Origin of the sequence: Amycolatopsis sp. NPDC005232 (assembly GCF_040607795.1) — a bacterium.
Lineage (GTDB): Bacteria > Actinomycetota > Actinomycetes > Mycobacteriales > Pseudonocardiaceae > Amycolatopsis.
This window is the reverse complement of sequence record NZ_JBEXHL010000013.1, coordinates 111,847-224,075: the sequence shown is the minus strand read 5'-3', so window position 1 is coordinate 224,075 and position 112,229 is coordinate 111,847. Positions and strand designations below refer to the sequence as shown.

The following is a 112,229-nucleotide window of genomic DNA, read 5'->3' as shown; positions in this document are numbered from 1 at the left end:
GGTGACCGCCGGACGCCGTGACCCGGAGCAACCGGTAACCGGAATTCCCTCTTCGGTCCCGCCCGGGGTCCAATCTCCGGCCCGGGGCCTGGGCCGAATCGACTTTTCCCAGGTCAGCCGTGCGAAGCGGAAGACAATATCCCCGGGCGGGATTGGTGTACGATTCTTTGGCCCAGCTGACCGCAGCGATCGATAGGCACAGACAAGTTGACCTCGACCACCGCCGTGCAGTACGCAACTTGCGCCGTGCACGTGCAAAGTCCCGGGAAGCAGCACGCCGGTGATCACGGTGCGAGGTCTGCACGGTCGTGTCCTCACGGGGTCGATCGCGCGGGTCGGCGGAATGCCGTGGACCGTTCCGGGAGCACCGGAAGCCACCCACGAGCAGCCACGACGCGGGACAGGGAGTCACTTTCGTGACCGTTGCAGGAGATGGCCAGGTGCCCGTTGAGAAGCTGCTCGGCCGCCCGCCCCGGCGACCGAGCCGGTCCTCGGGCTGGCGAGCGGCGCTGCGCTGGCGTGACTGGAGCATTCCGGTCAAGCTCTCGGCGGTGACGCTGGTCCCCATCGTCCTCGCGCTGGTGCTGGGCATTACCGCGATCGTGGGACAGGTCAGCCGTTCGGATGACTACGAGCGGATCGACAAGCTGGTCGGCCTGAGCACCCAGCTGCGCAACCTCACCGACGGCCTGCAGAAGGAGCGCACGCTCACCGCGGCGCAGCTCACCGCGGGCACCGCCGGCGTCACGCCCGAGCTGAAGGCCGCCCGCGCGGCCACCGACGCCGCGGTCGAACCATTCATCACGGCGGCGAACCGCGTCGGCGGATCCGAGTCCAGTGTGTCCGGTGCCGTGAACTCGGCGACCGCGCAGGTCAACGAGATCGCCGTGATCCGCCAGCAGGTCGGCGCCGGCCTGCTCGACGCCGCCGAGGCGGTGGGCGACTACAACGCCGTGACCGGCGCCCTCATCGGCGCCGACACCGCGGTGGCCGCCGGTGCCAGCGCCGACGCGCTCGGCGGCACGGCGAACGCCCTGCACGACCTCGAGGCCGCCAAGGAACAGGTCTCGGTCAGCCAGGCACTGGTGTCCTACGGCATCGACCAGCACACGCTGGAAGCGCAGCAGCTCAGCGACGTCCGCGACGCCGAACTGCGTTATGACGACCGCATCGCCGACTTCAACGCGGCCTCCACCGCGCCGCAGCGCCAGGACCTCGAGAGCACGCTCAAGCCCGACACCGCCTACGACCGCAAGCGCATGGTCGGCATCGTCCTCGGGGAGCAGGGCCCCACGAGCGACCAGGGGCTGTCGCAAGTCCAGTCGCAGGAGTGGAACAACGCGTCCAACGCGGTGGTCGGCCAGCTCTCCGAGGTCGGCAACCGCATGAGCGCCGACGCCACCGCCGCGTCCGCCGCGCTGGTCGAGGACGCCAGTAGCAGCGCGGGTCTGCTCGCGGTGCTGCTGTTCGCCGCGATGGTCGCCGCCGCGGCCGTCGTCTTCCTCATCACGCGCCAGATCCTGCGGTCGCTGAGGACCCTGCGCCGCAGCGCGCTCGACGTCGCGGAGAAGGACCTGCCCGCCGCCGTCCGCAACATCCAGGAGGGCCGCGCGCAGAGCGTCGAGGTCGAGCCGGTGCCCGTGCGGGCGGCCGACGAGATCGGCGAGGTGGCGCGCGCGTTCGAGAAGGTGCACAGCCAGGCGCTGCGGCTCGCGACCGAGCAGGCCGCGATGCGCGCGGGCTACAGCAGTGTGTTCGTCAACCTCTCGCGCCGCAGCCAGAGCCTCGTGCAGCGCCAGCTGCAGCTGATCGAGCGGCTGGAGCGCGACGAGGAGGACGCCGACCAGCTCGCCACGCTCTTCCAGCTCGACCACCTCGCCACCCGGATGCGGCGCAACAACGAGAACCTGATGGTCCTCTCCGGCGCCGAGCCGGGCCGCCGCTCGGGTCAGCCCGTGGCCGCGCACGACGTGCTGCGCGCCGCCGTGTCGGAGATCGAGCAGTACCAACGGGTCTCGGTGCAGCAGCCGCCGGCGGTGAAGATCGTCGGGTTCGCCGCGAGCGACGTCCAGCGCCTCGTCGCGGAGCTGCTCGACAACGCCACCGCGTTCTCCGCGCCGGAGACGCAGGTGACCGTGGCGACGCGTCTGGCCGACGACGGCTCGCTCAACGTCGACATCCTCGACAAGGGCATCGGCATGAACGAGTACGAGGTGGTCGAGGCCAACGGCCGCCTCACCGAGGCCGGCTCGGTCGACCTCGCGACCTCGCGCCGCATGGGCCTGTTCGTGGTCGGCCGCCTCGCCGGGCGCCACCGCATCGGCGTTTCGCTCCACGGTGGCAAGGACATCGTCGGCGTGCGGGCCACCGTGGTGGTCCCGCCTGAGCTGGTCATGACCGGTGCCGCGCTGGAGAACCCGCAGCAGCAGGCCGGTCCGTTCGGCAGCGTCACCGCGCCGCCCGCGAGCCCCGGCGGCCTGCCGCGCCGCCAGCGCCCGGTCAACGGCTCGGCGCGCCCGGCCGTGGACCGCCCGCTCGTGCCGCAGCAGCCGAACCAGGGGGCCGACGAGCAGCAACTGTGGCCCTCGGCGAGCGACCTCGCGGGGTTCGCCAACGGTCACACCGTCGACCCGGGCGTGCGCCCGCCGTCGAACCTCGAGATCTCCGGGACCGCGCTGTTCAGCCCGCTTCCGCGCGACGACGCGCCGCCGGCCAAGCCGCCGCTGCCGCAGCTGCCGCAGATCGTCGACGTGCCGCCACCGCGCCCGGAGCCGGAGCCCGAAGCGCGCCCGGAGCCCGCCGACGAGCGCGCACGCGAGCTGCCCTCGGGCAAGGACCTGTTCTCCGCCAACGGAACCACCCTGAGCGAGTGGTGGAACGAGGCGGCGCAGAAGGTGCCGGAGGTGCCGCCGCCCACGGCCGCCGAGACGACGATCGAGAACACGCCGATCTTCGACGAGATGCTCTCGGTCTGGTTCCGCTCGCCCGCGCCGCCCGCGGACGAGCCGCCGGCCAAGACCGGTACAGACCAGCCCGCGGCCGAGCCGGTCGCGAAGCCCGGCGAGTCCAGCGAGTCCGGCGAGTCCAGTGCGGACACCGACGACAAGCCCGGCGCGAAGACCGAGCCGAAGCCGGCGGAGCAGCCGCCGGCCGACGTGGCGAAGCCGGAGCCCGGCGTCGCCCCGGTGACCACGCCGGAGCAGGACGAGCGCAACTGGGACTTCGCGAGCGACGAGAACTGGCGCACCGTCCAGGCCGCCTCGCAGGTCGAGCCGACCGCGTTCACGAAGGCGGGCCTGCCGCGCCGCCGTCGGGGCGAGCAGCTCATGCCGGGCAGTGCGACGCCGGACCAGCTGCCCGCAGCGGAGTCGGCCGGCCCGGGCCTGCCGGTGCGCGACCCGGCCGACGTCCGCGGTCGCCTCACCAGCTTCCAGCGCGGGGTGAACCGTGGCCGGCAGCAGGTCCGCGACGGGGTCGTCGATCCGGCCGCCGAACAGCAGGGTCTGGGCGCCTCGGCGCTCAACCGCCTCGAGGGCGAGCCCGGCACCGGGTTCGCGGCCCCCGGTTTCGGCCCGGCCGCCGAGCAGGCCGGCGAGACCCCGGCGGACCGCCCGGGCGTGGCGTACGCGTTCGGCATCGGTGGTCCGGACCAGCAGGGTCCGGTGGGAGACAACGAGATCACGGCCGAGTACCCCGGTTTCGTCGGTGCCCTCGACGCGGCGGTGGCCGCGGCGGACGCCGCCGAACAGGCCGGGCAGCCCGCGCAGACCATCGAGACCCCGGCGGACCGCCCGGCCGTCGCGAACGTTTTCGGTGCGGCCCAGGCGGAAACGCCCGCGGCCGAGCGCGAGCAGGACGACGAGACCCGCCCGGACCGTCACGGCGTCGCGAGTGCGTTCGGCGCGGCCCGCACCGCCCAGCCCGAGCCCGCGGTGGACCAGCCGGTGCCGCCTGCGTTCGACCCGCAGGGCGGGTGGCCGACCCCGAGCGAGACCAACGGCAATGGCAGCAATGGCAATGGCAGCGGCAACGGCACGGCGACCCGCCCGTCGCCCACCCCGCGCCCGACGCGTCGCCCCGAAGGCGAGGTGCCCGGCCGCCCCGCGGCGCCCGAGGCCCTGCCCACCCGGCGGCCTGCCGCCAGCAACCTGCCGCCCGGACCGCCGGCCGTCGACCCGGGCCAGGTGCCCGCCGCGGTGGCGAACCTGGAGGCCGCCGCGGCCGGGACACCCGCCACGGAGTGGGCTTTCGGGTCCGACGAGGGCTGGCGGACGGTCCAATCGGTGTCCCAGTCGACGCCCTCTTCGTTCACTTCGGCAGGATTGCCCCGGCGTCGCCGCGGGGAGCAGTTGCTCCCCGGGAGCGCTCCGCCGCCCGCCGGAGCGGCGAATCCTCGTCCGACCCGCGACGCGCACGACGTGCGTGGCCGCCTGAGCAGTTTCCAACAGGGCATCCAGCGCGGCCGGCACCGCACTGGGCAGGCCACTGAGACCAACCACGAAACACTGGAGGGTGAATGACCTCGCCGAGTACGGCTCAGCCGCAGCAGAACCAGTTCGGCTGGCTGGTCAACGACTTCGCCGAGCGGGTCCCGGGTGTGGCGCACGCCGTGGTGGTGTCGGCCGACGGGCTCCTCCTCACGGCCTCCAACCGCCTGCCGCTCGACCGCGCCGACCAGCTCGCCGCCGTCGCCTCCGGGCTCGTGAGCCTCACCCAGGGCGCGGCCCGCTGCTTCGAGGCGGGCGCGGTGAACGAGACCGTGGTCGAGATGGAGCTCGGCATCATGGTGCTGATGTCGATCAGCGACGGGTCTTGCCTCGCGATCCTCGCGGCGCCAAACTGCGACATCGGCCAGGTGGCCTACGAGATGACGATGCTCGTGGACCGCGTCGGGCAGATCCTGACTCCCGAACTCCGTGCGCAGCTGCAGGGCGCGGGTGGGTCGCTGATCGGTGAACCGGTGGGATGATTACGCGATGAGCACGGGGCCCGGATTATTCGGCGGAGAGCCCGGAGACAGCGAGGAACCCCCGCGCGCGGGGGCTCCCGGTGCTGCCCGCGGTGAGGACGACGGCACCTTCGCCGACCTCCTCAACGGCTTCAGCCTCGATTCGGGCCGCTCGCGCAAGAAGCGGAAGAAGACCGGTAAGGAGTCCCAGTCCCCCGAACCCCCGCCCGCGGGAGCGCACGCGGCGGAGGAACCGCCGGCGGTGCCAGTGCCGCCGGCCGAGTTAGGAGATCGAGTGACCTCTCTAGTCTCTCCACCGGGTAGTACCGATGCGGATGGGCCTAGACCAGGCGGGCTCTTCGACCCCGGACCGCCCAGCGGCGAGTTCGTGATGCCCGCCGCGTTCACGCGGCCGGACCGACCCGATCGGGTGGACCCGGCCGAGGAGACGTCGATCGTGCGGCCGTACGCTCTCACCGGCGGCCGGACCCGGGCGAACTACGCGCTCGAGCTGGAGACGCTGATCTCCACCAATGACCACGTCGTCGCGGGGGGCTTCCCCGAGGCGGCGGCCGAACAGATCGAGAGCATCTCGATCATGGAAGAGTGCCGGACCCCGCGCTCGGTCGCCGAGATCGCGGCGATCCTGCGGGTGCCACTGGGTGTCGCCAGGGTGCTGATCAGTGACGCGGCCGACGCGGGCCTCGTCACCGTGCACCGGACGATTTCGGGCAATGACGGCGCCGAAGCACACTTGATGTTGATGGAAAGGGTTTTGAGTGGACTCCGTCGGCTTTAAGGCACCGCGGGAAACCGCGCCCCCGACCATGACATCGGCGAAGATCGTGGTGGCGGGCGGCTTCGGAGCGGGCAAGACGACTTTTGTGGGCTCGGTGTCGGAGATCGTTCCGCTCACCACCGAGGCGATGATGACCGACGCGAGCCGCGGCATCGACAACCTCGACCAGACCCCGAACAAGACGACCACCACGGTCGCCATGGACTTCGGCCGCGTGTCGCTCGACGCCGACCTGATCCTGTACCTGTTCGGCACCCCGGGCCAGCAGCGCTTCTGGTTCATGTGGGACGACCTGGTGCGCGGCGCCATCGGTGCGATCGTGCTGGCCGATACCCGCCGCCTGGCGGATTCGTTCGCGCCGATCGACTTCTTCGAGGACCGCGGCCTGCCGTACATCGTCGGCGTCAACACCTTCGACGGGGTGCTGGAGCACGACATCAACGATGTGCGCGAGGCGCTGTCGATCGACCCCAGCATCCCCATCGTCCGCTGTGACGCACGGGACCGGGAGTCGACGAAGCAGACGCTGATCACGCTCGTCGAGTACGCCATGCGGCAGTGGATCGCCTTGCGGGCGGCCAAAGCCCAGTGACGCTGCCCTTCAGTGCTGCTGCGGCCGGGTCACCTCACTTCGGTGGCCCGGCGGTACCGCAGCAGCACCACGGCGTCGTCGATCACGCGCGACTCGACGAGCCGCAGGCCTAGCCGCTCGGCGTCGACGGCGAACGGCCGCTTGTCGCCGCCCAGCACCACCGGGTGCACGAGCACGTGGTACTCGTCGATCAGCCCGAGCCGGCTCAGCTGCGCGGGCACGTCGGCGCCGCCCATGAGCAGGATGTCCTTGGTGTGCCGTGCTTTCAGCGCCGTGATCTCCTCGGTCAGGTCGCCGCCGAGCACCTCGGTGTCCCACCCGGGGTCGGTGAGCGTGCGCGAGAAGACGACCTTCGGGGTCTTCCGCCACACCGGCGCGAACGCGACGTCGTGCGGATCGTCCGAGATGGACTCCGCGCGCGGCCAGAAGCCCGCCATCATGTCCCACACCCGCCGCCCGTAGGCGAACACGGCGGCACGGTCGGAGAGCTCCTGCGAGTGGCGCGACAGCTCGGGCCCCATCCGCGGCCAGTCGAATTCGCCGTTCGGGCCCTCGACGCACCCGTCGACCGAAACGTGGACGTAGTACACCAGCTCACCCATGACCAGGCTCCTTCACCGAGTGGCGTCCCTGCCGGACGCCGTTCAGCCTACGGTCGGAGCGGGCTGCCGCGACCGGACATCGGTGGCGAAAGAATCCACTCGGCTCGTCAGTATTCGTCGTGGCGGCGCCACCAGCCGCCGGGCTCGTCGGAGCCGCGCGACTCCTCCTCCCACGCCTCCTGCCGGCCGAACGGCGTGATGTCGAGGTAGCGGTGCGAAGCCAGGAACGTCTCGGCACCGCGGCCGCTGGTGAAGTACGTGCGGAAGACGTCGTCGCCGTCGCGCAGGAACACGCTGATCCCGAAGAACCGGCCGACGCCGCAGTCCTCGGTGAAGTCGCTGCCGTTCGCCGAGACCCACGGCAGGTCCCAGCCCATGCGGGCCTTGTATCGCTCGATCTCGGGCAGCGTCGCGGGCGCGGTGACGACGAACGTGACGTCGCGGGCGTTGAGGTGCGCCAGGTGCGGCACGTTGTCCACGACCATCGAGCAGCCGGGGCAGCCCGCTTCGTCGCCCGGGTGCAGCATGAAGTGGTAGACGATCAGCTGACGCCGGCCGTCGAACAGGTCCAGCAGGCTCTTCCTGCCCTCGGCCGAGGTGAACTCGTAGGCCTTGTCGAAGCGCACCATCGGCAGCCGGCGCCGCTCGGCCGTCAGGTGGTCGGCCGCCTTCATCAGTTCCTTTTCCTTGACCAGCAAGGCATCGCGTTCGGCCTGCCAGTCCTGGGCGGACACGACACGGGGGAGTGCGGTGGTCATCGGGCCTCCTCGAGGTGGTGGGCGAGCTTTTCGAAGGTGGAGCTCCAGCCGTCCTGGTGGCCGGCGCGCTCTTCCTCGGTCGGGAACGGCGCCTGGTGGAACGTCATTTCGGTCTTGTCGCCGACCTCGGTGAACGTGATGGTCACGACCGTCTCGCCGACCGCGTCGTCGGGCTGGTCCCACGAGAACGTGAACACGAGCCGCCTGGGTGGGCTGATCTCGCGGTAGGCGCCCTGCATCCAGCGCTCGACGTCGTACTCGTCGCTGTGGATCCGCGCGCGCCACGCGCCGCCGGGCCGCAGGTCGATCGTGACTCCCGAGGCGGCGAACTTGTCCGGGCCGAGCCAGCTCGCGAGGCGTTCCGGCTCGGTCCACGCGCGGAACACCAGCTCCCGTGGGGCGTCGAACACGCGCGTGATGGTCAGGTCCCGTTGCGTCATGACTCGGTCTCCTTCCGGGGCTCCTGCAGGAGCCGCAGGTGCTCGTCCAAGCGGTCGAACCCCGCCTCCCAGAACTGCCGGTACTCGTTCACCCAGTCGGCCACGACCGCGAGCGGCTTCGTCTCGAGCCGGCACGGGCGCCACTGGCGCATCCGGCCGCGGGTGATGAGCCCGGCCGCTTCCAGCACCTTCAGGTGTTTCGACACCGCCTGCAGGCTCACCTCGAACGGCTCGGCCAGCTCGTTCACCGTCGCTTCGCCCAGGGCGAGCCGGGCGAGGATGGCCCGCCGGGTGGGATCCGCCAGCGCGGCGAAGGTGGTGCTGAGCTGATCAGTGGCCATCGGTACTCAATCGCTCGGTTGATTAACTTGTAGGTTGAATATAGCTCCCAGCTGGCTCCTGTCAACCGCGCGACGAGCCGGCTTGAGACCTGCGTCACCGCCGCTCGGGTTTCCAATAGTAGGAAGTCCAAGTATTTTGGAGGGATGAGCAGCGACCTCTACCGCCCCGAGAACCCGGTCCGGTTCGTCACCGCGTCGAGCCTGTTCGACGGTCACGACGCGTCGATCAACATCATGCGGCGGATCCTGCAGTCGCAGGGTGCCGAGGTCGTGCACCTCGGGCACAACCGCTCGGTCGACGAGGTGGCCACCGCCGCCATCACCGAAGACGTGCAGGGTATCGCCATCTCCGCCTACCAGGGCGGCCACGTCGAGTACTTCTCCTACCTGGTGGAGCTGCTGCGCGAACGCGGCGCGGGGCACATCAAGGTGTTCGGCGGCGGGGGCGGCGTGATCGTCCGCGAGGAGATCGACCTGCTGCACTCGCGTGGCGTGGCGCGGATCTTCTCGCCCGAGGACGGCTACGAGATGGGCCTGCCGGGCATGATCAACTTGATGATCAAGGCCTGCGACGTGGACCTCTCGGCTCAGCCGCCGGTGTCCGTCGACAAGCTGCTCTCCGGCGACGTGCCGGCGCTCGCGCGGGTGATCACCCAGCTGCAGCGTGAAAAACTGCCCGAAGACTGGCTCGCCGCCATCACCGAGGCCGCCGAGAAGCGCCACGTACCCGTACTCGGCATCACCGGCACCGGCGGTTCCGGCAAGTCGTCGCTGACCGACGAGCTCATCCGCCGCTTCCGCCTCGACCAGGAGGACAAGCTGCGGATCGCGGTGCTCGCCGTGGACCCGTCGCGACGCAAGGGCGGCGGCGCGCTGCTCGGTGACCGCATCCGGATGAACTGCCTCGACGGCTCACCGGTGTACTTCCGCTCCATCGCCACCCGCACCACCAGCGGCGAGATCCCCGCCGGGATGCGCGAATCGATCCTCGCGTGCAAGGCCGCGGGTTACGACCTCGTGATCGTGGAGACGCCGGGCATCGGCCAGGGCGACGCGGGCATCGTCGACTACGTGGACGAGTCGCTGTACGTGATGACGCCGGAGTTCGGCGCCGCGTCGCAGCTGGAGAAGATCGACATGCTCGACTTCGCCGACGTGGTGGCCATCAACAAGTTCGAGCGCCGCGGCGCCGAGGACGCCCGCCGCGATGTCGCGCGCCAGTTGGTGCGCAACCGCGAGGCTTTCGACAAGGCTCCCGAGGACATGCCGGTGTTCGGCACGAGCGCCGCGAAGTTCAACGACGACGGCGTGACCGCGCTGTACCAGAATCTGCGCGACCACCTCGCCGAGCGTGGGCTTTCGGTGTCGGCCGGCGTGCTGCCCGCCGTCGAGGGCAAGGTGTCCACCGACGCGAGCACGGTCATCCCGGGCAACCGGGCGCGCTACCTCTCGGAGATCTCCGAGACCGTGCGCGGCTACCACGAGCAGACCGAGAAGCAGGTCGCTGCCGTGCGCAAGCGCGAGCACCTGGCCGCCGCGAAGGTCGCTTTGGACACAGTGGACGCCGCCACGGACGCGCTCGACGGGCTGCTCGCGGCCGCCGAGTCCGATGTGGACGGCGAGACCACCCAGCTGCTGGAGCGGTTCCAGGCGCTGTCGGAGGAGTACCGCGAGGACGAGCTCGTGGTGAAGGTCCGCGACAAGGAGCTGCGCACGCAGCTGTGGCGCGACACGTTGTCGGGCAACCGGATCCCGCGCGTCGCCCTGCCGCGCTACACCGAATCCGGTGAGCTGCTCTCGTTCCTGCGCCGCGAACACCTGCCCGGGTACTTCCCCTACACGGCGGGCGTGTTCCCGTTCAAGCGCGACGGCGAGGACCCGGCGCGCATGTTCGCCGGCGAGGGCGACGCCTTCCGCACCAACCGCCGGTTCAAGCTGCTCTCGGCCGACTCCGAGGCCAAGCGACTGTCCACGGCCTTCGACTCCGTGACCCTCTACGGCCACGACCCCGACACCCGCCCGGACATCTACGGCAAGGTCGGCACCTCGGGCGTCTCGATCGCGACGATCGAGGACATGAAGGTGCTCTACGACGGCTTCGACCTCACCGCGCCGAACACGTCAGTGTCGATGACGATCAACGGCCCGGCGCCGACGATCCTCGCGTTCTTCCTCAACACCGCGATCGACCAGAAACTCGACGCCTTCCGCGCCGAGCACGGTCGCGAGCCGTCCGCGGAGGAGTCCGCCGAGCTGCGCGCGTGGGCGCTGAAGAACGTGCGCGGCACCGTGCAGGCCGACATTCTCAAGGAAGACCAGGGGCAGAACACCTGCATCTTCTCCACGGAGTTCAGCCTGCGCATGATGGCGGACATCCAGGAGTGGTTCATTAAGCACGAGGTGCGCAACTTCTACTCGGTGTCGATCTCGGGCTACCACATCGCCGAAGCCGGCGCGAACCCCATCTCGCAGCTGGCTTTCACGCTGTCCAACGGGTTCACCTACGTCGAGTCCTACCTCGCGCGCGGCATGGACATCAACGACTTCGCGCCCAACCTGTCGTTCTTCTTCTCCAACGGCATGGACGCCGAGTACTCGGTGCTCGGCCGGGTGGCGCGGCGGATCTGGGCCGTGGCCATGCGCGAGCGCTACGGCGCCAACGAGCGGTCGCAGAAGCTCAAGTACCACGTGCAGACCTCGGGCCGCTCGCTGCACGCGCAGGAGATGAGCTTCAACGACATCCGCACGACGCTGCAGGCGCTGTGCGCGCTGTACGACAACGCGAACTCCTTGCACACCAACGCGTTCGACGAGGCCATCACCACGCCGTCGGAGTCGTCGGTGCGCCGCGCGATGGCGATCCAGATGATCATCAACAAGGAGTGGGGCCTGTCGAAGAACGAGAACCCGCTGCAGGGCTCGTTCATCATCGACGAGCTCACCGACCTGGTCGAGGAAGCCGTGCTGGTCGAGTTCGACCGGATCTCCGAGCGCGGCGGCGTGCTCGGCGCGATGGAGACGGGTTACCAGCGCGGCAAGATCCAGGACGAGTCGATCCTCTACGAGCGCAAGAAGCACGACGGCTCGCTGCCGATCATCGGCGTCAACACCTTCCGCAACCCGCACGCGGGTGAGGAGGGCGTGGAGGTCGAGCTGGCCCGCGCCACGGAGGACGAGAAGAAGTCGCAGCTCGACCGGCTCGCCGACTTCCAGCACCGCCACGGCGAAGACGCTCAGCAGGCACTGAAGGCCCTGCGCGAGGCGGCGACCCGCGGCGGCAACCTGTTCGGGGTGCTGATGGATGCCGCACGGGTCTGCTCGCTCGGGCAGATCACCGACGCGTTCTTCGAGGTCGGCGGTCAGTACCGGCGCAACGTCTGACCCTTCCTGTCGTCGGAAAGGGCCGGGTCACGCGCGTTCGGCGGCCAGCTGCCAGGCCGGCGCGCGGATCCGGCCCTGTTCGTCCTGTTCCAGCTCGTCCAACGCGGTGAGGTCGCCGGTCTCGCCCGGCTGGATCGTGCGCGCCGCGTCGCGCAGCTCTTCCAGCGTGAGGGAAATGGTGTAGAGCGCCGGGACCAAGCTGGTGATCCGCCAGCCGCGGCCGACGGTCTCCCGCAGGTTCCGTTCGCCGATCCGGAACGGCCCGGGGAAGCTCTCGGGCACGGCTTCGGAAAAGCAGAGCAGGTGCAGCCGCGCTCCGGGGCGCGTGACCCGGACGAGCGCCGCGATGTAACTGCGCCGCTGCTCTTCGGTCAGGCAGTGGTAAAGCGCGCTGTCGAGGACGGTGTCGAATCGGTCCTCGAAGCCTTCCAATCGGGTGGCGTCGGCGACCTCGAAGGTGATCTCCAGCCCTTTCGCCGCGGCCCGTGCCCGTGCTTCGCGAAGGGCTGTCGGGGAGCCGTCGACGCCAGTAACGCGGTGTCCGCGCAAGGCGAGGAACACCGCGTTCTCGCCGAGCCCGCAGCCGACGTCGAGCACCTCGCCGCGGAACCCGCCGGCGTTCTCGAGAGCGACCAGCGCCGGCTGCGGGGCCTTGATGTCCCACGGCACGGTGTCGCCCAGGGGGCTCCGGCCCTGGTACACCTGGTCGAAGTCGGTGTTCTCGGCGCTCATGGCGGACCTCCTTTTCAACAAGTGCTGATTTTAATCGTGCCGACCGATCCGGTGAGGTGTCAACGACGGCGGGAATAGGGTGCCGCCGCATCGGGTAGAACGAGGCATGGACTTCGGGATCTCCACGTTCGTGACCGATGAAGGCATCCGCCCCGACGTGCTGGGCGAGGCGCTGGAGGAGCGGGGCTTCGACTCGCTCTTCCTCGCCGAGCACTCGCACATCCCCGTGAGCAGGGAGAGCCCTTACCCCGGTGGCGCTGACCTGCCCGAGAAGTACAAGCGCACGCTGGACCCGTTCATCGCGCTGACCGCGGCCGCGGTGAACACGTCGAACCTCGTGCTGGGCACGGGCATCGCGTTGCTGATCCAGCGCGACGTGATCCACACGGCCAAGGAGGTCGCGTCCCTCGACCTGGTGTCGCGCGGCCGGGTGGCGTTCGGCGTCGGTGTGGGCTGGAACCGGGAGGAGATGGCCAACCACGGCACGGACCCGACCACTCGTGGCGCGCTGATCGACGAGCAGATCGAGGCGCTCAAGGCGATCTGGACGCAGGACGAGGCCGCCTACCACGGCAAGTTCGTGGACTTCGACCCGATTTTCGCGTGGCCCAAGCCCGTGCAGAAGCCGCACCCGCCGATCTACGTCGGTGGCGAGAGCCCGGCCGCACTGCGCCGGCTGGCCCGCCTCGGCGACGCCTGGTTGCCGCGCCAGCACACCCCGTCCGACGAGATCCGGCGCGTGCGCGAGTGGCTCGCCGAGCAGGGTCGCACCAACGTGCCCTTCACGGTCTTCGGCGCCGCGGCCGACAGCGACGACGTGAAGCGCCTGGCCGAGGCCGGCGTGGAGCGCTACACGTTCATGCTGCCGACGCTGCCGGAAGCCGAGACGCTGGCCGCGCTCGACGACCTCGCCCGGCTCGCGGCGAGCCACCGGTGAGCCGTGGTTCGATGATCCAATGAAGTTCGGGATCTCCACATTCGTGACCGATGAAGGCATCCGCCCTGACGTGCTGGGTGAGGCGCTGGAGGAGCGGGGTTTCGACTCGCTGTTCCTCGCCGAGCACTCGCACATCCCCGTGAGCCGCGAGACCCCGTACCCGGGCGGCGGTGACCTGCCGCGGGTGTACTACCGCACGCTGGACCCGTTCGTGGCGCTCACCGCCGCGGCGGTGAACACGTCGAACCTGGTGCTGGGCACCGGCGTTGCGCTGCTGGTGCAGCGCGACGTGATCCACACGGCCAAGGAGGTCGCTTCGCTGGACCTGGTGTCGCGCGGGCGCGTGGCGCTGGGCGTCGGTGTGGGCTGGAACCGGGAGGAGATGGCCAACCACGGCACGGACCCGGCCACCCGGGGCGCGCTGATGGACGAGCAGCTCGAGGCGTTGAAGGCGATCTGGACGCAGGACGAGGCGTCTTACCACGGCAAGCACGTGAACTTCGATCCGATCTTCGCGTGGCCCAAGCCGGTGTCGAAGCCGCACCCGCCGATCTACATCGGCGGTGACAGCCGTGCCGCGGTGCGCCGCCTGGCTCGCCACGGCGACGCCTGGATGCCGATCTCCTCGACGACGAGCGAAGCCATCCGCCGCGTGCGCGGGGAGCTGGCGGAGCTGGGGCGGACGGACGTGCCGGTGACGGTTTTCGGCGGTGCGGCCGACGCGGACACCGTGAAGCGGTACGCCGCGGCCGACGTGGAGCGCTACACCTTCATGCTGCCCACGCTGCCGGAAGCCGAGACGCTGGCCGCGCTCGACGGCTTCGCGCGGCTCGCGGCGGACCACGGGATGGCCTCGTGAAGTTCGGGATCTTCAGTTTTGTGACCGACGAGGGCATCCGGCCAGACGCGCTCGCGCGCGGGGTCGAGGAACGCGGGTTCGACTCGCTGTTCGTCGGGGAGCACTCGCACATCCCCGCCGACCGGCAGTCGCCGTACCCGGCGGGCGGGGAGCTCCCGCGGATGTACTACCGGATGTACGACCCGTTCGTGGCGCTCACAGCCGCCGCTTCGGTGACCTCGACGCTGCTGCTGGGCACCGGCGTCGCCCTGCTGGCGCAGCGCGACCCGATCCAGACGGCCAAGGAGGTCGCCTCGCTCGATCACCTCTCGGGCGGGCGCGTGGTGTTCGGCGTGGGCGCGGGCTGGAACCTCGAGGAGATGCGCGACCACGGCACCGATCCCGACGCGCGCGGCCGGCTGCTCGACGAGCGGCTGGACGCGATGAAACAGCTGTGGACCGAGGAGGAAGCGACCTTCCACGGCGAGTTCACGCATTTCGACCGCGCCGTCGCGTACCCGAAGCCGGCGCAGAAGCCGCACCCGCCGATCTACGTCGGCGGCAACAGCCGGCACGCGGCGCGGCGGGCGGCCCGGCACGGCGGGGTGTGGATGCCGAACTCCGTGGTCGCGCCCGAGCGGGTCGGGAAACTCATGGCCCTGCGCGACGAGTTCGCCCCTGGTACGTCGGTGTCGATGTTCGCGGTGGGCAGCAAGAACGAGGCTCTGCTGGAGGCCTACGCCGAAGCCGGGGTGGAGCGCATCACGTTCCTGCTCGGCACGCGGCCCGAAGCGGAGACCCTGAGCAGGCTCGACGCCCTCGTCGAGGTCGTCGAAAAGTACCGGTGAAGGAGCGGATTTCGCGTGAGTGGTGTGCAGATCGGTCTTGCGGCTGCGTTGGAGCAGTTTTCGCCGCGGGAGTCGATTCGGTTGGCGAAGGCGGGCGAGGAGCGGGGCTTTTCGGGGCAGATGGCGGCGGATCACTTCCAGCCGTGGGTTCCGCAGCAGGGTGAGTCCTCGTTCGTGTGGAGCATGCTGGCGTCGCTGGCGGAGAACACCACCGGTGACCTGGGGCCCGGGGTGACGTGTCCGTCGTTCCGGTTGCACCCGGCGATGGTGGCGCAGGCCGCGGCGACGCTGGAGGCCACGTATCCGGGCCGCACGTGGTTGGGGATCGGGTCGGGTGAGGCGCTCAACGAGCACATCATCGGCGGTTACTGGCCCGAGGCACCCGAGCGCGTGCGGCGGATGTTCGAGGCGCTGGAGGTGATCCGGAAGCTGTTCACGGGCAAGGACGTCAAGCACAACGGCGAGTTCTTCAAGCTGCACACCACTCGCCTGTGGACGCTGCCGGACACGCCGCCGCCGGTGTACATCGCTTCGGCCGGTCCGTACACCTCGCGCAAGACCGGGGAGCTGGCCGACGGGCTGATCACGCCGGGCGCCTCGATCGAGAAGCTCGCGGGGATCCTGGAGAACTTCAACGCGGGCGCGAAAAAGGCCGGCAAAAACGGCGACGAGATGCCGAAGCTGCTGCAGGTGCACCTGTCCTGGGCCGAGGACGACGAAACCGCGTGGGCCAACGCCATGGACCAGTGGCCCAACGGTGGCATGAAGTTCCCGAAGGCCGACGTGCGTTCGCCGTTCGACTTCGCGCAGATGGCCAAGCTCGTGCGCCGCGAGGACTTCGAGGGCCGCATGGTCGTCTCCTCGGACCCCGACGTGCACCGGGCGGCGCTGCAGAAGTACGTCGACGCCGGCTTCAACCGCATCTACATCCACAACGTCGGCCGCAACCAAGACCAGTTCCTCGACGTCTTCGGCAAGGAAGTCCTGCCGAAGCTCACGGCGTGACGGCTGGGGCCCGCGGGTTTTCGTCGCTCGCGGGCCCTACTTGTCCAGCAGCAGGTGGACCGACAGCTCGAGACGGTGGGCGACGTCGGCGGCTGACGCCCGGCGCGTCACCCACGCCACGAGGTTGGCCATCCACACGTCGGCGACGACGTGGAAGATGTCGCGATCGGACTCCGTCGGCTCGGCGATGCCCATGGCCTGCGCGAACATGTCCTCCATGAGCCGGCCGACGACCTCGACCTCGGCCGCGGCGGACGTGTCGGCGAACATGAACGCGCGCACCATCGCCTCGGTCAGGTGCGGGTCGCGCTGCATGAGCCGCGTGTTGCGGCCCAGCACGAACATCAGCCGCTCCGCGGGGGTCTCGCCCGGGATGGCGGCGCGTTCGAGCTTCTCCTGTGCCCGCTCGAACTGCCGCGCGAGGCCGGACACGAGCAGGTGGATCTTCGACGGGAAGTAGCGGTAGAGCGTGCCCAGCGCCACGTCGGCCCTCTCGGCGACGGCCCGCATCTGCACGGCGTCGTAGCCGCCCTTGGAGGCCAGCGCGAGCGTGGCGTCGATGATGCGGCGACGGCGGTCGCGCTGCGCCGCGGAGCCGAGCTCCTCGCCGATGGTGCCCAGTCCGGTGCGCGCCTTCGCCGCCGGAGCCTTCGCCTTGCCCGGCATCGGCCTTCTCCTGTCTTGCGGAACTCGTTCCAGTTCTGCGTTCAGCGTACCTTCCCTGGCGAAACGTTCAACTACCAACCCGCTGGCCGAAAAACTGTAACACGTTCTACACTCGCGAGTAGTCCCGTACCGCGAGGAGGCCCCGATGGCGGTCGCGCTCACCGGCGAACAGGCGGCGCTGGCCGCCGCGATCCACGACTGGTCCCGGGCCCACGATCCGGTCGCGGCCGTGCGCGCGGCCGAGGGGACCGGCGCCCAGTTGCCCGCGCGGTTCGCCGACCTGGGGTTGTTCGGGGTCGCGTTGCCGCCGTCGGTGGGTGGCGCCGGCGGCACTGTGGCGGATCTGGCGGCGGGGCTGGCTGCGGCGGCTTCGGAGCTGGTCCCGGGACCGTTGCTGAGCACGGCGTTGGCCGGGCTGCTGCTCGGTGACGGGGACGTGGTTGAGGCGATCGCGGACGGTGGCGCTCGGGTGGCAGTGCTGCTCGAAGCGCCTTGTGCCGACGGGTTTCTGCAGGGTTCGTCGGGAGCGGTGCCGGGTGCGGATGCGGGCGCGTGGCTGCTGGTGCCGGTGCCGAGCGGTCACGTGCTGCTGCCGCCCGGCGCCGCGGGCGTGTGCGTGGAACCGTTGGCGCCCTTCGACTTCTCGCGTCCGCTCGCGCGGGTGCATTTCGACCGGGTGCCCGTCGCGGACGTGCTGGAGCTGCCGGACGTCTCGGATTTCGCGGCAACGCTGGCCGTGGCGGAGGCGGCGGGGGTTGCGCGGTGGTGCCTGACGACGGCGGTGGAGTACGCGCGGGTGCGGGAGCAGTTCGGGCAGGTGATCGGGGCGTTCCAGGCGGTGAAGCACCTGTCCGCCGAGATGCTGTGCCGCGCCGAGGCGGCGGAGGCACTGGCGTGGGACGCCGCGACGGCGGCTTTCGGCCCACAGCACGCGGTCGCGGTGGCGAGCGCGGCGGCGGTGGCGCTCGACGCGGCCGTGGACAACGCCAAGGACTGCGTCCAGGTACTGGGCGGCATCGGCTTCACGTGGGAGCACCCGGCCCACCTGTACTTGCGCCGTGCTCTTGCCTTGCGGCACTGGCTCGGCGGCTCGGCGCGGTGGCGGCAGCGCGCGGCCGACCTCGCGCTGGCGGGGCAGCGGCGCACGCTCGACGTGGCAGTGGACGACTCACCGGAGCTCACCCGGCTCGTGGCGGAGATCGCCGCCCTGCCGGAAGACGGCCGTCGTGTCGCGCTGGCCGACGCGGGACTGCTGGCGCCGCACTGGTCTGAGCCTTTCGGCCGGGGCGCCGGAGCCGCCGAGCAGCTGCGCATCGACGCGGCCCTGGCGGAGGCCGGAGTGCGCCGGCCGGACCTCGTGATCGGCGCGTGGGCCGTCCCGACGATCCTCGAACACGGCACCGACGAGCAGCGCGCGCGGTTCACCGGCCCCACGCTGCGCGGCGAGCTGACGTGGTGCCAGCTGTTCAGCGAACCCGCCGCGGGCTCCGACCTGGCATCGCTGCGCACCGCCGCCCGCCGCGTCGACGGCGGCTGGCGCCTCAGCGGGCAGAAGGTGTGGACCTCGCTCGCGCACGAGGCCGACTGGGCCATCTGCCTGGCCCGCACCGACCCCGACGCGCCCAAGCACAAAGGCATCACGTACTTCCTCGTCGACATGCGCACGCCCGGCATCACCACGCGCCCGCTGCGCGAGATCACCGGCGCGAGCGTCTTCAACGAGGTCTTCCTCGACGACGTCTTCGTCCCGGACACCGGCGTCGTCGCATCTCCGGGCGACGGCTGGCGCCTGGCCCGCACCACCCTCGCCGGCGAACGCGTAGCCCTCGGCAAGGGCTCCGCGGCGGGCGAGGGTGTGGAGGCTCTGGTCGCTGAGCTGGGCGGCCGGCTCGGCCCGGGCGACGAGGTTGGCCGGGGAGAGCAGGTTGGCCGGGGAGAGCAGGGCGGTCCGGGCGGCGTGGTTGGCCTGGTCGGCCGGGGAGAGCTGGGTGGCCTGGGCGGCTTGGGTTGCACGCTCGACTCGTCCACCCGCGAACGGCTCGGAGCCCTCATCGGCTCCGGCAGCGCCTGCTCCGTCCTGGACCTGCGCGCCACCCTCCGCCGCCTCGACGGCCAAGGCCCAGGCGCGGAGTCCTCGGTCGCGAAGCTCCTGGGTGTCCGCCACCGGCAGTCGGTCGCGGAATTCGCCCTCGACCTCGCCCCGGACCTGCTCCCCGACACCCCGCCGACCCACGAGTTCCTCCTCACCCGCTGTCTCTCCATCGCCGGCGGCACCACCCAGGTGTTGCTCTCGGCAGTGGCCGAGCGGGTGCTGGGCCTCCCGCGCTGACCCGTCCGGCGCGCACCCCAATGCGGCGTTGGTTGCGTTGAGCGCACCGAACGCCGCATTGGGGCGCTGGAGTCCGGGACGCTGGGGCGCGCTGAGCCGTTTGTCGTACCCCTGCCCTACGGTGCTGGGCGTGGAGTTCGGCGCACTGACCCAGGCCACCTACCTTCCCTCGGACCCGCCGCGGGAGGGTGTGCTGGCGTTGTGGGGCGACGAGGTCGCGGGGGACACCGCGATCGAGCTAGTGCTGCCCAACGACAAGAAGTTCGCGCGCACCAAGGTGGACGCCCGCCTCGTTCCGCTGGCGCGCGCGATCCCGCGGCTGCTGGTGGTGCCCGACGACGTGAGCCCGGCGATCGCCGCGTGGTCGGCGGTGGTGAACGCCGGGGTCAACCTCGTGGCGCGTGGGCGGTTGCGGCCGGCGCTCACGGCCGGTGGTGTGGGGTCGTGGCGGGTGGGGCCGCTGGACGCGGCCGACGAGGAATTGGTGCGGGGGCTCGCGTCGGCGTTGCCGCCGGAGGCGCACGCGTTGCCGTTGTCCGGGGTGAAGCGGATCCGGCTGCATTCGCCGGAGTCGCTGGTCCGGGCGTTGTGGGACGCGGCGGCCGACGTGCTGGTGCGCAGCCCCGCCGCGTCCGTCGGGGCGGGTGTGCCGGCGTTCGCGGAGGCCGAGCCGACGCTGGTCGGGCCGGACGGGGCGGCGTGGCTCACCGAGCTGGACGCCCGCGGGCCCCACGGCGCGCAGCTGATCCTGAGGGTCGAAGCGCGCGAAGACGAGCAGTTCGCGGGCGTGCTGGCCGTGCGGTCCGCGCTCGAGCCGAGCCTGGTCGTCGAAGCCGCGACGCTCTGGGACGCGCCCGACGCCGTGCTGCACCGCCTCGGCGACCAAGTGGAAACCCAGCTGCTGCTCGGCCTGCGCCGTGGCGCGCGAGCGTGGCCGCCGCTCGGCCGCGTGCTCGCCGAAGCCGCGCCGACGGAACTGGCCCTGTCCGATGACGACGTCGTGGACCTGCTCGGCTCAGGCGGCCGCGAGCTGGGCAGCGCCGGCATCGAAGTGTTGTGGCCCAAGGATCTCTTCGCCGGCGAAGTCCGCGCGAAGGCGAGCGCGACGCAGGCGCCGGCCAGCGAGGCGGGCCCCGCGTTCCCCCTCAACGGCCTGCTGGAGTTCCGCTGGCGCCTGTCGCTCGGCGGCGACGAGCTGACCGACGAGGAGGTCGCCACGCTGGCCGAGGCCAAGCGGCCGCTCGTCCGCCTGCGCGGCCAGTGGGTGAAGCTCGACCCGCGCCTGCTCGCCCGGATGCGCGCCAAGCGCAACCGCAAGCTCACCGGCGCCGAGGCGCTGGCCGCGGCGCTCACGGGCGAGCTGGAGCTGGACGGCGAAACCGTGGAATTCGCCGCGCAGCCCGCGCTCGCCGGGCTGGTCGACCGGCTCAAGGAACGCGACTCCGCGCCGGTCGGCCCGCCCGACGGACTCGCGGCGACCCTGCGGCCGTACCAGCTCGCGGGCGTCGGCTGGCTCGCCACGATGACGGGCCTCGGTCTCGGCGCGTGCCTTGCCGACGACATGGGCCTGGGCAAGACCATCCAGCTCATCGCGCTGCACCTGCACCGCCGCGCGCTGAAAGCCGGGCCCACGCTGGTCGTCTGCCCGACGTCGCTGCTCGGCAACTGGGAACGCGAGTTCGCCAGGTTCGCGCCGGACGTGCGCGTGCGCCGCTTCCACGGCGGCGGCCGCCACCTCGACGACCTGCTGCCCGACGAGGTCGTGCTCGCCACCTACGGCGTGGTCCGCCGCGACCGCGCGACACTGTCCGAAGCGGACTGGGGGCTCGTCGCCGCCGACGAGGCCCAGCACGTGAAGAACCCGTTGTCCGCCACGGCGAAAGAGCTGCGGAAGGTCCCGGCCGCCGCGCGCGTGGCGCTCACCGGCACGCCCGTGGAGAACCGGCTCACCGAGCTGTGGTCCTTGATGGACTGGACGACACCGGGTCTGCTCGGCCCGCTCGACCGCTTCCGCCGCACCGTCGCGCGGCCCATCGAGCGCGACCGCGACCAGACCGCCACGGAGCGGCTGGCCACGACCGTGCGCCCGTTTCTGTTGCGGCGCAAGAAAACCGACCCGGACATCGCGCCGGAGCTGCCGCGCAAGACCGAGACCGACCGGTTCGTGCCGCTCACGGCCGAGCAGACCACGCTGTACGAGGCCGTCGTGCGCGAGAACTTGGCCGAGATCCGCGCGTCGCAGGGTGTGCAGCGGCGTGGGCAGGTGCTCAAGCTGCTCACCGAGCTCAAGCAGATCTGCAACCACCCCGCGCAGTTCCTCAAGGAGAGCGGGGGAGTCCTCACCGGACGCTCCGGCAAGCTCGCCGCGTTCGAGGAACTGCTCGACGTAGTCCTCGACGAGGGCGACAGCGTGCTCGTGTTCAGCCAGTACGTGCAGCTGTGCCGCCTGCTCGAACGCCGGCTCGCCGACCGCGGGCTGCCCGTCGCGCTGCTGTCGGGCGAGGTCGGGCCGAAGCGGCGCGACGAGCTGGTGGCGTCGTTCCAGTCCGGCGAGGTGCCGGTGTTCCTGTTGTCGCTCAAGGCGGGTGGCGTCGGGCTCAACCTGACGCGCGCGACGCACGTGATCCACTACGACCGCTGGTGGAACCCCGCCGTGGAGGACCAGGCGACAGACCGCGCGTACCGGATCGGGCAGGACCGGCCGGTGCAGGTCCACCGGTTGATCGCCGAGGGCACGCTGGAGGAGCGCATCGCCACGGTGCTCGAGGCGAAACGCGGGCTGGCCGAGGCCGTGGTCGGCGCGGGGGAGGACTGGATCACGGAACTGTCCGACGACCAGCTCGCCGACCTCGTGCGGCTCGGAGGTGGGTGATGCCGCCCCGAAGGACATTCGGCAACACCTGGTGGGGCCGCGCCTGGGTGGAGGCGCTGGAGCAGCGCGCGAGCGTCGACCCGAACCGCCTGCCGCGCGGGCGCACGTACGCGCGCAAGGACACCGTGAGCGAGCTGCACGTCGGCGCCGGCGAGGTCACCGCGCGCGTGCGTGGGAGCCGGCCCGAGCCGTACCGCGTGACGATCCGGATGCGCGAGTTCTCGCCGCAGCAGTGGGACACGCTGCTCGTCGTCGTCGGCCGCCGCCTCGGCCACACCGCCGCGTTGCTCGACGGAGAGCTGCCCGAGGAGCTGGCCGCGCAAGCACGTCAGGCGGGAGCCGACCTGCTCCCCGGACCGGGTGACCTTCGGCCGCGCTGCTCGTGCCCCGACTCGGCGAACCCGTGCAAACACGTCGCCGCCGTGTACTACGTCGTGGCCGACGAGGTCGACACCGACCCGTTCGTGCTCTTCAAACTCCGCGGTCGCCCCCGCGACGAGGTCCTCGCCCGGCTGCGCACGCTGCGCGCCCCCGACCGCCCGCAGCACAAGAAGGTCCACGACCCCGGCCTCACCCCGAAGCGCGCGTACGCCCGCCGCGTCACGGCAGTTCCCCGGTTGCCGCCGGTGCCCGACGTCGCCGGCCCGCCCGCCGTCCTCGACCTCGACCCGCCACCGAGCACGGGCTGGACCTCGGCCACTCTCGCCACCCTCGCCACCGACGCCGCCTCCCTCGCCCGTGACCTGCTCGTTTCGGGCGGCACCGCGGCCGAGCTGACGTTCGAGGAAGACCTGGCCCGCCGCGCCGCCGCCCGCCCGCCCGAGGAACTCCCCGCCCTGGCCCTGGCCGCTGGTGTCGCGCTGCCCGAACTCACCACCCGGGCGGGCGCCTGGCGCGAAGCCGGCCGCGGCGGCCTCGCCGCCCTGCGCGAAACGTGGTCACCGGGCCCGGGCCCGCTCGCGGACGCCCGCGCCTGCCTCTCGGACACCGGCCTCCCCGACCCCATCACGACCTGGCGCAACCGCGTGACCCAAGGCCCCCTGCAACTCCGCTACGGCCGCGACCACCGCTGGTACCGCTTCCTGCGCACCGGCCCGGCCTGGCAGCTCGACGGCCCGCCGTCCACGAGCGCCCTCGACGTCGCCTACCCGCCGGGCTGATCCGCCCGCAGCTCCACGCAGCACCCACCGGGCGCGGGATCGATCAGCACCGCATCGACACCGGGCACCTCCAGACCCGCGACGATGCCGCCCAGGAACGCCTGGTTGATGCCGCACACCAGGTCAGGCGCCTTGCCCGCCAGCGGGTGGAACGGGCAGTTGCGCAGCCGCACGCAGGTCGGCGTCTCGCGGCGCGGCTCGAATCCCTGCCGGGCGAGGACGGTTTCGGTGAGCGTCAGGCCGCGTTCGGCGCCGAGGCGGCCGGGGCGCAGGGAGGTGCGTTCGGTGGTGCCCAGTTCTTCGCCGCGCTCGCGCGCCACGCGCAGGGCGGCGACGCGGGCGGTTTCGCCCTCGGTTTCGGTGACGACGGCGTCGAGGAGGATGTCGGCGAGCACGCCGTGGCGGCGGGGCGGGATGGTGACGGCGAAGTCGGTGTCGGCGGGTTCGTAGACCTTCGGGGTGCGGCCGACCTTGCGGATGCCGCCGACGGCCTCGTAGCGCGAGCGCAGCAGGCCGGCGTCCACGAGCTTGTCGAGGTGGAACGCGGCGAGCTTGCGCGAGATCCCGACCGACGCGGCGGCCTCGTCGCGCGTGACGGGCCGCACCGAGCCGCGGATGAACGTGTACATCCCGCGGCGCAGGTCCTCCTCCAGCGCGGCCACGGCCTTGATCGCGGGAGCGGCGTGCTCAGTCGTCACGGGTCCACGATAACGCCTACGAGGGTGTCCGCAAGTATCAGTTAACCCTGTTGAACTGGTCACCTTGACCGAGACCGGCAATAAGACCAATACTCATGGACGAAAACCCGCCGAACCCCGAGGGGTCCCCATGCGCTCCGGCTCTGCTCTGCACGTCGTCCACGAACCCGACCCCGGCATCGACCTCGCCGCCGCCGCGCGCGCCGCCGGCGACTTCCTGCGGGCGCTCGGCGTCAGCCTGGACACGGAGAGCCTGCAGGGCACGCCCGAGCGCATGGCGCGCGCGTACGCGGAGTTGTTCACGCCACGCTCGTTCGACCTCACCACGTTCCCCAACGACGAGGGCTACGACGAGCTGGTGCTGGCCCGCGACATCCCCGTACGGTCGGTGTGCGAGCACCACCTGCTGCCGTTCACGGGCGTCGCGCACGTCGGCTACCTGCCGGGCGACCGCATCCTCGGCCTGTCGAAGCTCGCGCGCGTGGTCGAGCACTTCGCGTGCCGGCCGCAGGTGCAGGAGCGGCTCACGAAGCAGGTCGCGGGCTGGCTGGGCGAGCAGCTGACCCCGAAGGGAGTCGGCGTGGTCATCGAGGCCGAGCACACGTGCATGACGCTGCGCGGCGTGCAGGCCACCGGCTCCAGCACCGTCACCTCGACACTGCTGGGCACGTTGCGGGAGGATGCCCGCTCCCGCCAGGAGTTCTTCGCACTCACGGGCGTCAACGCATAAAGGAGTTGTTTCCTTTGCCAGAGCAGGGTTTTGTCATCGTCGGCGCGGGCTTGGCCGGCGCCAAGGCCGCTGAGGCACTGCGGACCCAGGGGTTCGCCGGACGGGTGACGCTCATCGGCGACGAACCCGACCGGCCCTACGAGCGCCCGCCGCTGTCCAAGGACTTCCTCGCCGGCAAAGCCGAGCGCGACAGCGTGTTCGTGCACGAGGAGGGCTGGTACGCCGAGCACGACGTCGACCTGCGCCTGGGCGCCACGGCCACCGCCATCGACCGCGACAACCACGTGGTCCGCCTCGAGGGCGGCGAGACCGTGGGCTACGACAAGCTCCTGCTGGCCACCGGCTCGAGCCCGCGGCACCTGCCGATCCCAGGCGCCGACGCCGAGGGCGTGCACTACCTGCGCCGCCTCGCCGACTCCGCGAAGCTCAAGGAGACGCTCACCGCCGGCACGCGCCTGGCCGTGATCGGCGCGGGCTGGATCGGCCTTGAGGTCGCGGCCGCCGGGCGTGAGGCCGGGGCCGAGGTGACCGTGCTGGAGGTCGCGGAGCTGCCGCTGCTGGCCGTGCTTGGCCGCGAGGTCGCCACGGTCTTCGCCGACCTGCACCGCGCCCGCGGCGTGGACCTGCGCCTCGGCGTGCAGGTCGAGGCCATCACCACCGACGGCGGCAAGGCCACGGGCGTCCGTCTCGACGACGGCACCGAGGTCGCCGCCGACGCTGTGCTCGTCGCGGTCGGCGCCGCGCCCAACGTCGAGCTCGCGCAGGCCGCGGGCCTGGCCGTGGACAACGGCGTGGTGGTCGACTCGTCCCTGCGCACCACCGACCCGGACGTCTTCGCCGTCGGCGACATCGCCTCCGCGCTGCACCCGCTCCTCGGCAAGCACGTGCGCGTGGAGCACTGGGCCAACGCCCTCAACCAGCCCGCCGTCGCCGCCGCCGCGATGGCCGGCCAGGACGCCACCTACGACGAACTCCCGTACTTCTTCACCGACCAGTACGACCTGGGCATGGAGTACCACGGCCACGTCGACCCGGGCGCCTACGACCGCGTCGTCTTCCGCGGCGACGTCGAGGCGCGCGAGTTCATCGCCTTCTGGCTCCGCGACGGCCATGTGCTGGCCGGCATGAACGTCAACGTCTGGGACGTCGGCGACCAGCTCAAGGCCCTCATCCGCGCCGAAGGCCCGATCGACGCCGATCGGCTCGGCGACCCGAACGCGCCGCTCGAACCCTGAGGCTTTCATCGCCCTGCGGCGGCCCTCACGCGACGGTCGAAAGGCCGGAGCGCGGGGGCCGTTGCTGTGTCCGCCGGGCCGCGCGGACCCGAACGCGCCGCTCGAAACCCTGAGCTACCGGTCCGCCGCGGCCCACGCCCGGTAGGTGTGGTCGAGGAACCGCTCCACGCCCCGGACCACGTGGGCGCTGCGGATCGAGGGGAAGATGTCGAACGCGTGCTGCGCGCCCGCGAGTTCGGCGTAGGCGACGGGTTGCTTGGACGCCGCGCGCAACCGCGCGACGAACTCGCGGGCCTCCTCGACGGGCACGAGCGAGTCGTTGCGGCCGTGGATCACGAAGAACGGCGGCGCCGAGTCGGAGACGCGGTCGAGCGGGGACGCGGCCATGTAGTCGTCGAGGTAGGTCACCGGGTCGCGGTCGGGGGAGAAGATGCGGCGGGCCAGCAGGCTCTCCAAGCGGTACTGGCTCTCGGCCGCGCCGCTGGTGGCCGCGATGTCGTAGACGCCGTAGTGCGGCACGCACGCCTGCACGCTGGTGTCGGCGCCGGGGAAGTCCGGTTGCAGGGCCGGGTCGTTCTGGCTCAGCGCGAGCAGCGCGGCGAGGTGCCCGCCCGCCGAGCCGCCCGTCACGGCCACGAAGCCCGGATCCCCGCCGTACGAAGCGATGTTCGACCGGATCCACACCAGCGCGCGCTTCGCGGCCTCCACGTGCGCGGGCCAGCGGTGGGCGGGCGCGAGCGGGTAGTTGATCGCCACGCACACCCAGCCGCGGCGCGCGAGGTGGCGCATGAGGGGCTGGCCCTGCTCGTCCTTGGTGCCGATCGTCCACGCGCCGCCGTGGATCTGCAGCAGCACGGGCGCGCCGGTCACCGGCTTCGCCGGCCGGAAGACGTCGAGCAGGAACCGCTTGCCGCCCGGGGCGTACGGGATGTCCCGCTCGCGCACCACGTCCGGGTCGTGGCCGACGCGGAACGGCAGCGCGAGCTGCCCCCACGGCGTCGCCAGGTCGCGGGGGCTCGGCGGGTGCGCCAGCCGCTCGGAGTAGTCCGGGCCGAGGACCTCGGTGAGCGCCGACTCGACCTCGCCGCGGGCTTTCTGCGCCGTGGCCACGAGCGCGCCCAGCCCGGCCGCCGACAGCGCGGCCAAGGCAACCCCGGCCTTCGACGACCGCCGCCCGTGCCGCGCGATGTGCTGCGCGGTGTCCAACGCGGTGAGCGCCAGCAGCTGTGGCGCCAGCTCGTCGGTGAGCCACGCGGAAAAGAACACGGGGATCGACGTGAAGCGGTGGCGCGGCGGGCGCAGGGCCACGGCGGTGAGGCCGAGCTGCGCGGCCCGGCGAGCGAGGAAGGCCGGTTTCACCTTCCCGATGCTACCGCCGCGCCCCGCCCCGTCCGCGGTTCTGATTTACCCTGACGACATGCAGCGACTGAGCGGCCTGGATGCGAGTTTCCTCTACCTGGAGACCCCTGCGCAGGTCCTGCACGTCTGCGGGCTGCTCACGCTCGACGGGTCCACCATCCCCGGCGGCTACTCGTTCGGCGAGCTGCAGCGCCGGCTGGCCGAGCGCGTCGCGCTGATTCCGGAATTCCGCCGCAAACTGCACAATCCACTCTGGAACCTCAGTCACCCGGTGTGGGTCGAGGACGAGGACTTCGACCTCGACAACCACCTACACCGCATCGGCGTGCCGGGCCCCGGCGACGACCGCGAGCTGGCCGAGCTGTGCGCCCACATCGCCGGCCAGCAGCTCGACCGCGCGCACCCGCTGTGGCAGTTCTACGTGATCGAGGGCTTGTCCAACGGTGGCATCGCGGTGCTCATCAAGATGCACCACGCGAGCATCGACGGCGTCGGAGGCGCCAGCCTGATCACCTACCTCGCGGGCCTCGAGCCGGAGGCACCGCTGCCGGAGATCCCGCGGGACAAGCAGCACAACAGCGGCCTGCCCACGCGCGTCGAGATCCTGCGCGAAAGCGTGGAAGGACTCGTGCACCGCCCGTTCGAGATGGCGAAGCTGCTGCCCGAGCTGGTGGAGCTCGTGCCCCGCTGGCTCGGCAAGACGTTGCGCGGCAAGGGGATGCCGGTCCCGTTCACCGCACCCCGCACGTCGCTCAACGGCACGATCACCGGCCACCGCAGCGTCGCCTACGCCCAGGTCGACCTCGCCGACGTGAAGCGCGTGAAGAACGCCTTCGGCGTCACGGTCAACGACGTGGTGCTGGCACTCGTTTCCGGTGCGCTGCGGCAGTTCCTGCTCGGCCGCGGCGAGCTGCCGGAAGACCCGCTGGTGGCGACCGTGCCGGTGTCCGTGCACGAGCGCACCGAACGCGACCACGGCAGCAACAAGGTGTCCGCGTTCTTCGCCTCGCTGCCCACCCACCTGGGTGACCCGGCCGCGCGCGTGTTCTTCCTCGCCGAGGCCAACCGGCTGTCCAAGGACCACCACTACGACATCGACGCCGACATGCTCGCCGACTGGGCCCAGTTCTCGCCGGCCACGGCTTTCGGCCTCGGCGTGCGCGCCTACTCCTCACTGCGGCTGGCCGAGCGCCACCCGGTGGTGCACAACCTGATCATCTCCAACGTGCCCGGCCCGCCGATGCCGCTCTATCTGCTCGGCGCCCGCGTCACCGGTCTGTACCCGCTCGGCCCCGTCTTCCACGGCGCCGGGCTCAACATCACCGTCTTCTCCTACGAGGGCAAGGTCGGCGTCGGCCTGCTCGGCGCCAAGGAGCTCGTGAAGGACCTGTGGCCGCTGGCCGAGGCCCTGCCCGAGGCGATGACGGAGCTGCTGAAGGCCTCGCCGGCCTAGTCGGGCATCCGTTCCGCCACCGCCGCCCGCGATTCGGGCGCGGGGAACGGGTCGGCGAAATACTGCGTCTCGTGCGTGACGAAGCCGTCGGCGAACTCCATGACGCTCACCGAACGCGTGGGCGCGCCGTCGTAGGTGATCACGCATTCGCTGACCCAGAGGTCGCCGCTGCCGGTGATGCGGCTGATCGTGAAGTGCCGCTCTGCCGGGTGGCCGCCGCGTTGCGCGCGGATGCGGTCGCGGCCGCGGAACCGTTCGCCGGACTGCGGGTAGTCGAGGATCGCGTCGGCGGCGTAGATCGCGTGCTCGACGTCGATGTCCCCGCGCTCGGAAGCCCGCCAGTGCTCTTCGATCCGGGCACGGATCTCGGGATCAGGAGTCACAGCCGTACCGTCCTTGCCGTCGGGGTTCGGCGGTCAGCCTAACCGCCTCACGTCTTCCGGCGGCGTTTCGCGGGCTGTGCTGTGGTCTTCTTCTTGGCCACGTATGGGATGTCGGCGAACTTGAGCGTCGCCTGCAGGCTGCGCACCGCCCGGTCGAGGCGCAGCAGCGCGACCTGCGACAGCGTGAACAGCTCGTCGACGTTCCACGCGCGGCCCGCGGCGGCGAGCACGACGGTGTCCGGCGCCTCGGTCAGCACGCGTCCGTCGTCCGATGTGGACACCTTTTCGGCCAGCTGTGCCAACGCTTCCGGCTCGTCGTGCAGCGCCTCGGCCGATACGAGCGCCTGGGTGTAGAGGTGGCTGGCGGCCGTCGCCCGGCCGAGCCACTTCACGTGGATCAGCTCGTTGCCCGGGCCCAGCAGGTCGCACAGCTCGAAGCGCGGGTGCAGCGGCGTGGTCGCGGTGTCGCGGTCGAGGCAGACGTACCCGTCGAGCGTGGCGACCTGGCGGCAGTAGCGGTTCTCGTCGTCGGGCTCGCCCGTGGGTTTCCACGTGAGGTCCGGCCACTCGTACTTGCGCGCCAGCAGTTGCGAGACCTGCTCGCGCATCTGCTCCACGTACGTCTCGCCGATGCGGTACCAGCGGCCCTGGTGGAACACGTAGCGCGTGTGCCCGATCGTCGTCTCGAACACGAGCCACTTCGCGACCTGCACGGGTGACCCGGTCTCCTCCTCGCCGGCCTCGTCGGCGCACGTGATCACGCGCCCGGCGCGCAGGGCCTTCACCCGCTTGTCCTCGGGCAGCTGCGTGAGCCGGCCGGTGAGGTGGTCCAGCTCCAGCCGCGACTCGATGTGCAAGGGCCCGCCGGACCCCAGGCCGGTGATGCGGAACGAGCCGGCGTTCTCGGCGTCGTTCACCGCGGTCGCGGGCCACGCCAGGCCGAGTGACGCGTCGGTGTCGCCGCCGAGCGCTTCGGCCAGGCGTGCCTCCAGCGTCGGGACGAGCCGGTGGTGGCGGTCGAGCGGCCGCGTCTGCGCCACGAACCGCAGCGCCGAGGACGCGTCGGGCTCGTCCACCACCGCACCGACGGCGTCGAGATCCGCGAGAAAAGCCTGTGGTTCCTTCGCAAGCGGCACGTAGAGCGAGTTGCCGACGCGGATCCGGTAGCGCTTACCGGTCACACGCCCGTAGGTGAGGTCGGTCAGGTCCGCGGAGCCGGCCAGTCGGTTCACGAGGTCGCCGTAGGGCTCCAGCCGGAACGCGGAAAGCTCGCCACCGCCCGGGATCGAGATCTGCGTGGCGCGTGCCGAGACGTCGAGCGCGGCGCTCGACACCAGCCCGAGGTCGAACGGGTCGAGGCGGCGAATCCCGAACAGCAGCCCGAAACCCTGCTCCACGTACTCGTCGTTGAGCACCAGGTGCCCGGCGCCCCAGGACACCGCGTATGTCCAAGGTGGACGCGGCACGAGCAGCACGGCGAACGGCAGCGTGGAAGAGAGGTCGAGTTCGCTGCCGGTCAACGCGCTCGCGTGCGGAAGCCATTGCGGGATCTCAGTGTGGAAGGCACCGGCGACCAGCCGCGCGCGCGTGCCGGAGAGGTCCACCGTCGTGTCGGTGGTGACCTGCTCGGGCTTGAGTGACACCAACAGGTCGGACTCGGCGCCGGTGCCGTCGAGACGGAAGAGGGAGACGGGCCGGCTGGGTGCGGACGGGGCAGGCATGACCACCACCGAAGTGTGCTGACGCGTGCGAAGGTCGAGTCAGAATGCGTGATTTTCTTGTCCACCCGGTTAATCACGCAGAGCGAACGTGATGCGGAATGGTGAAGTTCACCTTACTCGGGGTTTCCCGCACTGGCGGATCGCGCAATGATAACGTGATGTGGCGCGGAGCTGGAGACGTTTGCGGCGTCGCGAAAGATCGGTTTCGGCCCAGCTCAGACGTCCAACGGGTAATCCATTGGTGTCGTATTACCCTACCTGGAATGGCCATTTTGGGAATTCGCTCACATAACTCGAACGGCCCTGTCTAAGGGGGTTCTCCTGGGCTGTTCGAGTCTATTTCTCCGCATTTTCGTGACCCTGCGTGACGGCGAACGTCGGACGGTGCTTAGACGAATAGGCCGCCCGGGTTTCCCGCCCGCCGGAGGACGGTTCGCGCTGCCGCGTGTGTCCGTCTACGCTGGCCTAGTCGTTTTCCGATCGGCCCGTCCTGGGGGCAGCATGATGACAGTCCCGTCGTTCGCACACGGCGACCGTCTCACCCGTCGGGACCTGGAGGCGATCACGGATGAACGCCATCGATACGAACTGGTGGACGGGACGCTTCTGGTGAGCCCCTCCCCGCGTCCGCTGCACCAAAGGGTCGTCGCGCGCCTGCTCGCGGCGCTCAGCCCGGTGTGCCCCGCGGATTGCGAGGTGCTCCCCGCACCGGTCGACGTCGTGCTCGACGAGTTCACCGTGATGATCCCCGACGTGGTGGTCGGCCGGCGCGAGACCTTCACCGAGCGCGCGCTCGTGGGCGTGCCAATGCTCGCGGTGGAGGTCGTCTCCCCGTCCAGCCGCTACATCGACCGCCACCTCAAACCCGCCCGCCTCGCCGCGGCCGGCTGCCCGTTCTACTGGGTCATCGAGCCCAATGAGCCCACGCTCAGCTGTTTTCGCCTGGAGGGCACCGAATTCGTGCTCGACGCCGAGGCCACCGGCGACGAGACCGTGCATCTCGAGGTGCCCTACCGGATCTCCCTCAGCCCCGCCGATCTGGTTTCCAGCTACTGATCTTCACGCCGAGTCGGGTTCTTCTTCGCGCACTCGGGCGGTTTGCTCGTCGGCGATCGCCGCGTGCACCGACGTGCACGCCGCCATCAGTGCAGGCACGAACTGGTTCGCCGCGAGCACGCACGCCGTGTGCCCGGCGGGGATCTCGTACGTCGCCGCGCCCGGGACGCGCCGCGCCAGTGACCGTTGGTGCGCCGGTGCGATGAAGCCGTCGCGGCTGGTCACGACCACCGACGTCGGCACGCGCAGCGTGTGCAGCCACGGCGCGGAGTCGAAGCGGCCGATCTCGTCGAGCGCGACGGCGATGGCCCACGGGCTCGTGGACCGGAACTCGGCGAGCGCCCACCGGTGGTCTTCCAGGCGCGCGAGCCGTTCGCGGCGCGGGTCGCCGGGGACGAGGCCGATCTTGGCCTGGTCGCGCATGAGTTGCAGCGTGCGCCCGAACAGGTCGAGCGCCACGCGCTGGCGCACGCCGCGGCGGAAGTAGCTCGCCGTGGAGCACAGGACGAGGCCGTTCACGCGCTCGCGCTGCTGGTAGGCGACCATCTGCCCGACCATGCCGCCCATCGAGTAGCCGGCGATCATGAACCGGTTGATGCCGAGCGCGTCGGCCACCGCCACGACGTCGTCGGCGCAGTCCTGCAACGTGAACTCGTGGGAGCGAATGCCCTGCCCGTGCCAGCGCTGGTCGAACACGACCACGCGGTAGTGCGCGGAAAGGCGGTCCAGTACGGGGTACCAGGTCAGCAGGCCGGTGCAGGCCACGGAGTGCAGCAGGATGATCGCGGGCGCCTGGCGCGGGCCGACGTCGACCACCACGGTCTGGCCGCGGCCCGGCAGCGAAAGCGGCTCCGGGTCCGGCACCCCGGCCGTGGGCGGGATCGTGGCCAGCTTCCGGGTCGCCTGCCAGCCGACGTCGCCCAGCGCGCCTAGGAGAACCTGTTCCGCACCCACGTCGACTCGGCACCCCTCTTCGCTCGACGGCCTGTTCCGCTTCTGGCGTACCCGGTTGCCGAGGCCCCCGGGGGTTGCCGATCCCGCCCCTTCCGGTTAAGACTAGAACGTGTTCCACTTGTGGCGGCCATCCGGAGGGAGGGACCGGCGTGGACTTCACCCCAGACGATACGCAGGCCGAGATCGCCGCGCTGACCGCAAGGGTGCTCGGCAAATCCGCAGACCCCGCCGAGCAGTGGCGCGCGCTGGCCGGCGCCGGGCTGCTCGCGCTCGCCCTGCCCGCGGACCTCGGGGGCGACGGGCTCGGGGTCGCGGAGGTCGCCGCCGTGCTGACCGAAGTCGGCCGCGCGGCCGCCGTCGTGCCCGCGTATCCGGTGCTGGCACTGGGCGTGCTGCCCGTCGAGACGCTCGGCACGCCGCGCCAGCGCGCGCGGCTGCTGCCGCCCGTCGCGGCCGGCGACGAGGTGCTCACGGCGGCGTTGCACGAGCCGTCCGCGCCGCTCGCGACTGTTCCCGGCACCGTCGCGGAGGCCGCCGACGGGGTGTGGCAGCTCACCGGCGTGAAGACGGGCGTTCCGTACGCCGCGGACGCCACGCGGATCCTCACCCCGGTCGCGCTGCCGGGTGGCACCGCCGTCGCGCTGGTCGACCCGCGCGCCGACGGCGTCGAGCTCGTCCGCACGCTCAGCTCCAGTGGCGCACCCGAGTACACCGTGCGGCTGGCCGGCGTGCGGCTCGCCGACACGGAGTTCCTGCGCGACCGCTCGCCCGGCCACGCCGTCGCCACGCTGCACCGGTTCGCGCTCGCGGGCGCGCTGGCGCTCGGCGACGGGCTGCTGGCCGGCGCGCTGGCCCTGACTTCGCGCCACGTCGCCGAACGCACGCAGTTCGGCCGTCCGCTGGCCGCGTTCCAGGCCGTGGCCCAGCAGATCGCCGACGTCTACGTGGCCGCCCGGACCGTGCACCTGGCCGCGACGTCGGCCGGGTGGCGGCTGGCGGCGGGCCTCGACGCCGACACGGAGCTCGACGTCGCCGCTTACTGGCTCACCGACCAGGCGCCCGCGGCACTGGCGACGTGCCACCATCTGCACGGCGGCCTCGGCGTCGACCGCGAGTACCCGCTGCACCGCTACTTCTCGGCGGTGAAGGACCTCGGCCGGGCGCTCGGTGGCGCCGCGCACCGGCTGGGCCGGCTGGGGGAGCGGGTGGCCGGGTGAGCACGCACATCGAGCTGACCGCCGCGCAGCAGGCGCTGCGCACCGAGCTGCGGGAGTACTTCGCGGGCCTGCTGACGCTCGAGGAACGCCGGGCGCTGCTGCGGGAGCGCCACGGCCCGGTGTACCGCGAGGTCGTGCGGCGCATGGGCCGCGACGGCAAGCTCGGCGTCGGCTGGCCCGAGCGCTACGGCGGCCAGGGGTTCGGCGAGATCGAGCAGCACCTGTTCGTGGACGAGGCCGCACGCGCCGACGTGCAGCTGCCGTCGGTGACGCTGCAGACGGTGGGCCCGACGCTGCAGGAGTTCGGCACCGAGGAGCAGAAGGCGCGGTTCCTGCCGCGGATCCTCGCGGGCGAGATCCACTTCGCCATCGGCTACACCGAACCCGAGGCGGGCACGGACCTGGCTTCGCTGCGGACCCGCGCGGTCCGGGAAGGCGACGAGTACGTGGTCAACGGCCAGAAGATCTTCACCACCGGCGGCCACGACGCGGACTACATCTGGCTCGCCGTGCGGACCTCACCGGACGCGCCCAAGCACAAGGGCATCTCGATCCTCGTCGTCGACACGCGCGACCCCGGCTACTCGTGGACGCCGATCATCACCTGCGACGGCGCCCACCACGTGAACGCCACCTACTACGAGAACGTCCGTGTGCCGGCGGACCTGCTGGTGGGCCGCGAGAACGAGGGCTGGCGGCTGATCACCACGCAGCTCAACCACGAGCGCGTGATGCTCGGTCCGGCCGGGCGGATCGGCGGGCTGCACGACCGCGTGTGGGCCTGGGCCGCCGCGCGTCGCACCCCGGACGGCCTGCCGTTGCTCGACCTGCCGGACGTGCGCGCGGTGCTGGCCGAGACGTTCGCGGTGGCGAGGGTGAACGAACTGCTCAACTGGCAGGTTTCTTCGGGGACGGGCCCGGTCGCGGTGGCCGACGCGTCGGCGACGAAAGTGTTCGCCTCCGAGCGCATCCAGCGGATCGGGCGGCTGCTGGAAGAGCTCGTGGGGCGCCACGGCGACCTCGCCGACCCGGAGACGGCCGAGCTCGCCGAGTGGCTCGACGTGCTGGCCAAACGCAACCTGGTGCTGACGTTCGGCGGGGGCGTCAGCGAGATCCAGCGCGAGCTGATCGCCTCCGCCGGGCTGGGACTGCCGAGGGTGCCGCGATGACGACGATCGAGGAAGCCGCCGCGAAGATCGCCGCCGCGGGGCCGTGCGCGCCGCGGCTCGCGCGCGATCCGGTGAACCAGGCCATGGTGAACAACTGGGTCGAGGCGATCGGGGACGCCAATCCCGTCTACGTCGATCCTGCGGTCGCGTCGGCTTCCGTCCACAAGGGACTGGTGGCTCCGCCGGCGATGGCGCAGGTGTGGACGATGGCGGGGCTGCACGGCGGGCGCGCGGACGACGACCCGATGGGCGCGATCATGGCGGTGCTCGACGAAGCCGGGTACACGTCCGTCGTCGCGACGAACTCCGACCAGACCTACCACCGCTATCTGCGGCCGGGGGAGCGCGTCGCGGCTACGACGGAGCTGCTGGACGTCGCCGGGCCGAAGCGCACGGCGTTGGGTGAGGGCTGGTTCGTGACCACGCGGACGTCGTGGACGGTGGACGGCGAGCCCGTGGCGGACATGGTGTTCCGGGTGCTGAAGTTCCGGCCGGTCCCGGCCGAACCGGCCGCGCCCGTGCTGCGGCCGGTGATCAGCCGGGACACGGAGTTCTTCTGGGCCGGCCTGTCCGACGGCGAGCTGCGCATCCAGCGGTGGGGTGACACGCTGAGGCACCCGCCGGGTGCGATGCCGCCCGACGGATCGCTGGAGGCGACACCGGACTACGTCGTCGCGAGCGGGCGCGGCACGGTCTACAGCTACGTCGTGCACCACCACCCGCCGGTGCCGGGCAAACGGCTGCCGTTCGTGGTGGCGCTGGTGGAGCTGGAGGAAGGCGTGCGCGTGATGGCGGAGCTGCTGGACGCGGTGCCGGACGAGGTGCGGGTCGGGCTGCCGGTGGTCGCCGCGTTCGTGCGGTTGGACGACGAGCTGACCTTGCCGGCGTGGCGGGTGGCGCGATGAGTGACGTGGTGCCGTCGTTGCGGATCGAGGCGACGACGACGTTCGTGGTCAGCACCGCGCTCGCGACTCGCGACTTCCAGGACGTGCACCACGACCGCGACGCCGCCGTCGCCCGGGGTTCGAAGGACATCTTCCTCAACATCCTCACCGACACCGGTCTCGTGCAACGGTTCGTGAGCGAGTGGGCCGGGTCTGAGGCGCTGATCCGCTCGATCAAGATCCGCCTCGGCGTGCCGTGTTACGCGGGGGACACGCTCACCTTCACCGGTCATGTTGTCTCCCGCTCCGGCGACGACGTCGAGCTCGCCGTGTCCGCCACCGGCAGGCTGGGCGAACACCTGACGGGCACGGTCTCCCTCACTATGCCTGGTGGTGCGTCGTGACGTTGGCGGGCGCGGCGGCGATCGCCGGAATCGGGGCCACGGAGTTCTCGAAGAACTCGGGGCGCAGCGAACTCCGGTTGGCGGCCGAATGCGTGACGCACGCGCTGGCCGACGCCGGCCTGGAAGCGTCCGAAGTGGACGGACTGGTGTCGTTCACGATGGACGGCACCGCGGAGATCGCGCTGGCGCGCGAGCTCGGCATCCCGGAGCTCAAGTTCTTCAGCCGCATCCACTACGGCGGCGGCGCCGCGGCCGCGACGGTGCAGCAGGCCGCGATGGCCGTGGCCACCGGTGTCGCCGACGTGGTGGTGGCGTACCGGGCCTTCAACGAACGCTCCGAACAGCGCTTCGGCCGCGTGTCGGCCGCCGCGGCGACGCAGGTGAACTCGTCCGGTGTGGACAACGCGTTCCACTACCCGATGGGCATCGCGACGCCGGCCGCCACCGTCGCCATGATCGCGCGCCGCTACCTGCACGACTACGGCGCCACGAGCGAGGACTTCGGCCGCATCGCCGTGGTGGATCGCGCGCACGCCGCGACCAACCCGGCGGCGTGGTTCCACGGCCGGCCGATCACGCTGGCCGAGCACCAGGCGTCGCGCTGGGTCGCGGAACCGCTGCACCTGCTCGATTGCTGCCAGGAGAGCGACGGCGGGGTGGCGCTGGTCGTCACGAGCGTCGAGCGCGCGCTCGACCTGCGCCACGCGCCGGCCGTGGTCGCCGCGGCGGCGCAGGGGAGCGGGCCGGACCAGTATGTGATGACCAGCTACTACCGCGACGACCTCGCCGCGCTGCCCGAGATGGGCGTGGTGGGCCGGCAGCTGTGGGCGCGGTCGGGGCTCGGACCGTCCGATGTGGACGTCGCGGTGCTCTACGACCACTTCACCCCGTACGTGCTGATGCAGCTGGAGGAGCTGGGCTTCTGCGGCCGCGGCGAGGCAAAGGACTTCATCGCCGGTGACACCCTGACGCTGGACGGCGCGCTGCCGCTCAACCCGCACGGCGGGCAGCTCGGCGAGGCCTACATCCACGGCATGAACGGCATCGCCGAGGCCGTGCGCCAGATCCGCGGCACGGCCGTGAACCAGGTGCGCGACGCCGAGACAGTGTTGGTGACCGCCGGCACCGGCGTCCCGACCAGTGGACTGGTCTTGACTCGTCACTGAGCGCGACTCATACCCTGGCCCCGTACGGGTAGCTCCACGAGGGCGGTAACTCTTGTGGGGCAACGGCTTTCACCTCTTTGCTGGCTGGTGCTCACCCGCCGCGGAATGTCACCGTGGAGCGGAGGTCAGCGACGCAGCGTGAAAGCAGGCACGACGATGTCCGGATCCACCGTCCTCGCGGGCGCGCCATGAGTGCACCGGTGCTGGTGGCGTGGTTGCTCACCGCGGTCTTCGCGGTGCTCGCGCTGCCGTGCGTGCTGCGGCTCGTGCGGCTCGACTACACGCGCCTTGGCTCCGGTGTGCGCAACGCCGACCTCGCAGAGCTGCTGCTCGTGGTGGCCATGGTGGCGATGATCTCGCCCGTCGGCGGCCCCATTCCCGCCGCGGGCTGGCAGGCGGTGTTCGTGCTCACGGCGGCCTGGTTCGGGTTCGCCTGGTGGCGCGGGCGCGGTCAGGCGCACGCGGCGCACGCTTCGGGCTGCGGCCACCACGCGCTGTCGGCTTCCGCGATGCTGTACATGGTGAGCGCGATGCCCCACGACGGCATGGTCCACGGCCCGTGGCTCACGATGTCCTCAATGGACGCCCGGCTCGCAGTGCCGCTGCTCGCCGTGCTGGGCGCGGTGTACTTCGTGGCCGACGCCGCACGGTCAGGAGTGGTCGCGGTGCGTACGCGCGGCGCGGCCGCACCCGGGCTGACTTCGCGCACGGTGTGCCGCGCGGTGATGGGTGCGGGTATGGGGTACCTGCTGCTGGCTGCGGTGTAACGGACTGTTGCCGGCTCAGCCGATCCGGCGGACCTCGCCGTCGGGCGGTGGCGTGCCGAGGTCCGGCAGCTCGCGCGCCGGGTTCTCCTCGATCCACTTGCGCGTGGAGGCGACGTCACGGTCGAGGGCCTCGATCAGCTCTTCGCCGGAGTTGTACTTCTGTTGCTCCCGCAGGTGCGCGCCGAGCCAGACGGTGAGCGTCTCGCCGTAGAGGTCGCCCTTGAAGTCGAGCAGGTGCGCTTCGACGAGCCGATAGCCGTCGGCGCCGTAGTACGTGGGGCGGCGCCCGACGGACACGGCGGCGGCCACGTGCGTGCCGTCCGCGCGCTCGGCCCAGCCGGCCCAGACACCGTCGCCGACCTGCCCGCTCTGGTTGCGCAGCGCGATGTTCGCCGTGGGGAAGCCCAGCTCGCGGCCGCGCTGGTCACCCGGCTCCACCGGTCCGCGGACCACGAAGAAGGTGCCGCTGTGCTGACCGAGAGCGTGCTCGTCCGCCATCCGCCGTCCCGTCCCTGTTCCGGTGTCCTTTCCGACACCGTAATACTGGCGGTCGGCTCAGTGCGGCACGAGCACTGTGTCGGACAGCACAGGAGCGTCGTCACGCTCCGGAGCAGTCGTGGTCACCAGCAGCCGGTCGCTCTCGCGCCACACGCGCGTGCGCAGCGGTTCGCCCGGAAAGACCACGCCGGCGAACTTCGTCCCGAACGAGTGGATGCGGGTGGGGTCGCCGTCGAGGAACGCGTCGGTGAGCGCCTTCGCGACCACGCCGTAGGTGCACAGGCCGTGCAGGATCGGGCGGTCGAACCCGGCGGCCTTCGCGAACGCGGGGTCGGCGTGCAGTGGGTTCCGGTCGCCGCACAGGCGGTACAAAAGCGCCTGCTGGGGCAGCGTCGGGGTGTCGAGCACGGCGTCGGGCTCGCGCTCGGGCCACGCGAGCTTGCGCGACGGCCCGCGCTCGCCGCCGAACCCGCCTTCGCCGCGGGCGAAGATGCCGGAACGAGCCGTCCACAGTGGATCGCCCTGGGTGTCGGCCACTGTGGTCTCCTGCACGAGAACCGCGGCCTTGCCCTTGTCGAACACGTCGGTGATGCGGGTGCGCGCCACCGCTTCGCCGTCGACGGGGATGGGCCGGTGCAGCTCGATCTCCTGCGTGCCGTGCAGCACCTTCGCGAGGTCGATGTCCACGCCCGGGAACTTGAGCGCGGGCGGGGTGAACGTGCGCAGGTTCACCGCGACCGTGGCGAACGTCGGGATCACGCGCAGGTCCTGCTCGTAGGTGTAGCGCAGCTCGCGCTCGTCGACCGGATCGGCGCCGGCACCCAGCGCGAGGTGGTAGAGCAGCACGTCGGACGGCGTCCAGGCGAACCGCACCTCGCCGAGGTCGGCACCGATCGCGAGCGCGGGGTCGATGGGCACGGAGTCTCCTTGGTTTTCGCCTTATTCGTAGCTGACCGACACCTCGTCCGTGACGGGCAGCGACTGGCAGGCCAGCACGATCCCGTCGGCGAGGTCTTCGGCGTCGAGCACCTCGTTGTTCAGCATCTTCACCTCACCCGACACCAGCCGGCACGCGCAAGCGCTGCACTGGCCTTCGCGGCACGAGTAGGGCGCGTCGAGGCCTTCGGCGAGCAGGTGGTCGAGCAGCTTCCGCTGCCGGGGCCAGCCGACGGTGCGGGTTTCGCCGTCGAGATCGACGGTGAGCCGGGCCGTTTCGCCGCCGTCCTCCGCGGGCTCGACGGCGTGCTCGAAGGGGTTCCCGGTGAGGGAGTGGAACTTCTCGACGTGGACGCGCTCACGCGCCACCCCGAGCTCGGTCAGCGCGGTCCTGGCCGCGGCCATGAACGGCGCCGGCCCGCACACGTACGCGTCGTGGCCGCGGTAGGGCGCGGCGAGGGTTTCGAGCGTGCGCGAGGACGGCAGGCCCTGCAGGGTTTCCAGCCAGTGCACCACTGTGAGCCGATCAGGGTACCGGCTCGTGAGCTCGGCGAGCTGCCGGGCGAAGATGACGGACGCCTCGTCGCGGTTGGCGTAGACGAGCACGACCTGACCGGTGCCGTGCCGCAGCGCCGACTTGAGGATCGACATCAGCGGGGTGATCCCGCTGCCCGCCGCGAACAGCAGGAAGTCGCCGTCCAGGGAGGACGGCACGAACACCCCGGCCGGCGGCAGCACGTCGATCTCCGCGCCGGCCCGCAGCTCTTCGCACACCCAGCCGGAGCCGAAGCCTGTGCGCTTCACCGTGACTTGCACCCGGCCTTCGTGCGGCGCGCTCGACAGCGAGTAGCACCGCGCGACGGACCCCGTGCGGTCGCTGGGGATCCGCAGCGTGAGGAACTGGCCGGGCGCGTAGGCGAAGGCCGCTTGATGCTCTTCCGGGATGGTGAACACGATCGAGCGCGCGTCGGCGGTCTCGACGATCACCTCCGCGACGGTCAGTGTCACGACGTCAGCCACCGCGCACCACCTCGGCCGCGCTGCCGTCGCACGACCGGTCGGCCACGGCCAGGCTCCCGTCGCGCACGGCGTCGGTGATGCTGTCGGCCAGCTTCTCGCACGTGTCGAGCAACGCGGGATGTCGTCCGGCGGCCACGTGCGTGGCGAAAACGGGACAGCTGTGGGAAGCGTCGGTGGTCCACTGGATGCTCGTGTGCGCGAGGCTGTTCTTCTTCACCAGCACGCACGTCCCGCAGCTGCGGCACTCGTGCGGCCGCAGCCCGGCGGTGAGGAACTCCGTGACCTCGGCCGTCACACGCCTGCCTCTTCCGCCTCCGCGCGCTGCCGCGCCAGGTTCTCCGCCACCTCCGCGGCCCACGCCTCGTTGGCCTTGCTGGTGTCGACCTCGAACTCGAAGCGGCGCGTCATGTCCTCGGTGACGTCGTCGGCGTTCACGTAGAACTGCTCGTACCAGCGGCGCAGCTGGTAGACGGGCCCGTCTTCCTCGCACAGCAACGGGTTGTCGATGCGGGTCTTGTTTTTCCAGATCTCCACGTCCTGCAGGAACCCGACGCCGATGCCCTTCGCGAGCCGTGCGGCGATCTTGTCCGCGTGCTCGTCGGAGATCCCGGGCAGCTTCTTGACCATGATCCCCCACTGCAGCACGAACGACGTCGGCGTGACGGGGTAGTGGCAGTTGATGAGCACGTTCTCGATCTCGAAGCCCTGGAACGAGTTCACCAGGTGGTTGATCATGTACGACGGCCCGAAGTACGAGGCTTCCGAGCGCAGCAGGTTGTCCTCGCCGCCGTAGTTCGACGCCATGCCCATGTCGGGGCGGCCCTTGGTGTTGAGGAACTGCGTGGCGATGTGGCCTTCGAACACGTTCTTGAAGTACGTGGGGTAGGCGTAGTGGATGTAGAAGAAGTGCGCCATGTCCACGACGTTGTCGATGATCTCGCGGCAGTTGGCGTTCTCGATGAGGATCGAGTCCCAGGTCCAGTTGCTCCACTCGTCGCTGAACGCGCCCTCGACGCGGGGGATCACCGCGTCGTCAGGCGGCGGGTTGCCTTCGGGGTCGTGCCACACGAGCAGCTGCTTGTTCTCCTCCAGCACGCGCCAAGACCGTGTCCGCGCGCGAAGCGGAACCCGTTTGGCGTAGGGGATCGAGACGCATTTGCCGGCGCCGTTCCAGCGCCAGTCGTGGAACGGGCACGCGACCTCGTCGCCCTTCACCGAGCCCTGGGTGAGGTCGCCGCCCATGTGGCGGCAGTAGCCGTCGAGCACGTTGAGCCGGCCCGACGAGTCGGCGAAGACCACGAGCTTCGTGCCGAACGCTTCGATGGCGTGGGGTTTCCCGTCGCGGAAGGTGTCGGCGAGGCCGAGGCAGTGCCAGCCGCGGGCGAAGCGCGTGGGCGGCGTGCCGACGTCGATCGTGCGGACGGTCTCTCGCGGTGGTGACGTCACTGGCTGCCTCCCGTGCCGGTCCGATCTTCGGTCGCGAGCCGCTCGGCCGCAAGGTAGCCGAACACCATCGCGGGCCCGATCGTCGCGCCGGGCCCGGCGTAGGTGCGGCCCATCACGGCCGCGCTGGTGTTGCCCGCCGCGTAGAGCCCGGGGATCACCGAGCCGTCTTCGCGCAGCACGCGGGCGTGCTCGTCGGTGCGCAGCCCGCCCTTGGTGCCCAGGTCGCCTGGCACGATCTTCACGGCGTAGAACGGCGGTTTGACCAGCGGGCCGAGGCTGGGGTTGGGGCGGTTGCGCGGGTCGCCGTAGTAGTGGTCGTAGGCGCTTCGCCCGCGGTGGAAGTCTTCGTCGACGCCGGTGCGGGCGAAGCCGTTGAAGCGTTCGACGGTGCTTCGCAGGGCTTCGGCGGGTACGTCGATGCTGGCGGCCAGCTCTTCGATCGTCGGTGCCTTCGCGACGATGCCGGCTTTGTACCAACGGCCGGGCAGGGGCTGCCGGGGGCCGATGCCGGTGAACAGGTAACGGTCCTTGTAGCGCTGGTCGAACACGAGCCACGTGGGAATGTGCTCGGCGGGGCCGTCGCCTTCGCCGTACATGGCGTGGACGGCTTCGACGTAGGGCGCGGACTCGTTGACGAACCGGGCACCGCGCGCGTTGACCATGAGGGAGCCGGGCCGCGACCGCTCGGCGAGGGCGAACCACGGGCCGCCGGTGAGCGGGATCGACGGGCCCCACCACGCGTCGTCCATGAGGTCGGTGGCCGCGCCCAGCTTCAGGCCGGCCGCGATGCCGTCGCCGGTGTTGGCGGCGGCGCCGACGGTCCAGTCGGTGCCGATCGGGGTGCGCTGGTACTTGGTACGCATCTCCTCGTTGTGCTCGAAGCCGCCGCACGCGAGCAGTACGCCGAGGCGGGCGTGGAAGATGTGGTCGATGGTTCGGACGCCGGTGACGCGGCCGTCTTCGGTGGTCAGCTCGACCAGCGGGGTGTCAAGGAGGACATCGACGCCGGCACGCCTGAGCCCCAGGAAAAGCCCGGCCGCAAGCGCTTGCCCCATGGCGATCGGCTGCTGCCCGCGGAGCCTCCCCGCGAGCCAGCGCGCGCCGAGCTTGACAACGCGGGCGAGGCCGCGGGGGTGTCGGGCGAGCAGGCTCAGCCAGCGGTAGTCCGACTGGGTGATCGGGACGCCGAGCGGCGGCGAGCTGTACGGCGGCTCCAGGCGAGCCAGGTCGTCGCCCAGGAGCTTCGCGTCGAGCGGCTTCGGTTCGACGGAGCGGCCTGCGGCGCGTCCGCCGGGGGCTTCGGGGTGGTAGTCGCTGTAGCCCGGCACCCAGCGGAACTCGAGTGGGGTGTGCCGCGTGATGAGGTCCAGGACCTCGGGCCCGTGCGCCAGGAACGCCTCGCGGTTGGCCTCGGGCACGACGTCGCCGACGATCGCGGCCAGGTACTCGCGGGCTTTGACCGGGGGGTCGTCGATGCCGGCTGCCTTGAGCGCGTGGTTGCCGGGGAGCCAGACGCCGCCGCCGGAACGGGCGGTCGACCCGCCGAAGCAGGCCGCCTTCTCCAGCACGACCACGCTGAGGCCCCGGCGGGCGGCGGCGAGCGCGGCGGTCATCCCGGCGGCGCCGCTGCCGGCGACCACCACGTCGTACTCGTTCGCCATGCCACCTCACATGTAACGTGTTATCGCGAGTTCCTGGCCTGTTCGGAGCAGCTTCTGTCACCATAGACGAGAACGTGTTCCAGTTCTAGGGTGGCCGACATGGACGAGCTCGTGGCAGATGTCGTCGTGATCGGAGCCGGCGCGGCCGGCGCGTGCGCGGCCATCGAGGCCGCTGACGCGGGGGCCGAGGTGCTGCTCCTCGACCGGTTTTCGGGTGGTGGTGCGAGCCGGGTGAGCGGCGGCGTGGTCTACGCCGGAGGCGGCACTTCGCAGCAGCTCGACGCCGGGGTTTCCGACAGCGTCGACGCGATGTTCGAGTACCTCCGGCTGGAGACCGACGGGGTCGTGTCGTCGCGGACGTTGCGGCGGTTCTGCGAGACGAGCCCGGAGATGATCCGGTGGCTCGAGGGGCTGGGGGTGCCGTTCGAGGGGAGTTTGTGCCCGTACAAGACGTCGTATCCCAGCAACGCGCACTATCTGTACTACTCCGGGAGTGAGGCGTCGGGCGGTTTCCGGGAGGCGGCCGCGCCGGCACCGCGCGGGCATCGCGTGAAGGGACCGGGGACGTCGGGGAAGCTGCTGATGGCGCGGCTGCTCGCGGCGGCGCGGGAGCGGGGCGTGCGGGTGGTGCCGCAGACCCGGGCGCGGAGTCTCGTCGTGGACGCTTCCGGTGCGGTCACGGGGGTTGTCGCGGACAGCTTGGCTCCTTCCTGGGCGCGGCGACGGCATGCGGTGCTGGCTTCGTACGCCGCGAAGCCGGGGATTTATGTGCCACCGCTTCGACGCTCGTTGCACCGGCGCGTGGAGCGGCTGGAAGAGCGGTATTCGCGTGAGGTGCGGATCGTCGCGCGCCGGGGTGTGGTGCTCGCGGCGGGCGGGTTCATCGCGAATCGTGAGCTGGTACGGCAGCATGCACCGGCGTATCGCGGCGGGCTCGCGCTGGGGACTTCGGCCGACGACGGTTCGGGTATCGAGCTGGGATTGTCGGTGGGCGGCCGGGTTGCGGAGATGGACCGGATCTCGGCGTGGCGGTTCCTCACGCCGCCGGCCGCATTCCTCGGCGGCTTGCTCGTGGACGTCGACGGGCGCCGGATCATCGACGAATCCCGTTACGGCGCGGCGATCGGCGAGCGGATGATCACCGCGCACGGCGGACGGGGCTGGCTGCTCGTCGACGAGCCGGTGGTCGCCGAAGCTCGGCGGGACGGGCGCAAGCAGGGGCAGTGGTTCGCGTGGCTGCAGCTGCGGTACTTGCTCGGCCGCGGGCGCGTCACGGGTGCTTCCTTGGCGGAAGTCGCGCGGCGGGCCGGTGTCGACCCGGAGGGGTTGCGGGAGACGCATGCCGAGTACCGGCAAGGTCCGGATCCGCTGGGGAAGCCAGCGGAGTTCGCGCGGCCGTTGGACACTCCGCCGTTTTCGCTGATCGACGTGTCGGTGAAGCCGAGCCTCGGCTACCCGTGCCCGATGCTGACGCTGGGCGGGCTCGTGGTCGACGAGGACACGGGCGAGGTGGCCGGCGTTCGCGGTCTGTACGCGGCAGGGCGGACGGCCGTGGGAATCTGTTCCAGGTCTTACGTCAGTGGTCTGTCGCTGGCCGACTGCGTGTTTTCCGGGCGTCGGGCGGGGAAGAGCAGTGCCTTGGAGTCCGGCCGCGTCGACAAAAACGAGAACGTGTTCTAGTCTTGGTCTTGTCGAACGAGAGGACGGCCGATGAGCGAGCTGGCTGCCGTGATCGCGGGAGTGCGTGACCTGCTCCCGGTGCTGCGGGAACGCGCGCAGGAGACCGAGGACGCGCGGCGCGTGCCGGTCGAGTCCGTCAAGGTGTTGCAGGAGACCGGGTTCTTTCGCCTGCTGCAGCCGAGGCCGTACGGTGGGCTGGAAGCCGACCCGGTCACGTTCTACACCGCGGTGAAGCTCGTCGCGAGCGCGTGCGGGTCCACGGGCTGGGTCGCGTCCATCCTCGGCGTCCACCCGTGGCACCTGGCGCTGTTCGACGCGCGGGCTCAGGAAGACGTGTGGGGCGAGGACCACGACGTGCGGATCTCGTCGTCGTACGCGCCGATGGGCAAGGCGACGGTGGTCGACGGCGGCTACCGGCTGTCGGGCCGTTGGAGCTTCTCGTCCGGCTGCGACCACTGCACGTGGGTGCTGCTGGGCGCGCCGGCGTTCGCGGACGGCGCGCCGGTGGACTTCTGTACGTACCTGCTTCCTCTGTCCGACTATTCCCTTGTGGACGTGTGGGACACGGTGGGCCTGCGGGGGACGGGGTCCAATGATGTTGTGGTGGAGGACGTCTTCGTGCCAGCGCACCGCGCACTGTCCTTTGTGGCCACATCGAAGTGCCGAACGCCAGGCCAGGAGGTGAACCCGGGACCGTTGTACAAGCTGCCCTATGGTTCGGTGCACCCGAGCACGATCACCGCACCGATCATCGGCATGGCGCAGGGTGCGTACGACGCGCACGTGGAGCACCAAGGGCGTCGCGTGCGGGCGGCGTACGCGGGGGAGAAGGCTCAGGACGATCCGTTCGCCAAGATCCGCATCGCCGAGGCCGCCAGCGAGATCGACGCCGCGTGGCTGCAGCTCACGCACAACATCGACGAGCTGTACCAACTGGCGTGCCGCGGCGAGAAGCTGCCGTTCTCCACGCGGCTGCGCGTGCGGCGCGACCAGGTCCGCGGCACCGAACGCGCGATCTCCGCGATCGACCGCCTCTTCGAGAACTCCGGCGGCCGCGCGCTGCAACGCGGCACCCCGATCCAGCGCTTCTGGCGCGACGCGCACGCCGGCCGCGTCCACGCCGCCAACGACGCCGAGCGCGCGTACGTCATGTTCGGCACCGGCGCCTTCGGGCTGCCCGTCGAGAATGCGATGGTGTGATGGGCTCTGTTGTCACCGTCCCGAGTGGACTGTCGCTGCACTATCACGAAGCCGGCTCCGAGCACTCCGAAGCCGTGATCCTCCTCCACGGCGGCGGCCCGGGCGCCTCGGCGTGGTCCAACTTCGGACGCACCCTGCCTGAGTTCGGCAAGGTGTACCGCACGCTGGCCGTCGACCAGCCGGGTTTCGGGCAGTCGGCGAAGCCCACCGAGCACCCCCACTACTTCCGCCACAGCGCCGACGCCATCGTCGGCCTCATGGACACGCTCGGCATCTCGCGCGCCCATTTCGTCGGCAATTCCTTGGGCGCGGGCGCCGCCGTACGCCTGGCCCTGGACCACCCTTCGCGCGCCGGCCGCCTGGTCCTGATGGGCGCGGGCGGCCTGAGCGTGAACCTCTTCGCGCCCGACCCCACGGAGGGCGTGCGCCTGCTGGGCCGCTTCGCCGCTTCCCCCACGCGCGACCGCATGGCCGCGTTCCTGCGCATCATGGTCCACGACCAGTCCCTCATCACCGACGAGCTGATCGACGACCGCTTCGCCGCCGCTTCTTCGCCGGAATCCTTGGCCGCCATGCGCTCGTTGGGCCAGTCGTTCGCATCGTCCGTCGAGGACGGCCTCCTCTGGCGCGACGCCTACCGCCTGCGCCAACGCGTCCTGCTCGTCTGGGGCCGCGAAGACCGCGTAAACCCAGTGGACGGCGCCCTCCTCGCGCTGAAAACCATCCCGCGCGCCCAACTCCACGTCTTCGGCGGCTGCGGGCACTGGGCCCAGCTCGAAAAGTTCGACGAGTTCAACCGCCTCACCCTCGACTTCCTGGGGAGCCCGTGATGGCGATGAGTTCGTTGCGCTACTTCCGCGTGGTCGTCGGCATTCTCGGGAGCGCGTGATGGCGACCGATTCCCTGGGCCGCCTCTGCCTCGCCGCCGGTTTCCGTGGGACGCGTGACGGTGATTCGTCCACTGACACACCTCGGCGTCGCCTTCGGCTTTCTGTGGAGCAGGTGATCGCGATGAGTTCGTTGCGCTACATTCGCTCGGCCGTCGACTTTCCAGGGCGTGCGTAATGGCCATCAGCTCCCTCGGCTACCTCCGCGTCGAAGCAACCGACGTCTCCGCCTGGCGCGTTTATGCGCTGAAGGTCCTGGGCTTGGTCGAAGGCACCGGCCCCAACCCCGACGCGTTGTATCTGCGCATGGACGACTTCCCCGCCCGCCTCGTCATCGTCCCGGGCCTCGCCGACCGCCTCGCACAAGTCGGCTGGGAAGCCGCCAACGCCGAAGAACTCGACGACATCCGCACCCGCCTGGCCGCCGCTTCCGTGCCCTACAAGGAAGGCACGCCCGACGAACTGGCCGACCGCCGCGTCGCCGAACTGATCACCTTCGCCGACCCCTCCGGCACCACGCTGGAAGTCTTTCATGGCGTCGCTCTCCAGCACCGCCGCGTCGTCAGCCCCTACGGCCACCACTTCGTCACCGGCTCCCAAGGCCTGGGCCACGTCGTCCTGTCCACCCACGACGACGCCGCCGCACTCGCCTTCTACCGCGACATCCTCGGCTTCCGCCTCCGCGACTCCATGCGCCTGCCACCCCAGCTGGTCGGCCGCCCCGCCGACGGCCCACCCGCGTGGCTGCGCTTCTTCGGCTGCAACCCCCGCCACCACAGCCTCGCGTTCCTCCCGATGCCCACCCCCAGCGGCATCGTCCACCTCATGCTCGAAGTCGAATCCACCGACGACGTCGGCCTTTGCCTCGACCGCGCCCACCGCCGCTCGGTGCCGCTGTCGGCCACCCTCGGCCGCCACGTCAACGACCTCATGCTCTCCTTCTACATGAAAACCCCCGGCGGCTTCGACCTCGAATACGGCTGCGAAGGTCGCCAAGTCGACGACACCACCTGGCTCGCCCGCGAAAGCACCGCGGTGTCTTTGTGGGGCCACGACTTCAGCGTCGGTTCTCGATGACGACCTTGCTTCGCAGTTGTCTCCGCGCGCCGGCGTCGCGGTGTTTTTGTGGCGACGGGACCTCGGCGTCGGTTCTCGATGGCCGCGTCGCTTTGCGGGTGCCTCAGCGAGCGCTGGCGTCGCGGTGTCTTTGTGGGGCCGCGACTTCAGCGTCGGTTCTCAACGACCGCGTCGCTTCGCAGTTGTCTCGGCGCGCGCCGGCGTCGCGGTGTCGTTGTGGGGACGGGACCTTGGCGTCGGCATTCGATGACGACGGCGCTGCGCATTTGTCTCTGCGCGCGCCGGCACCGCGGTGTCGTTGTGGGGCCGCGACTTCAGCGTCAGTTCTCGATGACCGCGTCGCTTCGCGGTTGTCTTGGCCTGCGCGGGCACCGCGGTGTCGTTGTGGGCCTGCGGCTTCTGCGTCGGTTCCCGATGACCACGCTGCTTCGCGGTGTTTTCCGCATGCGCGGGCAGCGGTGTCTTTGTGGGGCCGCAGCCTCAGCATCGGTTCCCGATGACCACGTCGCTTCGCAGTCTTCTCCGCCCGCACCCGCGCGCCTTGGCCTCGGAGCCACCGGCGACCCGGTGTCCTACCGCAGCGTCGATGAGGCCTGGATGACCGCCGTACTGGATCCGTCTCGATTCCGTGCCGTGCTCGGGCACTTCTGCACCGGTGTCACCATCGTCACCGGGCGCGACGGGGCCACTCCCGTCGGGTTCGCGTGCCAGTCGTTCGCGGCGTTGTCGCTGGATCCGCCGCTGGCGTTGTTCTGCGTGGCCCGCACGTCGCGCACCTGGCCGGTCCTCGCCGCCACGGGTCGCTTCGCCGTCAACGTCCTCGCCGAGCACCAGCGCGACCTCAGCGCCACTTTTGGCGCCCGCGGCGACGACAAGTTCGCCACCGTCGCCTGGCACCCCGCCCCGTCCGGCGCCCCGCTGATCCACGGCGCCCTCACGTGGATCGACTGCGCCCTCGAGACCGTGCACCCCGCCGGCGACCACCACGTCGTCATCGGCCGCGTGACCGCTCTCGGCGACACTTCCGACGCCCGGCCGCTGCTCTTCCACCGCGGCCAGTACACCGTTACGGAACCGGTCCCCGACCCGCTCGCGGCCCTCCTGCCCTGGCCCCGCCCGGACGACTGGTTGTAGCGCGCCCCGAGTCTCACTTCCAGCGGAAATGCACGAACACCCGCCCGAAGTTGTCCTTGTCCTTCTCCACTCGGTGGTAGAGCGCCTTGATCTCCTTCTGCTCCAAGAACCGCAGCACGTGTTTCTTGAGCTGCCCGGACCCCTTGCCCGGGATGATCTCCACGAGCGGCGCCTTCTTGGCCACCGCCTCGTCGATCACCGCCCGCAGCGCCCGGTCGATCTCGCCGCTGCGGTTGTAGATGTCGTGCAGGTCGAGTTTGAGCTTCATGCCGTCCAGCGTGCCACGCGCGCCCCTCGAGACGACCGGACCGAACCTCCGGCGCACCCCTCATGGCGCCGGCGGCTCGGTCCGAAGAGGGGAGATCAGCAGGCGTTGATCTTCCAGGAGTCGGCCTTGTCGTTGGCGCCCGGGATGTCGGCGAGGTTCTTGTAGTCCTTGAACGGGCTGACCTTGAGGATCAGCTTGTCGCCCAGGACGCCGCGGTGGTTGTAGAGGCAGATGGTGCGGTTGCCGTTGTTGATGATCGACGACAGCTGGCTGCGCCGGTCACCCTTGGTCGCTTGCGGCGGGTTGTTGAAGCTCCCCGACGGGGTGGAGCTGTAGTTCAGGTGCCAGCGCTGGTTGTAGACCCCGGCGTTGTAGTCCTTGTCCTGATAGAAGCAGTAGTAGTTCGCCGGGCAGGGCGCGGTCGCGGCGGAGGCCGGCGCTGCGGCGAGCACGGTGCCGGCGGCGACACCGGCGACAGCGGCCGCGATCGCGGCGGCGGAACGGATCTTCGACATGGCGGTTCTCTCCCCTTGAGCGGTCACCCCCGGAGCGGGCGACCGGATGGCTCAACCGTGCCGAGATCCGTCCTCGTGCCGTCATCACGCCGTCCTCACGCAGGTCAGCGTAGGTATGATCATGGTCCGGGGAGGGACGTGGATGGACTTCTGTGTGCTGGGGCCGTTGGAGATCTGGACGGCCGGGGGACGGTTGTCCCTCCCGGGAACCCGGCATCAGCGCGTGTTGGCGACGTTGCTGCTCAACCCCAACGCCGTCGTCCCCATGGCGAGGCTCATCGAGGCCACGTGGGAGGGCGAGCCGCCCGCCACGGCCACCAAGCAGGTGCAGAACTGTGTGTCGGCGCTACGCGAACGGCTCGGTGACGCCGAGCAGCGCCGCATCGTCACCGACGGTCCCGGCTACCGGATCACCGTCGCCGACGACCAGCTCGACCTGCTCCGCTTCACCAAGGGCATCGCCGACGCGAAGCGGTTCGTGGAGAAGGGCGCCCTGCGCGACGGCGTGCGCGAGATCCGCACCGCACTCAAGCTCTGGCGCGGTCCCGCACTCGACGGGCTCGACACCCCGGCACTGGTCAGCCGCGCAGCAAGGCTGGACGAGCAGCGTCTCGACGCGTTCGAGTCGTGCGTCGACTGGCAGTTCGCGCTCGGCCAGCACCGCGAGGTCGTCGACGAACTCGCCGAGGTCGTCGCCGAGCACCCGCTCCGCGAACGGCCGCACGCCCAGCTGATGCTCGCGCTCGATCGCTCCGGCCGGCAGGCAGACGCGCTCAAGGTGTTCCAGCGCCTGCGCACCGACCTCGCCGAAGAGCTGGGCATCGACCCCGGCCCCGACGTCCGCGACCTGCACGAACGCATCCTCCGCGGCGAGAACCGCCCGGCCGGCGACGCGCCCGCCACCGCCGCACCCCCGGACGAACTCGACCGCGCGGCGAAGGAGCTCGCCGCGGCGATCACCCGGCAGTGGACCGCCGAAGCCGAGATGCGTTCGCTCAAGCGGCCGGAGCCGGTGCCGTTGAACTGGTCGAGCACCGAGCGCGAGGTCGCGGCCGCCGCGTCAGCAGTGCTCGGCGCCCGCCCCGGCGAGGGCCCGGACCGCCTCGTGCTGAGCGGCGATCTGACCGACGTCGTCGCGAAATTCCGGCAGGTCCCGGCCCGTCAGCTCGTGGTACTCGGCGAGCCCGGCGCCGGAAAGTCCGTGCTGGCGATCCTCCTCACTCTCGGCCTGCTTACCGACCCGCCACCGGGCGAGCCGGTGCCGGTGCTGTTGCCGCTCGCCTCCTGGAACCCGCACCGCGAGCACCTGCACACCTGGCTGGCGCGCAAGCTGGTCGAGGAATACCCGGGCCTCGCGAACACCGCCGCCTACGGCGAGGACGCCGGCCTGCGCCTGGTCCTCGAAGGCCGGATCGTCCCCGTCCTCGACGGCCTCGACGAAACCCCGCCCGGCCTCCACACCGCCGCCATCGACGCACTCGACCAGGCCGTCGGCGCCGGCCGCCCGCTCGTGGTGACCTGCCGCAGCGCCGAGTACGAGTTCGCGGTCCGCCAAGCGGGCTCCTTCCTGACCCGGGCCGCGGTGGTCGAGATCGAGCCGGTCGAGATCGAGGACACGATCGCCTTCCTCACCGCGCGCCGACGCTCCGGCGAGACCCGCTGGGACCCGCTCGTTCGCCGCCTGCGCCGCGAGCCGACCGGGCCGCTCGCCCAAGCCCTGCGCACGCCCCTCATGGTCGACCTCGCCAGGACCGCTTACGCGAACCCCTCCACCGACCCCGGCGAACTCTGCGACCCCGCGCGATTCCCGGACCGCGCATCCGTCGAACGACACCTCCTCGACGCGTACCTCCCTGCCGTCTACACCCGCAAACCCGCACCTCCCGCTCAGCTCGCCCGCCCACACCGGCCGCGCGACTACGACCCCGCGGAGGCCGAGCGCTGGCTCACCTTCCTCGCGCGGCAGCTCGAGCGCGAACGCACCCGCGACCTCGCCTGGTGGCAGCTCGACCGCGCCGTGCCGAGGCTCGTCGTCGGTCTGTACCTCGGCCTGCCGCCCGCAGTGCTGTTCGCCCTCACCGGCTGGCTGGCCGCCGGCCCGGTGATCGGGGCGATCTACGGAGGCTCCTTCGCGATCGCGGGCTGTGTCACGCACAGCGTCGGGCGCCGGCCAGGACCGTTGCGAGTGGAACCGAGGTTCGCCGGCACCGCCGGCCGCTTCGCCCGCCGGTTCGCGGTGGGCGCCGTGATCGGCGTCTGCCTCGGCCTCGGCTGGTCGCTCCCGGGCTGGGTGATCAGCCTTCTCGCGCTTGTGTTCGGCCTGGCCATCGGCGTGCACGTCTGGCTGGGCGCGCCGCTCGACGCGAATCGGGTGTCCAGTCCGGAGACCGTGCTGCGCCACGATCGTGCTGCGGCTCTCTCGTTCACGTTGTCATTCATGGTCTCCCTGGGTCTCTTCTACGGTTTGGCACTGGCTCTCACCCCCGCCGAGTCCACCGTCGAAGTGCTGAACGGGCACTACGACGTGGTGCTCGGCCTGGCGGGTGGGGTGGCCGCCGGGCTGCTGGGTCGGTACCTCGTGGCGAACCTGGGTGGTGCCGCCTACGGAATCGCCGGCGCGGTCATCGGTGGACAGGTGTTCCTGCCCGCGACCAGCGCGGTGCAGGCGGTGGCAGGTGGCGGTCTGTTCGGCCTTTCGGTCGGAGTGAGTGTGTGTTTGGCCCGGGCCTGGGGCGCGTTCGCGTTTACCCGGCTCTGGCTGGCGTCGCGGGGCCGGATTCCGTGGGGATTCATGGCTTTCCTCGCCGACGCGCACCGGCGCGGGGTGTTGCGTCAGGTTGGCGAGGTGTATCAGTTCCGGCACGCGAGGCTGCAGGAGCGGCTTGCCGACGCGGGATCTACAGCAGGTGGGCGCCCAGGCATGGGTGACGAGTAAGGATCACTGGAGCAGCACCGTTCCATCATGCCCACGGTGATTCGCCGATGCCATCGATTCGAACACATGTTCGCACGATCGGGTGGTCACTCGGGTGAAGGGCGGCAATCGCCGCCTGGAGCGCGCTAACCTCGGATTCATCAAAGCAGCCGGACGCGGTGCGACTCCGCGCCGTCCTCATCGGCGCGGAAATCCTTCAGCGGCAACAATTTCTGCACTCGAGCAGCACATCTCGAGCAGGACACCGACACATTCACATGAGAACGGATCAGCGATGTACCCAGCAGAAGTCGATTCGGCGGCGCGCAACCAAGCTCGTTCCCACTGGAGACCGGAGCGCCGCCTCACGGACGGCGAGCGAAGACCCAGGGCGTCACCCCAGGGTCTGCCACCAACCGTCCACGGCGGGCGGGTTCGCGACGTCGATCCGCTGGCCAGGCTTCGGCACGGCGAGGGCGAGGTCGTTCGCCTTGGCCTCGCGCCACACGCGGTCCGCGGGCTCGCCCCAGGGGTGCATGGCGAGGGAGAACGTCGCCCAGTGCACGGGCACGAGCAGCCCGCCGCGAACGTCGATGTGCGCGGCGATGCCCTCTTCGGGCGTCATGTGGATGTCCGGCCAGCGCGGGGCGTACGCACCGACCTGGATGAGCGTGGCGTCGAACGGGCCGTACTCCTCGCCGATCTTGGCGAAGCCGTCGAAGTAGCCGGTGTCCCCGCTGTAGAACACCTTGTGCTGAGGCCCGGAGATCACCCACGACGTCCACAGGGTGCTGTCGTTGCCGATGCCGCGGCCGGAGAAGTGCTGGGCCGGCGTTGCCACGAACCGGATGCCGGCGACCTCGGCTTCTTCGTGCCAGTCGAGCTCCACGATCCGGGAAGCCGGCACGTGCCACCGCTCCAGATGCGCGCCGACCCCCAGTGGCACGAGGAACGGCGCGTCGTGCGCCTCGAGCAGGGCGCGCACGGTGGCGAGGTCGAGGTGGTCGTAATGGTCGTGCGAGATCACGATCGCGTCGACGCGGCCGACCGCGTCCAGCGGCACCGGCGTGGCGTGCAGGCGGCGCGGGCCTGCGAAAGCGGCGGGCGACACGCGGTCGCTCCACACCGGATCGCACAGCACGCGGGCGCCGTCGATCTCGACGAGCGTCGAGGCGTGGCCGTACCAGGTGAGGAACAGGCCTTCGGCGGAGTCGGCGGCGGCGTCGGCCACGAGCGGGATCTCCCCGGTGGGCTTGCGGCGGTCGCGGTCGTCGCCGAAGAGCAGCTCGCGCAGGATGCCGCCGGCGGCCGAGGGCGAAGGGGTCGAGCGCGTGGGTGAGGCATTGTGGAACACGCCGTCGGCGTACTGCGGCGAGCGGCGCATCCTCTCGGCACGCGCGCCGGTGGCCTTCGCGCCGAAGGCCACCGGGAGGTCACCGAGTGCCGAGACAGTTTTCCTGAGCATGCCCCCGAGTCTACGAACGCTTCCTGAGAGGAGCCCCAGCTTCGTGGAGGTGGGTCAGCGCCTGCCGGTAGGACTCCACGAGGCTCGTCTGCAGGTAGGGAATGCCGAGCTCGGCGCAGTAGCCCTGCACGATCGGCTGCGCGCGTCGCAAGTGCACCGACGGCATGCTCGGGAAGAGGTGGTGCTCGATCTGGTAGTTGAGGCCGCCGAGGGCGACGTCCACGACGGTGCCACCACGGACGTTGCGCGACGTGAGTACCTGCTTGCGGAGGAAGTCGAGCTGGGGGCGGCCGGTCAGCGTCGGCATGCCCTTGTGGTTCGGCGCGAAGATCGATCCCATGTAGACACCCCACAGTCCCTGGTGGACGGCGAAGAAGAGCAGGGCCAGTCCCGGCGGGAGGACCACGAACAACGCGGTGAGGTAGGCCGCGAAGTGCAGCGCCAGGAAAGTGGCCTCGAGGGCACGGCGGCGCAGGCCGGGTCGGGCGACCGCGCGGATGCCGGACCAGTGCAGGTTCAGGCCTTCGAGTGTGAGCAGCGGGAAGAACAGGAACGCCTGGTGCCGCCCGATGAACCGGGGCACGCCGCGGCTGGCGCGGGCCTGGTCTTGCGACCACACGAGGATGTCGGGGTCGACGTCGGGATCCAGCTCCTCGTGGTTGGGGTTCGCGTGGTGGCGGGTGTGCTTGTCCATCCACCAGCCGTAGCTCATACCCACGCCCAGGTTGCCCGCGAGGAGTCCGGCGGCTTCGGACGGGCGTCGCGTGCGGAACACCTGGCGGTGGGCAAGATCGTGGGAGAGCAGGGCGATCTGGCCGAACATGAAGGCCTGGAACGCGGCGACGGCGAGCTGCCACCACGAGTCCCCGAGGAGCGCGAAGGCGAGCCAGCCGCCGGCGAACAGCGTGGTCACCACGGCGATCCTGGCCGTGTAGTAGCCGGGGCGCCGCGCGAGCAGCCCTGCGTCGGTGATGCGGCGGGAGAGGCGGGCGAAGTCGCTGCCGGGACCGGCCGCGGCCGGGAGGACGAGATTGTCTGTGGTCACCTCGTCGAGTTTTTCGGGGAAGCCGGCCGAGCAGAACCCGGCAGACCCCAGAACCCGTGCGGGGGGTGGCCCCACCCCGCTAGGGGTGGACGCGCGAAAGGTGGTGATGGGGTGCGCCGAACAGCTGCGCGGCCGCGTGTGCTCGTTTGAAGTACCGGTGCGCGGGATGGTCCCAGGTGATGGCGATGCCGCCGTGCAGCTGGATCATCTCGGCGGCGACCTCGGCGAACACCTCGCTGCAGTGCACCTTCGCCACCGCCGCGAGCCGGGATGACGCCGGCGCGGCGTAGGCGGCGGAGCGGGAGGTCTCTACCAGCACGTGGAGGTCGGCCATCCGGTGCTTGAGCGCCTGGAAGCTCCCGATCGGGCGGCCGAACTGCACCCGGTGGCGCGTGTACTCCACGGTCAGCTCCAGCGCCCGTGACGCTGCCCCTACCTGTTCGGCGGCCAGTACGGCGCAGGCGACGTCGCGGACCCGTGCGAGGTCGACGCGTCCTAGCGGACGCGCGCGGACTCGGTCGAGGGTCACGGTGGCGAGGTGGCGAGTCTCGTCCATCGTCGGCACGGGTTCGCAGCGGACGCCGGGGTGTGCGGGATCGACCTCGAAGAGGGCGGGGCCGTCCGGGGTCCTGGCGGCGGCCAGGAGGACGTCGGCGCCGGTGGCGTCGAGGACGTAGTGCGCGGTTCCGTCCACTATGGACACGTCGGCGGTGAAGGCGGGCTGCAGCGGGTCCCAGCGACCGTCGGAGGTCCAGGCGAGAGCGCCGACGGTGCCCTCGGCCAAGGCCGGGAGCAGGCGGGCCAGGGCCGGGGCCTCGGTGTTGGTGGCGTTGGTGTTGGTGGTGGCGAGAAGGGAGGTGACGGCGAGGACGGAGGAACCGAGGAACGGCACGTCGGTGAGGTTGCGGCCGAGCTCTTCCGCGACGATCTGCACCTCGGTGAGGCCGATGGACTGGTCCGGATGGGCTGGGTCGGCCGAGTCGGTGGAACTGGACGGGCGGATCGGGCAGGCGCGGTGAGTTGGGTCGGCCGGATCGGCCGGCTGGGTCGCCGGTTCGGTGGCGAACCCGCCGAACCGCTTGGGCACCGTGAGGGCGGCGACGCCGACCTGAGCGCACAGGGCGGGCCACGGCTCGGTCTCACGGTCGAGGAGCTTGCGGACGCTGGCACGGAGGTCCTCCTGCTCGGGCGTGAATGTCACGGCGCGATCGCCGCCAGGACACGTCGGCGGTGTTCGGCTGGGGTGCCCCAGGCGCCGACGAGGGCGCGGACGCGCGTGAGGCGCAGGCCGAGCGGGTGTTCGGCGGTGTAGCCGACGGCGCCGTGGACCTGGAGGGCCGTCCGGGCGGCGAGGTGTGCGGCGTCGCCGCAGGCGGTCTTGGCGGCGGAGACGTCGGCGGGTTCGCCGGTGACCGCGGCGCCGTAGAGGAGGGGTGTCGCGAGTTCGAGGGCCGTGGCGACGTCGGCGAGGAGGTGCTGCACGGCTTGGTAGCTGCCGATCGCGCGGCCGAACTGGCGGCGGGTGAGGGCGTGGGTGACCGAGGCTTCGAGAAGCCACCGGCCGGCGCCGAGGAGCTGGGCTGCGGTGAGAAGGGCTCCGAGGTCGAACGCGCCCGCCGGTGCGAGCGCGGGGCCGACGTCGGCGCCGGGCACGGGCTCGAACAGGCGGCGTGATGCGTCGAGAGAGGAGAGGGCATCGCCGGGTGTGAAGCGGCGGAGGCGGGTGCCGTCGACGAGGTAGCGGGCGTCGGCGATGTCGGCGTCGAGGGCATAGGGAACGTAGGGAGGGAAGGAGAGCGATACGAGGGTTTCGCCGGTGGCCACGGAGGCCAGCACGCCGTGGTCGAGCAGCAGCGGCAGTACCGCGGCGTCGGTCCACGGGCCGGGCGGGCAGAAGCGGCCGAGCACCTCGAAGGCGACGACGGTATCCACGGCGTTGGCGCCTGAGTCGCCGACATTGGCTGGAGTGTGATCATCGGCTGATCCGCCGTCGCGGGTCGAGGTGAGATTGCCGGGTGAACCGTTGTCGCGGGCTGAATCGCTGAGGTTGAACGAAGCGACGGCGCTGGCCGAACCGTGGTCGGTTGCCGAGGAGCGAGCGGCGCGCGAGGCGACATCGTCGGCTGAACGGCTGTCGGTGGCTGAAGCGCGATCGTCGGTCGAGTGGCTGTGGGCGGTTGAAGCGACGTGGCCGGCGGGACGGTCGTCGGCGGCTGAAGCGCGATCGCTGGGCCGAGGAGCGCTGGTGGCTGAAGTGCGATCGCTGGGCGGAAGTGCGCCCGTGGCTAGCCCGCCGTGGTGGGTGGGGATGGTGAGGGATTGGACGCCCTGGTCGGCGAGGCGGCGCCAGATCTTCAGGCCCGGGCTGGGGTTGCCGGTGGACCAGGCGCGGGTGGCGGCGTCGCAGTCGAGGGTGTTGAGCAGGGCCGTGAGGGAGGTGGCGTAGTCGCGGTGGTCGGGGGAGAGGGTGAACCTCATCGGTCTCCTCTCGGGAGGCCGAGCAGGCGCTCGGCGATGATGCCGCGCTGGATCTGGTCGGTGCCGCCGTAGAGGGGGCCGGCGAGGGAGAAGAGCCAGCCGTCGGGCCAGGGACCGCGGAGTTCGGCGGACGGGCCGAGGAGGTCGAGAGCCGTTTCGTGGAGGGAGAGGTCGAGGTGTGACCAGAAGAGCTTGGTGACGCTGGCTTCCGGGCCGGGTGGGGTGCCGTCGGCGTGGCGGGTGACGGTCGCGAACGTGTGGAGCTGGTAAGCGCGGGCGCCGATCCAGGCGTCGGCGACGCGGGCGGCCGTGGCGTCGGGGCGGCCCGACGTGGACCACAGGTCGGCCAGACGTCGCGCGGCGGCGAGGAAGCGGCCGGGACTGCGGAGGGAGAGGCCGCGTTCGTTGGCGGCGGTGGTCATGGCGACGCGCCAGCCGTCGCCGGGGGTGCCGATGATGTCGGCGTCCGGGACGAAGGCGTCGTCGAAGAAAATCTCGGCGAAGCCGGGCTCGCCGTCGAGCTGGGGGATGGGGCGCACGGTGACGCCGGGCGCGCGCAGGTCGGCCATCAGGTAGGTGAGGCTGCGGTGGCGCGCCGAGCCGGGTTCGCTGCGGAACAGGCCGAAGGCCCGGTCCGCGAAGGCCGCGCGGGAGCTCCAGGTCTTCTGGCCGTTGAGGAGCCAGCCGCCGTCGGTGCGGGTGGCCGTGCTACGCAGGGAGGCGAGGTCGCTGCCTGCTTCCGGTTCGGACCACGCCTGCGCCCACACTTCTTGTGAGCGCGCCATTCTGGGCAGGATCCGGGCGAGCTGCTCCGGGGTGCCGTGGGAGAAGAGAGTGGGGGCGAGCATGAAGATGCCGTTCTGGTTCACCCTTGCGGGTGCGCCGGCGGCGTAGTACTCCTCCTCGAACAGGACCCACTCGAGGAGGCTCGCGTCGCGGCCGCCGAACTCGTGGGGCCAAGAGACGACGGACCACCGGGCGTCGGCGAGCTTCTCTTCCCACGCGCGGTGTGCTGCGAAGCCCTCGGCGGTGTCGAACGAGGGCAAAGCCTCGCGGGGCACGTGGGTGGCCAGCCACTCGCGGGCCTCGTCGCGGAATGCCTCGGCGGCAGGACCTAGTTCGAGATCCACCGGGCTCACGCTCCGCTTTCGGCCGCACCGCCGGCAGGCTCGGGTCCGGAACGGACCGAGTTGCTGCGGATTACGGGGTGGCCGGCGGATGCGGGACCGGTGTTGCTTGCGGTGCGGTGATCTGTGGGGCAGCCAGAGGGTTCGGGGTTGGTGTTACTTGGGTTGCGGCGATCCGTGGGGTGGCCGGCGGGTTCTGCGCTATCGAGGGCTGAGGTCGGGTGGTCGCCGGGTGCGGGGCTGCTGTTGCTTGTGGTGCCGTGATCTGTCGCGTGGTCGGCGGACGCGGGACTGATGTTGCTTGTGCTGCCCTGATTTGTGAGGTGGTCGGCGGGTTCGGGACTGGGGACGCCCGAGGCGTGGCGGTCCGTGGCGTGGTGGGCGGCGGTGGTCGGCTCTGGATGGGGCGTTGGCGGTGCGGGGTCGCGCATGGAGCGGGCGGTGTGGCCGCCGAGGGAGTCGCCGGAGGCTTCGGCGTTGTGGGCGTGGGCGAGGTGGTGGAGGGCGAACGCGGAGTCCATGCCGTTGCGCAGGCCCATGAGGTCTTCGGCTTGGTTGACGGCTTTTTTGGCGAGCGCGAGTCCGAAACGGGGCATCTCGGCGATCTGCGCGGCCAGTGAAAGGGTCTCCGATTCCAGGGCGTCGCGGGGGACGACGCGGTTCACCATGCCCCACGCCAGTGCCTGGTCGGCGGAGAAGCGCGCGCCGGTGAAGAGGACTTCCTTGGCGGCGCGCGGGCCCAGTACCCAGGGGTGGGCGAAGTACTCGACACCGGGAATTCCCATGCGTACCACGGGGTCGGCGAAGAAGGCGTCGTCGGAGGCGACGATGAGGTCGCACGTCCAGGCGAGCATGAGGGCGCCGGCGATGCAGGCGCCCTGGACGGCGGCGATGGTGGGCTTCGGCAGGTCCCGCCAACGGCGGCACATGCCGAGGTAGACCTCCGATTCACGCGCGAAGCGCTGGTCGGCGCCGGGGGCATCGACGTGGTCCCACCAGGTGACGGCGCGGCGGGGGAACGACACGTCGGCGTCACGGCCGGGGGAGCCGATGTCGTGGCCGGCGGAGAAGTGCTTGCCCGCGCCGGCCAGGACGATGACCTTCACCTCGGAGTCCTCGACGGCGCGGGTGAAGGCATCGTCGAGGGCGTAGGTCATCGCGGAGTTCTGGGCGTTGCGGTACTCCGGCCGGTTCATGGTCACGACGGCGGTCGGGCCGCGGCGCTCATAGAGGACTTCAGGCATCGGTGTGTTCTCCCCGGTTGCGGTGCTCCGGCCGGTTGACGGTGAGAATGGCGGTCGGGTCATGCCATTCGTGCTCGACTTCAGGCATCGGTGTGTTTTGTCCGGTTGCGGTGGTCGGGCCGGTTCGCGGTGAGAATGGCGGTCGGGCCGCGGCGTTCGTGCTCGACTTCAGGCGTCGGTGGGTTCTCGCCCGTTGCGGTGGTCGGGCCGGTCCGTGATGACGAGTGTGATGGGGCCGCAGCGTTCGCGGGGGACTTCAGGCATCGGTGCGCTCGTCGGGGTTCCAGCGCGGGCCGATTCAGGGAGGCGACTGGGCCGCGGTGGTCGTGCGGCAGTTCACGCATGCCCGCGCTGCGGCTGGATGCGGTCGGGTCCGCGCGGCGTGGCGGTGATGGTGAGGCCGCCACGTCCAGGAAGTCAGGCATGTGGGCGCTCCTGCGGTGGGGTCTTGGTGGCGGTCGCTTTGTCGACGGCGTCGGGCATGGGGGTCTCGCGGAGAAGGCGTTTGAGGACTTTCCCCGACGGGTTGCGGGGGAGAGCAGGGACGAACTCGACTGAGCGCGGCACCTTGTAGTTGGCCACATTCTCCTTGCAGTAAGCCAAAACAGCCTCGGCGGTCAGACCGGCGCCCGGGCGGGGGACGATGTAGGCGCGGCCCACTTCGCCCAGACGGGGGTCGGGGAGGCCGACGACGGCGGAGTCGGCGATGGCGGGGTGGGCGGCAAGCACCTGCTCGACTTCGGCGGGGTAGACGTTGAAACCGCCGCTGACGTAGATGTCCTTGAGGCGGTCGGTGATGAGGAGGTGGCCGTCGGGGGACAAGGACCCCACGTCGCCGGTGTGGAGCCAGCCGGCGGGGTCGATTGCGGACGCGGTGGCGGCCGGGTCGTCGAGGTAGCCGAGCATGACGTTGGGGCCGCGGAGGAGGATCTCGTCGTGGTCGCCGAGGCGGATTTCGAAGCCTGCGGTGGGGCGGCCGGAGAAGTGGGAGACGACGTCTAGGGAATCGGTCGGGCTGCTCATGGTGGCGACGACGGCTTCGGTCAGGCCGTAGGCCGTCAGCACCGTGTCGAAGCCCAGGTCGGAGTGCATGCGGGCCACAAGAGGTGCCGGAACCGACGCCGCGCCCGTGACGGCCAGGCGCAAAGTGGACAGGTCCCGGTGTGAACGGTCCGGGGCGTCGAGCAGCATCCGGTAGACGGTCGGGGCGCCGGGCAGCACGGTGATGCGTTCCTGCTCGATCAAGCGCAACGTCGAGGAAGCGTCGAAGACGCGCTGCGGAACGATCGTGGCCCCCGTGAGGACGCAGGCCAGGATGCCTGCCTTGTAACCGAAACTGTGGAAGAACGGGTTCACCACCAGGTAGCGGTCCCCAGAAGACAACCCGGCACACGACGCCCAAGCGGCCGCGACCCCGAGCGCCTGACGGTGGGCGCTCATTGCGCCCTTGCTGGGACCGGTGGTGCCGGAGGTGAAGAGGATGTCGCTGACGTCGTCCGGGGTCACCGCTGCCGATCCGAAAGAACCGTCCACATCGGACCATTCGGCGACGCCCGGCACCGGAGGCTCCGCGACTTCGACCGGCACGCGCACCACCAGCGGTGGCAAGGAATTCAACGCAGCCAGCCGTGAAGTCCCCAGGAACCGGCCCGTGATCACCAAACCCGAGACCCGCGCCCGCATGAGCACATCCAGGGTTTCCCGCGCGGTGAAACGCGTGCTCACCGGAACGAGTGTCGCGCCCGCGTAGAGAATGCCCAGGCCCGCCACGACCCAGTGCCACGTGTTGGGGGAGCACACCGCGACGCGCGCGCCGGTGCCCACGCCGTGCGAAGACAGGAAGCCCGCGAAAGCCCGCACGCGTGAGCGCAGGGCGGCCCACGTCAGCCGGACGTCGCCGTCGGCCACGGCTTCGCCCGTGGGGTCCCGCTCCGCGGCCGCGTCGAGCGCTGCGGGAACGGTCAGCGGCAGCGTCATCGCAGACCTCCCTAGCAAGTGCTTGGTAGGGTAACCTACGGACGAGCCCCGGGGCCAGAGAGGAGAACGCGGTGGACGAGTTCCGGACGCAGATCCGTTCCTGGCTGGCTGAGCACCTCGACCCCGCGCTCAAGGGTCTCGGCGGGCCGGGCCGCGAGCATGAAGCGTTCGAGGAACGCCGGGCCTGGGAACGGAAACTCGGCGCCGCCGGGTGGAACGGGTTGGGCTGGCCCCCAGCGCACGGCGGGCGCGGCGCGACGATCGAGCAGCAGGTCGCGTTCCACGAGGAGTACGCCCGCGCCGACGCGCCCGCGCGGGTGGGTCACCTCGGGCAGGAGCTGCTGGGGCCGGCGCTCATCGCGTTCGGCACCGAAGCCCAGCAACGCCGGTTCCTGCCGAAGATCCTCGCGGTCGACGAGCTGTGGTGCCAGGGCTACTCCGAACCCGGCGCCGGGTCCGATCTCGCCGCGGTCGCCACGAAAGCGCGAGTCCGCAACGACGAGTGGGTGATCACCGGCCAGAAAGTCTGGACGTCGCTGGCCCACGTCGCCGATTGGTGCTTCGCGCTCGTCCGCACCGAGCCGGACAGCAAGCGCCACCACGGGTTGTCCTTCTTGCTCATCCCGATGCACCAGGACGGCGTGGAAGTCCGGCCGATCCGCCAGCTCACCGGCACCGCCGAGTTCAACGAGGTCTTCTTCACCGAAGCCCGCACCGCCAAGGATCTCGTGGTCGGCGCGCCCGGCGACGGCTGGCGGGTCGCGATGGGCGTGCTCGGGTTCGAACGGGGCGTCGCCACACTCGGTCAGCAGGTCGGATTCCGGCGGGAGCTGGGGGCGATCACGGAACTCGCCGAAACGTCCGGCGTGGCAACGGATCCGCACGTCGCCGAGGCCATCGCCCGGGCGTGGGTGGGCCTCGAGGTCATGCACGCGCACGCCCTGCGCGCACCCGACGGACCCGGCGCCGCCTCCGTCGCGAAGCTGGTCTGGGCCGGCTGGCACCGCAAGCTGGGCGAGCTGGCCATGCTCGTGCGCGGCGCCGCGGGCCTGGTCGCGACCGAAGACCGCTGGCAACGCTTGTTCCTCTTCTCCCGCGCCGACACGATCTACGGCGGCTCCGACGAGATCCAGCGCACCGTGATCGCCGAGCGCGTGCTCGGCCTGCCCCGGGAGGCCCGGCCGTGATCACCGTCCCGAAGTACCCCAGCGGCAACAACCTGCTCAAGGACAAGGTCGTCGTGGTCACCGCGGCCGCCGGCACGGGCATCGGCTCGGCCGCCGCGAAACGCTGTCTCGAAGAAGGCGCGAACGTCCTCATCAGCGACCGCCACGAACGCCGCCTCAAGGAGACCGCGCAAGACCTCGGCGTCCCCGGCGTGCTCTGCGACGTCACCCGCGAAGAAGACGTCCAGCACCTCATCGACGCGGCCGTCGAGCACTACGGCCGCCTCGACGTGCTCGTCAACAACGCCGGCCTCGGCGGCACCTGCTCCCTGCTCGACATGTCCGACGACGAGTGGTCCCGCGTGCTCGACGTGACGCTCACCGGCACCTTCCGCGCCACCCGGGCGGCCCTGCGCCGGTTCGCGGTGCAGAAAACCGGCGGCGCCATCGTGAACAACGCGAGTGTGCTCGGCTGGCGCGCACAGGAGGGCCAGGCCCACTACGCCGCCGCCAAAGCCGGCGTGATGGCCCTGACGCGCTGTGCCGCCGTGGACGCCGCGCCGTACGACGTGCGCGTGAACGCCGTCGCGCCCAGCCTCGCGATGCACGCCAACCTCGCGAAGGTGACGAGCGACGAGCTGCTCGCCGAGCTCGCCGCGCGTGAGATCTCGGGGAGGGCGGCGCAGCCGTGGGAGGTGGCGAATGTGATGGTGTTCCTGGCCAGTGAGTACGCCTCGTACCTCACCGGCGAGGTGGTGTCGGTCAGTGCCCAGCACGCGTGAGGTGGAACGAGTGAAGAACGCCCCCGGATCCCGGCGAGCCGAGCTGCTCGCGCTCGCCGCGAAGCTGTTCGCCGAGCGCGGGTACGTGTCCACCACGGTCCGCGACATCGCCGACGCCGCGGGCATCCTGTCCGGCAGCCTCTACCACCACTTCGACTCGAAGGAGTCGATGGCCGACGAGATCCTGTCCGGCTTCCTCGACGAGCTGTTCGGGGCCTACGCGGAGATCGTCGCGGAGCGAAAAGGCCCGCGCGAGACGCTGGAAGCCGTGGTCGTCGCCTCGTTCGACTCGATCCACCGGCGTCCCGCCGAGGTCGCGATCTACCAGAACGAAGCCCAGCACCTCATGCAGCTGCCGCGATTCGCGTACCTCAACGACCGCAACGCCGAGTTCCGCAAGCTCTGGAACGGCATCCTCACCGACGGCGTCGAGGCCGGCGTCTTCCGCCCCGACCTCGACGTGGAGCTCGTCTACCGCTTCATCCGCGACACGGTGTGGGTCGCCGTGCGCTGGTACAACCCCGAAGGCGCGCTGAGCGCCCACGACGTCGCCGACCAGTACCTCGGCATCCTGCTCGACGGCATCGCGAAACGGAGGCGCCGTGGCTGAGGCCTACGTGCTCGACGCCGTGCGCACGCCCGTCGGCCGGCGCGGCGGCGCGCTCGCCGCCGTGCACCCGGCCGACCTCGGCGCGCACGTGATCAAAGCAGTCGTCGATCGCACAGGCGTGGACCCCGCACTGGTCGACGACGTGATCCTCGGCTGCGTCGACACGCTCGGGCCGCAGGCCGGCAACCTCGCGCGCACCGCGTGGCTCGCCGCCGGGTTCCCCGACCACGTGCCGGGAGTGACGGTCGACCGCCAGTGCGGTTCGAGCCAGCAGGCCGTGCACTTCGCGGCGCAGGCGGTGCTCAGCGGCACCGCCGACCTCGTGCTCGCGGGCGGGGTGCAGAACATGTCGGCCGTGCCGATCGGCTCGGCGATGCTCGCCGGGCGCGAGCTGGGGTTCCCCGACCCGTTCTCGGGCTCGAAAGGCTGGCAGGAGCGCTACGGCGCCGAGGAGGTCTCGCAGTTCCGCAGCGCCGACCTCATCGCGCGCCACTGGGACCTCTCGCGCGCGCAGCTGGAGGAGTTCGCGCTGCGCAGCCACGAACGCGCGGCCGCCGCCATCGACGAAGGGCGCTTCGACGCCGAACTCGTGGCCTACGGTGACTTCCGCGTGGACGAAGGTCCCCGCCGCGACACCAGCCTCGCGAAGATGGCCTCGCTGAAGCCACTTTCCGAAGGTTCCCGCATCACCGCCGCCGTCTCCAGCCAGCTCTCCGACGGCGCGAGCGCGACGCTGCTGGCCTCGGCCGGGTTCGTCAACGAGCACAAGATCAAGCCCAAAGCACGAATTCACCACTTGTCGGTGCGGGCCGCCGATCCGGTCTGGATGCTCACCGGACCGATCCCCGCGACCGCGCACGCGCTGCGCAAGACCGGCCTCACGATCGGTGAGATCGACCTTTTCGAGGTCAACGAGGCGTTCGCCAGCGTTGTGCTCGCGTGGCTCGACGAGACCGGCGCGGATCCGGACCGCGTGAACGTGAACGGCGGCGCCATCGCGCTCGGCCACCCGATCGGCGCGTCGGGCACGAAACTGTTCGCCACGCTCCTGCACGAGCTCGAACGCCGTGACGCGCGGTTCGGCCTGCAGACGATGTGCGAAGGCGGCGGCACCGCCAACGTCACCATCGTCGAACGGCTGTAGCCGGGTCAAAAAACCGTGGGCCGGTCACCACACCGCCCAGCCGCTGGGACGGTGTGGTGACCGGTGGAAGGGGGCGGCCGCCGCGCGCGGCCACCCCCGGCTCTCACCGCGCGAAGTCCTGCGCGGCGTCGAACTCGTCGGCGAACTGCGCGTAGAACTCCTGCGTGTCGAACCGCTCATCGGGGTAGAACCGCTCATCGGTGTCGAACTGCTCGTCGGGCCAGGTCTCGACGGGCTCGGGTGCGGCCAAGGACGGCGTGTACTCCGGCACCGGCAGCCGCCGGTCGAGCTCGGCCGTCCAGTCGAGCATCGCGCGCGGCTTGTCCCACGCCGTGATGCCTACGAGCTGCCCCGCACGGATGAACCCGGTGATGCCGTCGGCGAGCGACACGGTGTCCTCGCCGAGCGACGGCATGCCCGCCATCTGCAGCCGCACGTCGTAGAGCGTCGACCACGCCCGCGGCAGCGGCGCGAACGGCGTGGCCGCCGACCGGCCCGCGATCAGGTTCTCCGCGGCCGCGCGCGCCGACTCCACGGCGTTGATCCAGTGCTCGACGCGGCGCGGCACCTCGTCGAAGCGCAGGTTGGGCCAGCGCGCGAGGTCACCCGCCACCACCACGTCGTCGGCGCCCTCGGCGAACAGCGTCGGCTCGCACAGGACACCGTCCTCGACGTCGAGGCCCGAGCCGCGCAGGTAGTCGACCGCGGGGACGCTGCCGATCGCGAGCACCACGCAGCTGGCAACGAGCAGCTTGTTGTTCGTCAGGTGCAGCCCGATGGTGTCGTCGGTGCTGATCCAGTGCCGCACCTCCGAGCCCATCGCCAGCTTCGTCCGGTGCTCCTTGTGCAGCTTCACCACCGCGTCGGAGATCCGGCTGCCGAAGCGGTGCAGCGGTGCCTTCGCGTGGCCGACGAGCGTGACGTCGCGGCCGAGGTGGCGCATGCTCGCCGCGAACTCGTTGCCGATCAGGCCGCCGCCGATCACCACAGCCGGCTTGTTGCTCGCGTGCAGGCAGTGCCGCACGGCCAGCGCGTCGTCGATCGTGCGCAGCACCCGCACGCGCGGGTCGTGGCGCGGCGAGCCGGGCAGGTGCCGCGGCACGACGCCGGTGGCCAGCACGAGCCCGTCGTACCAAAGCGATTCACCGCCGGGCAGGTGCACGACGCGCTCGACGGTGTCGAGGTGGGTCGCGCGCGTGCCGAGCCGCCAGTGGACGTCGAGGTCGCCGTAGGCACGCAGCGTGGTGTCCGGCGGTCGCGCCGCTCCCATCACGAGCTGCTTCGAGATCATCGGCCGGTGGTACGGGCGGCGGGCCTCGTCGCCCACCACCACGATCTCGCCGTCGAAACCGAGCTCACGCAGTCGTTCCGCCGCACGCAGGCCGGCGACACCTGCGCCGACGATGACGATCCGGTCGCCGTCAGCCATCAAGTTCCCCTCTCAGCACGACCGCCTGCATCGGGCACACCCGGGCCGCGGCGATCGCTTGGGTCATGTCTTCGGGCTCGAGCAGGCGCTTGCGGAAGCGCAGGCGCCCGTCCCGGCCGAGGTCGAAAAGGCCGGGGGCCTCCATCGCACAGATTCCGTAGAGCTCGCACCGGTCGTTGTCGACACTCACGCGCGGCCCGCTGCCGGGGAGTTTCACGCCACCTGCTCCTCGACGAGCCCGATCCGCTCGAGCGTCCGCGGCGGCAGGAACCGCAGCAGCGCCAGCGTGACCGGGGGGACGAGCAGGGTGATGCCGACGAGCCACATCGCGGCGAGGTGACCGTTGGCGATCGCGCCCAGGAACGCGTGCAGCGCGGTAAGCGCGACGGCCGGGTACGCCAGCCGGTGCAGCCAAAGCCAACGCCGGTACGACGTCCAGCGCTGCACGCAGGCGGTGAGCGCGATGGCCAGCATCAGCTCCAGCCCGACGATGCCGAACGTGTGCCGCGCGAGTGTGCCCGGCATGAACGGGATCGAGATGTACGCCAGTGAGAACGGGTTCACGGTGAGGTAGAGGAACCCCAGCGCGTGCAGGCAGCCGAACGCGAGCGCGAGCGTCGAGAGCATCAAGTGGCCGCTGCGCAGGGCCTTGCGGCCGGTGACCGAGCGTACCCAGCCGGTGGCGGTGAGCACGCCCCAGCACAGCGCGAGGCACATGAACGCGTACGACAGCCGGGCCGAAAGGGAGGCTATGCCGCGGGCGGCGGGGTCGGTGGATTGCTGCGCGAGGGTGGTCACCGCCTCGTGGACGGTGTCAACCATGGGTTTCTCCTGAGTTCGGACGGAGCCGGCCGCCGCGCAGGCGGCCGGACTTCGCGTAGCGGACTCCGAGCAGCGTCGCGCCGCCGACCAGCACGAAGAGCAGTGCGGCGGTGAGCACGTCGGAGGTCCGGAGGTCGAGCGCGCTGCCGGCGGGCGCCGCGGAATCGGCCACCGCGCTCGACGGCAGCGCGGAGAAGTCCACGTAACCGGTGCTCTCCAGCAGCGTCATGTGCCGCAGCACGGCCTGGTTCGCGACGGTCGCGTACGCGCGGATCTCGGGGTTGCGGGTGCCGGCGCGGACCTGGGCGATCACGGAGAACACCTGACCGTGGGCCGCGCGCAGCAGGTTGGCGAAGAGGCGGTCGAAGTCCTGCGGGGTGGGGGCCTTCTGCAGTTGGTCGAGCCAGCCCATCTGCTGGGCCGACGGCTCGGCGGGCAGCACGACGCCGAGCTTCGCGGCGAGCTGGCGGGTGAGCACGTCGAGCCGGCCGTGGTCGACCATGATCGCCGCGCCGACTTCGCGCACCTTCGGGTCCGCGCCGCGGGTTTCGGCCCACGTGCCGGCCGGCATCTCCCACAGCCCGGCCTGGCGCACCTTCACGAGCAGCAGCTGGTCCCCGGCGTCGACGCCCGTCTGGGCCGACGCGGGGGCCGGCACCATCACGAGCGCGGCGAACACGACAAGCACGAGACGCAGGGCCTTGCGGAGGCGATCAGATCCGGAACGCATCGGCCCGCCAGGTATCGGTGGTGGTCTCGATCTTGCCGCCCTCGGGCGTCAGCGGGAACCACGCGCGGCCGGTGCCCTGCCCGGCGGTCTGCCCCGGCATCTCGTCGCCGGTGTAGCGGTAGAGCGGCCAGCCGGCGAGAGTGACCTGATCCGTGCCGTCGGGGCGAGTGACGCTGCCCACGAGATCGCGGTCGATGCCGGTGAGTTTCACATCACCACTGGCACGCACAGGGAGCCACTTCTCGGCGCACTCGTCGGTGCAGCGCGAACGCGAGGGCTTCGCGCTGTCGCGGTCGTAGCGGTAGGCGGCGAAACCGCTACCGTCCACGACAACGTCTCCGAGGTCGAACGCGCGGGCGGCCCGCAGCTCGGCTTTGGCCGGGTCGGTCTGGTCGGCCGGCATCTGCATCGGCATGCTCATCGGGCCCGCGGGGCTCGGGAGATAGCCACCGGGAGCGGTTCCGGACTGACATGCGGTCAATACTGTGAATGCGGCCAGGCACACAGCGGGGGGTGCCGCTGTGCGGAACAAGCGGTTCACGGCTTCCTCCAGGGGGCGGAACTGCACGCCGTCGCGCGGAAACGACGGGAAAAGGGCGCAGTTGATCCACTGTGGACAGTAAGCCCATGGTGAATGCGGTGCGTCGCGGGGGAACGGCGCGTTGTCGGGGTCTTCGACGGGGGATACGGACACAGGTTCGACACGGTTCAAAAAACTTTCGTGACCAAAGCCTGTGATTTTGGTACTGGACGAAATGGCGTCGTTGCCACAAAGATGTCCCGCGTGGGACGGCACAATCGAACGCTGAGCCCGACGGACGATCATGAAACCGAAACCCCCGGAGTTCATGACGACCTGGCCAAAGCGTTGTACCAAGAGTTCGGCGGAGCCTTGATGGGCTTCGCGCTGCGCCTGACCGGTCACGACCGGCAGTGGGCGGAGGACGTGGTGCAGGAGACGTTGATCAAGGCTTGGCGCAACGCCGACAAGCTCGACCGGAGGCCGGCGATGCTGCGCGCGTGGCTGTTCACCGTCGCTCGGCGCATCGTCATCGACGGCTGGCGCAGCCGCAGTGTCCGTCCGCAGGAGCTCGAGGAGATCGAGTCCGACTCCGTGTTCGTGTCCGACGAGTCGGACAAGACGGTGGCGGCCATGATCCTCTACGAGGCGCTGCAAGGGCTTTCGCCCGAGCATCGGGAGGCGGTGCAGCAGACGTACCTGGCCGACCGGACCGTGAACGAGGTCGCCGCCACTCTGGGGGTGCCTCCCGGCACCGTCAAATCGCGAATCCACCACGCCGTCCGCGCCCTGCGGAAGGCCATGCGCGAGCGGGGGTGAGGTGACCGTGCCCGGACCCCCGCACACCGACCTTGCCGCCTACGTGCTCGGCGTGCTCAGTGAAGCCGACAACACGCGGTTCGAGGAACACCTGCTCGACTGCCCGCATTGCCAGCTCGACCTCGTCGAGCTCCACCAGCTGCCCGACGTGCTCGACCTCGTGAAGAAGAACTGGCCGGAGCCGCCGGTACCGGTCACGCCGGGACGCACGCTGGCGCCCGGCCCGCGCGTGCTGCGCGCGCTGATGGCCGAGGCGACGGTGAAGCGCAAGCGGCGCCGGCGCATCGGGCTCGTCGCCGCGGCGGCCGCGGCCGCGCTCGTGGTGGCGGGTCCGCTCGTGACGCTCGCGGTGCGCCCGGCCGACGCCGCGGGTCCCACCGTGAGCCTGGCGGCGCCGACTTCGGTCCCGCCGTCGCCGTCCTCCTCGCTGTCCGCGCCCGGTGGCGGCACGTCGTCGGGTCAGGGCGCTTCGGCCGTGACAGCGCGCGTGTCCGTGACGCCGCGCGAGTGGGGCAGCTCCGTGGACCTCGAGCTGAGCGGGGTCGCGGGACCGATGAACTACCAGCTGCTCGCCATCTCCTCAGCCGGCGACATCCGCACGGTCACGGGCTGGTCCGTGCCCGCGAAGGGCTACGGGATCCCCGGCTCGCCGGGCCCGCTGAAGGTGACGGGCGGCACGTCGCTGCCGGCCGGCCAGATCACGCGATTCGAGGTCCGGGCCGACGACGGCACGCTGCTCGTGGTCGTCGACCGCTGACCCTCCCTGCTGGGGAAATAATCTGTCCTTTATGGATTTTCGGGGCTGACCTGCCGATCACGTGCGGATAACGCGGCGATTTCTTTTTGAACCACTTCGCCTTCCCGTCCGTATTCCCCAGTGCCGGCACCGGATTCCCCCGCATCCGAGCTGCCGAGCGTCTCGACTCCAAGTAGTTCACACCCGGGCCGCGGCCGTAGTTCGGCGCGCCCGGAGGATCGAACGAGGTGAGCACAGCACCATGACCAGGAACCATCCCCGTCACCGGTCGGCGAAGCGCGTCACGATCGTCACCGGTGCGCTCGGCCTGGCCCTCGCGGTCGGCGCGCTGGCCGTGAACGCGACGTCCGGCCAGCCCGACCGCGCCGGCGCCGACCCGGCCGACAAGTCGTTCTTCCTGGACATCACCAAGGTCCCGAAGGGCTCGAACGTGAGCCGGACGCAGAACCGCGGCGCGCGCGGCACGTTCACGGTCGACTGTGGACGCAACGAGAACGGCCACTTCAACCCCGACAACTTCATCGCGCAGCCGGGTGTGCGCAACGGTGCCCAGCACCTGCACGACTACGTCGGCAACCTCTCCACGAACGCCGACTCGACCAACCGCAGCCTCGCCCGCGCCGGCACGACGTGCAAGAACGGCGACAAGTCCACCTACTACTGGCCGGTGGTCCGCATCGACACCGACGACGAGGAGGAGGAAGCCCCGGCGTCTTCGGAAGCCGCCGCCCCGGCCGAGGGTGACGACGTGGCCGCCGACCGCGCCGACGCGGCCAAGGACGCCGCCGAGCCGCAGGTCGAGTGCCCCGACGTGGCGAGCGAGCTGCCCGACGTGCCCGACGAGGCCATGGACGCGGTCAACACCGAGCTCGACGCGATGGACTCTCAGGTCGACCAGGCCGACAAGCAGGTCGAGGCCGGGCAGGACGCCGATGCGGTGCTGAAGTCGTTGAAGGGCAAGCGGTCCGAGTCGCTCAAGAAGATCTCGGACACGATGACCGCGCAGGGCGCGAAGCCGGAAGACCCGGCCGCGCTGGCCGGCTGCGCCGTGCAGGACTCTGACAGCACAGGCCTCGACAACGGCAGCGCCAACAGCGATCCGGCCGCCGGCGAGAGCGCCACGGAGCAGAAGCAGAAGCAGGACAACGGCGCGGCCGCTGAGCTCCCGGGCGTGAACGGCGAGAACGAGGTCGCCGGCAACGACGGCGAAATCCAGCGTGTGGTGTCCGCGACGCTGTCCTTCGGCAGCGGTGGCGCTCGCCGGGTCGTGGCGATGCCGCGGTTCCTGCGAGTGCTCTACGGTGACGCGAAGGAAGGCGCCAACGGTCCCGCCAACGCCCGCGCGAGCTGGACGTGCTCCGGCTTCGAGGACCGGCTGACCGACCACTACCCGATCTGCCCCAACGGCAGCAAGGTCGAGCGCATCCACGCCTTCCCGAACTGCTGGGACGGCAAGAACATCGACAGTGCCAACCACCGCACCCACATCGTCTTCTCCGACGCGAACGGCAACTGCAAGCGCGGCTTCAAGGCCGTGCCGCAGCTGAAGATCACCCTGGTCTACAACATCCCGCACGACGTGCAGGTCAAGGGCCAGTACAAAGTGGACGCGTTCCCCGAGGAGAAGCACAACCCCCGCTCGGATCACGACGACTTCGCCAACGTCATGACGCAGTCGCAGATGAACCGCGTGGTCTCCTGCATCAACACGGGCAAGCGCTGCAAGGAATGACCCGGGACCGGCGGCCCGGTGCGGTGCCTCGCTCGGGCACCGCTGGGACCCGGGCCGCCCCCGCCCCGCCCGCTCACCCCGGCCCAGTGCACCCCAATGTGGCATTGGGTGCGTTGAACGCAACGAACGCCGCATTGGGGTGCTTGTCTCCCGGTGAAGGGCGGCCGATGCAGACCCGACCAGACTGGAAAAGGAGTTTCGATGCGGATCTCCCCGAGCCACACGGAGTTCACGGCCCGACGGGGTCGGCATTGGGTGGGAACCCGGGTCCTGCGCTTCCGCCGCCCGGACCGGCGGCGCGGTGTGGTGCCTCGCCCGGCTTCTGAGCGAGCACCCTTGGCGTTGACGGAACACGGAAAGACCCAGGAGCAGTCATGAATTTCCCTTACCACGACGAGGATTTCGACCGGGACGGTCGCGAGGATCCGGCCGGTGCGGCGCGCGACACCGCTGCCGACCTGCCGTGGTGTGAGGGCGGCGGAAGGGTAGCAGGTTACGGGCGGTTCTCCGGTGTGTTGCCGGTGTCCCTGGTGTCCACCTCGGAAACCGGCTGACCCCCTCCAAAAAAGAAGGCTCCGATTCGGCGAGGTTCCCTCTCCTTCACCCACCCCCCACTCGCCGGGTCGGGTTCCTTGCCGGTCCGGCGGGCGCTTCCCTCCCACATCCCCCCGCACCCGCCGGACCGGTCAAGGGTTTTTCGTCACGGGCGACCAGAAGTCCAGGGGGAGGTGGCCGGCGGCGAGTCCCTCGTCGTCGAGCAGGTGGCCCATGAGCTTGATCCCGCGCAGTGTCACGGCGCGGTCGACGATCTCCAGCCACGGCAGCTTGGCCGCCAGGGATCCCTCCAGCGGCAGCAGGTCGTGCTGGGAACCCAGCCATACCACCAGCATCAGGTTCGCCGCCCCGCTGAGGGCGGCGCACATGCGTACCTCCGGCAGCATCGCGAGCGAGCGCGCGGTCGTCTCGAGCTTGTCGGGCGGGACGCGCAGCCAGAGCATCGCCGTGACGGGCGCGGGGGACAGGGGCCGCGCGATCTCGCAGCGAAGCCGGACGGCGCCACGGGCCAGCAGGGCGTCGAGGCGGCGCCGGACGGTGCTCGCGCCCACGCCCAGCTCCACCGCCAGCGAAGCGGCCGACGCCCGCGCGCCCTCCCCGAGAGCCAGGATCAGCGCCCGGTCCAGCTCGCCGAAGCGCAAAGGTCCGGACGTCCGCGCCGAGGGCGACACCAAAGCCTCCCGCTCACCCGGCGAGATCGCGCGGACGCGCCACCGGCTGCCCTCGGTGAACAAGCGCGGCGACACCACCGTGCGCGTCGCCGTGACGCCCGGCAGCGCCGACAGCCGGTGCAGCACGTAGTCGGAGATCGCGCGCAGCGTTGGCGCCACCAGGTGGATGTGCAGGTCGCAGTGCCCGGCCAGGTACTCCACCGTCGCCACGTGCGGGTCGCCGGCGAGCCGCTGGGCCACCGCCAAAGCCGAACCCGGCGCGCAGTCGATTTCCACGAACGCCAGCGCCAGCTGCGCCACCAGCTCGCCGCCCGGGTACGCGGTGAGCCAGGCCTGCCCGCGCGCCACCAGCGCCTCCCAACGCCGCGCGGCCGTCACCGCCCCGATGCCCAGCGCCTGGCCCAGCACGGCCCACGTCGCGCGCGGCCGGGTCTGCAGCGCGTCGAGGAGTTTGAGGTCGCTCTCGCTCAGCATGGCCGATCCTTCGTCCGCGCGGCGCCGATTTGGCGGATTCCTGCGATCCGGCCGGCAGGAGCGTTCCACACTCGCATCATCTTCGGGCCAGCATATGTCGATGTTCCAGCGAGGGAGACCCATGTCCTTGCGCTCCGACGCCGCAGCGCTCCGCCCCGACCTCATCGCGCTCCGCCGATCGCTGCACCGAACCCCCGAGATCGGTCTCGACCTGCCCCGCACCCAGGAAAAGGTGCTCCAGGCCCTCGACGGCCTCGGCCTCGAGATCAGCCTCGGCCGCGACCTGTCGTCGGTGACCGCCGTGCTGCGCGGTGGCGGCGGACCGGGCGGCACCGTGCTGCTGCGCGGCGACATGGACGCGCTGCCCGTCACGGAAGCCTCCGGCGAGGAGTTCTCCTCCGAGATCGACGGCGCCATGCACGCCTGCGGCCACGACCTGCACACGGCCGGGCTCGTCGGCGCCGCGCAGCTGCTCGTCTGCCGCCGCGACCAGCTGGCCGGCGACGTCGTGTTCATGTTCCAGCCCGGCGAAGAAGGCTGCGACGGCGCGAGCTACATGATCGACGAGGGTGTGCTCACCGCGTCCGGCCGCCAGGTCGATGCCGCCTACGGGCTGCACGTTTCGTCTTCGCGCCACGCGCGGGGCCTGTTCACCTGCCGGCCCGGGCCGCTCATGGCCGCGTCCGACGCGGTGAAGGTGCGTGTGGTCGGCGCCGGCGGCCACGGTTCGGCGCCGGAGGCTTCGCGTGACCCCATCCCGGCCGCGTGCGAGATGGTCACCGCTCTCCAGACGCGCATGACCCGGGCGTTCGGCGCGTTCGAGCCGGTGGTGCTCACCGTCGGCAGCTTCCACGCCGGCACGCGGCGCAACGTGATCCCGGACGACGCGGTGTTCGAGGCGACGGTGCGCTCGTTCGACCCGGAGGTGCGTGAGCGCATCCGCGCGCAGGTCGTGCGCGTGTGCGAGGGCATCGCCGCCGCGCACGGCCTGGACGTCGAGATCACCTACGACGCCGAGTACCCCGTGCTGGTGAACCACGACTCCGGCCACGAGTTCATCGCCGGCACCGTGCGTGAGGTCTTCGGCGAGGAACGGTTCGAGCTGCTGGAAGCGCCGATGACCGGGTCGGAGGACTTCTCCCGGGTGCTCGGGAAGGTGCCGGGCGCGTTCGTGTTCCTCGGCGCGTCGCGGTCGGACGATCCGGTCGGCGCGCCGAACAACCACTCGCCGCGCGCCGCGTTCGACGACTCGGTGCTCGCCGACGGCGCGACCCTGCTCGCCGAGCTGGCGTGCCGGCAGCTCGCGGTCCTGGCAGCGTGATCACATGCGCAGCTACCACCTCCCGCCGATCATCCCGGTGATCGCGCTGGTCCTCATGCCGTTCCTGCCGTTCGTCAACTCCACGGGGCTGTGGCTCGGCCTGCCGAAGATGCTGGTGTGGGGCGCTTTCTGGTGCCTCATGTTCACCCCGGCCCTGCTGCTGAGCGAGCGCATGATGGCGCGCGCGGGGGCGGGTGACGACTGATGATCCTGACCTTCACACTCGTCGGCATCGTCCTCATCGGCGTGCTCGGGTTCGTCGGGCGGCGCAAGCCCGCGGCGGATCTCAGCGAGTGGACCGTCGGCGGCCGCAAGTTCGGCGCGCTCACGATGTGGTTCCTGCAGGCCGGCGAGGTGTTCACCACCTTCACCTTCCTCGGTATGGCGGGGCTCGCGTTCTCCGGCGGCGTCGCGGCGATGTACGCGCTGCCGTACGTGCCGATCGCCTACGTGGTCCTGTTCTTCCTGGCCAAACGCCTGTGGCGGATGGGCAAGGACCGCGGGTACCTCACGCAGGGCGATTTCCTCGAGGACCGCTTCTCCAGCAAGTTCCTCGGCACGCTCTCGGCCGTGCTCGGCGTGATCTTCGTGCTGCCCTACCTGCAGCTGCAGATCACCGGGCTCGGCCTGATCGTGCGGCTCGTGACCGGCGACGCGGCGTCGGGCAACCTGAGCATGGTGCTCGGCAGCGTGCTGATCGTCGCGTTCGTGCTGTGGGCCGGGCTGCGCGGCGTGGCGGCCACGTCGTACTTCAAGGACGCGATCATGCTCGTGGTCCTCGTGGTGCTGATCATCGCGGTGCCCGCGCACTTCGCCGGCGGCGTCTCGGGCGTGTTCCACAAGATCGAGCAGCTGCACCCGGAGAAGCTGTTCATCCACGCCGGCAGCAACGACCACACGTGGTTCATCACCAGTATGATCGTGAGCGCGATCGGCGTCGGCCTGATGACGCTGCCGCACTCGTGGCCCGCGCTGATGGCCGCGCGCGACCCGAAGGTGCTGCGGCGCAACTACACGTGGATGCCGATCTACGAGCTGTGCCTGCTGCTGCCGATGATCATCGGGTTCGCCGCGATCCTCGTGGTGGACAAGACCAGCGACCCCAACGGCGTGCTCCTGACCCTGAGCAAGGACGCGCTGCCGGGCTGGGTCACGGGGCTGGTCGTCGTGGCGGCCACGGCCACCGCGATGGTGCCCGCGGCCGGTATCCTCATCGGGATCTCGTCGCTGGTGGCCCGCAACATCGTGCGGGTGCGCGGGGAGCGCAGGCAGTTCTGGATCAACCACGGCACGGTCGTCCTCGCGAGTGCGCTCGCGTTGGTGCTCGGCATCTTCCGGCCCGACTTGCTCGCGAACCTGCTGCTGCTCACCTACTCCGGCTCGGTGCAGCTCGCGCCGGCCAACCTGCTGGGCTTCCTCAAGAAGGTGCCGGTCGGCAAGGGCCCGGTGCTCGCCGGGCTGATCGCCGGCGAGCTCGTGGTCATCTGGCTGACGTTCTTCGACACGAAGTTCGCCGGCACCGTGAACGTCGGCCTGATCGGGCTCGCGGCCAACGTCGTGGTGCTCGCCGTGGCCACCGGCATCGAGCGGGCCGTGACGCGGCCCGGTGTTCCCGTGAAGACAGGAGAACCGGTATGACCCGCACGGTGTTCAGCGGCGGCTCGGTGTTCGACGGCACCGGCAGCGCCCCCGCCCCGGCCGACGTCGTGGTGGAGGACGGCCGGATCGTCGAGGTCGGCACCGGCCTCGACGGCGACCGTTCGGTCGACTGCACCGGCGCGACGCTGTTGCCCGGTTTGTTCGACTGCCACGTGCACGTGACTGTGTCGGACCTCGGGTTGCTGCCGCGTGTGCAGAAGCCGTTCTCGTACCAGTTCTACGAGGCCGCCCGCAACCTCTGGACCACGCTCAAGCTCGGCATCACGACCGTGCGCGACGCGGCCGGCGCCGACCTCGGCATCAAGCAGGCCGTGGCCGACGGGCTGATCCCCGGGCCGCGGCTGCAGATCGCGATCGGCCTGATCAGCCCCACCGGCGGCCACGGCGACGGCTGGATGCCTTCGGGCCACTGCCTTCCGCTGTCGCTGCCCCACCCCGGCCGCCCCGACGCAACGGCCGACGGCCCGGACGAGATGCGCCGCGTCGCCCGGACGTTGCTGCGCGCCGGCGCGGACGTGCTGAAGGTCTGCACCACCGGCGGCGTCCTGTCACCCCGCGACGACCCGCGGCACTCGCAGTTCACGCTGGAGGAGCTCGACGTCCTCGTCACCGAGGCACAGATGCAGGGCCGCGCCGTGATGGCGCACGCCCAGGGCGCCGAGGGCATCAAGAATGCCGTGCGCGCCGGCATCCGCTCCATCGAACACGGCATCTACCTCGACGACGAGGCCATCGAGCTCATGCTGGCCCGCGGCACCTGGCTCGTGCCGACGCTGGTGGCGCCGGTCAACGTCATCCGCGCGGCCGCGGCGGGTGCTTCGCTGCCGGATGCCGTGGTGCAGAAGGCCAAGGAGGTCGCGGAGGTCCACGCCGACTCGGTGCGCCGCGCGGTCGCCGCGGGCGTGCGGATCGCGATGGGGACGGACAGCGGGGTGGGTCCCCACGGGACGAACCTGGAGGAGCTGGAGCTGATGCGCTCGTGCGGCATGAGCCCGGCCGACGTGCTCGTGGCGACCACGTCGTCGGCCGCCCGGCTGCTCGGCATGGAGGGCGAGCTGGGCCGGCTCGCTCCCGGTCATCGCGCGGACATCGTGGTGGTGGCCGGGGATCCGTACGACTTCGCCGACCTAGCGGCCAACGTCCGCGAGGTCTGGCAGGACGGCGTGCGGGCGGTGTGACGGTTCCGCGGTGCTTCGGCTCCTCCAGGGCCGAGGCACCGCGGTGTTGTCGCCGGCATGCTCGGCTGATCGGCACAAGCAGAGTCCCGAAGTGCGCCCGGGCACGCAACGTCGACGAAATCACCGCCCAGGAAATCTGCTGCTGCCGGCTTCCGGTGACATCGCCGAGGGCTGCTCTCTGCCGAGGCACTGCCACCGCTGTCCGCCGCGCTGGGCGCGGGGGGCCAGGGGCCGATCCTCTGCGCGATGCTCACGAACCGGGGCACCACAACGAAAGCCGCCCTCTTGTCGGTGCTCGACGGGTTCGCCGCCGAGCGGTACTTCCTCATGTCGGCCTAGAACGCGCCGAGTCCCACCGGGACGCCCAGACCGGTCGGGCCGTCCCAGCCCGGGCCGGCGGAGCAGACGACGGGCTTGAACTGCGCGCAGTCGGCCGCGCCGTGCTGCGCGTTGGAGCCGGAGGAGACGTCGGCGATCGTGCCGGGAGGGGCGCTGTACAAGGTGTTCGGACCGTCCACACCGGACAGCCGGCCGCCGCGGGCGTAGAGGCCGGCGACGAAGGGCGAGGCGGCGCTGGTGCCGCCGACGATGAGCCAGCCGGCTTTGCCGCCGTTGGGCGCATACGAGCGGTAGACGGCGACGCCGGTGAGCGGGTCGGCGACCGCGGAGATGTCGGAGCCCGCGCGGTGGCCCGAGCAGTTGGCGGCGATGGCGGCCGGCTGGCCTTGCGCGGGACCGAGGTCGAGGGCGCAGCCGCTGCCGGCGCCGACCCAGCGCTGCTGCTCGCCGTGTGGGGTGAACAGGCTGCCCCAGGCTTTCTGCACGAACGAGCCGCCGGAGCCGCTCAGCGACGTGCCGCCGACTGACGTGACCCACGGCAGTTCTTGCGGCCACAGCTGCGGCCCACCGAGATAACCCTTGTCGCCGGACGCGGCGACCACGGCCATGCCCGGGTGGTGCAGCGCCACGGCGGGCGCGCCGGCGCCGAGGTAGTCGCCCTGCAGTCCGGTGGGCACGCCGTAGCTCATGGTCACGGCGCTCGAACGCAGGCTCGCCGCGTAGCTCACGGCCGTGCCGAAGTCGTCGGCGAGCTGGCCGGGCAGCTGCAGCAGCACGGCGTTGAGCAGACGCCCGACGTCCATCGGGATCTGGACCATGGTGATGCGGCACATCGGGCACGCGGCGGAGGCGAGGTCGACGTCGAGCGCGGTCTCGGTGGCGTAGGCCTCCTCGATCTCGCCGAGCCCGTCGACGGGCTTGAGCGCCGGCCCGCCGTGGTAGTCGGTGATCTTGAGGCAGCCGTTGGCGGTGGTGCACTCGGGCAGGTCGAACTGGCCGCGGTAGGTCGTGAGGTCGGCCTCCAGTGTCGGGTACGCGCCGATGCCGACGATCGTCACCATGCCGCGTTCACCGGTCTTCGCGTCCGGCAGGTGGTACGCCCGCGCCAGGTCGGCGGGCGAGAACCCGGCCGGCGCGCGGGTGGTGAGCGGATCGGCCGACGCCTTGTCGTGCGTGACGACGTTCGTCAGACAGCCGAGATCCACCTGGTGCCCCTGCACGACCCCGGTGCACGAGTCGGCGACGCCGTGGTCCTGGCCCAGCGTGCCCGCGCGCACCGCCTGCGCGACCTGGGCGGTGGCGGCATCCGGCGGCGTGGCCGTGTTCGGCGGCGCGGCCGCGGCAGGTGCGGCAAGCGGAACAGCGACGACAACGGCCAGCACGAGCGCCCGACCCAGCTTCATGCTCACTCCCCTCGGCGGCGACCTCCTCAGGCCTACACCGCCGAGCCGGGCGCGGCAGGGGCGGACGCGCCCTCGCACCCGCACGAGTGAACCGTCACCGGCCGAACGTGACCGCCGCCCGAACCGCGGCGGGGACTTTCGCGCGCAGCTCGGGGTCCGGAGCCGCGCCGAGGGCGTCGTTGACCGTCGCGAACGCCAGCCGCAGCGCGATCCACGTGGTGGCCTCGAAGATCTCCCGGTCGTCCAGACCGGCGGCGCGCAGCGCGGCCACGTCCTCAGCGGTTGTCGCATTCGGGTCGCCGAGCACCTTTCGGGCCCACCCCGCGAGCGCCGACTCCCGTTCGGACACCTGCGCCGGCTCGCCGCGCAGCACGGCTGCCGCGGTGGCGTCGTCGGTCAGGCTTGCCAGCCGGGCGCCCCACGCGAGTGCGCAGTAGGAGTCTCCGCGCGCGGCCGCGGTGGCGGCCACCAGCACCGCCGCCTCCCGCGCGGACAGGCCCGAGGAACCCATGAGTGTCGCGCGCAGTTCGCTGAACGCAACGAGCACATCGGGCCGCCAGGCCCACACGCGCGTGAGGTTGTTGACGTACCCGTCGGAACCGAGGTCCTCGCCGTACACCGCTTCGACGGCGAGGCCCGGGGGAGGTTCGGTGAGGAAGGAGTGTCTCATCGAGTCAGTGTGCGCGTGTCCGTCCCGGTGCGACAGTCCCACCAGTCCAGCACGCGCCGGGCATGGAAGGTGAGCCACTTCGACGGTTCGCCGGCCGGGGCGTCGATTTCGAACCAGACTTCGCCGGGGTGGCGGCGGGCCTGCAGCCACGTGCCGTCGGGCTGCCGCGCGGCGCGGATGATCTCGATGGCGTCGGCCATGCGCGGATCAGGGGCGGTGCCGTCGAACAGTGCGGCGGCGCGGAAATAGTCGGCTGCGTTGAGGATGTTGTAGAACCAGCGGAAGGGGTAGCTGAAGGCCCGGACCCACGGCGCGATCGGTTCGCCGGTCGACAGCCGCCGGAACAGGTTGCGGGACAACAGGTATTCCTCGCCACCGCGGCGAGCATCGACCACGGAGCCAGCAGAGCCGGCCGTGCCGCCGGCCTTCTCGTAGTCCAGCAAGGCCTTCAGGGCGTTGAGGGTCGAGTGGACGGACGAGCGCTCGGCCCCCTCGACCCAGAGGCAGTTCCAGCCGTCGTCGACCAACCGGTGCTCCACGAACCACCGAGCGATGCCGTGCACGTCGGCGCCCAGCCACAGGCCGTTGGACAGCGTCCACGAGTTGATGCAGACGTCGACCTCTCCGTCCCAGTACGGCAGGTTCTCGTACTCCCACCGGCTGTTGCGCGCCAGCAGCTCGGCCGTGCCGCTGAGCACCGACGCGTCGAGGCCCCAGTCGCGCAACGCGTTGAGCGACCACGTGGTCGCGGTCCACGGCTGGCCGTCTTCCGGCGAGCCCTGGAACTCGGCGGGGAAGAACGCGCCGCCGGCCCACTGGCCGTCCGGGTCCTGCAGGGCGAGCAGCCGCGCGCCGAATCCCTCCGTGGCGACGCGGGCGCGCGTCGCCTCCCAGACCTCCGGTGGCGAGCCCGCCAAGTCGCGTTCGACCTGCCAGCGCAGCGCCGGGTCGGAGTCGAGCAGCCACGGAAGCACCTCAGCCATGAGGCGACTCTACGGCGGCCTCAGCCCGAAGTCAGCCCGTGGCGGTAGGCGTACCCGACGGCCTGCGCCCGGTCGCGCGCGCCGATCTTGCCGAGGATGCGGTTGATGTGGCTCTTCACCGTGGCTTCGGCCACGAAGAGCCGGTGCGCGATCTCGGTGTTGGACAGGCCGTCGGCGATCAACGTCAGCACGTCCACCTCGCGCGGCGTCAGGCCGTCGGGCACTTCGGCGGACGGCGGGCGGGGCGCGCCGGAAGTGAGCGCGTCGACGAGGTGGTGCTGCACCGCGGGGTCGATCACGGCCGCGCCGCGCGTCACCTGGCTCAGCGCGCCGCGGATGTCGTCGGCCCCGGCGTCTTTCGTGAGGTATCCGCGCGCGCCGGCCTGCAACGCGTCGAGCACGGACTTGTCGTCGGCGTACGTGGTGAGCGCGACGACCTGCACGTCGTGGTCGCGGGCGCGGATGCGGCGCGTGGCCTCGATCCCGTCGCAGCGCGGCATGCGCAGGTCCATCAGCACGACGTCCGGCTTCAGCCGCCCGGCCAGCTCGGCCGCCTGATCGCCGTCGGCCGCGGTGCCGACGACCTCGACGCCGGGCAACAGTCCGAGCAGCATCGACAGGCCGTCGCGCACCACGCGCTGGTCGTCGGCCACGAGCACGCGGATCACGCCGGCGCCCACAGGCTCACCCGGAACCCCGTGCCGGTCGGCGCGGCGTCGAGCTGCCCGCCCAGCAGTTCGGCGCGTTCGCGCATGCCGCTCACGCCGTAGCCGTGGTCGCCGGGCGCCGCACCCGGGCTGCCGAGGTCCTCGACGGTCAGCAGCGTGCCGTCCGGTTCGTAGCTCAGCCGCAGGTCCACGCGCTCGGCGTCGGCGTGCTTGCGGACGTTGGTCAGCGCCTCCTGCGCCACCCGGTACAGCGTCAGCCGCGTCTGCGCGGCCAGCTCCGGCGCCTGCCCGCTCACGGTGACCTCGCACGGGATCCCGGTGTCGCGTTCGAACTCCGCCGCCAGCACCGGCAGCCGTTCCGGCCCCGGCAGGTCCTCGCCGCGCAGCGCGCCGATCGCCTGGCGCGCCTCGGCGAGCCCGCTCTGCGCGAGCTGGTGGGCGCGTTCCACGGTGTCGGTCAGCCGCGGATCGGCTCCACTGTGGACGGACAACAACCGCGCGCCTTCGAGGTGCAGCAGCAGGCCGGACAGCGAGTGCGCGAGCACGTCGTGCATCTCGCGCGCGAGCCGTTGCCGCTCGGCCAGCGCCGCCGCGCGGACCTGGGCCGCGCGGGTCTGTTCGAGCTCTTCCGTGCGTTCGCGCAGCTTCCGCATGTAGACGCCCAGGCGGTAGAACGCCAGCACGCCGAGCGCGCTCAGCAGCGTCGGCACGGCCTCGTGACGCGCCCCGAACAGGCTCGCCGCCACGAGCGTCGCCACGACCAGACCGGCGACGATTCCGCCCCTGCGCGGGTCCAGCCGCGCCGACGCCGTGGCCGCCAGCAGGAACCCGCCGAAGAACCCGGTGCCGTTGGGTTCGAGCCACACCAGCGTCACGGAGCTGGCCAGCACGAGGACGAACAAGCCGATCTCGACCGGCGCCGGCAGCCGCCACTGCTGCACGCCGGACATCAGCATCGCCCCGCCGAGCAGCACGCCGAGCAGGCCGAGCAGCACCCCGAGCCCCTGGCCGTGCAGCGCGGGGTGTGGTTCGGACTTCGCTGCGAGCCACGTGAGCAGCACCAGGATGAGCACCGAGACCAGCCGCTGGACGCGGTGGTCGGCACTGTTCACGGGTGCGTCGGACACCCGGCCGACGATATCGGCGGGACGCGCGGGAGTCGTCAACCCTCGGGTGTAGATCCCCGGGCCACGGCCATACTGTCGGCCATGACCACGACCGAGAAGACCGAGGAACGGCACGCTTCCTGGCTCGAGTTGTTCTTCGACCTGGTGGCCGTGGCGGGGGTCGCGCAGCTGGCGCACCTCGTGCACGGCAGCACGTCCTGGGGCGACGTCGGGCTGTACGTGGTGTGCTTCCTGGCTTTCTGGACGGCGTGGATGTGCTTCACCGTCTACGGCAACGTCGCGAAAGGCGCCGCCCGCACCATGCCCGTGCTGCTGGCGATGGCCGGGCTCGCGTTCATGGCCGCGTCGGTGGAGGACATCCACGGCGACCACGCGAAGGTGTTCGCCATCGCCTACATCGCGGTGCGCGCCCTGGCCGACCGCGTGTGGGAGAGCCGCCGCGGCGGCGTGCGCGTGATCGTCGACTGGCCGGTGGCGCAGCTGGGGTTCGGCGTGGTGCCGTGGGTGGTGTCGCTCTGGGTCGACTCGCCGTGGCGCTACGGGCTGTGGGCGCTGGGGCTGGCGCTCGATCTGGTGATCACGTTCGCGGTGTCCGGCGACCGGCTCGTCGCGAACATCACCGCGAAGCTCGCGAACCACGACGGCCCCCGCCCACGACCGACGCTCGCCCGCCTCGACACCGTCCACTTCGGCGAACGGCTGGGCCTGTTCACGATCATCGTGCTCGGCGAAGGCGTCCTCAACGTCACCGACGCGATGGCCGCCATCCCCGAGTGGAACCACTCCCGCGTGTTCCTGACGGTGATCGCCGCGCTGGCCCTGCTCGCGACCCTCTGGGGAACCTCGCTCAACCAGGGTTTCGGCGGCATTCCGTACCTGGCCGCCGACGCCCTCGGGCCGCGCCTGTTGCTGCCCCTGCACTGCCTGGTGGCCGGCCTGCTGGCCGCGTTCGCCGGCGCGCTGGGCGACGCCGTCGAGTCCGTCTCCGAGGGTCATCTCCCCACGTCCACGCGCTGGCTCCTGTGCGGCAGCATCGCGGCGTTCGCGGTGATCGGCTCCCTCGCCGGGCTGGCGGCGGGCCGCGGGCTCCAGTGGGCGGTGGTGACGGCGATCCCGGGCCTGGCGATTCCGTTGACGCTGGGGTTGGCGGGTCAGACGCTGGCCCCGGCGGTGTTCCTGTGGCTCCTGGTCGTGGCGGCGGGAGCGGGGCTGCTGCGGCGTCGATCCGCGGAGCCGGCGCCCGCGTAGACCCGTGGGTGGACAAGGATTTCCCACCCTGGCGCCGACGCGGTGAGGGGGCGCCGGAAGCCACGCTGAGCAGGTCCGAATCACCGATGGGGAGGACCTGCTGATGAAACCCGAACTGCTGCGCCGGCTGCTGCCGAGCCTCGTGCTGAACATCGCGCTGCCGCTGGTGGTGTACTTGCTGCTGAAGCCCGTCGTGGGGAGCGAAGTGGTGGCGCTCGCGATCTCCGCGGCCATCCCGCTGCTCGTCACGGTGGGCGAGTTCGCCGTCCGCCGCAGGCTGGACCCGGTCGGGGTGGTGGCGATCGCGGGGTTCGTGGTGATGCTCGTGGTCCTGGGGCTCACCGGCGGCAACGAGCTCGTGCTGAAACTGCAGGAGGCGGTGCTCACCGGGCCGGTGGGGCTCGTGCTGATCGGTTCGGCGGTGATCGGGAAGCCCTTGCTGCTGCTGGTCCACCGGTTCACAGGCCGTCCCGCACCGGAGCCGGCCCAGCGCAGGGGGATCACCGTGATGACAGCGATGATCGGCGGGATGCTGACCGTCCACGCGGCGGTGCTGCTGGTGCTGGCGATCTCCCTGCCGACCGCGACGTTCCTGGCCGTGGGCAAGCCCGTCGGCTATGCCGTGATCGGCGCTGGGCTGCTGGCGATGTTCGTCTACCGCAACCGGCTGCGTGCGGCGTGAGCGAGCCGTGGGTCGTGCGGGGGTACGCGGAGGTCTAGCGGCTCTTCGCCGACCCACGGCTGGTGCCGGACCTGCGCCTCGCCGTGCCGGCCGACGACCCGCGGTTGCGTGCCGACGCCGGGCACACGGCGTTCGCCGAGCTGCCCGTGACGGGGTGAGCGATCAGGCCTGCGCCGACGCGAGCAGCTCGCGCAGCGCGGCCGCGAACTTCGGCGCGTTGCGTTGCGGCGCCAGGTGCGCGCCGGGGACCTCGACGAACGGCAGGCCCAGCTCGAGCGCCAGGATCTTCGCCGGCTGGTAGTGGTAGCGGCCGCGGCTGGCTTCGCCGGCGACGGGCGCGATCTCGGTGCTCGCGCGGCGCAGGGCGCGCAGGTCCGGCAGGTAGTCGAAGAACTCGGCGAGCTCGCGGTCGAACAGACGCAGCCAGTCGGCCTCGTGCGGCAGGCGCAGATTGGGCAGATCGGGCAGCGCCGCGCCCGCGACGCCGTCGGAGAAGCGCGTGACGGCGCCCATCAGATCACCCGAACGGGCCAGCCGGATCTGGTCGTTCGCGGCCTCGAGCCAGCCCGTGGCGTCGGGCATCAGCTGCACCGCGGGCGGTTCGTGCGCGACGAGCACGGACACCCGGTCGGGGTGGCGCCCCACGAGGTCGAGGCCGATCTGCGCGCCGGCGCTGGTGCCGAACACGGGAATCGGGCCGGCGCCGACGTGGTCGAGCACGGCGAGCGCGTCGTCCGAATGCAGCGAAACCGGCACCGGGCCCGTGGTGGTGTCGGTGCTGGCGAAGTGGCCGCGCCGGTCGTAGGTGACCACGGTGTGGTCCGTCTGCAGTTGCTTGACGAGCGCGCGCAGCGAGTCCGCGCCGCCGGTGCCCCCGGGGATGAGCAGCAGCATCGGGCCCTCGCCACCGATGCGGACGGCGAGCTCGCCCTCCGCGACCGGGCAGCGGCTTTCCGAGATCATGCCTTGAAGTCAAGCACAACCGCCGTCGCCGAGGCGGCGCAGGATCGCCTCCGCGTCGGCCACGATTCCCCCGATCAGGTCGGCCACCGACGGCAGGTCGTGCAGCAGCCCGACGACCTGCCCGGACGCCAGCACACCGGCCGCCGGGTCGCCGTCGACGAGGCCCGCTCGCAGCAGCATCGGCGTGTTGGCGGCCATCAGCACTTGCGCCCTCGTTCGCCCGCTTGTGCGCAGCCGCAGGCCCTCGCGCACGAGCGCGGCCCACGAAAGCCCGCTCGACCGGCGGAATCGGGCGGCGTTCCCGGCGGCGCGCGCGAACCCGGCGAGCGGACCGGACTTCTCCAGCGCGTCGACGAGTTCGGTGCGCAGAACGCGGTGCGCGACGCCGTCGACCTTGCGGGTGACGACGGTGCCGGCGAGGTCGTGGTCCAGGTACAGCTGCTTCACCGCGTCGGGCACCGTGCTTTCGCGCGTGAGCAGGAACCGGGTGCCCATCGCGATCCCGGCCGCGCCGTACGCGAGCGCGGCCGCCAGGCCCCGGCCGTCGAAGAAGCCGCCCGCGGCGACCACGGGGATGTCGATGGCGTCGAGCACAGCGGGCAGCAGTAGCGTCGTGGCGACGCCGCCGGTGTGCCCGCCGCCTTCGCCGCCCTGCACGACGACGGCGTCGGCGCCCCAGGCCGCGACCTTCTCCGCGTGCCGGGTCGCGCCGACCGACGGCACGACGACCACGCCGTGGTCCTTGAGCTTGGTGATCAGCTCCCGCCTCGGAGCCAGCGCGAAGGACGCGACTTTCACGCCTTCGGTGATCAGCAGATCGACGCGCCGGGCGGCGTCTTCGGCGTCGGCGCGGAGGTTGACGCCGAACGGGTTTTCGGTGCGGGACCGGGTTTCCTTGATCGCGGCGGCCAGCTCGTCGTAGGTCATGGTGGCCGAGGCGAGGATGCCGAGGCCTCCTGCTTCGGCGGTCGCGGACACGAGCCGGGGGCCCGCGACCCAGCCCATGCCGGTCTGGACGACGGGGTGGCGGACGCCGACGAGGTCGGTCAGCGCAGTTCTCACGACGGAACTTCCTTGTCGCGCAGGGACTTCGGGTCCAGGACTTCTCGGATCAGCCGTAGTGCGTCGTCGCCGGGTGCGCGGGTCTGTCCGGTGCCGGAGGTGTCGAGCGGGAACGACGTCGCTGCGACGGCGTCCTCGACGGAAACCCCGGGGTGCACGGAAAGCAGCCGCGGCGCGTGGTCCGCGCCGCCGAAGTCGAGCACGCCGAGGTTGGTCACCACGCGGTACACGTCGTGGTACGGCAGGGAAGTCGCCCGCGCGTAGCCGACGCCGGACACCACGTCTACGCGGTCGACGAACACCCGCCGGCTGTGGCGTGGCACCCAGTAGCTCGTGCGATGGTTCACGGTGTTGCCGGGTCCGCCGCGTAGGCCGAGAAGCTGCTTCGCGGGCTTCGCGTGCGGGCCGATGGCGGAGATGTTCTGGTTGCCCTCGCGGTCGAGCTGGTTCGCACCCATCACGACGTGCCGTTTTCCGTGCGGCACCACGGTGTCGAGCACACTGCGGAACGGCTGCCAGCCTTCGACGACGCCGTCGGCCGTCGTGAGGGACGCCTCGCCGTCGGTGAGCAACAGATCAGGCTCGAACGTCAGCCGTGCGAGTTTCGCACCCAACGCCGGGACGAAACCCATGGGGCTGACCAGGATCTCGCCGTCGCCGCGGAACAGCTCGGCGCACGCGATCACGGCGTACTCGGCGCGCGTCACGTCGGTCATGCCGCCTCCTCGGCGAAGCGGGCCACTTCGCGTTGGTATCGGGCTTCGTCGCCCGACAGGAACCGGTCGGCGAAACTCGGCCACCTGTCCGGGTCCTTGGCCGAGGTCGCGTAGTGGCGCTGGAAGTTCTCGTCGCGGCCGTAGTCGGGCACGGCGCTGGTGAAGTGCGCGCCGTGCGGGGTTTCGACGACGCCATGCACGCTCGCGCGGTTGAGCAGCAGGCTCTGCAGGGGCGCGGCGGACAGTTCCGCAGTGGGGACAACGCGTTCGACGGAGACGTAACAACGGGCGGCGGCGAGGGCGAACAGCTCGTCGAAGTACGGGTCGGGGCCGAGGTACTGGGCGTTGCCGCGGGCGTCGGCGCGGTTGAGGTGGACGAGCGCCGCGTCGAGCTTGAGCGCGGGGACGGCCAGGAGCTCCTCGCCGTCGGCGTAAGGGGAGCGGATCGTGCGCAGGTGCGGGTTCAGCGTCACAACGTCGGAGCCGAGGCCGGCGCGGGTCGGGAGGAACGGAAGCCGTTGGGCCGCGGCGGACAGACCGGTGCCGAGCACGCCCTCGTCGTACTCCGTGACCTCGAACGCGCCGGCTTCTCGGGCGCGGGTGAACCACGGGTCGTGCGGGATCGAGTCGAGCGTGACGAACCCGAAGACCAGCCGGCGGATCTTGCCCGCGGCGGCGAGGAGGCCGACGTCCGGGCCGCCGTAGGAGACGACGGTGAGGTCCTTCAGCGGGGAGCGCAGAATCGCGCGGACGAAGGCCATCGGCTTGCGCCGCGAACCCCAGCCGCCGAGGCCGACGGTCATGCCGTCGCGCAGCTCGGCGACCACCTCGTCGGCCGTCATCCGCTTGTCGCTCAAAGCTTTCCCCCTCCGTCGAGGAACTGCTGCCGGGCGGCGCCGGACACGCCGGCGAGGTTGAGCTGGAAAGTGAAGCCCTGCTCGAAGCGGTAGCTGCGGTGCACGGGCTGCACGTCGATGCCGTTGATCGCTTGTTTGGCCGCGCGGATCACGCGGGTGTCCTTCGCGGCGATCCTCCGGGCGAGGGCCAGGGCTGTCGCGTCGAGCTCTTCGCGGGGTACGACCGCGTACACGGAACCGTGGTGGTGAAGCTGCTTCGCGGAGATCGTTTCGGCTGTGTAGTACAGCGCGCGCATGAGGTGCTGCGGGACGAGCCGCGCGAGGTGTGTGGCCGCACCGAGCGCGCCGCGGTCGACCTCGGGCAGGCCGAACTCGGCGTCTTCGCTGGCCACGACGACGTCGGCGTTGCCGGCCAGCCCGACCCCGCCGCCGAGGCAGAACCCTTGCACGGCCGCGATCACCGGCACCGCGCAGTCGTACACGGCGGAGAAGGCGGCCGCGCAGCCCTCGTTCGCGCCGATGAGTGCGGTGTGGCCGGGGTCGTGCTGGATCTCCTTGATGTCGACGCCGGCGTTGAAGCCGCGGCCCTCGGCGCGCAGCACCACGACGTGCGTTTCGGGGTCGCGGCCCGCGTTCGTGACGGCTTCGGCGAGGGCGAACCAGCCGTCCGCGGTGAGCGCGTTGACCGGCGGGGCGGCCACCGTCACCACGGCGACGCCGGGCTCCGGGGAGTGCGTGGACACGGTCATGGTCACCTCTGACGGGTTACAAACCTAGCACTTGCTTGGTACGTTAGCACGGCAACGGCGACGCGGCGGGAGGGCGTGAGTGGCACTGGATCTACGGCTCGACGGCGCCGTCGTGCTGGTCACCGGCGGGACGCGCGGGGTCGGGGCGGGGATCGCCGCGGTGTTCCGCGACGCGGGCGCGAGAGTGGTCGTGTGCGCGCGAAGTGGTGCGGGCGCGGATTTCGTGCGGTGCGACGTGCGTGAGCCGGCGGAGGTCGCGCGGCTGGTTTCTTTGGTGGCGACGGAGTACGGACGGCTGGACGTGCTGGTGAACAACGCCGGGGGAGCGCCCTTTGCGGATACTTCGACGGCGTCGGCGCGGTTCCACGAGAAGGTGGTCGCGTTGAACCTGCTGGCGCCGCTGGGGGTGGCGCAGGCGGCGAACGCCGTGATGCAGCAGCAGAAAAGTGGCGGGGTGATCGTGAACGTGAGCAGTGTCAGTGCGACGAGGCCTTCGCCCCGGACGGCGGCGTATGGGGCGGCCAAGGCGGGGCTCGACAACTTGACGGCGACGTTGGCGGTGGAGTGGGCGCCGAAGGTGCGGGTGAACGCGCTCGACGTGGGGATGGTCGGGACCTCGCCCGAGTTGTACGACTCCTCGGTTGCCGCGACCGTGCCGTTGGGACGGTTGGCGACGCCGGCGGAGGTGGGGGCGTGCGCGGTGTTTCTGGCTTCTCCGTTGGCTTCGTACGTGAGTGGTGCGCGGCTGGCGGTGCACGGCGGTGGTGAGGCGCCGGCGTACCTGCGGGCCGGTTCGGAAGGGGAGTGACGTGGGGCTGGTCGACGGTCGGGTCGTGGTGGTCACCGGTGCGGGGCGCGGGATCGGGCGGGCGCACGCGCTCGCGTTCGCGACCGAGGGCGCGCGGGTGGTGGTGAACGACGTCGGGGCTTGGCCGGACGGCAGCGGGGGTGCTGCGGATCCGGCGGGGCTGGTGGTGTCGGAGATTCGCGCTCTCGGCGGGGAAGCGGTGGCGAACACGGACGACGTCGCCGATTGGGACGGTGCGGCGCGGCTGGTGTCGGCGGCGGTGGATTCGTTCGGTGGGCTGGACGTGCTCGTGGCCAATGCGGGGTTCGTGCGTGACCGGATGCTGGTGAACCTGTCCGAGGAGGAGTGGGACGCCGTCGTGCGGGTGCATCTGAAGGGGCACTTCGCGCCGTTGCGGCACGCTGCCGCGTATTGGCGCGCGGAGGCGAAGGCGGGGCGCGCGCGGGCGGCGCGGGTGGTGCTGACGAGTTCGGGCGCGGGCCTGTTGGGGAGTGTCGGGCAGGGCAATTATTCGGCGGCGAAGGCGGGGATCCTAGGGCTGGCCTCGGTCGCCGCGGCCGAGCTGGCGCGGTACGGCGTGGTGGTCAACGCCATCGCGCCGGCCGCGCGGACGCGGATGACGGAGGGGACGTTCGACATGGCGGCGCCGGCGTCGGGGTTCGACGCGATGGCGCCCGAGAACGTGTCGCCTTTGGTGGTGTGGCTGGGTTCCGTCGAGTCGGCCGGCGTCACGGGGCGGGTGTTCGAAGTGGACGGTGGCCGCGTGTCCCTCGCGGACGGCTGGCGCCACGGCCCGTCGCGCGACAAGGGCGCGCGCTGGGAGCCGGCCGAGCTGGGCCCGGTGGTGGCTTCGTTGCTCGCTTCCGCGCCTTCACCTGAACCGGTGTACGGCGCTTGAGCTTGTTTTGTCGGTGGCGCGTGCTTGACTCGTTCGCATGACCACCTGGCAGACCTTCGCGGCGGCCGCCCCCTCGCTGGCCGAGCGCATCCACGAACGCTTCCTCAGCGGCGAGTCCCACGTCCTGGCCACCCTGCGCCGCGACGGCTCACCTCGCGTGAGCGGCTCCGAAGTCTCCTTCCGCGACGACGGCTCCCTGTACGTCGGCTCGATGCTCGACGCCCGCAAAGCTCGCGACCTCCAACACGACGGCCGCTTCGCCCTCCACGCCTTCCCCGGCATCGAAGAAAACGGCCCAGGCGACGCGAAACTCGCCGGCGTCGCCCGGGAAATCACCGACGACCGCGCCGACTCCGGCAGCCACCTCTTCGAACTGGACATCCACGAAGCGGTCTACACGTGGGTCGCGGACAACACGCTGTTCGTGGAGTCTTGGCACGCGGGGGGTGCTTGGACGCGTTTCGCACGGCCGGACAACGGCCCGGTGGAGCGCACCGTGCTGGGTTGAGTGGTGCAGGGTTGCGTGAGGACTGGCGGTGCGGTGGGTCGGGTGGTGTCTGATCGGGTTTCGGCTGCGCGTGTTGGGGTGTCTTCCGGCGGCCGGGTTACGCCGGGTTCGCTTGCCCGCGTGTGCGTTTCGCACGTCGGGACAACGGCCGGTGGAGCGCACGGTGCTGGGCTGAGTGGTGCGGGGTTGCGCGAAGGCTGCCGCGGCGGTCGTTCGGGACAGGCGGTGCCGGGGTCCTTGAGCCCGATCGGTTTCGGCGGCGTGCGTCGGAGCACCTGCCGGCGGCCTTGGGTAACGCCGGGTTCGGCTTGTCCGCCGGTGGATCACGCGTGCGGTGACGGCGCTGGGCCGGGTGGTTGAATGCGGGCATGCGTCTGGTGGAGGACCTGGTCGACGAGCCCGGCACCCTGCTGATCATCGGGCCGTCGAAGGCCAAGGTCACCGGCGGCAGTCCACGGCCGGCGGCTCGTGCGGACTGGCCCGAGGAACTGCTCCGGGCTCGTGAGGAACTCCTGTCCCGCTCCGCTGTCGACGACCGGACGCGACTGCCGGCGTGGCAACGCTACAACGGTCACTTCTACCGGCACGTCGGCGACGCGCTGCCCGACGCCGCGGCGTCTGGACGACTGCTCATCCTCAGCGGTGGCTACGGCGTCGCGAGGGCAGACGAGCCGATCGCGTTCTACGACCGGAAACTCCGCCTGCGCGACTGGCCGCCCGGCACGCTCGAGGCCGCGATCCAGTACGAGGTGCACCGGCTCGGTGCCCGGCGGGTCCTGGGGTTCGGGTCCGCGAGCGCGGACTACGCGAAGGTGCTGCGCCGCGTGCCCTGGGATGTCGAGGCGACGTTGGTGACCGTCGACTTCCACGGAGGCGGCGCGCAGGTCGAAGTTCCGAAGCGGCTCGCCCACGCCTTCGCCGCGGTGTGGCGGCGCGAGCCGGGGCGGAGGCCGCCGGGGGTCGTCGCCGTCCCGCTGTCGTGAGCCGGTTCAGGCCCGGACCCACAGGCAGAACGGGTGCCCGGCCGGATCGAGGTACACGCGGACGTGTTTCTGGGGCTGGAACTGCGCGAGCCGCGCCCCGGCCGCGACGGCTTTCGCGCCGGCCTGCGCCAGATCGTCGACTTCGATGTCCAGGTGCAGCATCATCTGCTGGTACCCGGGCTCCTGCGGCCACCTCGGCGGCACCAGCTCACGTTCCAGCTGGAACGACAGGCCGGGCCCACCCTCGGGCGGCCGCAGCGTGACCCAGTCCGGCTCGTCCACGCCGAGGGGCCACCGCAGCAGCGCCTGGTAGAACTTCGCCAGCGCCCGCGGGTCGGGCGCGCCGAGCACGGTCGCGGTCAGTTTCATCGCCCCAGCGTAAGCCGATCCGCGCCCGGGGTCAGAGGCGTTCGATGATCGTCGCGGTCGACATCGCGCCGCCGGCGCACATGGTGATGAGGGCGGTTGCGGTGTCGCGGCGTTCGAGTTCGTGCAGCGCGGTGGTGAGGAGGCGGGCGCCGGTGCTGCCGACGGGGTGGCCGAGGGCGATGGCGCCGCCGTTGACGTTCACGTGCGTGGGGTCGGGGGAGTGAGTGCGTTGCCAGGAGAGGACGACGGAGGCGAACGCTTCGTTGACTTCGAACAGGTCCGGGTCGCCGATGGTCAAGCCGGCCTGGGCCAGCACGCGTTCGGTGGCCTGGATGGGGCCGTCGAGGTGGTAATAGGGTTCGGCGCCGACCAGGGCCTGGGCCAGGATGCGCGCGCGGGGGCGCAGGCCGAGGGAGCGCGCCAGCGTGGCGTCCATGAGCAGGAGCGCGGCGGCGCCGTCGGAGATCTGGGAGGACGTGCCGGCGGTGTGGACGCCGTCGGGCAGCACGGGTTTCAACCGGGCCAGACCGTCCACAGTGGTCTCTCGAAGGCCCTGGTCCCGGCTGATCAGGCGGGGTTCCCCGGATGTCGGATCGGGGGCCTTCACCGGGACGATCTCTCGGTCGAAACGACCGTCCGCCCACGCGGCCGCGGCCTTCCGCTGCGAAGAAGCACCGAACTCATCGACGTCCGCGCGCGTGAGGCCGCGCCGCACCGCGATGCGTTCGGCCGCGCGGTACTGGTCCGGCATGTCGATCGACCACGACTCCGGCCGCGGCGATCCGGTGGAGACGCCGAAGCCGGCGGGGGCATCCGCCCGGGCCCCCCGGTTCGCCCCCAACGGCACCCGGCTCATCGACTCCACCCCACACGCCACCCCGACCGAAATGGCACCAGCCCCGATCAGCCCCGCGATCAGGTGCGTGGCCTGCTGAGCCGAGCCGCACTGCGCGTCGATGGTGGTGGCGCCGGTGGTCGGTGGCAGGCTGGCGTGGAGCCAGGCCGTGCGGGTGACGTTGCCTGCCTGTTCGCCGGCCTGGGTCACGGCGCCGCCGATGACCTGCTCGACCAGGGCGGGGTCGATGCCGCTGCGGTCGAGCACCGCGAGGTGCGCCGCGCCCAGCAGTTCGGCCGCGTGCAGGCCCGAGAGCCAGCCGCCGCGTTTGCCGATCGGCGTGCGCACCGCCGCCACGATCACGGGCTCGCCGGGAGAACTAACAGTGTTCACACTTCAAAAATTAGAACATGTTTCAGTAAAGCACAAGAACTCCCAGCTGCCGGATAATCTTGATCTTCACCAACTGAGCGCTCGCTCACCAGCGCAGAATCGGTAAAGTAAACGGGTATCACCAAACGGGGTTCCGTAAGTTAACACCGTATGCTCCAATGATTCATAGAACGTGTTGCAGTGCGTGAATCATCGCCGATCCCGTGCAGGAGGCAGCCGTGGCCGCTCCGCTTTTGCCCGCCGGTTTCGACTTCACGGACCCGGACCTCTACGCGAACCGCCTGCCGCTGGAGGAGTTCGCCGAGCTCCGGCGCACGGCGCCCGTGTGGTGGAACCCGCAGCGCCGCAACACCGCCGGCTTCGGCGACGACGGTTACTGGGTCGTCACGCGCCACGCCGACGTCAAGGAGGTCTCGCGCGACAGCCAGCTGTACTCGTCGTGGGAGAAAACCGCCATCATCCGCTTCGACGACCAGATGACGTCGGAGAACCTCGACGCCAACCGCCTCGTGCTGCTCAACATGGACGCCCCGCAGCACACGAAGCTGCGGCGCATCGTCTCGAAGGGTTTCACCCCGAAGTCCATCGCCAAGCTCGAGGACACCCTGCGTGAACGCGCCGAGCGTATCGTCGCCGAAGCGCGCAGCAAGGGCGAAGGCGACTTCGTCACCGACGTCGCGTGCGAGCTGCCCCTGCAGGCCATCGCCGAGCTCATCGGCGTGCCGCAGGAGGACCGCATGAAGATCTTCGACTGGTCCAACCAGATGGTGGCCTACGACGACCCCGAGTACGAGCTCGAACCCCTCACCGCGAGCGCCGAGCTCGTCGGCTACGCCTGGAACATGGCCGAGGAACGCCGCCGCTGCCCGGTCGACGACATCGTCACCAAGCTCGTGCAGGCCGACGTCGACGGCGAAGCACTCGGCTCCGACGAGTTCGGCTTCTTCGTGATCCTGCTGGCCGTCGCGGGCAACGAGACCACACGCAACGCCATCACCCACGGCATGAAGGCTTTCCTCGACCATCCCGACCAGTGGGCGCGCTACCGCGAGGAAAAGCCCAAGACCGCGCCCGACGAGATTGTCCGCTGGGCCACGCCCGTGGTCGCGTTCCAGCGCACCGCCACGCGCGACACCGAGCTCGGCGGCGCGCACATCCACCGCGGCGACCGCGTCGGCATGTTCTACAGCTCCGCCAACTTCGACCCCGACGCGTTCGACGAGCCCGAGCGCTTCGACGTCTTCCGCGAGGACAACCCCCACGTCGGCTTCGGCGGCACCGGTTCGCACTACTGCCTCGGCGCCAACCTCGCCCGCCTCGAGATCGACCTCATCTTCTCCGCGATCGCCGACGGCATGCCCGGCATCGCCGAGGTTGCGCCCCCGCAGCGCCTGCGCTCCGGCTGGCTCAACGGCATCAAGCATTACCCGGTCCGCTACGCCTGACCAGGCCTGATCCGCCCGAAACCGGCATGATGGCCAGGTGGCGCAACGCGTGACGGTCGACGTCGAGTTCGGCGTCCGGGTGACGAAGCCCGGTCTCGCCGCGATCTCGGTCGCCGCCGTCCACGCCGATACCGACGAGCTCACCGTCTCCGCCGCCGGCGCCCCTCGCACCGCCGAGCTCGACCACGGCACGCGCGCCGAGGTGTACGACCTCCCCACCGGCGAGCACCGCGTGACCTACCACGGCGAACGCACGCTCTGCCGCGCCACCGCCGAGCCCGTCACGCTCGCCGACCTCGCGCGCTACACCCGCCCGAGCCGCTTCTGCCCGTCCGACCGCATGGCCGCCCTGAAACCCGACCCCGGCGACGACCGCGCCCGCGTCCGCGCCATCGCCGACCACGTCCACGAGCGGTTGAGCTACCTCCCCGCCACTCCCGAAGGCCGCGACGCCGCCGTCACCCTGAAAGCCGGCGAAGGCGCCTGCCGCGACTTCGCCCACGCCTGCATCGCGCTCTGCCGGGCCGTGGGCATTCCCGCCCGCTTCACCACCGTCTACGCCCCCGGCTTGAAACCCATGGACTTCCACGCCGTGTTCGAGGCCGGCGTCGGCGGGCGCTGGCTCGTGTTCGACGCGACCCGCCTCGCCCCGCGCCCCGTGATGCTCCGCATCGCCACCGGTCGCGACGCCGCCGACACAGGATTCCTCACCCCGCTCGGCTGCGAGCTCGACTTCCTCGGGGCCACCGTGTTCGCGACCACCGACGCCGTGCCGCCGCCCGACGATCACGACAAACCCGTGGTCCTGGCGTGAAAGGTGTGTCCGGTGCGACAAACCCGGCCGCGGCTGGGTAGACAGTGACCGTGAACCGTCAACTGCCTGGGCCGAGCCGGTGGGCCCGCGCGCGTGCCCGGTACCGCTGGCTCGACCACCTCGCGCTGGCCACCAACCGGTACCTCGAGTACGGGGGCTACCACTACGTCGCCTCGATCACGTACTTCAGCCTGCTCTCGCTGGTGCCGATTCTGATGCTGGCGTCGTCGGCCGCGGGGTTCGTGCTGGCCACGCAGCCGCACCTGCTCGACCAGATGCTGCACGCCATCTCCGGCACGCTGCCCGGGGCGCTGGGGCAGAAGGCCTCGGACCTGCTGACGGGGTTCGTGGAGCAACGCACCAGCGTCGGCGTCGCGGGTCTCGTCGTCGGGCTGTACTCCGGGTGGAACTGGATGAACTCCCTGCGCGACGCGCTCACCGCGATGTACGGCCAGAACCGCTCCGACGGGCCGCTGCTGCGCACGATTCTCATGGACGTGCTCGCGCTGCTGGGGCTCGCGGCCGCGCTGCTGGTGTCGTTCGGCATCACCGTGTCGGGCACGGCCATGGGCCGTTACCTGCTGAAACTCGTCGGCGTCGACGACACCAGCTGGGGCCACTCCGTGCTCTCGGCCACGTCGGTGCCGCTCGCGTTGCTAGCCGACTGGCTGGTGTTCCTGTGGGTGCTCACGCGGCTGCCGCGCGAGCGCGTCGGCTGGCGCAGCGCGATGCGCGGCGCGGTCGCGGCGGCGCTGGGCTTCGAGCTGTTGAAGCAGGCGGGCGGCATCTACCTGAACTTGATCAGCGCGTCGCCCTCGGGCGTCGCGTTCGGCTCCGTGATCGGTCTGCTGTTCTTCATCTCCCTGATCGCGCGCATGCTCGTGTACATCACGGCCTGGACGGCCACGGCTCGAGACGCGCCGCAAAAACCGGTCCCGCCGCCGTCGCCCACGGAGCTGCGGCCGGTCATCGCACCGCGCCAGCACACGGCCGGTCCCCTCGCGTTGGGCGCGGTGCTCGGGGCGCTGGGCACGTTGTTCGCGCTGCGCGGCCGCCGCCGGTCATGAGCCGGGCTTGGCCGAGCACACCACCCACATGCTGAAGTACTGCGAGCCGCCGCCGTACGCGTGGCCGAGCGCCACGCGCGCGCCGTCGACCTGGTAGTCGCCCGCGCGGCCCATCACCTGCTTGGCCGCCTCGGAGAACCGCAGCATCCCCGACGCGCCGATCGGGTTCGACGACAACACCCCGCCCGACGGGTTCACCGGCAGCCGGCCGCCGAGCGCCGTGTCGCCGGCCTCGGTGACTTTCCAGCCCTGGCTCTCCGGCACGAACCCGAGGTTCTCCAGCCACATCGGCTCGAACCAGGAGAACGGCACGTAGATCTCGGCAACGTCTACTTCGGACAGTGGATCGGTGATCCCGGCCTCGTGCCACAGCGCTTTCGCCGCGTCGCGCCCGGCCTGCGGGTTCACCTGGTCGCGGCCGGCGAACGTGGTGGGCTCCGTGCGCATCGCCGTGGCGTGGATCCACGCGGCCCCGCCCGGCACGGCGTCGCCCGCGGCTTCGTCGCCGAGCACCATGGCGCAGGCGCCGTCGGAGGAGGGGCAGGTTTCGTCGTAGCGGATCGGGTCCCACAGCATCTGCGACGCCTGCACCGAGTCCACGGTGATGTCGGCCTGGCGCAGGTGCGCGTACGGGTTGAGCGCCCCGTTGCGCCGATCCTTCGCGGCGACGATCGCCCCGACGTGCGCGGGCGCGCCGGAGCGCCGGATGTAGGAGCGCACGTGCGGCGCGAAGTACCCGCCCGCGCCGGCGCCCACCGGCATCTGGAACGGCGGCAGGATCGAGAGTCCCCACATCGCGTTGGACTCCGACTGCTTCTCGAACGCCACCGTCAGCACTCGCCGGTGCACGCCGGCCTGGATCAGCGACGCGGCGACCAGCGCGGTCGAGCCGCCGACGGAACCCGCGGTGTGCACGCGCAGCAACGGTTTCCCGGTCGCGCCCAGCGCGTCGGCCAGGAACAGCTCGGGCATCATCACGCCTTCGAACAGGTCGGGCGCCTTGCCGAGCACCACGGCCTCGATGTCGGCCCAGCCGACCTGCGCGTCGGCCATCGCGCGGTCGATGGCCTCGCGAAGCAGGCCGGGCATGGACACGTCGGTGCGCTTCGCGCGGTGGTGCGTCTGGCCGGTGCCGAGCACGGCGGCGAGCTGCTTGGTCATCGCGCCTCCAGCACGGCGAGGAGGTTCTGTTGCAGGGCCGGGCCGCTCGTCGCGTGGGCGAGTGCCTTGCCCGCCTCGCCGCTGTGGATGCGCGCGGCCGCCTCGCCGATGCGGGCGAGGCCGGCGGAGAACATCGGGTTGCCCGTGAGCGCGCCGCCCGAGGGAGTGATCCGCACACTGTCGCCGAGCCCGAGCGCGGTGCGGACGATGAGCTCCTGGTGCGTGAACGGCGTGTGCAGCTCGGCCAGCTCGACCCCGTCGAGATCGAGGTTTCGGGCGGCTTGTTCGATTGACGGCGACCGAGTCAGGTCGCGGGCTCCGAGCACGGGGGAGTCGACGCGGTGCTCGACGCCGGTCAGGATGGCCGGCCGGTCGACGAGGTCCTTCGCGCGTTCGGCGGCGGCCAGCACGAGCACGGCCGCGCCGTCGGTGACCGGCGCGATGTCGTGTGCTCGCAACGGATCCGCGACGTACGGGGTGTCGAGCAGGGCGGCGACGTCGACCTCGCCCGAGAGCTGCGCGGCGGGGTTGCCGGCGGCGTCGGCGCGGCTGCGGGCGGCGACCTCCGCGAGGTCCTTTTCGGACCACAGGCCGGCGTCCAGGCCCAGGCGCGCTTGCAGGCCGGCGATGGCGAGCGAATCGGGCCAGAGGGGAGCGAGCACGTACGGGTCGAGTTGCAGCGCGAGCACCCGGCGAAGCTGCCCGGCGCTGGCCTTGCCGAAGCCGTAGACGAGCGCGGTGTCGACCTCACCCATGCGGATCTTCAGCCAGGCCTCGTACAACGCCCACGCGGCGTCCATCTCCACGTGCGACTCGTGGATCGGCGGGAAGGCGCGGATGGCGTCGACGGCCGCGATGAAGGAGAACGCGCGACCGGCCAGGTAGTCCGACGAGCCGGAGCACCAGAACCCGATGTCCTCTTTGGATAGACCGGTGGCGGCGAAGACCTCGGCGAGGATCGGCACGAGCATCTCGACGCCGTTGGTGGTGCCGGCGGTCTCGCGGACGTTCGGTGCCTGCGCGAACCCGGCGACGGCGACTTCGGGCATGCGTCCCCCTCACAGGTGGTGGGCGAAGGATTCGAACGGCGCGTCGGGCTCGCCGGTCGGTTCGAAGTGGCTGATGTTCTCCAGCGAAGTCCACCACTCGTCCCGCGGGCGCCACGCCGCGCGCACCCGCATCCCCATCCGCACGTCCTCGGCGGCACAGCCGAGCACGAGGTGCAGGAAGGCGATGTCGGCGCCGTCGAGCAGCACGTAGGCCGCGACGTATGGCGGTTTGATGCGCTGGCCGAGGAAGGGGACGTTGACGATGCAGAAGGTGGTGACGATGCCGGTGTCGGGCAGCTCGACCTCGTCGGTGGTCGGCACGCCGTCGGTCGGGCACGCGCCGCGCGGCGGGATGTAGACCTTCGCGCACGCGGGGCAACGCTGGCCGATCAGGCGGCCTTCGGCGAGCGCGCGCAGGTAGCGGCTTTCCTCGGGTGACGCGGAGTGCCGGTAGCGCAGGTGGACCGGAGTGATGACCACCTCGACGGGGGCGCCTTCGTCGCGTTTCGCCACCGGGGGTGGAGGTTCGGTCGGTTGTGTTTCGGGTGCTTCCGCGGGCAGGAAGTACGCGATGTCGCGGATGTGGCCGACGGTTTCCTCCGCCCAGCGGACTCTGACCCGCTGTCCGGTGTGGACTCCTGTGGGTTCGCCGGCGTCGAGGGCGTGGAGCAGGGTGGTGTCGGCACCGTCGAGCTTGACCAGGACCCACGCGAACGGACGGGACAGCGGCTGGCCTTCGAGGGGGTTGGCGCACCACGACCAGGAGACGACGGTGCCCTCGGCGCTCACCGGCACGAACTCGGTGAGCGCTTCGGCGGTCACGGGGTCGTACTCGGGCGGGGGCACCTGGACGCGCCCGTCGCTGCCCCGGATGCCTTCGATCCGTCGCTGGCGCAGGGCGTTCACGAACCGGCCGAGCACGGGCCCGGTCGAGCGGGTGTAGTCGAATCCGACGTCGAGCGGCGCCGAGAGCGGGGTGTCCGTCACGTTTCCGAGTGAAACACGTTCTCGAATTCGAGGCAAGATGGCTGTTGTGCGCGTGTGTAACGCGTTCTAGATTTGGAGTTATGGACCTGGGACTGTGGACGATCGCCGCGGCCGAGCCCGACCGCGTCGCACTGGTGGATCCCGACGGCCGCGAGGTCGGCTACGGCGAGCTGGCGGCGAAGGCCAACCGCTACGCGCTGGGCCTGCGCGAGCTGGGGCTCGAGGCCGGCGACGCGATCGTGCTGCTGCAGCCCAACGGCGACGAGCTGCTGGCCGCGTACTTCGCCGCGATCCAATCGGGGTTGTATGTGGTGGTGGTCAACTGGCACCTCGTCGCGCCGGAGGTCGCGTACATCCTGGCCGACAGCGGCGCGAAGGCTTTCCTTGCGCACGAGCGGTTCGCGGACGTCGCGGTGGCGGCCGCGGACGAGGCCGGGATCACGGCACGGTTCGCCGTGGGCGACGTGCCCGGCTTCCGGAGGATGGAAGAGCTGGGCGCGGGCCTGGGCGACGGGCGGCCGTCGGACCGGACGGCGGGGTCGCCGATGCTCTACACGTCGGGCACCACGGGCCGGCCCAAGGGCGTCCGGCGGCCGCTGACGGGCGCCGACCCGGACGAGGTGCCGGCGGCGTCGACGTGGTTCTTCGGGATCTTCGGCCTGGCGCCTTTCGACGGGCACGTGCACCTGTGCGGTTCGCCGCTCTACCACACGGCCGTGCTGAACTTCGTCGCGATTTCCGTGCAGCTGGGCCACACCGCGGTGCTCATGGACCGCTGGGACGCGGCCGACATGCTGCGCCTGATCGAGCGCCACCGCGTGACGCACAGCCACATGGTGCCCACGCAGTTCCGCCGCCTTCTCGCCCTGCCACCCGACGTGCGGTCGGGTTTCGACCTTTCCTCGCTGCGCGTGATGATCCACGGTGCCGCCCCCTGCCCGCTCGAGGTCAAGCGCCGGATGCTGGACTGGTGGGGCCCGGTCGTCACGGAGTACTACGCCGCCACGGAAGGCGGCGGCACCGTCATCGCGGGCGAGGAGTGGCTGCGCAAGCCGGGCTCCGTCGGCCTGCCCTGGCCGGGCTCGACCGTGCGTATCCTGGACTCCGCCGGCGCCGAGGTGCCCGCCGGCGAGGTCGGCACGGTGTACTTGAAGATGGGCGACTCGTCCTTCGAATACCACCGCGACAGCGTGAAAACGCAACGCTCCCGCGTCGGCTCTCTCTTCACCCTGGGCGACATCGGCCACCTCGATTCCGACGGGTACCTGTACCTCCACGACCGCGCCGCCGACCTCATCATCTCGGGCGGCGTGAACATCTACCCGGCCGAAATCGAGGGCGAGCTCGTGATGCACCCGAAGATCGCGGACATCGCGGTGTTCGGCATCCCGCACGAGGACTGGGGCGAGGAGATCAAGGCGGTGGTGCAGCCGGCCCCCGGCGTCTCTCCGTCTGCCGACCTGACTTCGGAACTCCTGGCCTTCGCCGCGACGCGGTTGGCGCGGTTCAAACTGCCGCGGTCGGTGGATTATCTGGAGGAGCTGCCCAGGGATCCGAATGGGAAGCTGTACAAGCGGAGGTTGAGGGAGCGGTACGTGTCCTGAGCGGTGAGGCCGGGTCCCGGCCTCACCGGACGTCCGGCTCAGCGACCCTCGAACCGCGGCTTCCTCTTCTCCGCGAACGCCCTCGGCCCCTCCTTCGCATCTGCCGACGCGAAGACCTCGATGCCGTACTTCGCGTCCAGTTTGAAGGCGTCGTTTTCCGGCAGGGTTTCCGTGTCGCGCAGGGTGCGGAGGATGGCGCGGACGGCGAGGGGGCCGTTGGCGTTGATGAGCGACGCCAGCTCCAGTGCGCGGGACAGGGCGGTGCCGTCCGGGACGACGTGGCCGATGAGGCCGCACGCCAGAGCTTCGGAGGCCGACAGGTGGCGGCCGGTCAGCAGGAGGTCCGCCGCGAGCGTATAGGGGATCTGCCGGGGGAGGCGCACGGCGGAGCCGCCCATCGGGAACAGGCCCCAGCGGGCCTCGGAGACGCCGAAACGGGCGGACTCGCCGGCGACGCGGATGTCGGTGGCCTGGAGGATTTCGGTGCCGCCGGCGATGGCGGGGCCCTCGACGGCGGCGAGGAGCGGTTTCGTCAACCGGCGGCCTTTCAGCAGGCCGTCGATGCGGCTCGGGTCGAAGGCGCCCGATTCGAACGCGTCCGACGGGGCGTTGCGGGACATCGACTTCAGGTCGGCGCCCGCGCAGAAGGCGCCGCCGGCGCCGGTGAGGATGCAGGAGCGCACCTCGGGATCGGTGTCCACGCGGTCCCACGCCGAAGTCATGATCGCGAGCATCTCGCCCGTGAGCGCGTTGCGGGCCTCGGGGCGGTTCATCGTGACCACGAGGGTCTGGCCTTCCAGGGACACGAGAGCGTGGGGCGCGGCCAAGGAAACCTCCCGGAGAACGCGGGCATTGCCCAGAACGATAACATGTTCTACTTTGAGTGGCGTGGCACTCAACATCGCGGATCTACTCGAGCACGCCGTCGACGCCGTGCCGGAGCGTGTCGCGGTCGTGTGCGGCGCGAGGCAGGTGACGTTCGCCGAGCTGGAGGCTCGCGCGAACCGCCTGGCGCACCACCTCGCCGCCCACGGCGTGGGACCCGGGTCCCACATCGGTGTCTATTCCCGCAACTCGATCGAGGCCCTGGAGTCGATGTTCGCCGCGTACAAGCTGCGCGCCGTCGCGGTGAACGTGAACTACCGCTACGTGCACGGCGAGCTGAAGTACCTGTTCGGCAACGCCGATCTGATTGCCCTCGTGCACGAGCGCCGCTTTGCCGGCAAGGTGGCGAAAGTCCTCCCCGAGACGCCGAAACTGAAACACGTTGTCGTCGTCGAAGACGGGTCGGACGTGCCCTTCGAAGGCGTCGCGTACGAGGAAGCGCTGGCGGAGAACGACCCCTGCCGCGACTTCCCCGAACGCAGCGCCGACGACCTCTACATCCTCTACACCGGCGGCACCACCGGCTACCCGAAAGGCGTGCTCTGGCGCCACGAGGACATCTGGCGCGCGCTCGGCGGCGGCATCAACTTCGTCACGGGCGAGTACGTGCCCGACGAGTGGACGCTCGCCGAGCAGGGCAAGGCGGGCGCGCTCGTCCGGCTGCCCGCCGCGCCGCTCATCCACGGCGCCGCGCAGTGGGCCGCGTTCGGTGCGCTGTTCGCCGGCAGCCCGGTGGTGTTCGTGCCGCAGTTCGACGCGCACGACGTGTGGAAAGCCGTGCAGGAGCACAAGGTCCAGGTGCTGACCATCGTCGGCGACGCCATGGCGCGCCCGCTCGTGGAGGCCTACCGCGAGGGCGGCTACGACGTTTCGTCGCTCGTCGCCGTGTCCAGTCACGCCGCGCTGTTCTCACAGTCGGTGAAGCAGGAGCTGCTCGGCCTGCTGCCCGGCGTCGTGCTCACCGACGCGATCGGCTCGTCGGAAAGCGGTTTCACCGGGATCGGCATGGTGGGCAAGGACTCCGACCACAGCGCCGGCCCGCGGGTCGTGTTCGGCAAGGACGCGATCCTGCTCGACGAGGACGGCGCGGTCGTCGAGCGGGAGCCCGGCGCCGTCGGGCTCATCGGCCGCCGCGGCCACGTGCCACTCGGCTACTACAACGACCCCGAGAAGAGCCGCACGATGTTCGCCGACGTCGACGGCGTGCGCTACGTCGTGCCCGGCGACTACGCCCGCTACGAGGACGACGGCACCGTCACCCTGCTCGGACGCGGCTCGCAGTGCGTGAACACCGGCGGCGAGAAGGTGTACCCCGAAGAGGTCGAGGGCGCGCTGAAATCACACCCCGACGTGTTCGACGCGCTCGTGATCGGCGTGCCCGACGAGCGCCTCGGCCAGCGCGTGGCCGCCGTGGTGCAGCCGCGGCTCGGGGTGGCGCCCGACCTCGCGGCGATCGAGGCGCACGTGCGCACCGAGATCGCGGGCTACAAGGTGCCGCGCACGGTCTGGCTCGCCGACGAGATCGGGCGCTCGCCCAGCGGCAAACCCGACTACCCGTGGGCCCAGCGCTACGCCGCCGAACACGAACCCGCCTAGGAGCGCGCATGCGGACTTCCCTCTGCGACCGGCTGGGCATCGAGCTGCCGATCGTCGGCTTCACGCCGTCGGAGCACGTCGCCGCCGCGATCAGCCGCGCGGGTGGCCTCGGCGTGCTCGGCTGCGTGCGGTTCAACGACGCCGCCGAGCTCGACTCCGTGCTGTCCTGGATGGACGAGAACACCGGCGGAAAGCCCTACGGCGTCGACATCGTGATGCCCGCGAAGATCCCAGCCGAGGGCACCCAGGTCGACCTCGCGAAGCTCATCCCCGACGCCCACCGGTCCTTTGTCGACAAAGTGCTGCGCGACCTCGCCGTGCCCCCGCTGCCCGACGACACCGACGAACGCGCCGGCGTGCTCGGCTGGCTGCATTCGGTCGCGCGGTCCCATGTGGACGTCGCGCTCAAGCACCGCATCAGCCTCATCGCCAACGCGCTGGGCTCGCCGCCCGAAGACGTGATCGAGCGCGCGCACGCCGCCGGTGTACCCGTGGCGGCGCTCGCGGGCAAGGGTGAGCACGCGGCCCGCCATGTCGCGCGCGGCGTGGATCTCGTGGTGGCACAAGGGTATGAGGCCGGCGGGCACACCGGCGAGATCGCGTCGATGGTGCTGGTGCCGGAGATCGTCGACGCCGTCGGGGCACAGGTCCCGGTGCTCGCGGCCGGCGGCATCGGCTCCGGCCGGCAGGTCGCGGCCGCGCTGGCGCTCGGCGCGTCGGGGGTGTGGATGGGCTCGTTCTGGCTCGCCACCGACGAGTACCGCCGCACCATGCCGGGCTCCGGCGCCATGCAGACGGCGCTGGTCAACGCGACATCGGCCGACACCGTCCGCACCCGCATCTACACCGGCAAACCCGCCCGCCTGCTCAAAACGCGCTGGACGGACGCCTGGGCCGCTCCCGACGCGCCCGAGCCCCTGCCGATGCCGCTGCAGAACCTCCTGGTCTCCCACGCCCACAACCGCATCCACGCCGCGGCCGACCCGGCCGTGGTGTCGATGCCGGTCGGGCAGATCGTCGGCCGGATGGACCGGGTCCGCCCGGTGGCCGAGGTGATGGCAGAGCTGGTGAGCGGGTACGAGGCGGCGCTCGATCGGCTGGACAAGACGCGGTGAGGTCCTTTCAGGACGATCCGTCCTGAAAGGACCTCACCCCCGTCAGCCGCAGGCCACCGGGCCAGAGCTGAAGCTGAAGTGGTCGATCGAGTGCGTGCCCATCACCAGCGTGCCGCTCACGTGTGCGCAGTGACCGTTGGTGCCGGTGACCAGCACGCCGCCCGCGTAGGTCTCGAAGGTGCCCGAGTCCTGTCCCGAGCCGGGAATCCCGTCGACGGTCATGGTCACGCTCATGGCGTGCTTGCCTGACGCGTTGTCGTAGACCTTCGCGCAGTTCGTGCCCCCGTTGGCACTGGAATACCTGAGTTCGACGGTGCCCTGCGTCTCGTCGACCGCGTTGTGCAAAGTCTTCGGGAAGCCACTGACCATGCTGCCCGGGCACGTGCTGACGATCGAGTACCGCCCGGCCGCCTGTCCGGCCGGTGCTGCCGCCAAGACCGCGGTACCGACGAGCGCCACGGCACTAACAAGCGTGAGAATCCTGCGCATCGAAATCCTTCCCCAGACCGGGTCGCCCCTCGACCCGTTCGTCCCACCTTCGCGGCTGCCGGAGAGACCCGGCGAGTGATTTTCCGGCCAATGTCCGGTTCCGGCCACCGGGTGACCGCGCTACACCCAGCCGCGCTTGGCGGCAGCCACACCGGCGGCGAATCGGCTCTCGACCTGCAGGATCTCGAGGATCGCGCACACGTGCCGGCGCACGGTCCGCTCGCCAGTGCCGGTGCTGCGGGCAATCGCCTCGTCGGTCAGCCCCGCGGCGAGCAGGGACAGCACCCGGCGACGGGCGGGGGTGAGCTCGTCGCCGTCGGCACCGTCGAGCGGCACGGTGTCCGGCGCGGCCCACAGTGCGTCGAACCATTCGGCGAGCAGCTTCAACAGCTCGGGCGAGGTCACGTGCAGCGCACCCGACGCGCCCGTGCGATCGATCGTGACCAGCGCGACGGTGTCGTCCACGTGCATCATCCGCACCGGCACCGACTTGCGGACCCGCGCCTGTTCACCGGCGGCCGTGGACTCGCGGATGCTGCGGGCGCCCCAGTCGTCGGCCGCGTGGGCGGTGTCGTAGATCATCCGGAACTGCGCGCCCGCCGCGAGCGCGTCGGCGGGCGGCAGCAGCACACCCTCGCTCACCCGTTGCCCGCCAGCGCTGCCGGTGAACGTGGCACGCAGCAGCCGCCGCGGGGAGCGGTAGAGGCCGGACGCGAGCCGGGTCAGCTCGTCGTGGTCCTCGATAGCGCGAACTCCTTCGCGGTCGACCGCGGTGAAGCCGCCGGTCGGGGCGACGAGTGCGGTGAACCGTTCCCAGGTGCCCGCGAGATCGGCCTGCAGCTCGGAAATGTGCCGGTGCTGCCGATCGAGCAGTCGCCGCAACGCGACGGCCGGTGGTACGGCACGCGCGAACCGGTCCGCGCCCGAACCGCCGAAGCTGATCACCCCCGCCTCCTGCAGCTCACGCTCGGCGGGGGCGTCCGGGTCGAATGCGCCCACGCCGACCGGCAGCCGGCCTGCGGCGTGAAGCCGGTCGTACGCCCCCGCCGCCTCGGCCGAGACCAGGCCCGCGAGGACCTCCGTCCGTGTGCTCCCGCGCATGCCGCCCCCTGTGGTTCGCCCCTTTCCGGCAAGTCGGGTAATCGGCTGCTCACGTTACGGAAGCGGCGTGCCCGAACGGTGCACGCCGCTTCCGGTCCGCAGGAGGTCAGATCTTCGAGGCCGCCGAAGCGATCGCGCTCGCGAAGCTCGTCACCTCGGTGTACACGCCGGGCGCGTGGGCGCGGGCGCAGCCGGTGCCCCAGCTCGTGATGCCGACCTGCACCCACTCGCCGGCGGTGTCGCGGCGGAACATGGGGCCGCCGGAGTCGCCCTGGCATGTGTCGACGCCGCCGGCCGAGACGTTGCCCGCGCAGATTTCCGCGTTGGCGATGAGGCCGGAGTAGTCGCCGCCCTGTGCCTTGCACGTCGAGTCGCTGACGAACGGCACCTGCGCCTTCAACAGATAACGCTGCTGCGCGCCGCCCTCGGTCGCGGCGCCCCAGCCCGCGACGGTGAACGTGCCGGTGTTCAGGGAAGCGCTGGAGGCGAGCGGAAGCGTCGGGACGCCGCTGACGGGGCTCGCGAGCTTGATCAGCGCCCAGTCACCGCCGGTCGTGTCATACGTGGTGGACCGGTAGACGTAGCTGGAGCGCACCTTCTTCGCGCTGGAGCTCTGCAAATCGACCACGCCGAGCGTCGCCGTGATCGACGTGTTCGAGCCGGTGCGCGTGACGCAGTGGGCGGCGGTGAGCACGATCTGCGGCGTGTACAGCGCACCGCCGCAGCCCATGGAAAGCCTTACCATCCAAGGAAACTCACCTTGCGCTGCTCGGCTGCCGCCCACCACCTGGGTGCCGTTCGTCGACGGCGGCGGGCCGGCCACGGCGGGGGTCGCGAGCCCGACCGCGGCAGCCAGCGCCGTGACGCCGACGAGAGCTTTTCCGAGCAGGGTGAACCGTCTCTTGAAGGTCATGGGGGATCCGTCCTTCCGGTGTCCACATGGGAACGGGGATACGGGGAGTGATGACTCGACTACACCAGACCCCGGGCAACCGGACAACCAACTTTCTTCGGATCTTTCGGGCGAGCGGTCCCCTCGTGTCACAGAACCGGTTCAGTGCCGGCCGGTCCGCCGCCGCACGGCGTAGGCCAGCGCCCCGAGCGCCAGCGCCGCGCACCCCGCCACCACCGACGGCCACGGCAGGCTGAACGCCAGCACCGCGCACCCGACGAGCCCCAGAACCGCGACGACCCGCGGCGCCGGGTTCTCGTCCGCCCGCAGCCGCAACGCCGCCGCGTTGGCGATCGCGTAGTACGCCAGCACCGCGAACGACGAAAACCCGATCGCCCCACGGAGATCCACTGTCGTCGCGAGCACCGCCACCACCACGCCCACCGCCAGCTCCGCGCGCTGCGGCACCTCGAACCGCGGGTGCACTACGGCGAGCCCGCGCGGCAGGTGCCCGTCACGCGCCATCGCGAGCGTCGTGCGCGAGACGCCGAGCACCAGCGCCAGCAACGAACCCAGCGACGCCAGCGTCGCGCCGGCCCGCACGACCGGCGAGAGCCACGGCGCCGCCGCTTCCGCGATCGGGTCCGCGCTCGCCGCCAGCCGCTGCGGCCCGAGCGTGAGCAGAAGGGCGACAGCGACCACGGCGTAGACCACCAGCGTCAGCCCGAGGGCGAGCGGGATCGCCCGCGGAATGGTCCGTGCGGGGTCGCGCACTTCCTCCCCGAGCGTCGCCAGCCGCGCGTACCCGGCGAACGCGAAGAACAGCAACCCCGCCGCCGTCAGCACCCCGCCGCCGTCGAACGGCGCGAACGGCTCGGCCACGAACCCACCTGAGGTCGCACTCACGACCGCCACCGTCAGCACCACCAGCGTGACCATCACGATCACCCGCGTCGCCAGCGCCGACCGGTGCACCCCGAGGCAGTTGACCCCCGTCACGGCCGCCACGACGCCGACGGCGATCACCGCGCGCCACGGCTGCCCCACGCCGGGCGCCGCGTAGGCCACGACGGTCAGCGTCATCGCCGCGCAGCTCGCCGTCTTGCCGGTGACGAACCCCCAGCCCGCGAGGTACCCCCAGAACTCGCCGAGCCGCGCTCGCCCGTACACGTAGGTGCCGCCCGATTCAGGGTGCCGCGCGGCGAGGCGCGCCGACGACGTCGCGTTGCAGAACGCCACCACCGCCGCGATCCCCAGCGCGGGCAACAGGCCGGCCCCCGCGGCGCCGGCCGCGGGCGCGAACGCCGCGAACACTCCCGCGCCGATCATCGACCCGAGTCCGAGGAACACGGCGTCGACCAGTCCCAACCGGCGTGCAAGCGGCATCGTGGGTTCCTCTCACCGGTGACGGGCAGCGACAGCCAACCACAGCGGACGGCCGACAGAGGTCGACAAATCACCTCTGTCACACCTCGCGGCTCTCCCTCGTTCCCTCCGCGACCGCCCTTCGAAGGGAGACCCCATGAACGCCGCACTCTGGGCCGGGCAGATCGTCCTGGCCCTGCTCTTCGCCCTGTCCGGCTCGCTCAAGTCCACGATGTCGCGCGAACGGATGCTCGAAACCGGCCAGACCGGCGCCGCCGCCTACCCGCTGCCCGTGGTCCGGTTCACCGCGATCTGCGAGCTCATCGCCGTGGCCGGCCTCATCCTGCCCCAGCTCACGGGTGTCGCGCCGAGCCTCACGGGCTGGGCCGCCACCGGCCTGGTCGTGGTGATGATCGGCGCCATGGCCATGCACGCGCGCCTCGCGATCGTCCAGCACAAGGCCGCGGAGTGGCGCAACGTCACGGTCAACGCCCTGATCCTCGCCGTCGCGGTGTTCGTCGCCACCGGCCGCCTCTGACGGAACAACCCCGAGTCACTCCACCGCACGTCTTCACTCCCCGTTCCCCACCTCGAAACTCCCCATTCCCCCCGCTGAACGACCGTGGCCCTAGTGCGAATCCTCATCGTCGGTGGCGGCGTCCTCGGCACGATGCACGCGTGGCAGGCGATCCACCGCGGCCACGACGTCGTCCACCTCGAACGCGAGCCCGAAGCCCGCGGCGCCTCCGTGCGCAACTTCGGCCTCGTCTGGGTCAGCGGCCGCGCGGCCGGTCCGGAGCTCGCCACGGCGTTGCGCGCCCGCGAGCTCTGGCAGACGATCGCCGAGCAGACGCCGGCGCTGGGGTTCCGCGCCAACGGCTCGCTCACGGTCCTGCGCACCGAAGCCGAGCGTGCCGTCGCCGAAGCCGCGACCATGAACGCCGACGCGGCCGAGCGCGGCTTCAAGCTCCTCACCCCGGCCGAGACCCGCCGGCTGAATCCGGCGCTGCGCG

General features: G+C 71.1%; 105 protein-coding genes and 1 pseudogene (1 of these 106 running past the window's edge). 54 read left to right on the top strand and 52 right to left on the bottom strand.

Annotation, left to right across the window (positions count from 1 at the left end):
• The first annotated feature begins 440 nt into the window (after positions 1-440).
• The 4 genes from ABZU76_RS25310 to ABZU76_RS25295 are packed head-to-tail and all read left to right on the top strand — an operon-like array spanning position 441 to position 6,339.
• A complete protein-coding gene (locus ABZU76_RS25310) occupies positions 441-4,520 on the top strand; it encodes a nitrate- and nitrite sensing domain-containing protein (RefSeq protein ID WP_354873697.1) in 4,080 nt (1,359 codons plus the stop codon).
• On the top strand, positions 4,517-4,969 hold the full coding sequence (locus ABZU76_RS25305; RefSeq protein WP_220238205.1) for a roadblock/LC7 domain-containing protein: 453 nt from the start codon (positions 4,517-4,519) through the stop codon (positions 4,967-4,969). The genes ABZU76_RS25310 and ABZU76_RS25305 overlap by 4 nt, the downstream gene beginning before the upstream one ends.
• A gap of 7 nt (positions 4,970-4,976) precedes the next feature.
• Entirely contained in the window at positions 4,977-5,747 is a 771-nt protein-coding gene (locus ABZU76_RS25300; protein WP_255637682.1) for a DUF742 domain-containing protein, read from the top strand.
• On the top strand, positions 5,728-6,339 hold the full coding sequence (locus tag ABZU76_RS25295; RefSeq protein WP_220238207.1) for an ATP/GTP-binding protein: 612 nt from the start codon (positions 5,728-5,730) through the stop codon (positions 6,337-6,339). Before ABZU76_RS25300 ends, ABZU76_RS25295 begins: the two co-directional genes overlap by 20 nt.
• A gap of 29 nt (positions 6,340-6,368) precedes the next feature.
• On the opposite strand, the gene ABZU76_RS25290 is transcribed toward ABZU76_RS25295, so the two are convergent.
• The 4 genes from ABZU76_RS25290 to ABZU76_RS25275 all read right to left on the bottom strand — a co-directional run bounded on the left by ABZU76_RS25290 (position 6,369) and on the right by ABZU76_RS25275 (position 8,480).
• On the bottom strand, positions 6,369-6,941 hold the full coding sequence (locus ABZU76_RS25290; RefSeq protein ID WP_354873694.1) for a dihydrofolate reductase family protein: 573 nt from the start codon (positions 6,939-6,941) through the stop codon (positions 6,369-6,371).
• 107 nt (positions 6,942-7,048) lie between these two features.
• Positions 7,049-7,699: a DUF899 domain-containing protein gene (locus ABZU76_RS25285; protein ID WP_354873692.1), complete on the bottom strand. Its 651-nt coding sequence runs from the start codon at positions 7,697-7,699 to the stop codon at positions 7,049-7,051.
• Positions 7,696-8,139 carry an SRPBCC domain-containing protein gene (locus tag ABZU76_RS25280; RefSeq protein WP_354873690.1) on the bottom strand — a complete coding sequence of 148 codons (444 nt, stop codon included), beginning with the start codon at positions 8,137-8,139 and terminating at the stop codon, positions 7,696-7,698. Before ABZU76_RS25280 ends, ABZU76_RS25285 begins: the two co-directional genes overlap by 4 nt.
• Complete coding sequence (locus tag ABZU76_RS25275) at positions 8,136-8,480, bottom strand: metalloregulator ArsR/SmtB family transcription factor (RefSeq protein WP_354873688.1); 345 nt, start codon at positions 8,478-8,480, stop codon at positions 8,136-8,138. Before ABZU76_RS25275 ends, ABZU76_RS25280 begins: the two co-directional genes overlap by 4 nt.
• 144 nt (positions 8,481-8,624) lie before the next feature.
• On the opposite strand from ABZU76_RS25275, the gene icmF reads away from it, so the two are divergent.
• A complete protein-coding gene (gene icmF / locus ABZU76_RS25270; RefSeq protein ID WP_354873686.1) occupies positions 8,625-11,861 on the top strand; it encodes a fused isobutyryl-CoA mutase/GTPase IcmF in 3,237 nt (1,078 codons plus the stop codon).
• Between the two features lie 27 nt (positions 11,862-11,888).
• On the opposite strand, the gene ABZU76_RS25265 is transcribed toward icmF, so the two are convergent.
• Positions 11,889-12,593 carry a class I SAM-dependent methyltransferase gene (locus tag ABZU76_RS25265; RefSeq protein ID WP_354873684.1) on the bottom strand — a complete coding sequence of 235 codons (705 nt, stop codon included), beginning with the start codon at positions 12,591-12,593 and terminating at the stop codon, positions 11,889-11,891.
• Positions 12,594-12,699: 106 nt separating this feature from the next.
• Between ABZU76_RS25265 and ABZU76_RS25260 the strand changes: the two genes are divergently transcribed.
• The 4 genes from ABZU76_RS25260 to ABZU76_RS25245 are packed head-to-tail and all read left to right on the top strand — an operon-like array spanning position 12,700 to position 16,221.
• Positions 12,700-13,530 (top strand): LLM class F420-dependent oxidoreductase, encoded by an 831-nt coding sequence (locus tag ABZU76_RS25260; protein WP_354873682.1) that lies wholly within the window; start codon positions 12,700-12,702, stop codon positions 13,528-13,530.
• Between the two features lie 19 nt (positions 13,531-13,549).
• Complete coding sequence (locus ABZU76_RS25255) at positions 13,550-14,389, top strand: LLM class F420-dependent oxidoreductase (protein WP_354873680.1); 840 nt, start codon at positions 13,550-13,552, stop codon at positions 14,387-14,389.
• Entirely contained in the window at positions 14,386-15,216 is an 831-nt protein-coding gene (locus tag ABZU76_RS25250) for an LLM class F420-dependent oxidoreductase (protein WP_354873678.1), read from the top strand. Before ABZU76_RS25255 ends, ABZU76_RS25250 begins: the two co-directional genes overlap by 4 nt.
• 15 nt (positions 15,217-15,231) lie before the next feature.
• On the top strand, positions 15,232-16,221 hold the full coding sequence (locus tag ABZU76_RS25245; protein ID WP_354873676.1) for a TIGR03557 family F420-dependent LLM class oxidoreductase: 990 nt from the start codon (positions 15,232-15,234) through the stop codon (positions 16,219-16,221).
• Positions 16,222-16,257: 36 nt separating this feature from the next.
• On the opposite strand, the gene kstR is transcribed toward ABZU76_RS25245, so the two are convergent.
• On the bottom strand, positions 16,258-16,887 hold the full coding sequence (gene kstR / locus ABZU76_RS25240) for a cholesterol catabolism transcriptional regulator KstR (RefSeq protein WP_354873674.1): 630 nt from the start codon (positions 16,885-16,887) through the stop codon (positions 16,258-16,260).
• A gap of 145 nt (positions 16,888-17,032) precedes the next feature.
• Between kstR and ABZU76_RS25235 the strand changes: the two genes are divergently transcribed.
• From ABZU76_RS25235 to ABZU76_RS25225, 3 genes are all read left to right on the top strand, one after another.
• Positions 17,033-19,216, top strand: coding sequence for an acyl-CoA dehydrogenase (locus ABZU76_RS25235; protein WP_354873672.1), 2,184 nt, complete (start codon positions 17,033-17,035; stop codon positions 19,214-19,216).
• A 121-nt stretch (positions 19,217-19,337) separates the two neighbouring features.
• Entirely contained in the window at positions 19,338-22,088 is a 2,751-nt protein-coding gene (locus ABZU76_RS25230; RefSeq protein ID WP_354873670.1) for a DEAD/DEAH box helicase, read from the top strand.
• Complete coding sequence (locus ABZU76_RS25225; protein WP_354873668.1) at positions 22,088-23,248, top strand: SWIM zinc finger family protein; 1,161 nt, start codon at positions 22,088-22,090, stop codon at positions 23,246-23,248. Before ABZU76_RS25230 ends, ABZU76_RS25225 begins: the two co-directional genes overlap by 1 nt.
• Here the strand turns inward: ABZU76_RS25225 and ABZU76_RS25220 are convergent.
• Complete coding sequence (locus ABZU76_RS25220) at positions 23,233-23,877, bottom strand: transcriptional regulator (protein ID WP_354873783.1); 645 nt, start codon at positions 23,875-23,877, stop codon at positions 23,233-23,235. The genes ABZU76_RS25225 and ABZU76_RS25220 overlap by 16 nt on opposite strands.
• 199 nt (positions 23,878-24,076) lie before the next feature.
• Between ABZU76_RS25220 and folE the strand changes: the two genes are divergently transcribed.
• Both folE and ABZU76_RS25210 read left to right on the top strand, forming a co-directional pair.
• Complete coding sequence (gene folE, locus ABZU76_RS25215) at positions 24,077-24,676, top strand: GTP cyclohydrolase I FolE (protein ID WP_354873666.1); 600 nt, start codon at positions 24,077-24,079, stop codon at positions 24,674-24,676.
• Between the two features lie 14 nt (positions 24,677-24,690).
• Positions 24,691-25,911 carry an FAD-dependent oxidoreductase gene (locus ABZU76_RS25210; protein ID WP_354873664.1) on the top strand — a complete coding sequence of 407 codons (1,221 nt, stop codon included), beginning with the start codon at positions 24,691-24,693 and terminating at the stop codon, positions 25,909-25,911.
• Positions 25,912-26,025: 114 nt separating this feature from the next.
• On the opposite strand, the gene ABZU76_RS25205 is transcribed toward ABZU76_RS25210, so the two are convergent.
• On the bottom strand, positions 26,026-27,270 hold the full coding sequence (locus ABZU76_RS25205) for an alpha/beta hydrolase (protein WP_354873662.1): 1,245 nt from the start codon (positions 27,268-27,270) through the stop codon (positions 26,026-26,028).
• Positions 27,271-27,328: 58 nt separating this feature from the next.
• On the opposite strand from ABZU76_RS25205, the gene ABZU76_RS25200 reads away from it, so the two are divergent.
• A complete protein-coding gene (locus ABZU76_RS25200; RefSeq protein ID WP_354873660.1) occupies positions 27,329-28,723 on the top strand; it encodes a wax ester/triacylglycerol synthase family O-acyltransferase in 1,395 nt (464 codons plus the stop codon).
• Here the strand turns inward: ABZU76_RS25200 and ABZU76_RS25195 are convergent.
• Together ABZU76_RS25195 and ABZU76_RS25190 are read right to left on the bottom strand one after the other, a co-directional pair.
• The gene (locus tag ABZU76_RS25195; RefSeq protein ID WP_354873658.1) at positions 28,720-29,106 is read right to left on the bottom strand and encodes a nuclear transport factor 2 family protein; all 387 of its coding nucleotides are present in this window, start codon (positions 29,104-29,106) and stop codon (positions 28,720-28,722) included. The two genes, ABZU76_RS25200 and ABZU76_RS25195, sit on opposite strands and share 4 nt — an antisense overlap.
• A 47-nt stretch (positions 29,107-29,153) precedes the next feature.
• A complete protein-coding gene (locus ABZU76_RS25190; protein ID WP_354873656.1) occupies positions 29,154-30,827 on the bottom strand; it encodes a TIGR04141 family sporadically distributed protein in 1,674 nt (557 codons plus the stop codon).
• A gap of 504 nt (positions 30,828-31,331) precedes the next feature.
• Between ABZU76_RS25190 and ABZU76_RS25185 the strand changes: the two genes are divergently transcribed.
• On the top strand, positions 31,332-31,883 hold the full coding sequence (locus ABZU76_RS25185) for a Uma2 family endonuclease (protein ID WP_354873781.1): 552 nt from the start codon (positions 31,332-31,334) through the stop codon (positions 31,881-31,883).
• Positions 31,884-31,886: 3 nt separating this feature from the next.
• On the opposite strand, the gene ABZU76_RS25180 is transcribed toward ABZU76_RS25185, so the two are convergent.
• Positions 31,887-32,837: an alpha/beta fold hydrolase gene (locus ABZU76_RS25180; RefSeq protein WP_354873654.1), complete on the bottom strand. Its 951-nt coding sequence runs from the start codon at positions 32,835-32,837 to the stop codon at positions 31,887-31,889.
• A 149-nt stretch (positions 32,838-32,986) separates the two neighbouring features.
• Between ABZU76_RS25180 and ABZU76_RS25175 the strand changes: the two genes are divergently transcribed.
• From ABZU76_RS25175 to ABZU76_RS25150, 6 genes are all read left to right on the top strand, one after another.
• Positions 32,987-34,054, top strand: coding sequence for an acyl-CoA dehydrogenase family protein (locus ABZU76_RS25175; RefSeq protein ID WP_354873652.1), 1,068 nt, complete (start codon positions 32,987-32,989; stop codon positions 34,052-34,054).
• On the top strand, positions 34,051-35,223 hold the full coding sequence (locus ABZU76_RS25170) for an acyl-CoA dehydrogenase family protein (protein WP_354873650.1): 1,173 nt from the start codon (positions 34,051-34,053) through the stop codon (positions 35,221-35,223). Before ABZU76_RS25175 ends, ABZU76_RS25170 begins: the two co-directional genes overlap by 4 nt.
• Positions 35,220-36,128 carry an OB-fold domain-containing protein gene (locus ABZU76_RS25165; RefSeq protein ID WP_354873648.1) on the top strand — a complete coding sequence of 303 codons (909 nt, stop codon included), beginning with the start codon at positions 35,220-35,222 and terminating at the stop codon, positions 36,126-36,128. Before ABZU76_RS25170 ends, ABZU76_RS25165 begins: the two co-directional genes overlap by 4 nt.
• A complete protein-coding gene (locus ABZU76_RS25160) occupies positions 36,125-36,511 on the top strand; it encodes an acyl dehydratase (RefSeq protein WP_354873646.1) in 387 nt (128 codons plus the stop codon). The genes ABZU76_RS25165 and ABZU76_RS25160 overlap by 4 nt, the downstream gene beginning before the upstream one ends.
• Complete coding sequence (locus ABZU76_RS25155; protein ID WP_354873644.1) at positions 36,508-37,677, top strand: lipid-transfer protein; 1,170 nt, start codon at positions 36,508-36,510, stop codon at positions 37,675-37,677. The genes ABZU76_RS25160 and ABZU76_RS25155 overlap by 4 nt, the downstream gene beginning before the upstream one ends.
• Before the next feature lie 188 nt (positions 37,678-37,865).
• On the top strand, positions 37,866-38,444 hold the full coding sequence (locus ABZU76_RS25150; protein WP_354873642.1) for a DUF5134 domain-containing protein: 579 nt from the start codon (positions 37,866-37,868) through the stop codon (positions 38,442-38,444).
• A 15-nt stretch (positions 38,445-38,459) separates the two neighbouring features.
• On the opposite strand, the gene ABZU76_RS25145 is transcribed toward ABZU76_RS25150, so the two are convergent.
• Genes ABZU76_RS25145 through kstD form a run of 6 tightly spaced genes read right to left on the bottom strand, consistent with a single transcriptional unit; the run spans position 38,460 to position 44,005 of the window.
• Positions 38,460-38,942, bottom strand: coding sequence for a riboflavin kinase (locus tag ABZU76_RS25145; RefSeq protein ID WP_220238234.1), 483 nt, complete (start codon positions 38,940-38,942; stop codon positions 38,460-38,462).
• A gap of 57 nt (positions 38,943-38,999) precedes the next feature.
• Entirely contained in the window at positions 39,000-39,860 is an 861-nt protein-coding gene (locus ABZU76_RS25140) for a MaoC/PaaZ C-terminal domain-containing protein (protein ID WP_354873640.1), read from the bottom strand.
• Positions 39,861-39,881: 21 nt separating this feature from the next.
• Entirely contained in the window at positions 39,882-40,898 is a 1,017-nt protein-coding gene (locus ABZU76_RS25135) for a ferredoxin--NADP reductase (RefSeq protein ID WP_354873638.1), read from the bottom strand.
• Positions 40,891-41,193 (bottom strand): hypothetical protein, encoded by a 303-nt coding sequence (locus tag ABZU76_RS25130; RefSeq protein WP_354873636.1) that lies wholly within the window; start codon positions 41,191-41,193, stop codon positions 40,891-40,893. The genes ABZU76_RS25135 and ABZU76_RS25130 overlap by 8 nt, the downstream gene beginning before the upstream one ends.
• A complete protein-coding gene (locus ABZU76_RS25125; protein WP_354873634.1) occupies positions 41,190-42,344 on the bottom strand; it encodes a Rieske 2Fe-2S domain-containing protein in 1,155 nt (384 codons plus the stop codon). Before ABZU76_RS25125 ends, ABZU76_RS25130 begins: the two co-directional genes overlap by 4 nt.
• On the bottom strand, positions 42,341-44,005 hold the full coding sequence (gene kstD / locus ABZU76_RS25120) for a 3-oxosteroid 1-dehydrogenase (RefSeq protein WP_354873632.1): 1,665 nt from the start codon (positions 44,003-44,005) through the stop codon (positions 42,341-42,343). The genes ABZU76_RS25125 and kstD overlap by 4 nt, the downstream gene beginning before the upstream one ends.
• A 99-nt stretch (positions 44,006-44,104) precedes the next feature.
• Between kstD and ABZU76_RS25115 the strand changes: the two genes are divergently transcribed.
• The 5 genes from ABZU76_RS25115 to hsaB all read left to right on the top strand — a co-directional run bounded on the left by ABZU76_RS25115 (position 44,105) and on the right by hsaB (position 49,983).
• Complete coding sequence (locus tag ABZU76_RS25115) at positions 44,105-45,685, top strand: FAD-binding protein (protein WP_354873630.1); 1,581 nt, start codon at positions 44,105-44,107, stop codon at positions 45,683-45,685.
• A gap of 30 nt (positions 45,686-45,715) precedes the next feature.
• Positions 45,716-46,885: a 3-hydroxy-9,10-secoandrosta-1,3,5(10)-triene-9,17-dione monooxygenase oxygenase subunit gene (hsaA, locus tag ABZU76_RS25110; protein ID WP_354873628.1), complete on the top strand. Its 1,170-nt coding sequence runs from the start codon at positions 45,716-45,718 to the stop codon at positions 46,883-46,885.
• Complete coding sequence (gene hsaD / locus ABZU76_RS25105; protein WP_354873626.1) at positions 46,885-47,715, top strand: 4,5:9,10-diseco-3-hydroxy-5,9,17-trioxoandrosta-1(10),2-diene-4-oate hydrolase; 831 nt, start codon at positions 46,885-46,887, stop codon at positions 47,713-47,715. Before hsaA ends, hsaD begins: the two co-directional genes overlap by 1 nt.
• 234 nt (positions 47,716-47,949) lie before the next feature.
• Positions 47,950-48,849, top strand: coding sequence for an iron-dependent extradiol dioxygenase HsaC (gene hsaC / locus ABZU76_RS25100; protein WP_354873624.1), 900 nt, complete (start codon positions 47,950-47,952; stop codon positions 48,847-48,849).
• 597 nt (positions 48,850-49,446) lie between these two features.
• Positions 49,447-49,983 carry a 3-hydroxy-9,10-secoandrosta-1,3,5(10)-triene-9,17-dione monooxygenase reductase subunit gene (gene hsaB / locus ABZU76_RS25095; RefSeq protein ID WP_354873622.1) on the top strand — a complete coding sequence of 179 codons (537 nt, stop codon included), beginning with the start codon at positions 49,447-49,449 and terminating at the stop codon, positions 49,981-49,983.
• A 13-nt stretch (positions 49,984-49,996) separates the two neighbouring features.
• Here hsaB and ABZU76_RS25090 read toward each other — a convergent pair whose 3' ends face one another.
• Together ABZU76_RS25090 and ABZU76_RS25085 are read right to left on the bottom strand one after the other, a co-directional pair.
• Entirely contained in the window at positions 49,997-50,251 is a 255-nt protein-coding gene (locus tag ABZU76_RS25090; protein ID WP_220238245.1) for a Smr/MutS family protein, read from the bottom strand.
• Between the two features lie 95 nt (positions 50,252-50,346).
• Positions 50,347-50,766: a peptidase inhibitor family I36 protein gene (locus ABZU76_RS25085; protein WP_354873620.1), complete on the bottom strand. Its 420-nt coding sequence runs from the start codon at positions 50,764-50,766 to the stop codon at positions 50,347-50,349.
• Between the two features lie 142 nt (positions 50,767-50,908).
• Here ABZU76_RS25085 and ABZU76_RS25080 point away from each other — a divergent pair, with 142 nt between their 5' ends.
• A complete protein-coding gene (locus ABZU76_RS25080; RefSeq protein WP_354873618.1) occupies positions 50,909-53,701 on the top strand; it encodes a BTAD domain-containing putative transcriptional regulator in 2,793 nt (930 codons plus the stop codon).
• Between the two features lie 373 nt (positions 53,702-54,074).
• Here ABZU76_RS25080 and ABZU76_RS25075 read toward each other — a convergent pair whose 3' ends face one another.
• From ABZU76_RS25075 to ABZU76_RS25045, 7 genes and pseudogenes are all read right to left on the bottom strand, one after another.
• Positions 54,075-55,145 carry an MBL fold metallo-hydrolase gene (locus ABZU76_RS25075; protein ID WP_354873616.1) on the bottom strand — a complete coding sequence of 357 codons (1,071 nt, stop codon included), beginning with the start codon at positions 55,143-55,145 and terminating at the stop codon, positions 54,075-54,077.
• 10 nt (positions 55,146-55,155) lie between these two features.
• On the bottom strand, positions 55,156-56,190 hold the full coding sequence (locus ABZU76_RS25070; protein WP_354873614.1) for an acyl-CoA desaturase: 1,035 nt from the start codon (positions 56,188-56,190) through the stop codon (positions 55,156-55,158).
• Between the two features lie 79 nt (positions 56,191-56,269).
• Positions 56,270-57,391: an acyl-CoA dehydrogenase family protein gene (locus ABZU76_RS25065; protein WP_354873612.1), complete on the bottom strand. Its 1,122-nt coding sequence runs from the start codon at positions 57,389-57,391 to the stop codon at positions 56,270-56,272.
• Positions 57,388-58,668, bottom strand: a complete 1,281-nt coding sequence (locus ABZU76_RS25060; RefSeq protein WP_354873610.1) for an acyl-CoA dehydrogenase family protein — start codon at positions 58,666-58,668, stop codon at positions 57,388-57,390. Before ABZU76_RS25060 ends, ABZU76_RS25065 begins: the two co-directional genes overlap by 4 nt.
• A complete protein-coding gene (locus ABZU76_RS25055) occupies positions 58,665-59,798 on the bottom strand; it encodes an acyl-CoA dehydrogenase family protein (RefSeq protein WP_354873608.1) in 1,134 nt (377 codons plus the stop codon). Before ABZU76_RS25055 ends, ABZU76_RS25060 begins: the two co-directional genes overlap by 4 nt.
• Positions 59,799-60,217: 419 nt before the next feature.
• Positions 60,218-61,039, bottom strand: a pseudogene (locus ABZU76_RS25050) (enoyl-CoA hydratase); the annotation flags it as partial.
• A gap of 417 nt (positions 61,040-61,456) precedes the next feature.
• Positions 61,457-63,016 carry a FadD3 family acyl-CoA ligase gene (locus ABZU76_RS25045; protein ID WP_354873606.1) on the bottom strand — a complete coding sequence of 520 codons (1,560 nt, stop codon included), beginning with the start codon at positions 63,014-63,016 and terminating at the stop codon, positions 61,457-61,459.
• Between the two features lie 71 nt (positions 63,017-63,087).
• Here ABZU76_RS25045 and ABZU76_RS25040 point away from each other — a divergent pair, with 71 nt between their 5' ends.
• The 4 genes from ABZU76_RS25040 to ABZU76_RS25025 are packed head-to-tail and all read left to right on the top strand — an operon-like array spanning position 63,088 to position 66,718.
• Positions 63,088-64,203: an acyl-CoA dehydrogenase family protein gene (locus ABZU76_RS25040; RefSeq protein ID WP_354873604.1), complete on the top strand. Its 1,116-nt coding sequence runs from the start codon at positions 63,088-63,090 to the stop codon at positions 64,201-64,203.
• Entirely contained in the window at positions 64,200-64,964 is a 765-nt protein-coding gene (locus tag ABZU76_RS25035; RefSeq protein ID WP_354873602.1) for an SDR family oxidoreductase, read from the top strand. The genes ABZU76_RS25040 and ABZU76_RS25035 overlap by 4 nt, the downstream gene beginning before the upstream one ends.
• 10 nt (positions 64,965-64,974) lie before the next feature.
• Positions 64,975-65,574 (top strand): TetR/AcrR family transcriptional regulator, encoded by a 600-nt coding sequence (locus ABZU76_RS25030; protein ID WP_220238253.1) that lies wholly within the window; start codon positions 64,975-64,977, stop codon positions 65,572-65,574.
• Positions 65,567-66,718: an acetyl-CoA C-acetyltransferase gene (locus tag ABZU76_RS25025; protein WP_354873600.1), complete on the top strand. Its 1,152-nt coding sequence runs from the start codon at positions 65,567-65,569 to the stop codon at positions 66,716-66,718. Before ABZU76_RS25030 ends, ABZU76_RS25025 begins: the two co-directional genes overlap by 8 nt.
• Positions 66,719-66,821: 103 nt before the next feature.
• On the opposite strand, the gene ABZU76_RS25020 is transcribed toward ABZU76_RS25025, so the two are convergent.
• The 5 genes from ABZU76_RS25020 to ABZU76_RS25000 are packed head-to-tail and all read right to left on the bottom strand — an operon-like array spanning position 66,822 to position 70,624.
• Positions 66,822-68,147: an NAD(P)/FAD-dependent oxidoreductase gene (locus tag ABZU76_RS25020; protein WP_354873598.1), complete on the bottom strand. Its 1,326-nt coding sequence runs from the start codon at positions 68,145-68,147 to the stop codon at positions 66,822-66,824.
• Positions 68,140-68,364 (bottom strand): ferredoxin, encoded by a 225-nt coding sequence (locus ABZU76_RS25015; RefSeq protein WP_220238256.1) that lies wholly within the window; start codon positions 68,362-68,364, stop codon positions 68,140-68,142. Before ABZU76_RS25015 ends, ABZU76_RS25020 begins: the two co-directional genes overlap by 8 nt.
• Entirely contained in the window at positions 68,361-68,969 is a 609-nt protein-coding gene (locus ABZU76_RS25010; RefSeq protein WP_354873596.1) for a ferric reductase-like transmembrane domain-containing protein, read from the bottom strand. Before ABZU76_RS25010 ends, ABZU76_RS25015 begins: the two co-directional genes overlap by 4 nt.
• Positions 68,962-69,699 (bottom strand): DUF4142 domain-containing protein, encoded by a 738-nt coding sequence (locus tag ABZU76_RS25005; protein WP_354873594.1) that lies wholly within the window; start codon positions 69,697-69,699, stop codon positions 68,962-68,964. Before ABZU76_RS25005 ends, ABZU76_RS25010 begins: the two co-directional genes overlap by 8 nt.
• Positions 69,683-70,624 (bottom strand): hypothetical protein, encoded by a 942-nt coding sequence (locus ABZU76_RS25000; RefSeq protein ID WP_354873591.1) that lies wholly within the window; start codon positions 70,622-70,624, stop codon positions 69,683-69,685. Before ABZU76_RS25000 ends, ABZU76_RS25005 begins: the two co-directional genes overlap by 17 nt.
• Between ABZU76_RS25000 and ABZU76_RS24995 the strand changes: the two genes are divergently transcribed.
• From ABZU76_RS24995 to ABZU76_RS24980, 4 genes are all read left to right on the top strand, one after another.
• Positions 70,595-71,038 (top strand): sigma-70 family RNA polymerase sigma factor, encoded by a 444-nt coding sequence (locus tag ABZU76_RS24995; protein WP_255637685.1) that lies wholly within the window; start codon positions 70,595-70,597, stop codon positions 71,036-71,038. The two genes, ABZU76_RS25000 and ABZU76_RS24995, sit on opposite strands and share 30 nt — an antisense overlap.
• Before the next feature lie 7 nt (positions 71,039-71,045).
• On the top strand, positions 71,046-71,795 hold the full coding sequence (locus ABZU76_RS24990; RefSeq protein WP_354873589.1) for a zf-HC2 domain-containing protein: 750 nt from the start codon (positions 71,046-71,048) through the stop codon (positions 71,793-71,795).
• A gap of 241 nt (positions 71,796-72,036) precedes the next feature.
• Positions 72,037-73,527, top strand: coding sequence for a DUF1996 domain-containing protein (locus tag ABZU76_RS24985; RefSeq protein WP_354873587.1), 1,491 nt, complete (start codon positions 72,037-72,039; stop codon positions 73,525-73,527).
• A gap of 374 nt (positions 73,528-73,901) precedes the next feature.
• Complete coding sequence (locus tag ABZU76_RS24980; protein WP_354873586.1) at positions 73,902-74,081, top strand: hypothetical protein; 180 nt, start codon at positions 73,902-73,904, stop codon at positions 74,079-74,081.
• A gap of 132 nt (positions 74,082-74,213) precedes the next feature.
• Here ABZU76_RS24980 and ABZU76_RS24975 read toward each other — a convergent pair whose 3' ends face one another.
• On the bottom strand, positions 74,214-75,227 hold the full coding sequence (locus ABZU76_RS24975; protein ID WP_354873584.1) for an Lrp/AsnC ligand binding domain-containing protein: 1,014 nt from the start codon (positions 75,225-75,227) through the stop codon (positions 74,214-74,216).
• 121 nt (positions 75,228-75,348) lie between these two features.
• Here ABZU76_RS24975 and ABZU76_RS24970 point away from each other — a divergent pair, with 121 nt between their 5' ends.
• From ABZU76_RS24970 to ABZU76_RS24955, 4 genes are read left to right on the top strand one after another with little or no spacing between them, the layout of a single operon-like run.
• Positions 75,349-76,548: a M20 family metallopeptidase gene (locus tag ABZU76_RS24970; RefSeq protein WP_354873582.1), complete on the top strand. Its 1,200-nt coding sequence runs from the start codon at positions 75,349-75,351 to the stop codon at positions 76,546-76,548.
• A gap of 4 nt (positions 76,549-76,552) precedes the next feature.
• On the top strand, positions 76,553-76,753 hold the full coding sequence (locus ABZU76_RS24965) for a hypothetical protein (protein ID WP_220238265.1): 201 nt from the start codon (positions 76,553-76,555) through the stop codon (positions 76,751-76,753).
• A complete protein-coding gene (locus ABZU76_RS24960) occupies positions 76,753-78,186 on the top strand; it encodes a sodium:solute symporter family protein (protein ID WP_354873579.1) in 1,434 nt (477 codons plus the stop codon). The genes ABZU76_RS24965 and ABZU76_RS24960 overlap by 1 nt, the downstream gene beginning before the upstream one ends.
• Positions 78,183-79,385, top strand: a complete 1,203-nt coding sequence (locus tag ABZU76_RS24955; protein WP_220238267.1) for an amidohydrolase family protein — start codon at positions 78,183-78,185, stop codon at positions 79,383-79,385. Before ABZU76_RS24960 ends, ABZU76_RS24955 begins: the two co-directional genes overlap by 4 nt.
• 335 nt (positions 79,386-79,720) lie before the next feature.
• On the opposite strand, the gene ABZU76_RS24950 is transcribed toward ABZU76_RS24955, so the two are convergent.
• The 5 genes from ABZU76_RS24950 to ABZU76_RS24930 form a co-directional block, all read right to left on the bottom strand.
• Positions 79,721-81,127 carry a hypothetical protein gene (locus ABZU76_RS24950; RefSeq protein WP_354873577.1) on the bottom strand — a complete coding sequence of 469 codons (1,407 nt, stop codon included), beginning with the start codon at positions 81,125-81,127 and terminating at the stop codon, positions 79,721-79,723.
• A gap of 94 nt (positions 81,128-81,221) precedes the next feature.
• A complete protein-coding gene (locus tag ABZU76_RS24945) occupies positions 81,222-81,797 on the bottom strand; it encodes a hypothetical protein (RefSeq protein ID WP_220238269.1) in 576 nt (191 codons plus the stop codon).
• Positions 81,794-82,780, bottom strand: a complete 987-nt coding sequence (locus ABZU76_RS24940) for a squalene cyclase (protein WP_354873575.1) — start codon at positions 82,778-82,780, stop codon at positions 81,794-81,796. Before ABZU76_RS24940 ends, ABZU76_RS24945 begins: the two co-directional genes overlap by 4 nt.
• A 20-nt stretch (positions 82,781-82,800) precedes the next feature.
• Complete coding sequence (locus ABZU76_RS24935) at positions 82,801-83,460, bottom strand: response regulator transcription factor (protein WP_354873573.1); 660 nt, start codon at positions 83,458-83,460, stop codon at positions 82,801-82,803.
• Positions 83,445-84,575: a sensor histidine kinase gene (locus ABZU76_RS24930; RefSeq protein ID WP_354873571.1), complete on the bottom strand. Its 1,131-nt coding sequence runs from the start codon at positions 84,573-84,575 to the stop codon at positions 83,445-83,447. Before ABZU76_RS24930 ends, ABZU76_RS24935 begins: the two co-directional genes overlap by 16 nt.
• 81 nt (positions 84,576-84,656) lie before the next feature.
• Between ABZU76_RS24930 and ABZU76_RS24925 the strand changes: the two genes are divergently transcribed.
• Together ABZU76_RS24925 and ABZU76_RS24920 are read left to right on the top strand one after the other, a co-directional pair.
• Positions 84,657-85,823 (top strand): low temperature requirement protein A, encoded by a 1,167-nt coding sequence (locus tag ABZU76_RS24925; protein WP_354873569.1) that lies wholly within the window; start codon positions 84,657-84,659, stop codon positions 85,821-85,823.
• 103 nt (positions 85,824-85,926) lie between these two features.
• On the top strand, positions 85,927-86,505 hold the full coding sequence (locus tag ABZU76_RS24920) for a VC0807 family protein (protein ID WP_354873567.1): 579 nt from the start codon (positions 85,927-85,929) through the stop codon (positions 86,503-86,505).
• Between the two features lie 162 nt (positions 86,506-86,667).
• Here ABZU76_RS24920 and ABZU76_RS24915 read toward each other — a convergent pair whose 3' ends face one another.
• Genes ABZU76_RS24915 through ABZU76_RS24895 form a run of 5 tightly spaced genes read right to left on the bottom strand, consistent with a single transcriptional unit; the run spans position 86,668 to position 90,852 of the window.
• The gene (locus ABZU76_RS24915) at positions 86,668-87,468 is read right to left on the bottom strand and encodes an alpha/beta hydrolase (protein ID WP_354873565.1); all 801 of its coding nucleotides are present in this window, start codon (positions 87,466-87,468) and stop codon (positions 86,668-86,670) included.
• 9 nt (positions 87,469-87,477) lie between these two features.
• Entirely contained in the window at positions 87,478-88,530 is a 1,053-nt protein-coding gene (locus tag ABZU76_RS24910; protein WP_354873563.1) for a nitronate monooxygenase, read from the bottom strand.
• Entirely contained in the window at positions 88,527-89,246 is a 720-nt protein-coding gene (locus ABZU76_RS24905) for a CoA-transferase (protein ID WP_354873561.1), read from the bottom strand. The genes ABZU76_RS24910 and ABZU76_RS24905 overlap by 4 nt, the downstream gene beginning before the upstream one ends.
• Positions 89,243-90,103, bottom strand: coding sequence for a CoA-transferase (locus ABZU76_RS24900; protein ID WP_354873559.1), 861 nt, complete (start codon positions 90,101-90,103; stop codon positions 89,243-89,245). The genes ABZU76_RS24905 and ABZU76_RS24900 overlap by 4 nt, the downstream gene beginning before the upstream one ends.
• A complete protein-coding gene (locus ABZU76_RS24895) occupies positions 90,100-90,852 on the bottom strand; it encodes an enoyl-CoA hydratase family protein (RefSeq protein ID WP_354873557.1) in 753 nt (250 codons plus the stop codon). Before ABZU76_RS24895 ends, ABZU76_RS24900 begins: the two co-directional genes overlap by 4 nt.
• A 79-nt stretch (positions 90,853-90,931) precedes the next feature.
• Between ABZU76_RS24895 and ABZU76_RS24890 the strand changes: the two genes are divergently transcribed.
• From ABZU76_RS24890 to ABZU76_RS24875, 4 genes are all read left to right on the top strand, one after another.
• Positions 90,932-91,660 carry an SDR family oxidoreductase gene (locus ABZU76_RS24890; RefSeq protein ID WP_354873555.1) on the top strand — a complete coding sequence of 243 codons (729 nt, stop codon included), beginning with the start codon at positions 90,932-90,934 and terminating at the stop codon, positions 91,658-91,660.
• A 1-nt stretch (position 91,661) separates the two neighbouring features.
• A complete protein-coding gene (locus ABZU76_RS24885; RefSeq protein ID WP_354873554.1) occupies positions 91,662-92,558 on the top strand; it encodes an SDR family oxidoreductase in 897 nt (298 codons plus the stop codon).
• A gap of 37 nt (positions 92,559-92,595) precedes the next feature.
• Entirely contained in the window at positions 92,596-93,066 is a 471-nt protein-coding gene (locus ABZU76_RS24880) for a pyridoxamine 5'-phosphate oxidase family protein (protein ID WP_354873552.1), read from the top strand.
• Positions 93,067-93,434: 368 nt separating this feature from the next.
• Positions 93,435-94,049 carry a hypothetical protein gene (locus ABZU76_RS24875; protein WP_354873550.1) on the top strand — a complete coding sequence of 205 codons (615 nt, stop codon included), beginning with the start codon at positions 93,435-93,437 and terminating at the stop codon, positions 94,047-94,049.
• 6 nt (positions 94,050-94,055) lie between these two features.
• Here ABZU76_RS24875 and ABZU76_RS24870 read toward each other — a convergent pair whose 3' ends face one another.
• Both ABZU76_RS24870 and ABZU76_RS24865 read right to left on the bottom strand, forming a co-directional pair.
• The gene (locus tag ABZU76_RS24870; RefSeq protein ID WP_354873548.1) at positions 94,056-94,418 is read right to left on the bottom strand and encodes a VOC family protein; all 363 of its coding nucleotides are present in this window, start codon (positions 94,416-94,418) and stop codon (positions 94,056-94,058) included.
• A gap of 31 nt (positions 94,419-94,449) precedes the next feature.
• The gene (locus tag ABZU76_RS24865; RefSeq protein WP_354873546.1) at positions 94,450-95,646 is read right to left on the bottom strand and encodes a steroid 3-ketoacyl-CoA thiolase; all 1,197 of its coding nucleotides are present in this window, start codon (positions 95,644-95,646) and stop codon (positions 94,450-94,452) included.
• A gap of 218 nt (positions 95,647-95,864) precedes the next feature.
• Here ABZU76_RS24865 and ABZU76_RS24860 point away from each other — a divergent pair, with 218 nt between their 5' ends.
• Genes ABZU76_RS24860 through ABZU76_RS24850 form a run of 3 tightly spaced genes read left to right on the top strand, consistent with a single transcriptional unit; the run spans position 95,865 to position 98,972 of the window.
• On the top strand, positions 95,865-97,091 hold the full coding sequence (locus tag ABZU76_RS24860; protein ID WP_354873544.1) for a cytochrome P450: 1,227 nt from the start codon (positions 95,865-95,867) through the stop codon (positions 97,089-97,091).
• A 37-nt stretch (positions 97,092-97,128) separates the two neighbouring features.
• Positions 97,129-97,905 carry a transglutaminase family protein gene (locus ABZU76_RS24855; protein WP_354873542.1) on the top strand — a complete coding sequence of 259 codons (777 nt, stop codon included), beginning with the start codon at positions 97,129-97,131 and terminating at the stop codon, positions 97,903-97,905.
• A 44-nt stretch (positions 97,906-97,949) separates the two neighbouring features.
• Positions 97,950-98,972: a YhjD/YihY/BrkB family envelope integrity protein gene (locus ABZU76_RS24850; RefSeq protein ID WP_354873540.1), complete on the top strand. Its 1,023-nt coding sequence runs from the start codon at positions 97,950-97,952 to the stop codon at positions 98,970-98,972.
• On the opposite strand, the gene ABZU76_RS24845 is transcribed toward ABZU76_RS24850, so the two are convergent.
• From ABZU76_RS24845 to ABZU76_RS24835, 3 genes are read right to left on the bottom strand one after another with little or no spacing between them, the layout of a single operon-like run.
• On the bottom strand, positions 98,967-100,133 hold the full coding sequence (locus ABZU76_RS24845; RefSeq protein WP_354873538.1) for a thiolase domain-containing protein: 1,167 nt from the start codon (positions 100,131-100,133) through the stop codon (positions 98,967-98,969). The two genes, ABZU76_RS24850 and ABZU76_RS24845, sit on opposite strands and share 6 nt — an antisense overlap.
• Positions 100,130-101,182, bottom strand: coding sequence for a thiolase domain-containing protein (locus ABZU76_RS24840; RefSeq protein WP_354873536.1), 1,053 nt, complete (start codon positions 101,180-101,182; stop codon positions 100,130-100,132). The genes ABZU76_RS24845 and ABZU76_RS24840 overlap by 4 nt, the downstream gene beginning before the upstream one ends.
• 9 nt (positions 101,183-101,191) lie before the next feature.
• Positions 101,192-102,169 (bottom strand): OB-fold domain-containing protein, encoded by a 978-nt coding sequence (locus ABZU76_RS24835; RefSeq protein WP_354873534.1) that lies wholly within the window; start codon positions 102,167-102,169, stop codon positions 101,192-101,194.
• 80 nt (positions 102,170-102,249) lie between these two features.
• On the opposite strand from ABZU76_RS24835, the gene ABZU76_RS24830 reads away from it, so the two are divergent.
• On the top strand, positions 102,250-103,773 hold the full coding sequence (locus ABZU76_RS24830) for an acyl-CoA synthetase (RefSeq protein WP_354873532.1): 1,524 nt from the start codon (positions 102,250-102,252) through the stop codon (positions 103,771-103,773).
• A 38-nt stretch (positions 103,774-103,811) separates the two neighbouring features.
• Here ABZU76_RS24830 and ABZU76_RS24825 read toward each other — a convergent pair whose 3' ends face one another.
• Positions 103,812-104,600, bottom strand: a complete 789-nt coding sequence (locus ABZU76_RS24825) for a crotonase/enoyl-CoA hydratase family protein (RefSeq protein ID WP_354873530.1) — start codon at positions 104,598-104,600, stop codon at positions 103,812-103,814.
• A gap of 61 nt (positions 104,601-104,661) precedes the next feature.
• Here ABZU76_RS24825 and ABZU76_RS24820 point away from each other — a divergent pair, with 61 nt between their 5' ends.
• Entirely contained in the window at positions 104,662-106,254 is a 1,593-nt protein-coding gene (locus ABZU76_RS24820; protein WP_354873528.1) for an acyl-CoA synthetase, read from the top strand.
• Between the two features lie 8 nt (positions 106,255-106,262).
• Positions 106,263-107,369 carry a nitronate monooxygenase family protein gene (locus ABZU76_RS24815; protein WP_354873526.1) on the top strand — a complete coding sequence of 369 codons (1,107 nt, stop codon included), beginning with the start codon at positions 106,263-106,265 and terminating at the stop codon, positions 107,367-107,369.
• A gap of 42 nt (positions 107,370-107,411) precedes the next feature.
• Here the strand turns inward: ABZU76_RS24815 and ABZU76_RS24810 are convergent, their stop codons facing one another.
• The 4 genes from ABZU76_RS24810 to ABZU76_RS24795 form a co-directional block, all read right to left on the bottom strand.
• Positions 107,412-107,858 (bottom strand): hypothetical protein, encoded by a 447-nt coding sequence (locus ABZU76_RS24810; protein ID WP_354873524.1) that lies wholly within the window; start codon positions 107,856-107,858, stop codon positions 107,412-107,414.
• Between the two features lie 120 nt (positions 107,859-107,978).
• Positions 107,979-108,959 (bottom strand): LuxR C-terminal-related transcriptional regulator, encoded by a 981-nt coding sequence (locus tag ABZU76_RS24805; RefSeq protein WP_354873522.1) that lies wholly within the window; start codon positions 108,957-108,959, stop codon positions 107,979-107,981.
• 106 nt (positions 108,960-109,065) lie between these two features.
• Complete coding sequence (locus ABZU76_RS24800; RefSeq protein WP_354873520.1) at positions 109,066-109,872, bottom strand: serine protease; 807 nt, start codon at positions 109,870-109,872, stop codon at positions 109,066-109,068.
• 141 nt (positions 109,873-110,013) lie between these two features.
• Complete coding sequence (locus ABZU76_RS24795) at positions 110,014-111,237, bottom strand: amino acid permease (RefSeq protein ID WP_354873518.1); 1,224 nt, start codon at positions 111,235-111,237, stop codon at positions 110,014-110,016.
• A gap of 136 nt (positions 111,238-111,373) precedes the next feature.
• On the opposite strand from ABZU76_RS24795, the gene ABZU76_RS24790 reads away from it, so the two are divergent.
• Both ABZU76_RS24790 and ABZU76_RS24785 read left to right on the top strand, forming a co-directional pair.
• Complete coding sequence (locus tag ABZU76_RS24790; protein ID WP_354873516.1) at positions 111,374-111,754, top strand: DoxX family protein; 381 nt, start codon at positions 111,374-111,376, stop codon at positions 111,752-111,754.
• Between the two features lie 93 nt (positions 111,755-111,847).
• Positions 111,848-112,229 carry the beginning of a TIGR03364 family FAD-dependent oxidoreductase gene (locus ABZU76_RS24785; RefSeq protein ID WP_354873514.1) on the top strand. It continues 737 nt past the right edge of the window, so the window shows 382 of its 1,119 coding nt (coding positions 1-382); its start codon is at positions 111,848-111,850; the stop codon falls past the right edge of the window.

What these genes read in the sequence shown, in the direction of transcription:
- ABZU76_RS25305 (WP_220238205.1), top strand. Translation starts at nt 4,517, where the DNA reads ATGACCTCGCCGAGTACGGCTCAGCCGCAGCAGAACCAGTTCGGCTGG.
- ABZU76_RS25300 (WP_255637682.1), top strand. Translation starts at nt 4,977, where the DNA reads ATGAGCACGGGGCCCGGATTATTCGGCGGAGAGCCCGGAGACAGCGAG.
- ABZU76_RS25290 (WP_354873694.1), bottom strand. Translation starts at nt 6,941, where the DNA reads ATGGGTGAGCTGGTGTACTACGTCCACGTTTCGGTCGACGGGTGCGTC.
- ABZU76_RS25285 (WP_354873692.1), bottom strand. Translation starts at nt 7,699, where the DNA reads ATGACCACCGCACTCCCCCGTGTCGTGTCCGCCCAGGACTGGCAGGCC.
- ABZU76_RS25280 (WP_354873690.1), bottom strand. Translation starts at nt 8,139, where the DNA reads ATGACGCAACGGGACCTGACCATCACGCGCGTGTTCGACGCCCCACGG.
- ABZU76_RS25275 (WP_354873688.1), bottom strand. Translation starts at nt 8,480, where the DNA reads ATGGCCACTGATCAGCTCAGCACCACCTTCGCCGCGCTGGCGGATCCC.
- icmF (WP_354873686.1), top strand. Translation starts at nt 8,625, where the DNA reads ATGAGCAGCGACCTCTACCGCCCCGAGAACCCGGTCCGGTTCGTCACC.
- ABZU76_RS25265 (WP_354873684.1), bottom strand. Translation starts at nt 12,593, where the DNA reads ATGAGCGCCGAGAACACCGACTTCGACCAGGTGTACCAGGGCCGGAGC.
- ABZU76_RS25260 (WP_354873682.1), top strand. Translation starts at nt 12,700, where the DNA reads ATGGACTTCGGGATCTCCACGTTCGTGACCGATGAAGGCATCCGCCCC.
- ABZU76_RS25255 (WP_354873680.1), top strand. Translation starts at nt 13,550, where the DNA reads ATGAAGTTCGGGATCTCCACATTCGTGACCGATGAAGGCATCCGCCCT.
- kstR (WP_354873674.1), bottom strand. Translation starts at nt 16,887, where the DNA reads ATGCCGGGCAAGGCGAAGGCTCCGGCGGCGAAGGCGCGCACCGGACTG.
- ABZU76_RS25235 (WP_354873672.1), top strand. Translation starts at nt 17,033, where the DNA reads ATGGCGGTCGCGCTCACCGGCGAACAGGCGGCGCTGGCCGCCGCGATC.
- ABZU76_RS25225 (WP_354873668.1), top strand. Translation starts at nt 22,088, where the DNA reads ATGCCGCCCCGAAGGACATTCGGCAACACCTGGTGGGGCCGCGCCTGG.
- ABZU76_RS25220 (WP_354873783.1), bottom strand. Translation starts at nt 23,877, where the DNA reads ATGTACACGTTCATCCGCGGCTCGGTGCGGCCCGTCACGCGCGACGAG.
- folE (WP_354873666.1), top strand. Translation starts at nt 24,077, where the DNA reads ATGCGCTCCGGCTCTGCTCTGCACGTCGTCCACGAACCCGACCCCGGC.
- ABZU76_RS25200 (WP_354873660.1), top strand. Translation starts at nt 27,329, where the DNA reads ATGCAGCGACTGAGCGGCCTGGATGCGAGTTTCCTCTACCTGGAGACC.
- ABZU76_RS25190 (WP_354873656.1), bottom strand. Translation starts at nt 30,827, where the DNA reads ATGCCTGCCCCGTCCGCACCCAGCCGGCCCGTCTCCCTCTTCCGTCTC.
- ABZU76_RS25185 (WP_354873781.1), top strand. Translation starts at nt 31,332, where the DNA reads ATGACAGTCCCGTCGTTCGCACACGGCGACCGTCTCACCCGTCGGGAC.
- ABZU76_RS25165 (WP_354873648.1), top strand. Translation starts at nt 35,220, where the DNA reads ATGACGACGATCGAGGAAGCCGCCGCGAAGATCGCCGCCGCGGGGCCG.
- ABZU76_RS25160 (WP_354873646.1), top strand. Translation starts at nt 36,125, where the DNA reads ATGAGTGACGTGGTGCCGTCGTTGCGGATCGAGGCGACGACGACGTTC.
- ABZU76_RS25150 (WP_354873642.1), top strand. Translation starts at nt 37,866, where the DNA reads ATGAGTGCACCGGTGCTGGTGGCGTGGTTGCTCACCGCGGTCTTCGCG.
- ABZU76_RS25145 (WP_220238234.1), bottom strand. Translation starts at nt 38,942, where the DNA reads ATGGCGGACGAGCACGCTCTCGGTCAGCACAGCGGCACCTTCTTCGTG.
- kstD (WP_354873632.1), bottom strand. Translation starts at nt 44,005, where the DNA reads ATGGCGAACGAGTACGACGTGGTGGTCGCCGGCAGCGGCGCCGCCGGG.
- ABZU76_RS25115 (WP_354873630.1), top strand. Translation starts at nt 44,105, where the DNA reads ATGGACGAGCTCGTGGCAGATGTCGTCGTGATCGGAGCCGGCGCGGCC.
- hsaA (WP_354873628.1), top strand. Translation starts at nt 45,716, where the DNA reads ATGAGCGAGCTGGCTGCCGTGATCGCGGGAGTGCGTGACCTGCTCCCG.
- hsaD (WP_354873626.1), top strand. Translation starts at nt 46,885, where the DNA reads ATGGGCTCTGTTGTCACCGTCCCGAGTGGACTGTCGCTGCACTATCAC.
- hsaC (WP_354873624.1), top strand. Translation starts at nt 47,950, where the DNA reads ATGGCCATCAGCTCCCTCGGCTACCTCCGCGTCGAAGCAACCGACGTC.
- hsaB (WP_354873622.1), top strand. Translation starts at nt 49,447, where the DNA reads ATGACCGCCGTACTGGATCCGTCTCGATTCCGTGCCGTGCTCGGGCAC.
- ABZU76_RS25090 (WP_220238245.1), bottom strand. Translation starts at nt 50,251, where the DNA reads ATGAAGCTCAAACTCGACCTGCACGACATCTACAACCGCAGCGGCGAG.
- ABZU76_RS25085 (WP_354873620.1), bottom strand. Translation starts at nt 50,766, where the DNA reads ATGTCGAAGATCCGTTCCGCCGCCGCGATCGCGGCCGCTGTCGCCGGT.
- ABZU76_RS25080 (WP_354873618.1), top strand. Translation starts at nt 50,909, where the DNA reads ATGGACTTCTGTGTGCTGGGGCCGTTGGAGATCTGGACGGCCGGGGGA.
- ABZU76_RS25075 (WP_354873616.1), bottom strand. Translation starts at nt 55,145, where the DNA reads ATGCTCAGGAAAACTGTCTCGGCACTCGGTGACCTCCCGGTGGCCTTC.
- ABZU76_RS25060 (WP_354873610.1), bottom strand. Translation starts at nt 58,668, where the DNA reads ATGAGGTTCACCCTCTCCCCCGACCACCGCGACTACGCCACCTCCCTC.
- ABZU76_RS25045 (WP_354873606.1), bottom strand. Translation starts at nt 63,016, where the DNA reads ATGACGCTGCCGCTGACCGTTCCCGCAGCGCTCGACGCGGCCGCGGAG.
- ABZU76_RS25020 (WP_354873598.1), bottom strand. Translation starts at nt 68,147, where the DNA reads ATGGCTGACGGCGACCGGATCGTCATCGTCGGCGCAGGTGTCGCCGGC.
- ABZU76_RS25010 (WP_354873596.1), bottom strand. Translation starts at nt 68,969, where the DNA reads ATGGTTGACACCGTCCACGAGGCGGTGACCACCCTCGCGCAGCAATCC.
- ABZU76_RS25005 (WP_354873594.1), bottom strand. Translation starts at nt 69,699, where the DNA reads ATGCGTTCCGGATCTGATCGCCTCCGCAAGGCCCTGCGTCTCGTGCTT.
- ABZU76_RS24995 (WP_255637685.1), top strand. Translation starts at nt 70,595, where the DNA reads ATGGGCTTCGCGCTGCGCCTGACCGGTCACGACCGGCAGTGGGCGGAG.
- ABZU76_RS24985 (WP_354873587.1), top strand. Translation starts at nt 72,037, where the DNA reads ATGACCAGGAACCATCCCCGTCACCGGTCGGCGAAGCGCGTCACGATC.
- ABZU76_RS24980 (WP_354873586.1), top strand. Translation starts at nt 73,902, where the DNA reads ATGAATTTCCCTTACCACGACGAGGATTTCGACCGGGACGGTCGCGAG.
- ABZU76_RS24975 (WP_354873584.1), bottom strand. Translation starts at nt 75,227, where the DNA reads ATGCTGAGCGAGAGCGACCTCAAACTCCTCGACGCGCTGCAGACCCGG.
- ABZU76_RS24970 (WP_354873582.1), top strand. Translation starts at nt 75,349, where the DNA reads ATGTCCTTGCGCTCCGACGCCGCAGCGCTCCGCCCCGACCTCATCGCG.
- ABZU76_RS24965 (WP_220238265.1), top strand. Translation starts at nt 76,553, where the DNA reads ATGCGCAGCTACCACCTCCCGCCGATCATCCCGGTGATCGCGCTGGTC.
- ABZU76_RS24960 (WP_354873579.1), top strand. Translation starts at nt 76,753, where the DNA reads ATGATCCTGACCTTCACACTCGTCGGCATCGTCCTCATCGGCGTGCTC.
- ABZU76_RS24955 (WP_220238267.1), top strand. Translation starts at nt 78,183, where the DNA reads ATGACCCGCACGGTGTTCAGCGGCGGCTCGGTGTTCGACGGCACCGGC.
- ABZU76_RS24950 (WP_354873577.1), bottom strand. Translation starts at nt 81,127, where the DNA reads ATGAAGCTGGGTCGGGCGCTCGTGCTGGCCGTTGTCGTCGCTGTTCCG.
- ABZU76_RS24945 (WP_220238269.1), bottom strand. Translation starts at nt 81,797, where the DNA reads ATGAGACACTCCTTCCTCACCGAACCTCCCCCGGGCCTCGCCGTCGAA.
- ABZU76_RS24940 (WP_354873575.1), bottom strand. Translation starts at nt 82,780, where the DNA reads ATGGCTGAGGTGCTTCCGTGGCTGCTCGACTCCGACCCGGCGCTGCGC.
- ABZU76_RS24925 (WP_354873569.1), top strand. Translation starts at nt 84,657, where the DNA reads ATGACCACGACCGAGAAGACCGAGGAACGGCACGCTTCCTGGCTCGAG.
- ABZU76_RS24920 (WP_354873567.1), top strand. Translation starts at nt 85,927, where the DNA reads ATGAAACCCGAACTGCTGCGCCGGCTGCTGCCGAGCCTCGTGCTGAAC.
- ABZU76_RS24915 (WP_354873565.1), bottom strand. Translation starts at nt 87,468, where the DNA reads ATGATCTCGGAAAGCCGCTGCCCGGTCGCGGAGGGCGAGCTCGCCGTC.
- ABZU76_RS24905 (WP_354873561.1), bottom strand. Translation starts at nt 89,246, where the DNA reads ATGACCGACGTGACGCGCGCCGAGTACGCCGTGATCGCGTGCGCCGAG.
- ABZU76_RS24895 (WP_354873557.1), bottom strand. Translation starts at nt 90,852, where the DNA reads ATGACCGTGTCCACGCACTCCCCGGAGCCCGGCGTCGCCGTGGTGACG.
- ABZU76_RS24880 (WP_354873552.1), top strand. Translation starts at nt 92,596, where the DNA reads ATGACCACCTGGCAGACCTTCGCGGCGGCCGCCCCCTCGCTGGCCGAG.
- ABZU76_RS24875 (WP_354873550.1), top strand. Translation starts at nt 93,435, where the DNA reads ATGCGTCTGGTGGAGGACCTGGTCGACGAGCCCGGCACCCTGCTGATC.
- ABZU76_RS24870 (WP_354873548.1), bottom strand. Translation starts at nt 94,418, where the DNA reads ATGAAACTGACCGCGACCGTGCTCGGCGCGCCCGACCCGCGGGCGCTG.
- ABZU76_RS24845 (WP_354873538.1), bottom strand. Translation starts at nt 100,133, where the DNA reads ATGACCAAGCAGCTCGCCGCCGTGCTCGGCACCGGCCAGACGCACCAC.
- ABZU76_RS24840 (WP_354873536.1), bottom strand. Translation starts at nt 101,182, where the DNA reads ATGCCCGAAGTCGCCGTCGCCGGGTTCGCGCAGGCACCGAACGTCCGC.
- ABZU76_RS24830 (WP_354873532.1), top strand. Translation starts at nt 102,250, where the DNA reads ATGGACCTGGGACTGTGGACGATCGCCGCGGCCGAGCCCGACCGCGTC.
- ABZU76_RS24815 (WP_354873526.1), top strand. Translation starts at nt 106,263, where the DNA reads ATGCGGACTTCCCTCTGCGACCGGCTGGGCATCGAGCTGCCGATCGTC.
- ABZU76_RS24810 (WP_354873524.1), bottom strand. Translation starts at nt 107,858, where the DNA reads ATGCGCAGGATTCTCACGCTTGTTAGTGCCGTGGCGCTCGTCGGTACC.
- ABZU76_RS24805 (WP_354873522.1), bottom strand. Translation starts at nt 108,959, where the DNA reads ATGCGCGGGAGCACACGGACGGAGGTCCTCGCGGGCCTGGTCTCGGCC.
- ABZU76_RS24800 (WP_354873520.1), bottom strand. Translation starts at nt 109,872, where the DNA reads ATGACCTTCAAGAGACGGTTCACCCTGCTCGGAAAAGCTCTCGTCGGC.
- ABZU76_RS24795 (WP_354873518.1), bottom strand. Translation starts at nt 111,237, where the DNA reads ATGCCGCTTGCACGCCGGTTGGGACTGGTCGACGCCGTGTTCCTCGGA.
- ABZU76_RS24790 (WP_354873516.1), top strand. Translation starts at nt 111,374, where the DNA reads ATGAACGCCGCACTCTGGGCCGGGCAGATCGTCCTGGCCCTGCTCTTC.